The organism is Spiroplasma endosymbiont of Nomada ruficornis (genome assembly GCF_964030795.1).
Classification (GTDB): domain Bacteria; phylum Bacillota_I; class Bacilli_A; order Mycoplasmatales; family VBWQ01; genus Spiroplasma_E; species Spiroplasma_E ixodetis_A.
Genome location: NZ_OZ034962.1, coordinates 980,417 through 1,095,759, shown reverse-complemented (window position 1 = coordinate 1,095,759; position 115,343 = coordinate 980,417). Strand labels below are relative to the sequence as shown.

140 protein-coding genes and 4 pseudogenes (2 of these 144 running past the window's edge) are annotated in these 115,343 nt (G+C 23.3%); 67 read left to right on the top strand and 77 right to left on the bottom strand.

Going from position 1 to position 115,343, the window contains the following annotated elements; all coding sequences use genetic code 4:
• A protein-coding gene (locus tag AAHM79_RS06695) for a hypothetical protein (protein WP_342257433.1) crosses the window boundary here: on the bottom strand, positions 1–298 show its 5' portion. The gene continues 2 nt to the left of window position 1, outside the view; 298 of the gene's 300 nt are visible here — the first part of the coding sequence; the start codon lies at positions 296–298; the stop codon is cut by the window's left edge — 1 of its three bases falls inside, at position 1.
• A gap of 269 nt (positions 299–567) precedes the next feature.
• On the opposite strand from AAHM79_RS06695, the gene AAHM79_RS06690 reads away from it, so the two are divergent.
• From AAHM79_RS06690 to AAHM79_RS06670, 5 genes are all read left to right on the top strand, one after another.
• The gene (locus tag AAHM79_RS06690) at positions 568–783 is read left to right on the top strand and encodes a hypothetical protein (protein WP_342257432.1); all 216 of its coding nucleotides are present in this window, start codon (positions 568–570) and stop codon (positions 781–783) included.
• Between the two features lie 88 nt (positions 784–871).
• A complete protein-coding gene (locus AAHM79_RS06685) occupies positions 872–1,507 on the top strand; it encodes a zonular occludens toxin domain-containing protein (protein WP_342257431.1) in 636 nt (211 codons plus the stop codon).
• A gap of 127 nt (positions 1,508–1,634) precedes the next feature.
• On the top strand, positions 1,635–2,342 hold the full coding sequence (locus AAHM79_RS06680) for a hypothetical protein (RefSeq protein WP_342257430.1): 708 nt from the start codon (positions 1,635–1,637) through the stop codon (positions 2,340–2,342).
• Between the two features lie 149 nt (positions 2,343–2,491).
• Positions 2,492–2,950 (top strand): TIR domain-containing protein, encoded by a 459-nt coding sequence (locus tag AAHM79_RS06675; protein WP_342257429.1) that lies wholly within the window; start codon positions 2,492–2,494, stop codon positions 2,948–2,950.
• 86 nt (positions 2,951–3,036) lie between these two features.
• Positions 3,037–3,981: an IS30 family transposase gene (locus AAHM79_RS06670; RefSeq protein ID WP_342257428.1), complete on the top strand. Its 945-nt coding sequence runs from the start codon at positions 3,037–3,039 to the stop codon at positions 3,979–3,981.
• A 19-nt stretch (positions 3,982–4,000) separates the two neighbouring features.
• Here the strand turns inward: AAHM79_RS06670 and AAHM79_RS06665 are convergent, their stop codons facing one another.
• The 4 genes from AAHM79_RS06665 to AAHM79_RS06650 all read right to left on the bottom strand — a co-directional run bounded on the left by AAHM79_RS06665 (position 4,001) and on the right by AAHM79_RS06650 (position 7,592).
• Positions 4,001–4,573: a hypothetical protein gene (locus tag AAHM79_RS06665; RefSeq protein ID WP_342257427.1), complete on the bottom strand. Its 573-nt coding sequence runs from the start codon at positions 4,571–4,573 to the stop codon at positions 4,001–4,003.
• 165 nt (positions 4,574–4,738) lie between these two features.
• Complete coding sequence (locus AAHM79_RS06660; RefSeq protein WP_342257426.1) at positions 4,739–5,488, bottom strand: hypothetical protein; 750 nt, start codon at positions 5,486–5,488, stop codon at positions 4,739–4,741.
• Positions 5,489–5,501: 13 nt separating this feature from the next.
• Entirely contained in the window at positions 5,502–6,356 is an 855-nt protein-coding gene (locus AAHM79_RS06655) for a bifunctional 5,10-methylenetetrahydrofolate dehydrogenase/5,10-methenyltetrahydrofolate cyclohydrolase (protein ID WP_342257425.1), read from the bottom strand.
• Between the two features lie 21 nt (positions 6,357–6,377).
• Positions 6,378–7,592, bottom strand: a complete 1,215-nt coding sequence (locus AAHM79_RS06650; protein ID WP_342258244.1) for a potassium transporter TrkG — start codon at positions 7,590–7,592, stop codon at positions 6,378–6,380.
• Between the two features lie 555 nt (positions 7,593–8,147).
• On the opposite strand from AAHM79_RS06650, the gene AAHM79_RS06645 reads away from it, so the two are divergent.
• From AAHM79_RS06645 to AAHM79_RS06535, 23 genes are all read left to right on the top strand, one after another.
• On the top strand, positions 8,148–8,279 hold the full coding sequence (locus AAHM79_RS06645; RefSeq protein ID WP_342257424.1) for a hypothetical protein: 132 nt from the start codon (positions 8,148–8,150) through the stop codon (positions 8,277–8,279).
• 12 nt (positions 8,280–8,291) lie between these two features.
• Positions 8,292–8,552: a hypothetical protein gene (locus tag AAHM79_RS06640; RefSeq protein ID WP_342257423.1), complete on the top strand. Its 261-nt coding sequence runs from the start codon at positions 8,292–8,294 to the stop codon at positions 8,550–8,552.
• Between the two features lie 63 nt (positions 8,553–8,615).
• Entirely contained in the window at positions 8,616–8,810 is a 195-nt protein-coding gene (locus AAHM79_RS06635) for a hypothetical protein (protein ID WP_342257314.1), read from the top strand.
• Between the two features lie 134 nt (positions 8,811–8,944).
• On the top strand, positions 8,945–9,109 hold the full coding sequence (locus tag AAHM79_RS06630) for a hypothetical protein (protein WP_338957566.1): 165 nt from the start codon (positions 8,945–8,947) through the stop codon (positions 9,107–9,109).
• 2 nt (positions 9,110–9,111) lie between these two features.
• Positions 9,112–9,525 carry a hypothetical protein gene (locus AAHM79_RS06625; protein ID WP_342257422.1) on the top strand — a complete coding sequence of 138 codons (414 nt, stop codon included), beginning with the start codon at positions 9,112–9,114 and terminating at the stop codon, positions 9,523–9,525.
• 12 nt (positions 9,526–9,537) lie between these two features.
• The gene (locus tag AAHM79_RS06620) at positions 9,538–9,858 is read left to right on the top strand and encodes a hypothetical protein (protein WP_342257315.1); all 321 of its coding nucleotides are present in this window, start codon (positions 9,538–9,540) and stop codon (positions 9,856–9,858) included.
• Positions 9,834–9,995 carry a hypothetical protein gene (locus tag AAHM79_RS06615; RefSeq protein ID WP_338957563.1) on the top strand — a complete coding sequence of 54 codons (162 nt, stop codon included), beginning with the start codon at positions 9,834–9,836 and terminating at the stop codon, positions 9,993–9,995. Before AAHM79_RS06620 ends, AAHM79_RS06615 begins: the two co-directional genes overlap by 25 nt.
• A gap of 17 nt (positions 9,996–10,012) precedes the next feature.
• On the top strand, positions 10,013–10,219 hold the full coding sequence (locus AAHM79_RS06610) for a hypothetical protein (protein WP_342257316.1): 207 nt from the start codon (positions 10,013–10,015) through the stop codon (positions 10,217–10,219).
• Positions 10,220–10,280: 61 nt separating this feature from the next.
• Complete coding sequence (locus tag AAHM79_RS06605) at positions 10,281–10,505, top strand: hypothetical protein (RefSeq protein WP_342257317.1); 225 nt, start codon at positions 10,281–10,283, stop codon at positions 10,503–10,505.
• Complete coding sequence (locus AAHM79_RS06600; RefSeq protein ID WP_342257318.1) at positions 10,444–10,938, top strand: hypothetical protein; 495 nt, start codon at positions 10,444–10,446, stop codon at positions 10,936–10,938. Before AAHM79_RS06605 ends, AAHM79_RS06600 begins: the two co-directional genes overlap by 62 nt.
• Before the next feature lie 70 nt (positions 10,939–11,008).
• Complete coding sequence (locus AAHM79_RS06595; RefSeq protein ID WP_338957559.1) at positions 11,009–11,152, top strand: hypothetical protein; 144 nt, start codon at positions 11,009–11,011, stop codon at positions 11,150–11,152.
• Complete coding sequence (locus AAHM79_RS06590; RefSeq protein WP_338957557.1) at positions 11,145–11,420, top strand: hypothetical protein; 276 nt, start codon at positions 11,145–11,147, stop codon at positions 11,418–11,420. Before AAHM79_RS06595 ends, AAHM79_RS06590 begins: the two co-directional genes overlap by 8 nt.
• Positions 11,389–11,661, top strand: coding sequence for a hypothetical protein (locus tag AAHM79_RS06585; RefSeq protein ID WP_342257221.1), 273 nt, complete (start codon positions 11,389–11,391; stop codon positions 11,659–11,661). Before AAHM79_RS06590 ends, AAHM79_RS06585 begins: the two co-directional genes overlap by 32 nt.
• 115 nt (positions 11,662–11,776) lie before the next feature.
• A complete protein-coding gene (locus tag AAHM79_RS06580) occupies positions 11,777–12,160 on the top strand; it encodes a hypothetical protein (RefSeq protein WP_342257220.1) in 384 nt (127 codons plus the stop codon).
• Between the two features lie 15 nt (positions 12,161–12,175).
• A complete protein-coding gene (locus AAHM79_RS06575) occupies positions 12,176–12,334 on the top strand; it encodes a hypothetical protein (protein ID WP_338957552.1) in 159 nt (52 codons plus the stop codon).
• A 34-nt stretch (positions 12,335–12,368) separates the two neighbouring features.
• Positions 12,369–12,560 carry a hypothetical protein gene (locus AAHM79_RS06570; protein WP_338957816.1) on the top strand — a complete coding sequence of 64 codons (192 nt, stop codon included), beginning with the start codon at positions 12,369–12,371 and terminating at the stop codon, positions 12,558–12,560.
• Positions 12,561–12,576: 16 nt separating this feature from the next.
• The gene (locus AAHM79_RS06565; protein ID WP_342257219.1) at positions 12,577–12,954 is read left to right on the top strand and encodes a hypothetical protein; all 378 of its coding nucleotides are present in this window, start codon (positions 12,577–12,579) and stop codon (positions 12,952–12,954) included.
• Between the two features lie 18 nt (positions 12,955–12,972).
• On the top strand, positions 12,973–14,157 hold the full coding sequence (locus AAHM79_RS06560) for a hypothetical protein (RefSeq protein ID WP_342257421.1): 1,185 nt from the start codon (positions 12,973–12,975) through the stop codon (positions 14,155–14,157).
• Between the two features lie 11 nt (positions 14,158–14,168).
• On the top strand, positions 14,169–15,866 hold the full coding sequence (locus tag AAHM79_RS06555) for a hypothetical protein (RefSeq protein WP_342257321.1): 1,698 nt from the start codon (positions 14,169–14,171) through the stop codon (positions 15,864–15,866).
• A gap of 3 nt (positions 15,867–15,869) precedes the next feature.
• Complete coding sequence (locus AAHM79_RS06550; protein WP_342257420.1) at positions 15,870–17,762, top strand: hypothetical protein; 1,893 nt, start codon at positions 15,870–15,872, stop codon at positions 17,760–17,762.
• A gap of 4 nt (positions 17,763–17,766) precedes the next feature.
• Positions 17,767–17,889, top strand: coding sequence for a hypothetical protein (locus AAHM79_RS06545; RefSeq protein WP_338957828.1), 123 nt, complete (start codon positions 17,767–17,769; stop codon positions 17,887–17,889).
• A 13-nt stretch (positions 17,890–17,902) separates the two neighbouring features.
• Positions 17,903–19,141, top strand: a complete 1,239-nt coding sequence (locus AAHM79_RS06540; protein WP_342257419.1) for a hypothetical protein — start codon at positions 17,903–17,905, stop codon at positions 19,139–19,141.
• Positions 19,092–21,116 (top strand): hypothetical protein, encoded by a 2,025-nt coding sequence (locus AAHM79_RS06535; RefSeq protein WP_342257418.1) that lies wholly within the window; start codon positions 19,092–19,094, stop codon positions 21,114–21,116. The genes AAHM79_RS06540 and AAHM79_RS06535 overlap by 50 nt, the downstream gene beginning before the upstream one ends.
• On the opposite strand, the gene AAHM79_RS06530 is transcribed toward AAHM79_RS06535, so the two are convergent.
• Positions 21,113–21,391, bottom strand: a complete 279-nt coding sequence (locus AAHM79_RS06530) for a hypothetical protein (RefSeq protein ID WP_338959597.1) — start codon at positions 21,389–21,391, stop codon at positions 21,113–21,115. The two genes, AAHM79_RS06535 and AAHM79_RS06530, sit on opposite strands and share 4 nt — an antisense overlap.
• A 306-nt stretch (positions 21,392–21,697) precedes the next feature.
• Positions 21,698–23,248 carry a hypothetical protein gene (locus tag AAHM79_RS06525; protein WP_342257417.1) on the bottom strand — a complete coding sequence of 517 codons (1,551 nt, stop codon included), beginning with the start codon at positions 23,246–23,248 and terminating at the stop codon, positions 21,698–21,700.
• Positions 23,249–23,321: 73 nt separating this feature from the next.
• On the opposite strand from AAHM79_RS06525, the gene AAHM79_RS06520 reads away from it, so the two are divergent.
• From AAHM79_RS06520 to AAHM79_RS06510, 3 genes are all read left to right on the top strand, one after another.
• Positions 23,322–24,482, top strand: coding sequence for an Mbov_0401 family ICE element transposase-like protein (locus AAHM79_RS06520; protein WP_342257416.1), 1,161 nt, complete (start codon positions 23,322–23,324; stop codon positions 24,480–24,482).
• Positions 24,483–24,602: 120 nt separating this feature from the next.
• On the top strand, positions 24,603–24,992 hold the full coding sequence (locus tag AAHM79_RS06515; RefSeq protein WP_342257415.1) for a helix-turn-helix domain-containing protein: 390 nt from the start codon (positions 24,603–24,605) through the stop codon (positions 24,990–24,992).
• Positions 24,947–25,552, top strand: a complete 606-nt coding sequence (locus tag AAHM79_RS06510; RefSeq protein ID WP_342257414.1) for an IS30 family transposase — start codon at positions 24,947–24,949, stop codon at positions 25,550–25,552. The genes AAHM79_RS06515 and AAHM79_RS06510 overlap by 46 nt, the downstream gene beginning before the upstream one ends.
• A gap of 138 nt (positions 25,553–25,690) precedes the next feature.
• Here AAHM79_RS06510 and AAHM79_RS06505 read toward each other — a convergent pair whose 3' ends face one another.
• The 4 genes from AAHM79_RS06505 to AAHM79_RS06490 all read right to left on the bottom strand — a co-directional run bounded on the left by AAHM79_RS06505 (position 25,691) and on the right by AAHM79_RS06490 (position 31,716).
• Complete coding sequence (locus AAHM79_RS06505; RefSeq protein WP_342257413.1) at positions 25,691–28,606, bottom strand: hypothetical protein; 2,916 nt, start codon at positions 28,604–28,606, stop codon at positions 25,691–25,693.
• Positions 28,518–28,955 carry a hypothetical protein gene (locus AAHM79_RS06500; protein WP_342257412.1) on the bottom strand — a complete coding sequence of 146 codons (438 nt, stop codon included), beginning with the start codon at positions 28,953–28,955 and terminating at the stop codon, positions 28,518–28,520. Before AAHM79_RS06500 ends, AAHM79_RS06505 begins: the two co-directional genes overlap by 89 nt.
• Positions 28,956–29,484: 529 nt before the next feature.
• Positions 29,485–30,435, bottom strand: a complete 951-nt coding sequence (locus AAHM79_RS06495; RefSeq protein ID WP_342257214.1) for an IS30 family transposase — start codon at positions 30,433–30,435, stop codon at positions 29,485–29,487.
• A gap of 120 nt (positions 30,436–30,555) precedes the next feature.
• Complete coding sequence (locus tag AAHM79_RS06490) at positions 30,556–31,716, bottom strand: Mbov_0401 family ICE element transposase-like protein (RefSeq protein WP_338957526.1); 1,161 nt, start codon at positions 31,714–31,716, stop codon at positions 30,556–30,558.
• Between the two features lie 73 nt (positions 31,717–31,789).
• On the opposite strand from AAHM79_RS06490, the gene AAHM79_RS06485 reads away from it, so the two are divergent.
• Complete coding sequence (locus tag AAHM79_RS06485; RefSeq protein WP_338958622.1) at positions 31,790–33,496, top strand: hypothetical protein; 1,707 nt, start codon at positions 31,790–31,792, stop codon at positions 33,494–33,496.
• 150 nt (positions 33,497–33,646) lie between these two features.
• A complete protein-coding gene (locus AAHM79_RS06480) occupies positions 33,647–33,925 on the top strand; it encodes a hypothetical protein (RefSeq protein WP_342257212.1) in 279 nt (92 codons plus the stop codon).
• On the opposite strand, the gene AAHM79_RS06475 is transcribed toward AAHM79_RS06480, so the two are convergent.
• The 26 genes from AAHM79_RS06475 to AAHM79_RS06350 form a co-directional block, all read right to left on the bottom strand.
• Positions 33,922–35,946, bottom strand: a complete 2,025-nt coding sequence (locus AAHM79_RS06475; RefSeq protein WP_342257322.1) for a hypothetical protein — start codon at positions 35,944–35,946, stop codon at positions 33,922–33,924. The two genes, AAHM79_RS06480 and AAHM79_RS06475, sit on opposite strands and share 4 nt — an antisense overlap.
• Entirely contained in the window at positions 35,897–37,135 is a 1,239-nt protein-coding gene (locus AAHM79_RS06470) for a hypothetical protein (RefSeq protein WP_342257210.1), read from the bottom strand. Before AAHM79_RS06470 ends, AAHM79_RS06475 begins: the two co-directional genes overlap by 50 nt.
• 13 nt (positions 37,136–37,148) lie before the next feature.
• Positions 37,149–37,271: a hypothetical protein gene (locus AAHM79_RS06465; protein WP_338957828.1), complete on the bottom strand. Its 123-nt coding sequence runs from the start codon at positions 37,269–37,271 to the stop codon at positions 37,149–37,151.
• A gap of 4 nt (positions 37,272–37,275) precedes the next feature.
• Entirely contained in the window at positions 37,276–39,168 is a 1,893-nt protein-coding gene (locus tag AAHM79_RS06460; protein ID WP_342257209.1) for a hypothetical protein, read from the bottom strand.
• 3 nt (positions 39,169–39,171) lie between these two features.
• Entirely contained in the window at positions 39,172–40,869 is a 1,698-nt protein-coding gene (locus AAHM79_RS06455; protein WP_342257321.1) for a hypothetical protein, read from the bottom strand.
• A gap of 11 nt (positions 40,870–40,880) precedes the next feature.
• Positions 40,881–42,065, bottom strand: a complete 1,185-nt coding sequence (locus AAHM79_RS06450; RefSeq protein ID WP_338958609.1) for a hypothetical protein — start codon at positions 42,063–42,065, stop codon at positions 40,881–40,883.
• 18 nt (positions 42,066–42,083) lie between these two features.
• A complete protein-coding gene (locus AAHM79_RS06445; protein WP_342257219.1) occupies positions 42,084–42,461 on the bottom strand; it encodes a hypothetical protein in 378 nt (125 codons plus the stop codon).
• Between the two features lie 16 nt (positions 42,462–42,477).
• Positions 42,478–42,669: a hypothetical protein gene (locus AAHM79_RS06440; RefSeq protein WP_342257320.1), complete on the bottom strand. Its 192-nt coding sequence runs from the start codon at positions 42,667–42,669 to the stop codon at positions 42,478–42,480.
• Between the two features lie 34 nt (positions 42,670–42,703).
• A complete protein-coding gene (locus AAHM79_RS06435; RefSeq protein WP_338957552.1) occupies positions 42,704–42,862 on the bottom strand; it encodes a hypothetical protein in 159 nt (52 codons plus the stop codon).
• A 15-nt stretch (positions 42,863–42,877) separates the two neighbouring features.
• A complete protein-coding gene (locus AAHM79_RS06430; RefSeq protein WP_342257220.1) occupies positions 42,878–43,261 on the bottom strand; it encodes a hypothetical protein in 384 nt (127 codons plus the stop codon).
• 115 nt (positions 43,262–43,376) lie between these two features.
• Positions 43,377–43,649: a hypothetical protein gene (locus AAHM79_RS06425; RefSeq protein WP_342257221.1), complete on the bottom strand. Its 273-nt coding sequence runs from the start codon at positions 43,647–43,649 to the stop codon at positions 43,377–43,379.
• On the bottom strand, positions 43,618–43,893 hold the full coding sequence (locus AAHM79_RS06420; protein WP_338957557.1) for a hypothetical protein: 276 nt from the start codon (positions 43,891–43,893) through the stop codon (positions 43,618–43,620). Before AAHM79_RS06420 ends, AAHM79_RS06425 begins: the two co-directional genes overlap by 32 nt.
• On the bottom strand, positions 43,886–44,029 hold the full coding sequence (locus AAHM79_RS06415) for a hypothetical protein (RefSeq protein ID WP_338957559.1): 144 nt from the start codon (positions 44,027–44,029) through the stop codon (positions 43,886–43,888). The genes AAHM79_RS06420 and AAHM79_RS06415 overlap by 8 nt, the downstream gene beginning before the upstream one ends.
• Positions 44,030–44,099: 70 nt before the next feature.
• Positions 44,100–44,594, bottom strand: a complete 495-nt coding sequence (locus AAHM79_RS06410) for a hypothetical protein (RefSeq protein WP_342257411.1) — start codon at positions 44,592–44,594, stop codon at positions 44,100–44,102.
• Positions 44,533–44,757 (bottom strand): hypothetical protein, encoded by a 225-nt coding sequence (locus tag AAHM79_RS06405; RefSeq protein ID WP_342257317.1) that lies wholly within the window; start codon positions 44,755–44,757, stop codon positions 44,533–44,535. Before AAHM79_RS06405 ends, AAHM79_RS06410 begins: the two co-directional genes overlap by 62 nt.
• A 61-nt stretch (positions 44,758–44,818) precedes the next feature.
• Complete coding sequence (locus AAHM79_RS06400; protein ID WP_342257316.1) at positions 44,819–45,025, bottom strand: hypothetical protein; 207 nt, start codon at positions 45,023–45,025, stop codon at positions 44,819–44,821.
• 17 nt (positions 45,026–45,042) lie between these two features.
• Positions 45,043–45,204 (bottom strand): hypothetical protein, encoded by a 162-nt coding sequence (locus AAHM79_RS06395; protein WP_338957563.1) that lies wholly within the window; start codon positions 45,202–45,204, stop codon positions 45,043–45,045.
• On the bottom strand, positions 45,180–45,500 hold the full coding sequence (locus AAHM79_RS06390) for a hypothetical protein (RefSeq protein WP_342257315.1): 321 nt from the start codon (positions 45,498–45,500) through the stop codon (positions 45,180–45,182). The genes AAHM79_RS06395 and AAHM79_RS06390 overlap by 25 nt, the downstream gene beginning before the upstream one ends.
• A complete protein-coding gene (locus AAHM79_RS06385) occupies positions 45,490–45,927 on the bottom strand; it encodes a hypothetical protein (protein WP_338957565.1) in 438 nt (145 codons plus the stop codon). Before AAHM79_RS06385 ends, AAHM79_RS06390 begins: the two co-directional genes overlap by 11 nt.
• Before the next feature lie 2 nt (positions 45,928–45,929).
• On the bottom strand, positions 45,930–46,094 hold the full coding sequence (locus AAHM79_RS06380) for a hypothetical protein (RefSeq protein WP_338957566.1): 165 nt from the start codon (positions 46,092–46,094) through the stop codon (positions 45,930–45,932).
• A gap of 134 nt (positions 46,095–46,228) precedes the next feature.
• Positions 46,229–46,423, bottom strand: coding sequence for a hypothetical protein (locus AAHM79_RS06375; RefSeq protein ID WP_342257314.1), 195 nt, complete (start codon positions 46,421–46,423; stop codon positions 46,229–46,231).
• A gap of 63 nt (positions 46,424–46,486) precedes the next feature.
• Positions 46,487–46,747: a hypothetical protein gene (locus AAHM79_RS06370; RefSeq protein ID WP_342257313.1), complete on the bottom strand. Its 261-nt coding sequence runs from the start codon at positions 46,745–46,747 to the stop codon at positions 46,487–46,489.
• 12 nt (positions 46,748–46,759) lie between these two features.
• Entirely contained in the window at positions 46,760–46,891 is a 132-nt protein-coding gene (locus AAHM79_RS06365) for a hypothetical protein (protein WP_338958910.1), read from the bottom strand.
• An 802-nt stretch (positions 46,892–47,693) separates the two neighbouring features.
• On the bottom strand, positions 47,694–48,092 hold the full coding sequence (locus AAHM79_RS06360) for a hypothetical protein (RefSeq protein WP_342257410.1): 399 nt from the start codon (positions 48,090–48,092) through the stop codon (positions 47,694–47,696).
• A gap of 1 nt (position 48,093) precedes the next feature.
• Complete coding sequence (locus AAHM79_RS06355; RefSeq protein ID WP_342257409.1) at positions 48,094–48,978, bottom strand: hypothetical protein; 885 nt, start codon at positions 48,976–48,978, stop codon at positions 48,094–48,096.
• Positions 48,979–48,987: 9 nt separating this feature from the next.
• Complete coding sequence (locus tag AAHM79_RS06350) at positions 48,988–49,614, bottom strand: hypothetical protein (RefSeq protein WP_342257408.1); 627 nt, start codon at positions 49,612–49,614, stop codon at positions 48,988–48,990.
• Positions 49,615–49,977: 363 nt separating this feature from the next.
• Here AAHM79_RS06350 and AAHM79_RS06345 point away from each other — a divergent pair, with 363 nt between their 5' ends.
• Positions 49,978–50,928 (top strand): IS30 family transposase, encoded by a 951-nt coding sequence (locus tag AAHM79_RS06345; protein ID WP_342257407.1) that lies wholly within the window; start codon positions 49,978–49,980, stop codon positions 50,926–50,928.
• Positions 50,929–50,940: 12 nt separating this feature from the next.
• On the opposite strand, the gene AAHM79_RS06340 is transcribed toward AAHM79_RS06345, so the two are convergent.
• The 13 genes from AAHM79_RS06340 to AAHM79_RS06280 form a co-directional block, all read right to left on the bottom strand.
• Positions 50,941–51,096, bottom strand: coding sequence for a hypothetical protein (locus tag AAHM79_RS06340; protein ID WP_342257406.1), 156 nt, complete (start codon positions 51,094–51,096; stop codon positions 50,941–50,943).
• The gene (locus AAHM79_RS06335; RefSeq protein ID WP_342257405.1) at positions 51,097–52,008 is read right to left on the bottom strand and encodes a hypothetical protein; all 912 of its coding nucleotides are present in this window, start codon (positions 52,006–52,008) and stop codon (positions 51,097–51,099) included. It abuts the gene before it with no gap.
• On the bottom strand, positions 52,008–52,673 hold the full coding sequence (locus AAHM79_RS06330) for a hypothetical protein (RefSeq protein WP_342257404.1): 666 nt from the start codon (positions 52,671–52,673) through the stop codon (positions 52,008–52,010). The genes AAHM79_RS06335 and AAHM79_RS06330 overlap by 1 nt, the downstream gene beginning before the upstream one ends.
• A complete protein-coding gene (locus tag AAHM79_RS06325; protein ID WP_342257403.1) occupies positions 52,621–52,827 on the bottom strand; it encodes a hypothetical protein in 207 nt (68 codons plus the stop codon). The genes AAHM79_RS06330 and AAHM79_RS06325 overlap by 53 nt, the downstream gene beginning before the upstream one ends.
• Positions 52,796–53,083 carry a hypothetical protein gene (locus AAHM79_RS06320; RefSeq protein WP_342257402.1) on the bottom strand — a complete coding sequence of 96 codons (288 nt, stop codon included), beginning with the start codon at positions 53,081–53,083 and terminating at the stop codon, positions 52,796–52,798. Before AAHM79_RS06320 ends, AAHM79_RS06325 begins: the two co-directional genes overlap by 32 nt.
• 2 nt (positions 53,084–53,085) lie before the next feature.
• Positions 53,086–53,937: a hypothetical protein gene (locus AAHM79_RS06315; protein WP_342257401.1), complete on the bottom strand. Its 852-nt coding sequence runs from the start codon at positions 53,935–53,937 to the stop codon at positions 53,086–53,088.
• Between the two features lie 96 nt (positions 53,938–54,033).
• A complete protein-coding gene (locus AAHM79_RS06310; protein ID WP_342257400.1) occupies positions 54,034–54,984 on the bottom strand; it encodes an IS30 family transposase in 951 nt (316 codons plus the stop codon).
• A gap of 75 nt (positions 54,985–55,059) precedes the next feature.
• A complete protein-coding gene (locus AAHM79_RS06305; RefSeq protein WP_342257399.1) occupies positions 55,060–55,386 on the bottom strand; it encodes an ERF family protein in 327 nt (108 codons plus the stop codon).
• Positions 55,379–55,561, bottom strand: coding sequence for a hypothetical protein (locus AAHM79_RS06300; RefSeq protein WP_342257398.1), 183 nt, complete (start codon positions 55,559–55,561; stop codon positions 55,379–55,381). Before AAHM79_RS06300 ends, AAHM79_RS06305 begins: the two co-directional genes overlap by 8 nt.
• A gap of 20 nt (positions 55,562–55,581) precedes the next feature.
• Entirely contained in the window at positions 55,582–55,788 is a 207-nt protein-coding gene (locus tag AAHM79_RS06295) for a hypothetical protein (protein ID WP_342257397.1), read from the bottom strand.
• Positions 55,789–55,790: 2 nt separating this feature from the next.
• Positions 55,791–55,973, bottom strand: coding sequence for a hypothetical protein (locus tag AAHM79_RS06290; RefSeq protein WP_342257396.1), 183 nt, complete (start codon positions 55,971–55,973; stop codon positions 55,791–55,793).
• Positions 55,963–56,136, bottom strand: coding sequence for a hypothetical protein (locus tag AAHM79_RS06285; protein ID WP_342257395.1), 174 nt, complete (start codon positions 56,134–56,136; stop codon positions 55,963–55,965). Before AAHM79_RS06285 ends, AAHM79_RS06290 begins: the two co-directional genes overlap by 11 nt.
• A complete protein-coding gene (locus AAHM79_RS06280; RefSeq protein WP_342257394.1) occupies positions 56,129–56,629 on the bottom strand; it encodes a hypothetical protein in 501 nt (166 codons plus the stop codon). Before AAHM79_RS06280 ends, AAHM79_RS06285 begins: the two co-directional genes overlap by 8 nt.
• A 477-nt stretch (positions 56,630–57,106) precedes the next feature.
• Between AAHM79_RS06280 and AAHM79_RS06275 the strand changes: the two genes are divergently transcribed.
• Entirely contained in the window at positions 57,107–57,274 is a 168-nt protein-coding gene (locus tag AAHM79_RS06275) for a hypothetical protein (RefSeq protein WP_342257393.1), read from the top strand.
• 201 nt (positions 57,275–57,475) lie between these two features.
• Here AAHM79_RS06275 and gatB read toward each other — a convergent pair whose 3' ends face one another.
• From gatB to ligA, 4 genes are read right to left on the bottom strand one after another with little or no spacing between them, the layout of a single operon-like run.
• Entirely contained in the window at positions 57,476–58,915 is a 1,440-nt protein-coding gene (gene gatB, locus AAHM79_RS06270; protein ID WP_338959774.1) for an Asp-tRNA(Asn)/Glu-tRNA(Gln) amidotransferase subunit GatB, read from the bottom strand.
• A complete protein-coding gene (locus AAHM79_RS06265) occupies positions 58,908–60,380 on the bottom strand; it encodes an amidase family protein (protein WP_342257392.1) in 1,473 nt (490 codons plus the stop codon). Before AAHM79_RS06265 ends, gatB begins: the two co-directional genes overlap by 8 nt.
• Positions 60,370–60,684: an Asp-tRNA(Asn)/Glu-tRNA(Gln) amidotransferase subunit GatC gene (gatC, locus tag AAHM79_RS06260; RefSeq protein ID WP_338959780.1), complete on the bottom strand. Its 315-nt coding sequence runs from the start codon at positions 60,682–60,684 to the stop codon at positions 60,370–60,372. The genes AAHM79_RS06265 and gatC overlap by 11 nt, the downstream gene beginning before the upstream one ends.
• Positions 60,677–62,692, bottom strand: a complete 2,016-nt coding sequence (gene ligA / locus AAHM79_RS06255) for an NAD-dependent DNA ligase LigA (RefSeq protein WP_342257391.1) — start codon at positions 62,690–62,692, stop codon at positions 60,677–60,679. Before ligA ends, gatC begins: the two co-directional genes overlap by 8 nt.
• 344 nt (positions 62,693–63,036) lie before the next feature.
• On the opposite strand from ligA, the gene AAHM79_RS06250 reads away from it, so the two are divergent.
• The gene (locus tag AAHM79_RS06250; protein WP_252319187.1) at positions 63,037–63,273 is read left to right on the top strand and encodes a hypothetical protein; all 237 of its coding nucleotides are present in this window, start codon (positions 63,037–63,039) and stop codon (positions 63,271–63,273) included.
• Positions 63,274–63,334: 61 nt separating this feature from the next.
• Here the strand turns inward: AAHM79_RS06250 and AAHM79_RS06245 are convergent, their stop codons facing one another.
• Positions 63,335–64,027 carry a superoxide dismutase gene (locus tag AAHM79_RS06245; protein ID WP_342257390.1) on the bottom strand — a complete coding sequence of 231 codons (693 nt, stop codon included), beginning with the start codon at positions 64,025–64,027 and terminating at the stop codon, positions 63,335–63,337.
• A gap of 185 nt (positions 64,028–64,212) precedes the next feature.
• Here AAHM79_RS06245 and AAHM79_RS06240 point away from each other — a divergent pair, with 185 nt between their 5' ends.
• The 6 genes and pseudogenes from AAHM79_RS06240 (at position 64,213) to AAHM79_RS06215 (ending at position 70,303) form a co-directional block, all read left to right on the top strand.
• A complete protein-coding gene (locus AAHM79_RS06240) occupies positions 64,213–65,289 on the top strand; it encodes a type II CAAX endopeptidase family protein (protein WP_342257389.1) in 1,077 nt (358 codons plus the stop codon).
• An 11-nt stretch (positions 65,290–65,300) separates the two neighbouring features.
• Positions 65,301–66,230: pseudogene (locus AAHM79_RS06235) on the top strand (pseudouridine synthase).
• Between the two features lie 155 nt (positions 66,231–66,385).
• Positions 66,386–68,299, top strand: a complete 1,914-nt coding sequence (locus AAHM79_RS06230) for a hypothetical protein (protein WP_342257388.1) — start codon at positions 66,386–66,388, stop codon at positions 68,297–68,299.
• 21 nt (positions 68,300–68,320) lie between these two features.
• A complete protein-coding gene (locus AAHM79_RS06225) occupies positions 68,321–69,058 on the top strand; it encodes an Abi family protein (protein WP_338979482.1) in 738 nt (245 codons plus the stop codon).
• A 294-nt stretch (positions 69,059–69,352) separates the two neighbouring features.
• The gene (locus tag AAHM79_RS06220) at positions 69,353–69,625 is read left to right on the top strand and encodes a helix-turn-helix domain-containing protein (RefSeq protein ID WP_342257387.1); all 273 of its coding nucleotides are present in this window, start codon (positions 69,353–69,355) and stop codon (positions 69,623–69,625) included.
• Between the two features lie 9 nt (positions 69,626–69,634).
• The gene (locus AAHM79_RS06215; RefSeq protein WP_342258232.1) at positions 69,635–70,303 is read left to right on the top strand and encodes an IS30 family transposase; all 669 of its coding nucleotides are present in this window, start codon (positions 69,635–69,637) and stop codon (positions 70,301–70,303) included.
• 71 nt (positions 70,304–70,374) lie between these two features.
• Here AAHM79_RS06215 and AAHM79_RS06210 read toward each other — a convergent pair whose 3' ends face one another.
• Positions 70,375–72,441, bottom strand: coding sequence for a hypothetical protein (locus AAHM79_RS06210; RefSeq protein ID WP_342257386.1), 2,067 nt, complete (start codon positions 72,439–72,441; stop codon positions 70,375–70,377).
• A 126-nt stretch (positions 72,442–72,567) separates the two neighbouring features.
• Between AAHM79_RS06210 and AAHM79_RS06205 the strand changes: the two genes are divergently transcribed.
• From AAHM79_RS06205 to AAHM79_RS06160, 10 genes are all read left to right on the top strand, one after another.
• Positions 72,568–73,077 (top strand): hypothetical protein, encoded by a 510-nt coding sequence (locus AAHM79_RS06205; RefSeq protein WP_342257385.1) that lies wholly within the window; start codon positions 72,568–72,570, stop codon positions 73,075–73,077.
• 227 nt (positions 73,078–73,304) lie between these two features.
• Positions 73,305–73,460, top strand: coding sequence for a hypothetical protein (locus AAHM79_RS06200; RefSeq protein WP_342257384.1), 156 nt, complete (start codon positions 73,305–73,307; stop codon positions 73,458–73,460).
• A gap of 13 nt (positions 73,461–73,473) precedes the next feature.
• Complete coding sequence (locus AAHM79_RS06195; RefSeq protein ID WP_338956719.1) at positions 73,474–74,628, top strand: YitT family protein; 1,155 nt, start codon at positions 73,474–73,476, stop codon at positions 74,626–74,628.
• 152 nt (positions 74,629–74,780) lie between these two features.
• Positions 74,781–75,818, top strand: a complete 1,038-nt coding sequence (locus AAHM79_RS06190) for a DUF3137 domain-containing protein (protein ID WP_342257383.1) — start codon at positions 74,781–74,783, stop codon at positions 75,816–75,818.
• A 54-nt stretch (positions 75,819–75,872) separates the two neighbouring features.
• Positions 75,873–76,949, top strand: a complete 1,077-nt coding sequence (locus tag AAHM79_RS06185) for a hypothetical protein (protein ID WP_342257382.1) — start codon at positions 75,873–75,875, stop codon at positions 76,947–76,949.
• A 47-nt stretch (positions 76,950–76,996) separates the two neighbouring features.
• Positions 76,997–77,860: a hypothetical protein gene (locus tag AAHM79_RS06180; protein ID WP_342257381.1), complete on the top strand. Its 864-nt coding sequence runs from the start codon at positions 76,997–76,999 to the stop codon at positions 77,858–77,860.
• A 266-nt stretch (positions 77,861–78,126) separates the two neighbouring features.
• A complete protein-coding gene (locus tag AAHM79_RS06175; RefSeq protein ID WP_342257380.1) occupies positions 78,127–79,476 on the top strand; it encodes a hypothetical protein in 1,350 nt (449 codons plus the stop codon).
• Positions 79,477–79,854: 378 nt separating this feature from the next.
• On the top strand, positions 79,855–80,523 hold the full coding sequence (locus tag AAHM79_RS06170; RefSeq protein WP_342257379.1) for a hypothetical protein: 669 nt from the start codon (positions 79,855–79,857) through the stop codon (positions 80,521–80,523).
• 86 nt (positions 80,524–80,609) lie between these two features.
• On the top strand, positions 80,610–80,771 hold the full coding sequence (locus AAHM79_RS06165) for a helix-turn-helix domain-containing protein (RefSeq protein ID WP_342257378.1): 162 nt from the start codon (positions 80,610–80,612) through the stop codon (positions 80,769–80,771).
• Positions 80,759–81,559, top strand: coding sequence for an IS30 family transposase (locus AAHM79_RS06160; RefSeq protein ID WP_342258243.1), 801 nt, complete (start codon positions 80,759–80,761; stop codon positions 81,557–81,559). The genes AAHM79_RS06165 and AAHM79_RS06160 overlap by 13 nt, the downstream gene beginning before the upstream one ends.
• Positions 81,560–82,379: 820 nt before the next feature.
• Here the strand turns inward: AAHM79_RS06160 and glpK are convergent.
• Genes glpK through glpO form a run of 3 tightly spaced genes read right to left on the bottom strand, consistent with a single transcriptional unit; the run spans position 82,380 to position 85,878 of the window.
• Entirely contained in the window at positions 82,380–83,948 is a 1,569-nt protein-coding gene (gene glpK / locus AAHM79_RS06155) for a glycerol kinase GlpK (protein WP_342257377.1), read from the bottom strand.
• A gap of 25 nt (positions 83,949–83,973) precedes the next feature.
• The gene (locus AAHM79_RS06150; protein ID WP_338956732.1) at positions 83,974–84,747 is read right to left on the bottom strand and encodes an MIP/aquaporin family protein; all 774 of its coding nucleotides are present in this window, start codon (positions 84,745–84,747) and stop codon (positions 83,974–83,976) included.
• A gap of 18 nt (positions 84,748–84,765) precedes the next feature.
• Positions 84,766–85,878, bottom strand: a complete 1,113-nt coding sequence (glpO, locus tag AAHM79_RS06145) for a type 2 glycerol-3-phosphate oxidase (protein ID WP_342257376.1) — start codon at positions 85,876–85,878, stop codon at positions 84,766–84,768.
• 268 nt (positions 85,879–86,146) lie between these two features.
• Between glpO and AAHM79_RS06140 the strand changes: the two genes are divergently transcribed.
• Positions 86,147–86,419: a hypothetical protein gene (locus AAHM79_RS06140; RefSeq protein WP_342257375.1), complete on the top strand. Its 273-nt coding sequence runs from the start codon at positions 86,147–86,149 to the stop codon at positions 86,417–86,419.
• Here AAHM79_RS06140 and AAHM79_RS09660 read toward each other — a convergent pair.
• From AAHM79_RS09660 to trxA, 4 genes and pseudogenes are all read right to left on the bottom strand, one after another.
• Positions 86,368–86,823: pseudogene (locus AAHM79_RS09660) on the bottom strand (IS30 family transposase); the annotation flags it as partial. The gene AAHM79_RS06140 and the pseudogene AAHM79_RS09660 sit on opposite strands and share 52 nt — an antisense overlap.
• An 18-nt stretch (positions 86,824–86,841) precedes the next feature.
• Positions 86,842–87,006, bottom strand: a complete 165-nt coding sequence (locus tag AAHM79_RS06135) for a hypothetical protein (RefSeq protein WP_342257374.1) — start codon at positions 87,004–87,006, stop codon at positions 86,842–86,844.
• 775 nt (positions 87,007–87,781) lie between these two features.
• Complete coding sequence (locus AAHM79_RS06130) at positions 87,782–88,606, bottom strand: HAD family hydrolase (protein ID WP_342257373.1); 825 nt, start codon at positions 88,604–88,606, stop codon at positions 87,782–87,784.
• Between the two features lie 10 nt (positions 88,607–88,616).
• On the bottom strand, positions 88,617–88,958 hold the full coding sequence (gene trxA, locus AAHM79_RS06125) for a thioredoxin (protein WP_199188855.1): 342 nt from the start codon (positions 88,956–88,958) through the stop codon (positions 88,617–88,619).
• A 200-nt stretch (positions 88,959–89,158) separates the two neighbouring features.
• Between trxA and AAHM79_RS06120 the strand changes: the two genes are divergently transcribed.
• Together AAHM79_RS06120 and AAHM79_RS06115 are read left to right on the top strand one after the other, a co-directional pair.
• Complete coding sequence (locus AAHM79_RS06120) at positions 89,159–90,109, top strand: IS30 family transposase (RefSeq protein ID WP_342257372.1); 951 nt, start codon at positions 89,159–89,161, stop codon at positions 90,107–90,109.
• Between the two features lie 456 nt (positions 90,110–90,565).
• Positions 90,566–91,948, top strand: a complete 1,383-nt coding sequence (locus AAHM79_RS06115; protein ID WP_342257371.1) for an MFS transporter — start codon at positions 90,566–90,568, stop codon at positions 91,946–91,948.
• Between the two features lie 81 nt (positions 91,949–92,029).
• On the opposite strand, the gene AAHM79_RS06110 is transcribed toward AAHM79_RS06115, so the two are convergent.
• Entirely contained in the window at positions 92,030–92,980 is a 951-nt protein-coding gene (locus AAHM79_RS06110; RefSeq protein ID WP_338979395.1) for an IS30 family transposase, read from the bottom strand.
• Positions 92,981–93,190: 210 nt separating this feature from the next.
• Here AAHM79_RS06110 and ptsP point away from each other — a divergent pair, with 210 nt between their 5' ends.
• The 5 genes from ptsP (at position 93,191) to AAHM79_RS06085 (ending at position 97,231) form a co-directional block, all read left to right on the top strand.
• Entirely contained in the window at positions 93,191–94,915 is a 1,725-nt protein-coding gene (ptsP, locus tag AAHM79_RS06105) for a phosphoenolpyruvate--protein phosphotransferase (RefSeq protein ID WP_425289557.1), read from the top strand.
• An 84-nt stretch (positions 94,916–94,999) separates the two neighbouring features.
• On the top strand, positions 95,000–95,509 hold the full coding sequence (locus AAHM79_RS06100) for a PTS glucose transporter subunit IIA (protein ID WP_342257369.1): 510 nt from the start codon (positions 95,000–95,002) through the stop codon (positions 95,507–95,509).
• A 378-nt stretch (positions 95,510–95,887) separates the two neighbouring features.
• Positions 95,888–96,547 (top strand): alpha/beta hydrolase, encoded by a 660-nt coding sequence (locus tag AAHM79_RS06095; RefSeq protein ID WP_342258242.1) that lies wholly within the window; start codon positions 95,888–95,890, stop codon positions 96,545–96,547.
• Positions 96,548–96,748: 201 nt separating this feature from the next.
• Positions 96,749–96,991, top strand: a complete 243-nt coding sequence (locus tag AAHM79_RS06090) for a hypothetical protein (RefSeq protein ID WP_342257368.1) — start codon at positions 96,749–96,751, stop codon at positions 96,989–96,991.
• Positions 96,992–96,994: 3 nt separating this feature from the next.
• A complete protein-coding gene (locus tag AAHM79_RS06085; protein WP_342257367.1) occupies positions 96,995–97,231 on the top strand; it encodes a hypothetical protein in 237 nt (78 codons plus the stop codon).
• 46 nt (positions 97,232–97,277) lie between these two features.
• Here the strand turns inward: AAHM79_RS06085 and AAHM79_RS06080 are convergent, their stop codons facing one another.
• From AAHM79_RS06080 to AAHM79_RS06035, 11 genes and pseudogenes are all read right to left on the bottom strand, one after another.
• The gene (locus AAHM79_RS06080; protein WP_342257366.1) at positions 97,278–98,585 is read right to left on the bottom strand and encodes a hypothetical protein; all 1,308 of its coding nucleotides are present in this window, start codon (positions 98,583–98,585) and stop codon (positions 97,278–97,280) included.
• A gap of 535 nt (positions 98,586–99,120) precedes the next feature.
• Positions 99,121–99,807, bottom strand: a complete 687-nt coding sequence (locus tag AAHM79_RS06075; protein ID WP_342257365.1) for a hypothetical protein — start codon at positions 99,805–99,807, stop codon at positions 99,121–99,123.
• A gap of 23 nt (positions 99,808–99,830) precedes the next feature.
• Positions 99,831–100,004 (bottom strand): hypothetical protein, encoded by a 174-nt coding sequence (locus AAHM79_RS06070; RefSeq protein WP_342257364.1) that lies wholly within the window; start codon positions 100,002–100,004, stop codon positions 99,831–99,833.
• A gap of 111 nt (positions 100,005–100,115) precedes the next feature.
• A pseudogene (locus AAHM79_RS09655) lies at positions 100,116–100,295 on the bottom strand (ABC transporter ATP-binding protein); the annotation flags it as partial.
• A 47-nt stretch (positions 100,296–100,342) separates the two neighbouring features.
• Positions 100,343–101,665 carry an ABC transporter ATP-binding protein gene (locus AAHM79_RS06065; RefSeq protein ID WP_342257363.1) on the bottom strand — a complete coding sequence of 441 codons (1,323 nt, stop codon included), beginning with the start codon at positions 101,663–101,665 and terminating at the stop codon, positions 100,343–100,345.
• A gap of 39 nt (positions 101,666–101,704) precedes the next feature.
• A pseudogene (locus tag AAHM79_RS06060) lies at positions 101,705–102,258 on the bottom strand (hypothetical protein).
• Positions 102,251–102,475, bottom strand: coding sequence for a site-specific DNA-methyltransferase (locus tag AAHM79_RS06055; RefSeq protein ID WP_342257361.1), 225 nt, complete (start codon positions 102,473–102,475; stop codon positions 102,251–102,253). The pseudogene AAHM79_RS06060 and the gene AAHM79_RS06055 overlap by 8 nt, the downstream one beginning before the upstream one ends.
• Positions 102,456–103,097 carry a site-specific DNA-methyltransferase gene (locus AAHM79_RS06050; RefSeq protein ID WP_342257360.1) on the bottom strand — a complete coding sequence of 214 codons (642 nt, stop codon included), beginning with the start codon at positions 103,095–103,097 and terminating at the stop codon, positions 102,456–102,458. The genes AAHM79_RS06055 and AAHM79_RS06050 overlap by 20 nt, the downstream gene beginning before the upstream one ends.
• Before the next feature lie 131 nt (positions 103,098–103,228).
• Positions 103,229–104,326 carry a nicotinate-nucleotide adenylyltransferase gene (locus AAHM79_RS06045; RefSeq protein ID WP_338956847.1) on the bottom strand — a complete coding sequence of 366 codons (1,098 nt, stop codon included), beginning with the start codon at positions 104,324–104,326 and terminating at the stop codon, positions 103,229–103,231.
• The gene (locus AAHM79_RS06040) at positions 104,326–105,225 is read right to left on the bottom strand and encodes a deoxyribonuclease IV (RefSeq protein WP_342257359.1); all 900 of its coding nucleotides are present in this window, start codon (positions 105,223–105,225) and stop codon (positions 104,326–104,328) included. Before AAHM79_RS06040 ends, AAHM79_RS06045 begins: the two co-directional genes overlap by 1 nt.
• A gap of 19 nt (positions 105,226–105,244) precedes the next feature.
• Positions 105,245–106,603, bottom strand: coding sequence for a DEAD/DEAH box helicase (locus AAHM79_RS06035; protein WP_342257358.1), 1,359 nt, complete (start codon positions 106,601–106,603; stop codon positions 105,245–105,247).
• 282 nt (positions 106,604–106,885) lie between these two features.
• Here AAHM79_RS06035 and AAHM79_RS06030 point away from each other — a divergent pair, with 282 nt between their 5' ends.
• From AAHM79_RS06030 to AAHM79_RS06010, 5 genes are all read left to right on the top strand, one after another.
• On the top strand, positions 106,886–107,113 hold the full coding sequence (locus AAHM79_RS06030) for a hypothetical protein (RefSeq protein ID WP_342257357.1): 228 nt from the start codon (positions 106,886–106,888) through the stop codon (positions 107,111–107,113).
• A gap of 56 nt (positions 107,114–107,169) precedes the next feature.
• On the top strand, positions 107,170–107,379 hold the full coding sequence (locus AAHM79_RS06025) for a hypothetical protein (RefSeq protein ID WP_342257356.1): 210 nt from the start codon (positions 107,170–107,172) through the stop codon (positions 107,377–107,379).
• Positions 107,380–107,448: 69 nt separating this feature from the next.
• Entirely contained in the window at positions 107,449–107,964 is a 516-nt protein-coding gene (locus tag AAHM79_RS06020) for a hypothetical protein (RefSeq protein WP_342257355.1), read from the top strand.
• 217 nt (positions 107,965–108,181) lie between these two features.
• Positions 108,182–108,376: a hypothetical protein gene (locus AAHM79_RS06015; RefSeq protein ID WP_342257354.1), complete on the top strand. Its 195-nt coding sequence runs from the start codon at positions 108,182–108,184 to the stop codon at positions 108,374–108,376.
• 207 nt (positions 108,377–108,583) lie between these two features.
• Positions 108,584–108,730 carry a hypothetical protein gene (locus tag AAHM79_RS06010; protein ID WP_342257353.1) on the top strand — a complete coding sequence of 49 codons (147 nt, stop codon included), beginning with the start codon at positions 108,584–108,586 and terminating at the stop codon, positions 108,728–108,730.
• 265 nt (positions 108,731–108,995) lie between these two features.
• Here AAHM79_RS06010 and typA read toward each other — a convergent pair whose 3' ends face one another.
• Entirely contained in the window at positions 108,996–110,840 is a 1,845-nt protein-coding gene (typA, locus tag AAHM79_RS06005; RefSeq protein ID WP_342257352.1) for a translational GTPase TypA, read from the bottom strand.
• Positions 110,841–111,212: 372 nt separating this feature from the next.
• Here typA and AAHM79_RS06000 point away from each other — a divergent pair, with 372 nt between their 5' ends.
• Positions 111,213–112,163, top strand: coding sequence for an IS30 family transposase (locus AAHM79_RS06000; RefSeq protein ID WP_342257351.1), 951 nt, complete (start codon positions 111,213–111,215; stop codon positions 112,161–112,163).
• A 12-nt stretch (positions 112,164–112,175) separates the two neighbouring features.
• On the opposite strand, the gene AAHM79_RS05995 is transcribed toward AAHM79_RS06000, so the two are convergent.
• Complete coding sequence (locus tag AAHM79_RS05995) at positions 112,176–112,550, bottom strand: hypothetical protein (protein ID WP_342257350.1); 375 nt, start codon at positions 112,548–112,550, stop codon at positions 112,176–112,178.
• A gap of 386 nt (positions 112,551–112,936) precedes the next feature.
• On the opposite strand from AAHM79_RS05995, the gene mgtA reads away from it, so the two are divergent.
• Positions 112,937–115,343 carry the 5' portion of a magnesium-translocating P-type ATPase gene (gene mgtA, locus AAHM79_RS05990; protein ID WP_342257349.1) on the top strand. The gene runs 317 nt beyond the window's last position, so the window shows 2,407 of its 2,724 coding nt (coding positions 1–2,407); the start codon lies at positions 112,937–112,939; its stop codon lies beyond the right edge, outside the window.

Below are 115,343 nucleotides of genomic sequence, written 5' to 3'. Positions count from 1 at the left end.
AATTTTTAGATCAGTGGTGATATACTATTTTTCGTGAATAAAAATCAACAAATGCTAATAAATATAATTTTTGATTATTAATTTTAAATTCACTAATATCTAAAGCAATTTTTTCTAATGGTTTATTAACACTAAAACTAATGCTATCATCAGATTGTTTTAGTAAATTAGGTGCTATAAATCAAATATAAATTATCTTTCTACTAACTTTATTTTCTTTGCTTAATGTTGTGGCAGATTTACCAGCAAAATATTGTTCTATTATTTTTAATTTTAGTTCCTTACTATATCTTGTCATAAAAAGAGTCTCCTTACTAGCTCAAAACATTGTTTTTTGCAACTTAGGGGTGACCGTTTCACATATTCAAAAATTTGTAAAATACACTTAATAAATATTTATTTTTTATTATGTCTATGTATAATTAAGATTAAATTAAGTATCACAATTCAATTAAGTATCACAATTCACCGCAAGATAATTCATTAATTATTTTGTTTTTTGTGTTATGATTATTTTGTTAGTAAAAAAATATATAAAATTAATAATGCTGTCGAGGATTTTTATATATGGAAGAAAATTTTTATATTAAAAAAGTTTATTATGGTGCTTATGTTAAAAATATAGTTTTGCCTATGAGTGCTATTTTAAATAATAAACGTAATGAAATTGGTATTAAAAATTTAGGGATTAATGATAAAAAATTACGTAATAATGCAATTCGGACTAAAACAAAATTAATACACATAAAGCGTATCATAATTTTTATAATTCAAAGGTTTTAAGTTTTGTTACTTTGACTTATGCTGATAATATGCAAGATATTAATAAAGCAAAACATGATATTTCTATTTAAAAAATGGTTATTCTTATTTGGTTAATTATAATGATGTTTTTACTTTTAATCAGTTAGCAAGTAATTATGCTTTTGAAGAAGAAGATTTAATAATTTTAGATGAATTAGCATTAAAGATAAATTCTAATGATTTAGGAGTACAGTTTAAAAATCAACAAGAAAGTTTAGGACAATTTTGTAAGTTAATAGGTCATATGTTTAATGGTACTATGTATTTGATTGAACAACATCCTAATAGAATACCAGTACAAGCAAGAGAAAAAGTAGAGTATGTTGTGCAAGTTAAAAGAATGCGTTTTTTGGGCTTTGTTGTTATATTTAATCTTAATTTATATACTAATATTGATGATTATAATAAAGTAGTGTTTTCACGACGTAGAACAAAGAAAATGATTAAAAAAGGCATTATGCCTCCAAGTTATAGTGGTGAAGCAATGGCTATGACTTTATTTTTTCCTAGACACTGGTTAAAAAGGTATAATTCACGTGCTTTACATTATGTGCATGAACTTAAAAGTGAATTATCACCTAAGAAATATCTTAAAGAAGCAAGTAGTATTGATATGACTTATAGTTATATTAAGTCTGCTGGTTTAGATAAATTAGATAATATTTTAAAGAAAAAAGATAAACCTAAAAATAAAGATAAATAAAAATAGTTATAGTCCCAGTGAACCTACTGGGACTATAATTTGGGTGAGCCACGTAGTGGCGAGGGACGTAGTCCCTATATACTTGATATCAATATCATATTTCATGTTATTTGAAAGGAAAATTAAATTGAGTCAAAATGAAGTATTTAGTTGAATAGGTGTTATTTCTGGTTCTAGCTTACTTATTTCTTTTATATTACTTTTAATGTTTTTACTAATAAAATTTTTATTAAATTATAAACAAAAAAACAAAGTTAAAAGAATACTTTCTTCAAATGATTTTAGTCAAATCATAGGAACGAAAAAAGAATTAAAAATAAAACTAAGAAAATATTTTAAAGAAATATTTATTAGAGATGTTGATATAAATTTATTTAAAAAATTTCTAAAATCAGAAAGTGGAATTAATAAAAAACCAACAAAAATTGCCTGAAATTTTTTTATAATTTTGACAAGTTCAATATTAGTAAATAAATCCGAAGGAAGAGTTTCTGAAGCAATTAAAAGTATTAAAAATACTTTTGATGAAAGTAAACAAATATTATTAACTTCCGATAACAATAACTTAGTAACAGATGTAATTTTAAAAATTATGAATTTAAAAATCAGACCAATCTTAATTGCTAGTAGATCACTAACAAAAATAGACACTAATGGTAATTTCATCATTAATGATGAAAATTTAAGCAAAAAAGAAATCGAAGATTTTTGAAAACAAATTGATAAAGTTAGAAAAGATTTAATAGAAAACAAATACTTATATTTTATTTCAATACTTTCACTTTCAACTGCAACTAATGAACAAATCAAAAAATTATTAAACTACACAGATTAAAATATTAAATGTTTAAATAAAATATAAGTAAAAAACAAATTTAAATTTTTAAAACAATATCTTTAAAATTACCTATTAAGACTTATGTTTTATAATCAAAAAAATTATAAAACATAATTTTTAATAATGTTAAAAAAAGGAGTTAAACAGTGAGAAAAATTTTTATTTCATATCATCATCTAAGAGAACAAGAAGAAAAAGACCAATTAGCAGAGTTAATTAAAAAGTATGCTAATTATTTAAATATAAAAGACATGTCTGTAGAAATAGGGGATATTGATACCACATGATCAAATAATGAAATCGCTAAAACTATTAGACAAAATCATTTAAAAGATACAACTATTACTATTCTTATTCTAGGAATACATACAAAATGTAGACAACATATTGACTGAGAAATTGAAGCTTCATTAAATAAATATGGAAGTTTAAATAGAAGAAAGAAAATAAATAGTTTTATAATACTTTTAACTGCTGATTTTATTAAAAAAGCAAAAACAAATTGTAATTTTAATAACACTTGTGATTATTCTTCTTTAATCACCCAAGAAAATGCTGGTCAAAGAATATATGAAACCGTAATAAATGCTGAATTATACTTGTAAGTGCAAGTAAATAAAATTGCAAAAAATTCTCATATAAAAATTTCATAATGCTAAATTTAGTTTAGAAAAAAGTAAGGAGTTTTTATATGAGTTATAAACATCTTGGCATAGATGAAAGGATTTATATTGAGAATCACTTGAAATTTAAAATTAGTGAAATAGCTAAAAATCTTAATCGAAGTATTAGTACTATTATTCGAGAAATTAATAGAAATAAAGATAATAATCATTATTTTTCATTAATTGCACAAAATAAAGCTGAAAATCGAAAACAATCACATATTAGTTTGCATAAGTTTAAAAATAAGAATTTAGTAAAATATGTACAACAAAAATTACTATTAGGTTGATCACCTGAACAAATTTATGGCAGAATTAAAAATTTTCATAAAGAGTGAGTTATTAGTTTTAAAACAATTTATACTTGAATTTATTTTGGAATGCTTGATAAAGTTACTAGTAAAAATTTAAGAAGAAAAGGTAAAAAACGAAAATCTAAAGAAAATCGTGGCAAGTTTAATGGTAAATCAATTAAAGAACGAGATATAAATGTTAATGATCGTATAACACTTGGTCATTGAGAAGGAGATACTATAGTATCATCACGAGGTAAAAGCAAATCATGTTTAATAACTTTAGTTGAAAGAGTATCACGATTTACTTTAGCAATATTAGTTAAAAACAGAACTACTAAAGTTATTAATAAAAATGTCAGTTATTATTTATCAATTCTTCCTAAAAACATTGTTAAAACTATTACTTTTGATCGTGGCAAAGAATTTTCAAATTGACAACAACTTGAAAAAAATTTAGATGTAAAAATTTATTTTGCCAATCCATATTCACCTTGACAAAGAGGTACTAATGAAAATACTAATGGTTTAATTAGAGAAAAATTTCCTAAAAAATTTATTTTTTCAAAAACTAATAAAAATGAAGTTCATAAATTTATATTGTCTTTAAATCAAAGACCGAGAAAAATATTAAATTATCTTTCACCAATCGAATATTTGGATAGAAAAATAATTTAGTTGCACTTACCTTTACAATTTAGCTTTTTCTTGTTTCATTTAATTGTTTACCTATAAAATTTAAAGGTTCTTCATTGTAGGGTTTTAATTTTCTAACTTCAAACTCTTCTTGATAAATATTGTGATAGTCTTGTAAGTCACTTGAATCCATAATTCTTGCTTGTCCAATAATATATTTTAAAGGGTTACTATCAAAAAACATAGATTCAGCGGCAAATCCATCTAAATCAATTCGTAATAAGGTATATAAGTCATTATCACTTATATTTTTAATTTGATTTAAAGGTATAAACTGATCAGATATTGTTCTTCCAAGGTATTGGAAATCTGAAGTGATAGATTCTAACTTTTGAAATTTGTTTTTAAATTTAGAATCTAAAATAATTGTTGTATGTCCTGCTTCATGAATACAAGTAATGTCTTGATCATTAGATTGTGTACAATCTGCAATAGATATATTTTTAGGTTTTCAATCTTTAATAGTTTCTTTATTATAAATTGTTTTAGCATTAGTATTTTGTAGTTGATTATTAAAAACTGTTGTGATTAATAATCATAGTTTAAATCAATAGTTTGGATTAAAATATTTCATAATTTTTGTACTCTTTCTTTTAAAAAAATAAAAAACCCACATACTTTAAAAATAAAGTAATGAGTTAAAACTATAAGTTTAGTTTATGATTATTTTTATAACAAATTTTATAATTTTTGCATACAATATTATTTATTTTTTGATTTAGAACTTTAATGTTTTATATTAATTTAAAAAGTTAAATATGATTGTAAATAAAAGGGCTAAAATTGAAATAAATATTGAAATAAATCATGATCAATTTCTTTTTCATCAATTAGAATTTTTATATTTATAACCTTTAGTAGTAATTTCAATTTCAGTTTCAGTTTCAACATATTTTATTGTAATTTCATGATTTCCTTTAAATAATAGTTCTTTTATTAAATAATCTGATGAATTTCTAAAAGTAAAACGTAATTTTTCATTTAAAGAAACTTCTTTATTTAAAGTATCTTTATCTATTCATCAATATCCAACATCGTTAAATTCTTCTCAATCTTTTTCAAAGGAAGAAATATTGAAATTATTTTTTACTATTTTTGAGGTTCAAACTTTTACAACGTAAATATTATTTTTTAAAAGAAATAAGTTTTGATTAATTTTATTAATAAACTCATTAGTTTTTAAATTATATTCAGTGTTAATATTTATATATTTTTTACTTAAAATATAATCTCAAGCAAAATTATTCATTCCTTTTATTCAATCATCATATAATTTTTGTATATTAACTTCTATTTTAAAAATAATAGTATTATTTTCATTATGTATTTGATAATCTGAATAATTTTCTGGTTTTAAAAAATGTAAAGGACTATCAAAATAAACACTATTTGTTGAAATAGTTTCTTTTAAAAACTTAAATTTTAATAATTCTAAATTATTTTTTTCAATATTATTTAATCTTTTTTTAATCCAATTTTTCTTTAACATTTAATTTTCCAATTTAATTATATTTATTATTTAATTGATAGCAAATCATTAAATTTTCTAATAACATGGCAATAGTCATTGGTCCAACACCACCAGGCACAGGAGTAATTGCTGAAGCGGTATTTTTTATTATTTCAAAATTAATATCACCAACAACTTTTTTTTCTTTACCTTGATAATTAATTGCTACATCAATAATAACAACATCACGTTTAACTTGACTACTATTAATAATATTATAGACACCAGTAGCACTACAAATGATATCAGCTTCTTTAGTATAAAGAGTTAAGTCTTTAGTTAATTTATGAACAATGCTAACAGTTGCTCCCATATTAGTTAATGATAAAGCCAATGGTTTACCAACAATATTACTATCGTTAATGATAGTAATATTTTGTTTAGAAATGGGAATTTGATAGTGATTTAGTAATTTTAAAATACCTTTTACTGTACAAGGCAACATTGCTTTTTTATCACCTTGTAATAATCTTCCGGCATTAATATTTGTTAAACCATCAACATCTTTATTAATAGTAATGCTATTAATAATTGCTAATGTATCTAAATGTTTTGGTAGTGGTAATTGTACTAAAATTCCATCAATATTATTATCACTATTTAATTGTTCAATTTTATTAATTATTTCTTTTTGTGTTACTGTTGTTGTTAGTGAAAATACTTGTCCATCAATACCACATTCTTGACATGCTTTAATTTTAGTTCGTACGTACATTTGTGATGCTAAATCTTCACCAATAATTATTACTGCTAGTTTAGGTTTACGATTAGTAATAGTTGTTACTTGTGCTTTAATTTTTGCTTTAATTTGCTGGGCAATTATTTTACCATCTAAAATTTTTATCATATGTGTTCACCGTTTCTTAATTTATCCAATTAATACGTTTTCTTCAACTCTACTTATCGTTGGTTTTGATTTACGATCACTTCAAGCAAGAACAGTAGTTGATACTCCTAATTGTCCCACAAACATGACAAAAATTAAACTAAGTTGACTAAAAATACCTAATTTGGAATTATCAAATAATGAAAGTCCTGTTGTTCCAAAAGCACTTGAAACATCAAAAATTACTTGTGCAAAGGTCATATCAGAATTATCTATTATAAAAACATTTTCAATTGTGATAATCATTACTGATACAAAAACTAAAATAAAACCAAGTGTGCCGACTATAAATGACATACGAACAGTTTGATTAGGAATTTTACGCTTGAATACAAAAACATCATTACGGCCACGGGCAATATTAAAAATTGTTAAAAGAATGATTGCTAAAGTTGTCGTTCTAATTCCTCCGGCAGTACTTGCTGGTGAAGAACCAATTCACATCATTAATGATTGGATCATTTGTGAGGCAAGGTGAAATTTATTTAAGTCAACTGTATAGTATCCAGCATTTCTTGTTGACATTGTATTAAAAAAAACAGCCATAATTGCATCAGATGTCGATAAATTTTTAAAAATGGGCTCTTGCCTTGATGGAGTTATGACATTACGTGAAAAATATTCAATAAACATAACACTACTAACACCCAATATCGCAACTAAAAAATATGTTATTAATGTTAGTTTAGTAAATAAACTAAATCTAAATTTTTTACCATGAGTTTTATTTTTAATTCAATGATATAAATCATAATAAACAGGAAAACCAATACCACCAATTACAAATTCAATAATAAAAATTCACTGCACAAAATAATCACTCTGAAAAGGTTCTAATGAAGTTATACCAACTATATCAAAACCAGCATTATTAACAGCAGAAATCGAGTGGAAAATTCCCGATCATAATGCTAATAGTATGTGATTATAGTAACCTGTATTATTGTTTAGACCATATTCTATTCCTGAGATAGGCACAAAATAAAAATATAAAAATAAAACAATTGCTCCCAAAAATTCAGTAATTGTCATAACAATAATCCCAATTTTTAATACATCAATAGTCGTTCCTAATTTATTAGAGCCACGTTCACCTTGCATTAGTAATCTTTCTCTTAAACTAGTATGTCGATTAAATACAAATAAGGATAATATTGCTAGTTTAACTGTAATTAAACCAATACCACCAAATTTAATTAAAATTAGGGAGCGTACCGAAGATGTCGATAAATAAAAATTTTTAAAAATAACTCCTTTCTTTTTTAAACTATTAAATTAAAAAATAAATGACAAAAGACGAGAATAAAATTCTTGTCTTTTTTTGTAATTGTAAAATTTTAAAATTTTTAATAACCGTCTTTAGCACTATTATCAACACGTGTTGGGAACTAAAAAAGTGAACTACAACATAGTTGTTAAAAATAGTAGCTAGCATGTGGACTTGCATGGATAAATAAAAAGTGGAGTGATACCTAATAAAATATACTAACCAGAAATGGTAATTCTTGGGGTGGGAGCGAATTGGAAACTAGTATATATAGACCCGGAGTGGGGACCAACTATTATTCTTTATTTAACCAACCTTGCCACTACCAAGTGAGCAAGTGTTGGTTTTATTTTTTATTTTTTTTTGAAAAATTTTTGGGCGAGAAAATAAATTTCAAACTTGTAAAAAAAATTGAGCGGGACCGGTTCAATTAAAATATTAATTTGCTAAACGCAAATTAAATAAATATTGAATCGAATGCCTCAATGTTTTTTAAAATTTCACAATTTATTTTTGAGCCCAGAATGGCTGGAATGAATAAAACAAATAGTAGTATTATTAATAATCTAAGAATAAAAATATATGTTCTTTATGCTAGAAGCAACAGAACATATTAGGAAAGGATTATTATGCAAATAGAATTTAAAAAAGAACAAATTGTTAAAGATAAACCACAATCTATTCTTATTGATTATGTTGAATATAAATTATCTCTTCCAAAATGAATGATTAAAAATAATTCTTTTATTGTTGATAACAGTTGCACATATTGAGTTTTTAATTTAGAAAATATTAAAAAAGAATTAAGTGGTAATGAATTAATAAAGTTATTAGAACCATATATTAAAGACCAAAAAATAACTGTTAATAAACCAACTGCTCCAAAATAATATTATCTTAATGATATAAAACTTGAACAATTAACATTTTATGAACAGCATAATAGTTGATTTATGGGTGAAATAACAGATAACAAAACTAAAATTACTAATCCTTGTTTTAAATATAACATTACGTGAGAAGAAAACAGAAAAGGTTTTAAAATAAATAATCCATATAAACATGATGATTTACCAATTAATTATATAGTTACTTCTTATAAGGAAATTTCAACTCATAATGAAAAAGTATTTTTGTTGAACATGTAAACAAAATAAATTAGATTATTTATTCTTTAATACTAATGATATAAAAACAAGAAAATATTTTTTAAGAGATAAAAATAGTAAAGCAATTTGTTATGACTGTATTTTAAATATTAGGTTAAGTAGGAGGTATAAATATGAATAAAGAAAAAATACTTGAATATCTTAAAGATGAATGAGAATGAAATAAAGAAATGAGAGACGATGAAAAAGTAACTAAACTTTGAAAAAGTTGTTTTAATGGAAGATTAAATCTTATATCTCAATTAAATCAAAAAATTAAAAATGGTGAATTTGATTAATAATGCAATATGACTTAATTATTGGGATTGACCCCGCTGGTATTGGTAATAATGGAATTGTTATATATTCAAATGAAACAAATAGGATTATTTATACAGAAACATTCAACACAACACATGTTTTTGAAAGTAAAAATCGTTATAAAAGAATATTATCAATAATCAAAGAACAATTTTTTGAAAACAAAATATTAGTTATTGTAGAAAATTTCTTTTTAAGTTCAAAACAATTATTAACTAATCCATTAGCAACTCCTAAAATTATTGGTTCATTAATGGTATTAGTACAAGATGTTTTCAACTGAGATTATCTAGAAAACCAACCAAAAAATAAAAATAAAATAACAAATTATAAAGGAAATATAAAATTAACAAAACATGAACAAGATGCATATAAACACATTAATACTATTTAAGGAATTATAAAAATGAAAGATAAAGCCAATTATGTCAAATTAACAGTAAAACTAAGTAACACTATTGAAGCAAAATATTACGAAAAAGGTAATAAAGAATTATATTATAGTGTTCGTGGTCAATGAAATGGTTTAAACTATGTTACTTTAATTTTTAATAATCCAAAATTTTATAACCGATGTATTTTATTAAACAAAAACGATGAAATTATTGTCACTGGTCAAATTTTTAATACTTTAAACATTCCTAAAATCGTGTATTTTGTTCAATTAATGTTAAATGATTTAAAAAATGAAAAGAGTAAAAAATGATATGATGAGAAATTTTATTAATAGCACCAATATTAATAACAAGTATAACACTAATAATATTTTTAATATTTATTATTAAAGAATTAAAAAATGAATATAAAGTATTAAAAATATTAAGTGAAATTGCTAATCAAATTGAAAATAAGGAGAATAAATAATGAAATGTTTTCTTTGCATGCATGGAGAAATATATTCTCCAAAAACCTTGTATAAAATAAAAAAATTGAAAAAAATAATTTACCAAGATAGAGATATTGATAGTGAAGATTTTAAGAAAAGATATGAATATCTTTTAAAAAAATTAGGTGATGGTGATAATCAAATTATTTGAATAAATTTCTTAATAAAGCAAGAAAGAAATAATAGAAAGGAGAATAAATAATGAATAAAGAAGTATGTTGTGAAGATTGTTGTGTATGTGATAAAAAACATGATTTATTTACTTGCGAAAAAAACTGCTGAGAAATGTATGTGAACATTGTTATCAAGGTGATAAAGAACATAGAAATAAAGTTGATGAAATTAATAAATCAAGACATAAAAATTGTATTAATAAAGAAAGATTTATGCAATATCTTAAAAACACATATCGCTTAAACGGATATTATGAAGAAGTTTATAAACCAATTAAAACCAGAATTAAAGACCGGTGATTTGATAATGACTAATTATTTACTTTCAATTGACCCAAGTATTAAAAATACTGGATTTACTTTATGAAAAAAAGTTTATTTACATGATAAATATGATTTTTGAAATTGAAAACCAATATTTGTTAAAAGTTATAATTTAAAAGAATATGATGGACAAAGAAAATTTTATTGAGATATAAAAGTTAATGATAATGAATTGGATTTAATTATTGAACGTGGTACTTTTAATTCAAAAAATGGTATTGGTTATGAAACTCAAGAACATTTACGTGGTTTTATTGCAGGACAATTTAATAAATTATTAACAAAAGATATGTTAATAAGTCCAAGTGAATGAAAGAAATGATATGAACGTTATGACCCACCTATTTTTTGATTAAGACCTTGAGATAAAGAACTAAGTATATATGTTGCTGAAGAAATTATTAAAGAAATAATTGAAATATAAAAATATCAAATCATGATGAAGCAGATAGTTTATTAATTGGTTGATATTATTTAAATAAGGAGAATAAATAATGAATAAAGAAAAATTACTTAAATATATGAAAGATATAATTAAATGAACTAAAAAAATTAATTATACAAACTCTGATTTGGACAAAAATATTTTAAATTTATTAATTGAAAAAATAGAAAAAGGTGAATTTGATAATGACTAAATTAACAGATTTATTTGGTCAAGATAAAATAGAAATATTTTCACCAAATCCCAAAGATTTAACAGATAGTAATGATATAAAAGCAATTATTTTATGAAAATATCCTAATGTTATTGCTGAATATTTAGTTGTTTCTCAACCACATGCAAATACTGCTATTTTAGTTGGTGATAACGTTCACTATACAGGTTGAGTTGAAGTGTTTATTAAACCAAAAAATGAAGGAGTAAATGAAAATGCCAAATGACACGAATGTACAATCAAATAACTATACTTTATTAAAAATAATAAGAATTGGAATAAGTCCATTATCAGCAATGATTGGTACAAGTGCTTATTATGGTCAAATTATTGGTAATCCAGTATTAGGAAGTATTAATGCTTTATTATTTAGTAAAAAGTTAGGAATTGATATATGAAACTTAAATCAAATGCCAAGTACTAAAAAGAAAATATTAAATTCAAGTAAAAAAAATATTATTAGGTTTAGGAACTATTGGTTTAATTAATTATGCAAAATTTACAAAAATCAATCCTAATCCTGAACCACCACCTTGATTAACAACTACTACCACAGAAACACCACCATGACCATTATTATTAACTAATGATAATAAACAACAAATGGATTGAGATACATATATTAGTTTAAGTACTTATGGTATATCAAATCTAATTGGTGGGTTAAGTGAACTAATACCTAATAGATTTGAAGTAATAAGAAAAATATGTAATATGGCAACTAGTGGATGTCTAATTTCAAGTGGTGTAGCTATGGGTATAAATAATGATTTTAATAATGCTTATGCAGTACCAACAATAGTTGCTGGTGCAAGTGAAATTATACATAATTTATTACCTATGGAAACTACAAATTATAATCAAGAAATGCAAGAAACATCATTTACAAATGAAACAAGAAGATTAATTAATAGTGATGCTATTAGTAATAATAGTGGAAGTAGTGATGTTTTATATGAAAGACCAACTACATATGATAGTTTATAAAGGAGATGATAACTAATGAATAAAGAAAAATTGATTGAATATTATAACAATGAAATTCAGACATATAAAGAAAGAATGGAACAATTAAATAAAGAAATATCTTTATTGGTAACTATTATAAGTAATTCAAAATCAATGATTGAAAGAATTAATAATGGTCAATTTGACGAATAATTAAAAATAAATAATTGAAAGGAAATAATTGAAAATGAAAGAATTTTTACATGAATTAATTATTATTGGAACAAGTGTAGGAACATTAATTTGTAGAGAATTAATTGTTTGATTTAAAAGATTTATTACAACTCCAAAACATATTAGAAGAAATAATAAAGTGATGAAACATCAAAAAAAATTAGCAAAACTTAATGAAAAAATTAATGGAAAAGAAAATAAATAATAAAGGTGTGATTTAAATGTTAGAAAATGAAACTAATGTTGAACAAAATACTGAACCTTTAATTGAAAATAATAATTTACAACAAGAGCAAGAAATTAAGATTGTTGAATTAGAAAATAAGTTAAATAAACTTAATCAAGAAATTAAAGAAAAAGAAATAATTAATATATTTAAAAAATATCAAGTTAAAAAAGAATTTTATGAATTTTTAAAATTTAAAACAAGTAATATAGAAAATTCAAAAATTGAAGAAACTATTAAAAAAATGATTAAAGAACAACCACTATTTAAAGAACCAATTAATACAGGTGGTAAACAAGAAACAATATTAACAAATCAAGAAACTTCAATAAAAAGTAGTTTATTAGATTATAAAAAGAAAAATAATTTATAAAAGAAAGGAAAATTTAAAATGCCAAATCCAGTGCCATTTAAACAAAATTGAGATAATACTACAAAATTAGTAGAAACACCTGAATTTATAGAATTTTATAAACAATCAAATAGTCCATGAGCAAGTTTTTTTCCAATTGAAATGGTTAATTCTACAAAAATTGAATTTATAGTTAAAAAACCAAAAGACCCAACATTCAAAATACTTCATTGAAATGATAAAAGTAAAGGATTAGAAGTTGGTTATGTTGATACTGATAAAATTATTAAAGAAATTACAAAAGAAGCTAGTACAGGAGAAATGATTGGTGAAGTTGATTTATTTGCAGATAATGGGCAAAATTTACTAGAAAGTATGCAATATGAAGTTGCTAATGATTTAGCAGATTATTTAGCAAATAATGATACAAATACAATTGCTAAATCTGCCAAAAAAGTAATCATTACTGATACAACACCAGTAGGATATTTAAAATCAATGTTATCAGCATGAAATACTTTATTTCAATTAAGAAATAGTAATAATTGTAAATTTTTTATAACAAATAGTCTTTATGATACTTTAGTTTATTTAGCAGATAATAAAGGTTTAATTACTGATAATCAACTAGCACAACAATTAAGATTAAATGGAACAAATTTATATATTAAAGGTGTATTATGTCAAATTGTTATGGATGATTATATGACATTTAAAAATACTGAAAATAAAAATCAAATTATGAATTTTGTTTTAGCAACACCAAAAGCAATGAAAAGATATATGTTACAACAAACTAGTATATATGTTGAAGATATTAAAGATGGTAAAGTTCCAAAAAGATATTTAGTTGGTGGACAAGTAACAGGAGAATCTATTCCTTATATGTCAAACTCAGAAACAGAATCAAGATGAATGTTATGTGGTATTGTTAATAAAAAATATTTAAGTGAAGAAATTACAACATTAACAACTAATATTACTGCTGATACTACTAAAAAGAATAAATTATTAGATACAACAATTAAAAATACAACTGAACTAAATAATTTAAATCCAAATTTAACAACTCCAATTATTAATTATTTTAGTGATGCCCAAGGTCAAGTGGATGTAAGTAATCAAAACCAAAAAGCAGGAGATTTATATGTAGTAATCACTACTAATGACACTGATAAAAATTATCAAGGTTCAACAAATCCTATAAAAATAACTCTTAAATAAGGATAATTATTATGCCAATTGGTACAACTAGTACAGCAATACTTTTAAACATAAATAAACCAAAACATACTAGAACAAGTCAACAACAAGAACATAAAAGTTGATGATGAGAAATTTTAGAAATGATTGGTGTACAAGTAATAGCAGTAGCACTTGCTCCTTTTACTGGTGGATTAAGTGAAAGTTTAGCACTTGGTTTAGGTGCAAGTGATTTACTTGCTAGTATTAGTGCTGTTGGTGTAGAGTTTTTAACTGATTTTACTATTAATCAAGTTTATGATTATTTAAAAGGAAATGTTACACCATTAAATACTTTTTTTAATATATTACCTGCATTTGCTGGACTTAATAGAATTAGTCGTGGTTATCGTACAACTAAATTTATTAGTTTAGCAGAAAAAACTAAAACATTAGAACAAATTGGCATTAAAAAAGCAAAAAATTTACAAGAAATCATTAGTCAAGTAAGTGGAAAAGAAATTTTAACAGATAAAATTATTGGAAATAAACGTTATTTATTTAATTATAACCATGCTCCAAATCGCGAAACAATAATACAAAATTTAGGTTTTGTTGCTGAAAGACAATATAAAAATAATTTTGCAAAATTAGAAGTACAAGAATTAAAAAATTATTTATTATTACAAAATGAATTAATAAAGTTAAGTCCACAGTTAACTCCTAAATTTAAAATTAAAGATATTGATAAAGCAAACAATTTTTTACAAAAATATAATACTGATTTAAAAGAAGTATTAAAAATGAACCAACATGACTGATTAAATTTAGTTCATACAATACATGCAGAAAATAGATATGGAAAATCTTTAATTTTAGATTTACAAAAAATTCGTGCTAATGCAATTAAATTTAATTTTAAAAATAGTTCAATTCATAAATTAGTATTAAAAGCAAATCAAACTTTTAAATATTTTGATATTAAATTTTATTTTAAAAAAGGTTTAAATAAATTTTGAAAAGATACTTCATATTTTGAAAAAATAAGAATAAATATTTATAAATTACAAGAGAAATTCGAAAAATTAGAAAAACAAGCATTTGAAAAAATTAATAAATTAAAAGAAAAAACAATTGATGTATTTACAAGTGCTGAAAAGAAAGCAATTAAACATGCACAATTAATTCCATTAAATTCACCAGTATTTATGGCTTGTAAAATTCAACCTTTATCATTAGATAAATGTGGAATTACTATTTATCATCGTAATCCTAAATATAAACCAATTGTAGTTATTGATAGTATTATCAAAGCAGAAACTTTTGTTATTCAAATACATCCATTTCATTGATATAGATGATATAGCGGTTGATATATTGGATATGGAGTTAGTCAAAATAAATGATTAAAAAGTATTGCTTTTGCTCTACCAGTTGTACAACAAATGATTAAAGATAGTTTTAAAATTTATAGGCAAATATTAAGGACAATTAGAACTTATCATAAAGTAGTTAATGTTATTAATAATCCTATTGATAATGTCAATAAATCATTTAAAAGGGTGGGTTTAAAATTATCAGTTAATACTGTATTTGGTACTGGATTGTTAAGACATTTAGAAAAATTTGCATATAATCAAGTTGTAAAAAAAGGAAATAAAAAATTACAAAAAGAAATTATACATATATCACATAGAAAAACTAAATCCAAAACCAAACGTTATAAAAAAGCATTTTTTAAGGAATGATAAAATATGATTAATAAACTTTGAACTGGTGTCAGTTTAGAAAATTATAATAACTGATATCCATTAACTGGAACAATTACAGAAACACCACGACAATATATAAATACATGACCAAATGTTGATGATTGATTTAAAACATTTGCTATTCGTGCTCAAAATGATATTAATGCTTATCTTGATTTTATTTTATCTAAATTTCCTTTTGATAGTTTTAAAGATGAATTAATTAAAGAAACTTTAAGAGATATGGTTTATGTTATGGTTGAACATTGAGTATTTAATCGTACACCAATTGAATTTAATGTTGATGCTACTATTCAATTTAATAATGGTAATCAATTTATTGCAAGTAGTACTCCTACGATTAATATTTGAGATTTAGCACCTAGTAGAATGAAAATATGAGCAAGATTAACAGAATTAAAACAAATATTTTCAAATTATAATAATGATGAAATAGATGTTGAAAAAATTGACTTAAAAGCATTTTATACTAGAAACCAAGTTAATGAATTAATTCAAGAACAAAAAGAATTTACATTATCAAAGCAAATAAAATTATATGATGATACCATTAATGGTAATAAAAATGAAACATATAGGGGACCAGTTACAAATTTAATAAATAAAGGTTATGTTGCAACAGAATATGACTCAAAAACTGAAACTATGATTTTAGATTGACCTAATGAAATTGGAACATTACCACCTGATGTTTTACAAAACAATCCACAAATTGGTGATTATACACATGCACCAACTTGTGATTTTTCTGCTAAACAACAAAAACGAATTACTACAAATGAAAATGAAATTACCAAATTAAATAGTGAATTAATTAAAACAAACGAAAATATTAATGATGTTAAAAATAATTGATTTAATATTGAAACTAGTCCCTTATGAAAAAAAGTTGAAAATAATAATATAGAAATATTTAAATGATATTTTATTAAAATCAGTTATCAATATTCAACAGAAAATAACTTTATGAAATTTTATAAAGTAATTAAAATTTATTTAAATAATGTTTTTAACGAATTTGAATTGTTAAATGTTGATTCCATGACTTATGGAGAACAAATACAAAATAAAAATATTTTAAATATTGGAACTATTTACTATAACAATAAAAAGAAACAATTTAGTGGTGGTGGTAATTCTTATCCTGAACTTGGAAAAATTAATTTAATTGGTGATATAGAAGAAATATATCAATATCAAGGAATAGATACACCAACTGAATTTATAGCAGAAGAAAATACTGAACATGATTATTATACAAAACTAGAAACAAATCAATTATTAGATAAAAAACAAGATAAGTTAATTGCTGGTGAAAATATTAAAATTGATGAAAATAATAAAATTAGTGCTACTTGCGGGAAAACTGATTTAACTGATTATTATAAAAAAGAAGAAGTAGATAAAAAATTAGACAATAAAATGGATAAAGACCAATTCAAATATGCTTTTTCTATAAATACTATTGGTACTGAAATTCCTAATTTAGAAACTACTGATAAAACTGTTGCTGGTGCTATTAATGAAATTATCAAAAAACAACCACAACCAATTCCAATTCCTCCAAGTAGTTCAATTTGAAAAGAAGTAGGAATAAGAGAAAAAAATAAATGAGATAATTGACAAATTACTTATGATTTTATAGTTAATAAAAGATATAAAGTTTATTATTCTTGAAATATATATAATAATGTTTTTGCAATTAAAGAATTTATTATAACTAATACAAAAATAGCAGGTGTACCAATAGAAGTTTTTAACAATAATACTAATGTCTTAGTTTTATCAGTACAACACTCAAAATTTATTACTATTTATTCTTTAAAAGGTAGCGATAAAGGTAATACATGAAAAGTAGAAGAATTACAGGAATAAAATTATGATTTGAAAAATTATAAAAATTATTTTAAGTTTAATTGGAGTTTTATTATCTTCTGCTGTTGCTGGTTTAATTATATTTATTATAGTAAAAATTGTCTTAAAAATTAATCAAATATTTTAGAAAGGAGAAAAAAATGAAACCTTTTTGACCAAGAAAAGATAAAACAAATATTAATAATAATGAAGAAAAATCTAAATTAATTTTTTTAGAAAATAAAAGTACACACACTTCTATTTTAAGTTATTTTGGTTTTAATGATTTTAATCATGAGACTTATTTTACTGATTTTGTTGCTGAAAATAATGCTAATTTATATAATGCTCCATTGGATATTAATAATGAAACTATTAAACAATATTTAATTAAACAAGAATTTTATAGAAAGAATTGAAATTCTATTTTTAAATTAAGCAAATTAGGAATTAGTGGTTATTTAATTTATATTGCTAATGATGATTTATATTTTCAAGTAGTAGATATACAGCAAAGAATTTATGATATTACTGGTAAATTAATTCAATGTACTATTTTTTATGATAGTTATCAACAAAATGCACAAACAGTAAGATTATTTGAAGTTTATAAATTAAATAATGAACAAGTAACTATTAATCGTGCAATTTATAGTATTAGTGATAATAAAAAACAATTTCCTTTACCTTTTAAAGAATATAGTAATAATCCTAATTTAGAACAAGAACAAACATTAAATATTAATTATATTCCAATAGCAATTATGAGAAATAAAGCAAATGAGTTAGCAGATTGTAATAAAGTAATGGATAAAATTAAAGCATTAGATGTTATTGATGAACAAATTGTTTTAGATACTATTTTAAATTCACCAAAGTTTATTTTTGACCAAACTTATGGTAATGCTAAATCTACAATGGATGAAGCCGTAAGAACATTAGTTACTAACAACTATATTTGAAAAACTACTGGTGATAATAATGAAAAAAGTGAAAATATTAATATGACAAGTAGTAATTTTAAAGGTAAAAATTTAACTGATATATATGATTGAAATATTAATGAAATATTTAAACGTTGTGGTATTCATATACCAAGTCAAAAGAAATCAGCACAACAATCGGTTCCCGAAAGTACAGCGGTAAATATTTCAACTATTAATTATATTGAACAAAAATTATGACAATTTAATATTGATATTCTTAAATTTATTCAAATATTAGTACGTTTAGATAAAGATTTATTAAATAGTAAAACATTTAATATTAATGATGAACAAGAAATTAATAACTTAACAGTTAAATTAAAATTATTTAATCCAGAAAATAACCAATTAATAGGAGAAAACAATGGAAAACAACAACAAACCACAAACGAAGTTTCCACAGAAACAAACTAAACTTAATCAAGCAGAAATAGAAAATGATTATTTAATTGATAATATTCCTTATGATTTTACTAATATGATGAGTGCTACTAGTGACCCTGATATTAATAGAGCATACGATGAATTTAAAAAAAGAAAAATTTATATTTATGAAATTGAACGTTTATTTAAAAATAATGAAAATAATAGTTTAAGATTTTCAGCCAATACTATTAAAATAGGTTTTATTGATATTGATAAAGTATTAAAAACTACTGCTGTTGAAACATCTGATTTTACTATGCAATTAAATCCAAGAGCAAGTACTAATATTAATGACAATACAATTGAATATAGTATGACTGATATTAAAAATTTAATATTTCAAGAAATAAATTTATTAAATCAATTTAAGTTATATGCAGTTAGTATAAATGAACCATTAACTGAAAATAATATTGATAATTTATATATTATTAATAATTATTCAGAACCTTATCAAAATCCAAAAACTAGAAGTACTAAAAGTATTACTATTATTAAAATTAAAGACTTTAAAACAAGAGATGGTTATCCAATTATTATTAAATTACAAAAACCACTAGATAAAGACACCAAAGTTATTGGTTTAAAAATTAAAGCACCTAGAAGCATGATTTTTGGCAATATAAAGGTACTTGGTGAAGTCGACAATATGGAGGTATACCCAAAGTTATTTGTCAAAGATAAGATAGCATTTCCGCTATTATCAATGCCTATTGAAACTCAACCAAAAGTTAGAATATTACAACAATGATTTAGTGAACAAATATTACCTTGAAATTTAGCAAAACAATTTATAGGACAAGAAAAATCAGTTTTAGATTTAATTGCTATTGGTGGTGGTAGAGAAACAAGAAAAGAAATTATTAATAATGCAAGAGTAACTAATGATAAAATTGGTTATGATGTTTCTAAAAATTCAAAAGTATGACCATTATCTGATGAACTAGAATTAAAAGATAAAAAATTAGAGTCATGATTTTTAGTAAGTGACTATAATTTATTTATTTCTACAACAAATAAATTTCATGATGTTGAACTAGAAATAAAAGATAGACCACCAATTGATAGTTTACAAAAAGTATTATTAGATATGTTAACTTATACATATACTTATAATAGAAACTTTGATGGTGCATCATTAAGTAATGTTTTAAAAGAAATGAATGATTTAGATAAAATTCGTGCTAAGTTTGAAGGACAAAAACCAAATGAAGTTATTACTAATTTATTTAAACAATGAGAATTAGATTATCCTAACTATACAAATTTACCAAAAGTTAAAATATTAAAACAAATAGTTATAATGCTATCAAAAAATATTTATTCAACCATGTCTATTAATAACGGTTTAAATGATGACTATAAATTATTATTACCTTATTATTTTGAATTAAAATCAAATCCTATACATTCTACACCTGATAAGATTTGAGAATTTAAAGATATAAAAGTAGTATTAAAATCTGCATATTTTGATTTTACAGATATCAATAACATTAAACTAAAAAACAATGACATTAGTCAAAATGAATTATTGAAATTAGATGATAATCAATTTAACTGACTATCCATAACTAATGAATTAGAAAGCAATAATATACCATCATTAATTCCGGCAGATTGAACATTAGGTAATGGTGAATATGGAAAATATTTTACAAGATTAATTATTAATAAAAATAAAACCGAAAATGCTTTAAATTTATATGGTTCAAATAAATCACAATTATTTTCTAAATTAGAATTTTATAAAGAAGTTTTACAAATTGACAATAATAGTGAATTTGAATTACAAATTGAAAATCCAATTAATAACTTAAATCGAATTGAAGTTAGCGGACTATTTGGTGCTGGTAATTATGATTTAATTTTAGTAACAAATAAACAAGAAATAAATTTAAATAATATTAATTTATTTGATAAATATAATGAAAATATTTCTTATATAAATTTAGAAATTTAATTATCAAAATATCCATCTGGATAAATACCATCTCATTTTACTGCATCATCAGTTAATTTATTTGATGCTCAGTAAAGAGTAATTTTATGTTTATTACTTACTGGTCTTGCTCAAATAGTTGCCCCCCAGTGTGCTTCATGGTCGTAATCATAAAAATATGTTAATTGATTATTTTTATTATATGAAACTATTCCTAAGATTAAACCGGTAACACCAGTTATTACAGCAAATGATAATGATATTTTTTGAAAATTTGTTTTTATTCATGTTTTCATAATAAATATCTCCTTTTTTCCTTGATTTTACTTTTAAATTGTACTATTTTTGATTATTTTTACAAGTATGCTTTTAAAAGCAAAATAACTCCTAAATTAAAGGTGTTTATTTTTTGATACCTATAATATTAATTGTATTGCGCTTATTTATTATATTGCAAATGTGAAGATACTTTTTTTTACAGTAGCATTATTTTTACCCCTAATTACATTTTTATATGGATATAATGCATAAAATAATGCATCATAAGGGTCTTGATACATATTTTTGTCAGGAATGTTAGTTTTGGTTTGGTCATAACGTAATTATTCTAAACATTGAGTTGTTTTTGGTAAATCATCTTTATTTGCATAAAAGTTTCCATAACTCATAATATTTCTCATTCAAACTACTCTATTAGTTAATCCGGCTTCTTGATTTAAATTTGAAGCATGTTTAATAGCGGTTTGTGTTATTAAAATAGTATTGTGTTCATCAATTAATTTTTGATTTAATCAATTCATTGCTGTTCTTGCTTTATCATCATAAAAATAAATTGCTTGTTCAAAATTTTCAAAATTATCCATTAATCCTAAAATTTCATTAACATAAGCATTAATTTTTTCATTTTCATTTATAAAATCATTTGGAGTAACTACTAATTCACAAATAATATAAGCATCATAATAACCAGTATTATTATATTCTTTAAAACCAACTACCATAAATACAGTATGGTCTTTTGGTCCCGTAGCTCAATCAATACCAACACTATAAAAATCAAATTTATACATTTCTTTTTCTTGATTATAAAATTGTTTTAAATCATATGATTGTCAATATTTTACTGTTTTTTGAAATGGGAAAATTGTTGCATCGCTATCTAAAAATTCAAAACCATAATAAACAGTATTATATTCATCTGGATTACTTTTTTCCATTTCTAATAATGTTCTTTGTTGAATGTCAGGTAATTTATTTCAAAATGGTTGAATAGTAAATCTTAAAACAAATAAACCTAAACCACTAAACATATCTTTATTTTCATAATAAACTTTACCAACTTTTTTAAGATTTTTCATGACTTCATCATTTAATGGTAAAAATGGTGTACAGTATTTTAAATAAAATGGATGATATTTATCATAAGGATTACATGTAAAAGTAATGAAAAAACTTTTATAAAAATAACGAGTAATCTTTTGTCCAAAGGTAGAACTATATATATTTTTATCAATAAATGTTCAACTTCACTCTTTAATAGGTTTATTTGATACTTTAATACGATTACTTCTAAACATAGAGTTTTGTAAACGTTCATATCGATATGTTAATTGTTTTTCAGTTAATGTTTCTTTTTCTTCTGCCATAATAATTTCATCTGTTCTTGAACCTAAAAAACTTGACCCACCTGCTTCTTTTCCAAAAATCTTATTACCATTAGCATAACCAATAAAGTCAATTTGTTGATTACTTGGAAAGATAATACATCCCCCATCCTTAGTAATTTTTCATTTAATGCCATGTGGATTATTAGGTAATAAATTAATATTATATGTATCTAATAAAACTTGACAAACATTCATTAAAGCACCAATTGTAGTTTCACTATGAGTATTTTCATATCTTCTTACTTCTTGAACACTACTATCTCTAAAATTACAACATATAAATAAATCAAATGCTAAACAGTTTCAAGTTTTTCTTGTTCCACGTGCTGTTGGAACAAAACGATAAAAACAATTAGTAGTAAAATATTCTGCTCATTCATCACCAACAAATTCTTTAAAAATATCTCAACTAAAACCATAATTATTATCACTAAAATTAAGATTATATTTTTTATTTAATTGTCCATAACTACTAATAAAAGCCATATTTACTCCTTATTTTTTAAAAAAAATTAAACTTAAATTATTAACAAACAAAAATTAGAAAGGAACATTAAAAATGTTTATATTACCATTCGCAAATCATTTTGATTGAGACAAACATGATTTTAATCAAGATGAATTAAGTTTAAAACAAACAGAAGAATTATTTGCAAAAATAGATGATTATTTATGAAGTATATGTGATAAATCTGAATATAAATCATATAGATTTAGACAACGAAAATTAAAAGCAAAAAAAGTTTTATTAACTTATAAGCGACGTATTTGTACACATTATAACACAAAAACACAAAAAATGGAGTACGTATCATTATTAGATAATTATCTTGGTGTTAAAAAATATAGTAAACTTGCACCTAACGTTATTAAACAAATTTTAAAATATTTTGCTGATGGTAAAAAGTATCGTGATGTTTGTGATACTTTTATTGAAGATTTAATAAGTAATAGTACAGTTTGTAGAACATATCAAAAATTTGAATTACCAAAAGCAAATATTCCCAAAATACCATTACAACCAAATCAAAATTTATATGTAAATATTGATGATGGTCATCGAAAATTTAAGTTTAATGAAAAACACAATACTAAAAATTGTAAAAAATGTTCGATGAGATTAATAGTAATGTGTACTGGTAAAAAGAAAAATGGAAAATTAATTAATAAAAGAGCTGTATGTAAAATAAGAGTTTCAAAAACAGAAATTGGTGCTGAAAAAACCGCAAAATTAATAGAAAAATATGGTAATTTATTTTTTGAAAACTTTGACCAAGCAAATTTAATAGTTTGTGGAGATAGTGCAAAATGAATTAGAAAAACTGCTACAATTTTAAATGCTAAATTTATTTTAGATAAATTTCATGCTTTTCATGTTTTATTTCTTGGTATAATGGCAGGAAGAAGAAAAAATCAAATTGCTAAATTACACTATCAAAATGCAATAAATTTATTTGCCAAAGGTCAATATTATGAATTAATTGATTTTTTACAAGCATTAACTTTACAATATAAAAAATTAAAAGTTGGTTATTTTATTAATGCAAAAGATGGTGTATTAAACCAAGCATTAGTTGAAAATATTGGTTGCTTTACTGAAACTAATATTAAACAAATTTTAAAGCATATGATTGGTGATAGAACTTATAACATTGATATGTATACAAAAATGGTTAATTTTAAATGTTATCAAATAAATACAATTATCCAGTTATTATAAATTAAAACTTAAATTTGCTGAATTATACTTGTAAGTGCAAGTAAATAAAATTGCAAAAAATTCTCATATAAAAATTTCATAATGCTAAATTTAGTTTAGAAAAAAGTAAGGAGTTTTTATATGAGTTATAAACATCTTGGCATAGATGAAAGGATTTATATTGAGAATCAATTGAAATTTAAATTTAAAATTAGTGAAATAGCTAAAAATCTTAATCGAAGTATTAGTACTATTATTCGAGAAATTAATAGAAATAAAGATAATAATCATTATTTTTCATTAATTGCACAAAATAAAGCTGAAAATCGAAAACAATCACATATTAGTTTTCATAAGTTTAAAAATAAGAATTTAGTAAAATATGTACAACAAAAATTACTATTAGGTTGATCACCTGAACAAATTTATGGCAGAATTAAAAATTTTCATAAAGAGTGAGTTATTAGTTTTAAAACAATTTATACTTGAATTTATTTTGGAAGCTTGATAAAGTTACTAGTAAAAATTTAAGCAGAAAAGGTAAAAAACGAAAATCTAAAGAAAATCGTGGCAAGTTTAATGGTAAATCAATTAAAGAACGAGATATAAATGTTAATGATCGTATAACACTTGGTCATTGAGAAGGAGATACTATAGTATCATCACGAGGTAAAAGCAAATCATGTTTAATAACTTTAGTTGAAAGAGTATCACGATTTACTTTAGCAATATTAGTTAAAAACAGAACTACTAAAGTTATTAATAAAAATGTCAGTTATTATTTATCAATTCTTCCTAAAAACATTGTTAAAACTATTACTTTTGATCGTGGCAAAGAATTTTCAAATTGACAACAACTTGAAAAAAATTTATATGTAAAAATTTATTTTGCCAATCCATATTCACCTTGACAAAGAGGTACTAATGAAAATACTAATGGTTTAATTAGAGAAAAATTTCCTAAAAAATTTATTTTTTCAAAAACTAATAAAAATGAAGTTCATAAATTTATATTGTCTTTAAATCAAAGACCGAGAAAAATACTAAATTATCTTTCACCAATCGAATATTTGGATAGAAAAATAATTTAGTTGCACTTACCTTTACAATTTAGCAAATACTAATCCAAACATTACTGAAAGTATTATTACATCTGCTAATCATAGTTCAATCATATTTAAACTTCTCCATATCATAATATTTTAAATTATTATAATTATATACTATTTTTATCTTGCATTTAAAATTATTTTATAAATACTTGCTAATTCTTGATTTGTATATATTTTAGCATAAGAATTTTCACCAAAATCTATAATAGTTTCTACATGACCTTTACAAGGTGTAACAAAAATATTAATTTTTCAATTTAAATTATCGTTTGAATTACTTAATATATCAAATCCGATTGGATTGTTATTATTAAATTTTGATTCAATACCGGCAATTACTGTAAATTCATAAGTTACTAAATTATATTGTGATTTATTACCTTGATAATAAGCATAAGCATATCCAGAAGAATGGTTACCAATTTTACCTTTTTCAAAATGCTTCTTTTTATCAATATTAGGTCTTGACTTTGAAAATATTAAATCATTTAAATTAATTTCAATAGAACTTGTTAATTCTTTTGCTGGATTAAAACTTTCTTTAGTATCATAACCACCACCATGTTTATCACTTACAGACTCTATATTATAATTATAATAAATAGTTAATGATTTATAAAATCTTTTTAAATCATTAAAAGTGTTAATTAATAATGTAGGGTCTAGTTTCGATTTAATATCAATATCTATATTTTTAAAAACTGGACTATTAGTATTAAATCATTCTTCAGTATTATCAGTAATAGAATTGTTAGGAGTTGTTATTAATGGTATATCAGTATAATTTAATTCTACTTTTAAATCTGGAATAATAATTATTGATTTTGCTATATTTTGAGGACTTGGTGGTAATATTTTTGCAGGATAACTAAATGTAGTTTCTTCACTTTCTTCATATTCATCATGATTTAATTTATATAAAGTAGTTCAATTAAAAGCATTACCAGTTAAATAACCCATATTATTATAACGAAATTGTGCAACTGATATTTCATTATAATCACCTTGATAAGTAAAAGGATTATCACTATAAAATGTATGTCTTTCTTCACCTTGATGTAAACTTTGTGTAACAATTGTATCAATAATATAAGCATAATTTGAACCATCAATAACTCCATTACTTGTAGGATTTCATTGACAATCTTTATCTTCATTTGTAAAAGGACTTGCTATATCTAAAAACTCAGTATCTTCTGCTAAAATATAAACTTTATTATTTTTCTTTTGTGATAAATCAACTGTACTTATTTGTTCTTTAACTTCTAATTTTTTACCAGTAATAGGGTCTCATGGATAAACACTTACTCTATCACTTAATTTCATTGTCATAGCAGTTGTTGAAACATGTGAACCTAACATTTTACCTAATGCAAATTCATTTGAATTACTAAATACATTTAAAGGTATAAATCAATTATTATCGTTATTACCAATAATACTTGATAAATTTGAAGCAAAAAATGCACTCATAAAACCATTAAAAAATGGCATATTTTTATATTGTTGAGAATTTTGAGTAATAATAAATCCTACTGGTATACCTAATGTTAAAGCATTTAATAATTGACCTACTAATGGAATTGGACTTAATGCAAATGGTAATCATTGTACACTATCATAAGGCATTTGAATTAATGAACTAAATACTACACTATTAAAATTTAATATTGCTGACATATATTTTTGTGATATTTTTTTATAATCAACAGTTGGACTTCCTATAACTAAGCCAGTATCTGCATCTTTAAATTTAAAATTACTTGACATATCAACATTATATTCACCTTGTAAATTATTTATATTTCATTCACTATCTCAAAAAAACTTTGCTTTACCAATAGCATCACCATTACTTTTAATTGCTAATTGTTTATTACATGTTAATATACCTTGAAAATCTTTTTGTGCTAACATATCAAATCTTCTTGCTTCTAAAAATTTTTGTCATGTATCATAATGAGTAAATCCAGTTGGTTTTGCATCCATAATATTATAAAATGTTGTTTCTGGATGACTACTTGTTGTTATTTTATCATTTATACCAGCAAGTAAACCACCATTATTTTTAATATTAGTTGTAGATTTTTCATTATTACCAGCAATAAATAATCTTCTTGAAGCAAATACTTTACTTTCAAATATTTCTTCATTATTTTGTTGAATTGGTTCTTGACCTTGAATTATTGGTCTTCCATAATAATAACAACTTGTTAATAATTCTAATCCATATGATTGTCTATGACTATATCTTACTCCTATATCACGCATTAAAGTACGATTTAAGGTTACTTTTCCTTCTTGAATAGTAGGGAAAGCATAACCACTACCCGGGCTTGCATATTGTACAAAATCAAGTGTATTTTGACCAGTACTCATTACTCTATCATTTAAACTACTAAAAGTTAATACTTGCATACTAAATGCACCATTATAAGGACTATAATAATTTGTTACATTTGAAATATATAATAATTGTCTATCTTGATTTTTACCACTATTACCACCAATATTTTCATTTTCATCATTAAATACACAAAAAAATTGTAAATAATCATCAATTGTAATATGTTCTTCAAACATTACTAAAGTATATTGTCTTTTAGTTTGTACTGTTTTAAATATTTGATTATTAGGTAAATTACTAAAATCAACACCACTTGTATCATCAATTAAATAAGCATTTCAATAATCACCAATTTTATATTTTTTTGTATAAAATTCATCTTGACCATTAATTTTATGAGTTTCTTCATTAATTTTACCTTTATTTTTTTGATATATTTTTGTACTATTTTTTCAAATACATACAACTGGAGTAGTACCAGTTAATATTAATTCATATTGACCAAAATCACTTATTTTACTATTAATTGGTTTATAACCAGTTTCAGTTAAAGGTATAGCACCATTATTTATAATAAATGGAAATATTTTTCAATAACTACATCTCTTTATTAATTGTTGAGTTTGCTTTAATGCTAAATGTGCTTGTTTCATTAATTGAATTTTCATTGCGTTGCTTATTATCATTTGTATTATCTCCTAAATGTTTATTTAAAAATTTACTTTCTTCAATAATATGTAGTAATTTTTGTTTTGTCATTAATGTATCAATATTTTCATATAAACTAATTGCTTCAATTACTGATAATGTTCCATTATTTAATCTACTATTAATTAATTCATCTTGTACTAATTGATCAACCATAGCAATTGGTATAAATTCAAAACTATAAGGTCTTTCTCCTTTACCATTTCAATATATTTTTCCATTTTCATCTTTAGAAGAAGTTACTAACATGTCAAACATTCTATATAAATAAGTTGTATAATGTGTTATTTTAACTTCTGTTGTTTGCATATCAAATTTATTATTCATTAATGTTTTAGTTTTATTTTCATAATTAATACCATTAAATTCATCATAATCATAACCAGCACCATTAAATATTTGTTTTGCTGTACCATTATAATCAAGTCAATATTCACGAAATTTTGGATTACCTTGTACAATATCAACTCCACCATTACCACCTTTTACATAATTTGCAGTTGTAATATTTAAAAATGCATCTTTAATAATTGATTGAAAATCATCACTTAAATTTAAAGCTTTAAATTTTTCATTATCAATAATTCCATAAAATCTAGTTAAATTTAATATTCTTTCTTTTCTTTTTTGGGGAGCGTACCGATGTTGTCAATAATATTCAAATTTGTCTTTAAATTATAAGTTTAGACGAGAATAATTTAGACTTCAATATGCAATTGTAAGTTAATCTTAACACTTCAAAAATATTAGTCAACAATAATACTTACTTTTATAACTCAAAAATTCTTATTAAAGTTTTCTTTAATAAGTTTTATTTTATTTTTATTTATTTGCTAAATTGTAAAGGTAAGTGCAACTAAATTATTTTTCTATCCAAATATTCGATTGGTGAAAGATAATTTAGTATTTTTCTCGGTCTTTGATTTAAAGACAATATAAATTTATGAACTTCATTTTTATTAGTTTTTGAAAAAATAAATTTTTTAGGAAATTTTTCTCTAATTAAACCATTAGTATTTTCATTAGTACCTCTTTGTCAAGGTGAATATGGATTGGCAAAATAAATTTTTACATCTAAATTTTTTTCAAGTTGTTGTCAATTTGAAAATTCTTTGCCACGATCAAAAGTAATAGTTTTAACAATGTTTTTAGGAAGAATTGATAAATAATAACTGACATTTTTATTAATAACTTTAGTAGTTCTGTTTTTAACTAATATTGCTAAAGTAAATCGTGATACTCTTTCAACTAAAGTTATTAAACATGATTTGCTTTTACCTCGTGATGATACTATAGTATCTCCTTCTCAATGACCAAGTGTTATACGATCATTAACATTTATATCTCGTTCTTTAATTGATTTACCATTAAACTTGCCACGATTTTCTTTAGATTTTCGTTTTTTACCTTTTCTTCTTAAATTTTTACTAGTAACTTTATCAAGCATTCCAAAATAAATTCAAGTATAAATTGTTTTAAAACTAATAACTCACTCTTTATGAAAATTTTTAATTCTGCCATAAATTTGTTCAGATGATCAACCTAATAGTAATTTTTGTTGTACATATTTTACTAAATTCTTATTTTTAAACTTATGAAAACTAATATGTGATTGTTTTCGATTTTCAGCTTTATTTTGTGCAATTAATGAAAAATCATGATTATTATCTTTATTTCTATTAATTTCTCGAATAATAGTACTAATACTTCGATTAAGATTTTTAGCTATTTCACTAATTTTAAATTTAAATTTCAATTGATTCTCAATATAAATCCTTTCATCTATGCCAAGATGTTTATAACTCATATAAAAACTCCTTACTTTTTTCTAAACTAAATTTAGCATTATGAAATTTTTATATGAGAATTTTTTGCAATTTTATTTACTTGCACTTACAAGTATAATTCAGCAAATTTAAGTTTTAATTTATAATAACTGGATAATTGTATTTATTTGATAACATTTAAAATTAACCATTTTTGTATACATATCAATGTTATAAGTTCTATCACCAATCATATGCTTTAAAATTTGTTTAATATTAGTTTCAGTAAAGCAACCAATATTTTCAACTAATGCTTGGTTTAATACACCATCTTTTGCATTAATAAAATAACCAACTTTTAATTTTTTATATTGTAAAGTTAATGATTGTAAAAAATCAATTAATTCATAATATTGACCTTTGGCAAATAAATTTATTGCATTTTGATAGTGTAATTTAGCAATTTGATTTTTTCTTCTTCCTGCCATTATACCAAGAAATAAAACATGAAAAGCATGAAATTTATCTAAAATAAATTTAGCATTTAAAATTGTAGCAGTTTTTCTAATTCATTTTGCACTATCTCCACAAACTATTAAATTTGCTTGGTCAAAGTTTTCAAAAAATAAATTACCATATTTTTCTATTAATTTTGCGGTTTTTTCAGCACCAATTTCTGTTTTTGAAACTCTTATTTTACATACAGCTCTTTTATTAATTAATTTTCCATTTTTCTTTTTACCAGTACACATTACTATTAATCTCATCGAACATTTTTTACAATTTTTAGTATTGTGTTTTTCATTAAACTTAAATTTTCGATGACCATCATCAATATTTACATATAAATTTTGATTTGGTTGTAATGGTATTTTGGGAATATTTGCTTTTGGTAATTCAAATTTTTGATATGTTCTACAAACTGTACTATTACTTATTAAATCTTCAATAAAAGTATCACAAACATCACGATACTTTTTACCATCAGCAAAATATTTTAAAATTTGTTTAATAACGTTAGGTGCAAGTTTACTATATTTTTTAACACCAAGATAATTATCTAATAATGATACGTACTCCATTTTTTGTGTTTTTGTGTTATAATGTGTACAAATACGTCGCTTATAAGTTAATAAACCTTTTTTTGCTTTTAATTTTCGTTGTCTAAATCTATATGATTTATATTCAGATTTATCACATATACTTCATAAATAATCATCTATTTTTGCAAATAATTCTTCTGTTTGTTTTAAACTTAATTCATCTTGATTAAAATCATGTTTGTCTCAATCAAAATGATTTGCGAATGGTAATATAAACATTTTTAATGTTCCTTTCTAATTTTTGTTTGTTAATAATTTAAGTTTAATTTTTTTTTAAAAATAAGGAGTAAATATGGCTTTTATTAGTAGTTATGGACAATTAAATAAAAAATATAATCTTAATTTTAGTGATAATAATTATGGTTTTAGTTGAGATATTTTTAAAGAATTTGTTGGTGATGAATGAGCAGAATATTTTACTACTAATTGTTTTTATCGTTTTGTTCCAACAGCACGTGGAACAAGAAAAACTTGAAACTGTTTAGCATTTGATTTATTTATATGTTGTAATTTTAGAGATAGTAGTGTTCAAGAAGTAAGAAGATATGAAAATACTCATAGTGAAACTACAATTGGTGCTTTAATGAATGTTTGTCAAGTTTTATTAGATACATATAATATTAATTTATTACCTAATAATCCACATGGCATTAAATGAAAAATTACTAAGGATGGGGGATGTATTATCTTTCCAAGTAATCAACAAATTGACTTTATTGGTTATGCTAATGGTAATAAGATTTTTGGAAAAGAAGCAGGTGGGTCAAGTTTTTTAGGTTCAAGAACAGATGAAATTATTATGGCAGAAGAAAAAGAAACATTAACTGAAAAACAATTAACATATCGATATGAACGTTTACAAAACTCTATGTTTAGAAGTAATCGTATTAAAGTATCAAATAAACCTATTAAAGAGTGAAGTTGAACATTTATTGATAAAAATATATATAGTTCTACCTTTGGACAAAAGATTACTCGTTATTTTTATAAAAGTTTTTTCATTACTTTTACATGTAATCCTTATGATAAATATCATCCATTTTATTTAAAATACTGTACACCATTTTTACCATTAAATGATGAAGTCATGAAAAATCTTAAAAAAGTTGGTAAAGTTTATTATGAAAATAAAGATATGTTTAGTGGTTTAGGTTTATTTGTTTTAAGATTTACTATTCAACCATTTTGAAATAAATTACCTGACATTCAACAAAGAACATTATTAGAAATGGAAAAAAGTAATCCAGATGAATATAATACTGTTTATTATGGTTTTGAATTTTTAGATAGCGATGCAACAATTTTCCCATTTCAAAAAACAGTAAAATATTGACAATCATATGATTTAAAACAATTTTATAATCAAGAAAAAGAAATGTATAAATTTGATTTTTATAGTGTTGGTATTGATTGAGCTACGGGACCAAAAGACCATACTGTATTTATGGTAGTTGGTTTTAAAGAATATAATAATACTGGTTATTATGATGCTTATATTATTTGTGAATTAGTAGTTACTCCAAATGATTTTATAAATGAAAATGAAAAAATTAATGCTTATGTTAATGAAATTTTAGGATTAATGGATAATTTTGAAAATTTTGAACAAGCAATTTATTTTTATGATGATAAAGCAAGAACAGCAATGGATTGATTAAATCAAAAATTAATTGATGAACACAATACTATTTTAATAACACAAACCGCTATTAAACATGCTTCAAATTTAAATCAAGAAGCCGGATTAACTAATAGAGTAGTTTGAATGAGAAATATTATGAGTTATGGAAACTTTTATGCAAATAAAGATGATTTACCAAAAACAACTCAATGTTTAGAAGAATTACGTTATGACCAAACCAAAACTAACATTCCTGACAAAAATATGTATCAAGACCCTTATGATGCATTATTTTATGCATTATATCCATATAAAAATGTAATTAGGGGTAAAAATAATGCTACTGTAAAAAAAAGTATCTTCACATTTGCAATATAATAAATAAGCGCAATACAATTAATATTATAGGTATCAAAAAATAAACACCTTTAATTTAGGCGTTATTTTGCTTTTAAAAGCATACTTGTAAAAATAATCAAAAATAGTACAATTTAAAAGTAAAATCAAGGAAAAAAGGAGATATTTATTATGAAAATATGAATAAAAACAAATTTTCAAAAAATATCATTATCATTTGCTGTAATAACTGGTGTTACCGGTTTAATCTTAGGAATAGTTTCATATAATAAAAATAATCAATTAACATATTTTTATGATTACGACCATGAAGCACACTGGGGGGCAACTATTTGAGCAAGACCAGTAAGTAATAAACATAAAATTACTCTTTACTGAGCATCAAATAAATTAACTGATGATGCAGTAAAATGAGATGGTATTTATCCAGATGGATATTTTGATAATTAAATTTCTAAATTTATATAAGAAATATTTTCATTATATTTATCAAATAAATTAATATTATTTAAATTTATTTCTTGTTTATTTGTTACTAAAATTAAATCATAATTACCAGCACCAAATAGTCCGCTAACTTCAATTCGATTTAAGTTATTAATTGGATTTTCAATTTGTAATTCAAATTCACTATTATTGTCAATTTGTAAAACTTCTTTATAAAATTCTAATTTAGAAAATAATTGTGATTTATTTGAACCATATAAATTTAAAGCATTTTCGGTTTTATTTTTATTAATAATTAATCTTGTAAAATATTTTCCATATTCACCATTACCTAATGTTCAATCTGCCGGAATTAATGATGGTATATTATTGCTTTCTAATTCATTAGTTATGGATAGTCAGTTAAATTGATTATCATCTAATTTCAATAATTCATTTTGACTAATGTCATTGTTTTTTAGTTTAATGTTATTGATATCTGTAAAATCAAAATATGCAGATTTTAATACTACTTTTATATCTTTAAATTCTCAAATCTTATCAGGTGTAGAATGTATAGGATTTGATTTTAATTCAAAATAATAAGGTAATAATAATTTATAGTCATCATTTAAACCGTTATTAATAGACATGGTTGAATAAATATTTTTTGATAGCATTATAACTATTTGTTTTAATATTTTAACTTTTGGTAAATTTGTATAGTTAGGATAATCTAATTCTCATTGTTTAAATAAATTAGTAATAACTTCATTTGGTTTTTGTCCTTCAAACTTAGCACGAATTTTATCTAAATCATTCATTTCTTTTAAAACATTACTTAATGATGCACCATCAAAGTTTCTATTATAAGTATATGTATAAGTTAACATATCTAATAATACTTTTTGTAAACTATCAATTGGTGGTCTATCTTTTATTTCTAGTTCAACATCATGAAATTTATTTGTTGTAGAAATAAATAAATTATAGTCACTTACTAAAAATCATGACTCTAATTTTTTATCTTTTAATTCTAGTTCATCAGATAATGGTCATACTTTTGAATTTTTAGAAACATCATAACCAATTTTATCATTAGTTACTCTTGCATTATTAATAATTTCTTTTCTTGTTTCTCTACCACCACCAATAGCAATTAAATCTAAAACTGATTTTTCTTGTCCTATAAATTGTTTTGCTAAATTTCAAGGTAATATTTGTTCACTAAATCATTGTTGTAATATTCTAACTTTTGGTTGAGTTTCAATAGGCATTGATAATAGCGGAAATGCTATCTTATCTTTGACAAATAACTTTGGGTATACCTCCATATTGTCGACTTCACCAAGTACCTTTATATTGCCAAAAATCATGCTTCTAGGTGCTTTAATTTTTAAACCAATAACTTTGGTGTCTTTATCTAGTGGTTTTTGTAATTTAATAATAATTGGATAACCATCTCTTGTTTTAAAGTCTTTAATTTTAATAATAGTAATACTTTTAGTACTTCTAGTTTTTGGATTTTGATAAGGTTCTGAATAATTATTAATAATATATAAATTATCAATATTATTTTCAGTTAATGGTTCATTTATACTAACTGCATATAACTTAAATTGATTTAATAAATTTATTTCTTGAAATATTAAATTTTTAATATTAGTCATACTATATTCAATTGTATTGTCATTAATATTAGTACTTGCTCTTTGATTTAATTGCATAGTAAAATCAGATGTTTCAACAGCAGTAGTTTTTAATACTTTATCAATATCAATAAAACCTATTTTAATAGTATTTGCTGAAAATCTTAAACTATTATTTTCATTATTTTTAAATAAACGTTCAATTTCATAAATATAAATTTTTCTTTTTTTAAATTCATCGTATGCTCTATTAATATCAGGGTCACTAGTAGCACTCATCATATTAGTAAAATCATAAGGAATATTATCAATTAAATAATCATTTTCTATTTCTGCTTGATTAAGTTTAGTTTGTTTCTGTGGAAACTTCGTTTGTGGTTTGTTGTTGTTTTCCATTGTTTTCTCCTATTAATTGGTTATTTTCTGGATTAAATAATTTTAATTTAACTGTTAAGTTATTAATTTCTTGTTCATCATTAATATTAAATGTTTTACTATTTAATAAATCTTTATCTAAACGTACTAATATTTGAATAAATTTAAGAATATCAATATTAAATTGTCATAATTTTTGTTCAATATAATTAATAGTTGAAATATTTACCGCTGTACTTTCGGGAACCGATTGTTGTGCTGATTTCTTTTGACTTGGTATATGAATACCACAACGTTTAAATATTTCATTAATATTTCAATCATATATATCAGTTAAATTTTTACCTTTAAAATTACTACTTGTCATATTAATATTTTCACTTTTTTCATTATTATCACCAGTAGTTTTTCAAATATAGTTGTTAGTAACTAATGTTCTTACGGCTTCATCCATTGTAGATTTAGCATTACCATAAGTTTGGTCAAAAATAAACTTTGGTGAATTTAAAATAGTATCTAAAACAATTTGTTCATAAATAACATCTAATGCTTTAATTTTATCCATTACTTTATTACAATCTGCTAACTCATTTGCTTTATTTCTCATAATTGCTATTGGAATATAATTAATATTTAATGTTTGTTCTTGTTCTAAATTAGGATTATTACTATATTCTTTAAAAGGTAAAGGAAATTGTTTTTTATTATCACTAATACTATAAATTGCACGATTAATAGTTACTTGTTCATTATTTAATTTATAAACTTCAAATAATCTTACTGTTTGTGCATTTTGTTGATAACTATCATAAAAAATAGTACATTGAATTAATTTACCAGTAATATCATAAATTCTTTGCTGTATATCTACTACTTGAAAATAAAAATCATCATTAGCAATATAAATTAAATAACCACTAATTCCTAATTTGCTTAATTTAAAAATAGAATTTCAATTCTTTCTATAAAATTCTTGTTTAATTAAATATTGTTTAATAGTTTCATTATTAATATCCAATGGAGCATTATATAAATTAGCATTATTTTCAGCAACAAAATCAGTAAAATAAGTCTCATGATTAAAATCATTAAAACCAAAATAACTTAAAATAGAAGTGTGTGTACTTTTATTTTCTAAAAAAATTAATTTAGATTTTTCTTCATTATTATTAATATTTGTTTTATCTTTTCTTGGTCAAAAAGGTTTCATTTTTTTCTCCTTTCTAAAATATTTGATTAATTTTTAAGACAATTTTTACTATAATAAATATAATTAAACCAGCAACAGCAGAAGATAATAAAACTCCAATTAAACTTAAAATAATTTTTATAATTTTTCAAATCATAATTTTATTCCTGTAATTCTTCTACTTTTCATGTATTACCTTTATCGCTACCTTTTAAAGAATAAATAGTAATAAATTTTGAGTGTTGTACTGATAAAACTAAGACATTAGTATTATTGTTAAAAACTTCTATTGGTACACCTGCTATTTTTGTATTAGTTATAATAAATTCTTTAATTGCAAAAACATTATTATATATATTTCAAGAATAATAAACTTTATATCTTTTATTAACTATAAAATCATAAGTAATTTGTCAATTATCTCATTTATTTTTTTCTCTTATTCCTACTTCTTTTCAAATTGAACTACTTGGAGGAATTGGAATTGGTTGTGGTTGTTTTTTGATAATTTCATTAATAGCACCAGCAACAGTTTTATCAGTAGTTTCTAAATTAGGAATTTCAGTACCAATAGTATTTATAGAAAAAGCATATTTGAATTGGTCTTTATCCATTTTATTGTCTAATTTTTTATCTACTTCTTCTTTTTTATAATAATCAGTTAAATCAGTTTTCCCGCAAGTAGCACTAATTTTATTATTTTCATCAATTTTAATATTTTCACCAGCAATTAACTTATCTTGTTTTTTATCTAATAATTGATTTGTTTCTAGTTTTGTATAATAATCATGTTCAGTATTTTCTTCTGCTATAAATTCAGTTGGTGTATCTATTCCTTGATATTGATATATTTCTTCTATATCACCAATTAAATTAATTTTTCCAAGTTCAGGATAAGAATTACCACCACCACTAAATTGTTTCTTTTTATTGTTATAGTAAATAGTTCCAATATTTAAAATATTTTTATTTTGTATTTGTTCTCCATAAGTCATGGAATCAACATTTAACAATTCAAATTCGTTAAAAACATTATTTAAATAAATTTTAATTACTTTATAAAATTTCATAAAGTTATTTTCTGTTGAATATTGATAACTGATTTTAATAAAATATCATTTAAATATTTCTATATTATTATTTTCAACTTTTTTTCATAAGGGACTAGTTTCAATATTAAATCAATTATTTTTAACATCATTAATATTTTCGTTTGTTTTAATTAATTCACTATTTAATTTGGTAATTTCATTTTCATTTGTAGTAATTCGTTTTTGTTGTTTAGCAGAAAAATCACAAGTTGGTGCATGTGTATAATCACCAATTTGTGGATTGTTTTGTAAAACATCAGGTGGTAATGTTCCAATTTCATTAGGTCAATCTAAAATCATAGTTTCAGTTTTTGAGTCATATTCTGTTGCAACATAACCTTTATTTATTAAATTTGTAACTGGTCCCCTATATGTTTCATTTTTATTACCATTAATGGTATCATCATATAATTTTATTTGCTTTGATAATGTAAATTCTTTTTGTTCTTGAATTAATTCATTAACTTGGTTTCTAGTATAAAATGCTTTTAAGTCAATTTTTTCAACATCTATTTCATCATTATTATAATTTGAAAATATTTGTTTTAATTCTGTTAATCTTGCTCATATTTTCATTCTACTAGGTGCTAAATCTCAAATATTAATCGTAGGAGTACTACTTGCACTAAATTGATTACCATTATTAAATTGAATAGTAGCATCAACATTAAATTCAATTGGTGTACGATTAAATACTCAATGTTCAACCATAACATAAACCATATCTCTTAAAGTTTCTTTAATTAATTCATCTTTAAAACTATCAAAAGGAAATTTAGATAAAATAAAATCAAGATAAGCATTAATATCATTTTGAGCACGAATAGCAAATGTTTTAAATCAATCATCAACATTTGGTCATGTATTTATATATTGTCGTGGTGTTTCTGTAATTGTTCCAGTTAATGGATATCAGTTATTATAATTTTCTAAACTGACACCAGTTCAAAGTTTATTAATCATATTTTATCATTCCTTAAAAAATGCTTTTTTATAACGTTTGGTTTTTGATTTAGTTTTTCTATGTGATATATGTATAATTTCTTTTTGTAATTTTTTATTTCCTTTTTTTACAACTTGATTATATGCAAATTTTTCTAAATGTCTTAACAATCCAGTACCAAATACAGTATTAACTGATAATTTTAAACCCACCCTTTTAAATGATTTATTGACATTATCAATAGGATTATTAATAACATTAACTACTTTATGATAAGTTCTAATTGTCCTTAATATTTGCCTATAAATTTTAAAACTATCTTTAATCATTTGTTGTACAACTGGTAGAGCAAAAGCAATACTTTTTAATCATTTATTTTGACTAACTCCATATCCAATATATCAACCGCTATATCATCTATATCAATGAAATGGATGTATTTGAATAACAAAAGTTTCTGCTTTGATAATACTATCAATAACTACAATTGGTTTATATTTAGGATTACGATGATAAATAGTAATTCCACATTTATCTAATGATAAAGGTTGAATTTTACAAGCCATAAATACTGGTGAATTTAATGGAATTAATTGTGCATGTTTAATTGCTTTCTTTTCAGCACTTGTAAATACATCAATTGTTTTTTCTTTTAATTTATTAATTTTTTCAAATGCTTGTTTTTCTAATTTTTCGAATTTCTCTTGTAATTTATAAATATTTATTCTTATTTTTTCAAAATATGAAGTATCTTTTCAAAATTTATTTAAACCTTTTTTAAAATAAAATTTAATATCAAAATATTTAAAAGTTTGATTTGCTTTTAATACTAATTTATGAATTGAACTATTTTTAAAATTAAATTTAATTGCATTAGCACGAATTTTTTGTAAATCTAAAATTAAAGATTTTCCATATCTATTTTCTGCATGTATTGTATGAACTAAATTTAATCAGTCATGTTGGTTCATTTTTAATACTTCTTTTAAATCAGTATTATATTTTTGTAAAAAATTGTTTGCTTTATCAATATCTTTAATTTTAAATTTAGGAGTTAACTGTGGACTTAACTTTATTAATTCATTTTGTAATAATAAATAATTTTTTAATTCTTGTACTTCTAATTTTGCAAAATTATTTTTATATTGTCTTTCAGCAACAAAACCTAAATTTTGTATTATTGTTTCGCGATTTGGAGCATGGTTATAATTAAATAAATAACGTTTATTTCCAATAATTTTATCTGTTAAAATTTCTTTTCCACTTACTTGACTAATGATTTCTTGTAAATTTTTTGCTTTTTTAATGCCAATTTGTTCTAATGTTTTAGTTTTTTCTGCTAAACTAATAAATTTAGTTGTACGATAACCACGACTAATTCTATTAAGTCCAGCAAATGCAGGTAATATATTAAAAAAAGTATTTAATGGTGTAACATTTCCTTTTAAATAATCATAAACTTGATTAATAGTAAAATCAGTTAAAAACTCTACACCAACAGCACTAATACTAGCAAGTAAATCACTTGCACCTAAACCAAGTGCTAAACTTTCACTTAATCCACCAGTAAAAGGAGCAAGTGCTACTGCTATTACTTGTACACCAATCATTTCTAAAATTTCTCATCATCAACTTTTATGTTCTTGTTGTTGACTTGTTCTAGTATGTTTTGGTTTATTTATGTTTAAAAGTATTGCTGTACTAGTTGTACCAATTGGCATAATAATTATCCTTATTTAAGAGTTATTTTTATAGGATTTGTTGAACCTTGATAATTTTTATCAGTGTCATTAGTAGTGATTACTACATATAAATCTCCTGCTTTTTGGTTTTGATTACTTACATCCACTTGACCTTGGGCATCACTAAAATAATTAATAATTGGAGTTGTTAAATTTGGATTTAAATTATTTAGTTCAGTTGTATTTTTAATTGTTGTATCTAATAATTTATTCTTTTTAGTAGTATCAGCAGTAATATTAGTTGTTAATGTTGTAATTTCTTCACTTAAATATTTTTTATTAACAATACCACATAACATTCATCTTGATTCTGTTTCTGAGTTTGACATATAAGGAATAGATTCTCCTGTTACTTGTCCACCAACTAAATATCTTTTTGGAACTTTACCATCTTTAATATCTTCAACATATATACTAGTTTGTTGTAACATATATCTTTTCATTGCTTTTGGTGTTGCTAAAACAAAATTCATAATTTGATTTTTATTTTCAGTATTTTTAAATGTCATATAATCATCCATAACAATTTGACATAATACACCTTTAATATATAAATTTGTTCCATTTAATCTTAATTGTTGTGCTAGTTGATTATCAGTAATTAAACCTTTATTATCTGCTAAATAAACTAAAGTATCATAAAGACTATTTGTTATAAAAAATTTACAATTATTACTATTTCTTAATTGAAATAAAGTATTTCATGCTGATAACATTGATTTTAAATATCCTACTGGTGTTGTATCAGTAATGATTACTTTTTTGGCAGATTTAGCAATTGTATTTGTATCATTATTTGCTAAATAATCTGCTAAATCATTAGCAACTTCATATTGCATACTTTCTAGTAAATTTTGCCCATTATCTGCAAATAAATCAACTTCACCAATCATTTCTCCTGTACTAGCTTCTTTTGTAATTTCTTTAATAATTTTATCAGTATCAACATAACCAACTTCTAATCCTTTACTTTTATCATTTCAATGAAGTATTTTGAATGTTGGGTCTTTTGGTTTTTTAACTATAAATTCAATTTTTGTAGAATTAACCATTTCAATTGGAAAAAAACTTGCTCATGGACTATTTGATTGTTTATAAAATTCTATAAATTCAGGTGTTTCTACTAATTTTGTAGTATTATCTAAATTTTGTTTAAATGGCACTGGATTTGGCATTTTAAATTTTCCTTTCTTTTATAAATTATTTTTCTTTTTATAATCTAATAAACTACTTTTTATTGAAGTTTCTTGATTTGTTAATATTGTTTCTTGTTTACCACCTGTATTAATTGGTTCTTTAAATAGTGGTTGTTCTTTAATCATTTTTTTAATAGTTTCTTCAATTTTTGAATTTTCTATATTACTTGTTTTAAATTTTAAAAATTCATAAAATTCTTTTTTAACTTGATATTTTTTAAATATATTAATTATTTCTTTTTCTTTAATTTCTTGATTAAGTTTATTTAACTTATTTTCTAATTCAACAATCTTAATTTCTTGCTCTTGTTGTAAATTATTATTTTCAATTAAAGGTTCAGTATTTTGTTCAACATTAGTTTCATTTTCTAACATTTAAATCACACCTTTATTATTTATTTTCTTTTCCATTAATTTTTTCATTAAGTTTTGCTAATTTTTTTTGATGTTTCATCACTTTATTATTTCTTCTAATATGTTTTGGAGTTGTAATAAATCTTTTCAATCAAACAATTAATTCTCTACAAATTAATGTTCCTACACTTGTTCCAATAATAATTAATTCATGTAAAAATTCTTTCATTTTCAATTATTTCCTTTCAATTATTTATTTTTAATTATTCGTCAAATTGACCATTATTAATTCTTTCAATCATTGATTTTGAATTACTTATAATAGTTACCAATAAAGATATTTCTTTATTTAATTGTTCCATTCTTTCTTTATATGTCTGAATTTCATTGTTATAATATTCAATCAATTTTTCTTTATTCATTAGTTATCATCTCCTTTATAAACTATCATATGTAGTTGGTCTTTCATATAAAACATCACTACTTCCACTATTATTACTAATAGCATCACTATTAATTAATCTTCTTGTTTCATTTGTAAATGATGTTTCTTGCATTTCTTGATTATAATTTGTAGTTTCCATAGGTAATAAATTATGTATAATTTCACTTGCACCAGCAACTATTGTTGGTACTGCATAAGCATTATTAAAATCATTATTTATACCCATAGCTACACCACTTGAAATTAGACATCCACTAGTTGCCATATTACATATTTTTCTTATTACTTCAAATCTATTAGGTATTAGTTCACTTAACCCACCAATTAGATTTGATATACCATAAGTACTTAAACTAATATATGTATCTCAATCCATTTGTTGTTTATTATCATTAGTTAATAATAATGGTCATGGTGGTGTTTCTGTGGTAGTAGTTGTTAATCAAGGTGGTGGTTCAGGATTAGGATTGATTTTTGTAAATTTTGCATAATTAATTAAACCAATAGTTCCTAAACCTAATAATATTTTTTTTACTTGAATTTAATATTTTCTTTTTAGTACTTGGCATTTGATTTAAGTTTCATATATCAATTCCTAACTTTTTACTAAATAATAAAGCATTAATACTTCCTAATACTGGATTACCAATAATTTGACCATAATAAGCACTTGTACCAATCATTGCTGATAATGGACTTATTCCAATTCTTATTATTTTTAATAAAGTATAGTTATTTGATTGTACATTCGTGTCATTTGGCATTTTCATTTACTCCTTCATTTTTTGGTTTAATAAACACTTCAACTCAACCTGTATAGTGAACGTTATCACCAACTAAAATAGCAGTATTTGCATGTGGTTGAGAAACAACTAAATATTCAGCAATAACATTAGGATATTTTCATAAAATAATTGCTTTTATATCATTACTATCTGTTAAATCTTTGGGATTTGGTGAAAATATTTCTATTTTATCTTGACCAAATAAATCTGTTAATTTAGTCATTATCAAATTCACCTTTTTCTATTTTTTCAATTAATAAATTTAAAATATTTTTGTCCAAATCAGAGTTTGTATAATTAATTTTTTTAGTTCATTTAATTATATCTTTCATATATTTAAGTAATTTTTCTTTATTCATTATTTATTCTCCTTATTTAAATAATATCAACCAATTAATAAACTATCTGCTTCATCATGATTTGATATTTTTATATTTCAATTATTTCTTTAATAATTTCTTCAGCAACATATATACTTAGTTCTTTATCTCAAGGTCTTAATCAAAAAATAGGTGGGTCATAACGTTCATATCATTTCTTTCATTCACTTGGACTTATTAACATATCTTTTGTTAATAATTTATTAAATTGTCCTGCAATAAAACCACGTAAATGTTCTTGAGTTTCATAACCAATACCATTTTTTGAATTAAAAGTACCACGTTCAATAATTAAATCCAATTCATTATCATTAACTTTTATATCTCAATAAAATTTTCTTTGTCCATCATATTCTTTTAAATTATAACTTTTAACAAATATTGGTTTTCAATTTAAAAAATCATATTTATCATGTAAATAAACTTTTTTTCATAAAGTAAATCCAGTATTTTTAATACTTGGGTCAATTGAAAGTAAATAATTAGTCATTATCAAATCACCGGTCTTTAATTCTGGTTTTAATTGGTTTATAAACTTCTTCATAATATCCGTTTAAGCGATATGTGTTTTTAAGATATTGCATAAATCTTTCTTTATTAATACAATTTTTATGTCTTGATTTATTAATTTCATCAACTTTATTTCTATGTTCTTTATCACCTTGATAACAATGTTCACATACATTTCTCAGCAGTTTTTTTCGCAAGTAAATAAATCATGTTTTTTATCACATACACAACAATCTTCACAACATACTTCTTTATTCATTATTTATTCTCCTTTCTATTATTTCTTTCTTGCTTTATTAAGAAATTTATTCAAATAATTTGATTATCACCATCACCTAATTTTTTTAAAAGATATTCATATCTTTTCTTAAAATCTTCACTATCAATATCTCTATCTTGGTAAATTATTTTTTTCAATTTTTTTATTTTATACAAGGTTTTTGGAGAATATATTTCTCCATGCATGCAAAGAAAACATTTCATTATTTATTCTCCTTATTTTCAATTTGATTAGCAATTTCACTTAATATTTTTAATACTTTATATTCATTTTTTAATTCTTTAATAATAAATATTAAAAATATTATTAGTGTTATACTTGTTATTAATATTGGTGCTATTAATAAAATTTCTCATCATATCATTTTTTACTCTTTTCATTTTTTAAATCATTTAACATTAATTGAACAAAATACACGATTTTAGGAATGTTTAAAGTATTAAAAATTTGACCAGTGACAATAATTTCATCGTTTTTGTTTAATAAAATACATCGGTTATAAAATTTTGGATTATTAAAAATTAAAGTAACATAGTTTAAACCATTTCATTGACCACGAACACTATAATATAATTCTTTATTACCTTTTTCGTAATATTTTGCTTCAATAGTGTTACTTAGTTTTACTGTTAATTTGACATAATTGGCTTTATCTTTCATTTTTATAATTCCTTAAATAGTATTGAATGTGTTTATATGCATCTTGTTCATGTTTTGTTAATTTTATATTTCCTTTATAATTTGTTATTTTATTTTTATTTTTTGGTTGGTTTTCTAGATAATCTCAGTTGAAAACATCTTGTACTAATACCATTAATGAACCAATAATTTTAGGAGTTGCTAATGGATTAGTTAATAATTGTTTTGAACTTAAAAAGAAATTTTCTACAATAACTAATATTTTGTTTTCAAAAAATTGTTCTTTGATTATTGATAATATTCTTTTATAACGATTTTTACTTTCAAAAACATGTGTTGTGTTGAATGTTTCTGTATAAATAATCCTATTTGTTTCATTTGAATATATAACAATTCCATTATTACCAATACCAGCGGGGTCAATCCCAATAATTAAGTCATATTGCATTATTAATCAAATTCACCATTTTTAATTTTTTGATTTAATTGAGATATAAGATTTAATCTTCCATTAAAACAACTTTTTCAAAGTTTAGTTACTTTTTCATCGTCTCTCATTTCTTTATTTCATTCTCATTCATCTTTAAGATATTCAAGTATTTTTTCTTTATTCATATTTATACCTCCTACTTAACCTAATATTTAAAATACAGTCATAACAAATTGCTTTACTATTTTTATCTCTTAAAAAATATTTTCTTGTTTTTATATCATTAGTATTAAAGAATAAATAATCTAATTTATTTTGTTTACATGTTCAACAAAAATACTTTTTCATTATGAGTTGAAATTTCCTTATAAGAAGTAACTATATAATTAATTGGTAAATCATCATGTTTATATGGATTATTTATTTTAAAACCTTTTCTGTTTTCTTCTCACGTAATGTTATATTTAAAACAAGGATTAGTAATTTTAGTTTTGTTATCTGTTATTTCACCCATAAATCAACTATTATGCTGTTCATAAAATGTTAATTGTTCAAGTTTTATATCATTAAGATAATATTATTTTGGAGCAGTTGGTTTATTAACAGTTATTTTTTGGTCTTTAATATATGGTTCTAATAACTTTATTAATTCATTACCACTTAATTCTTTTTTAATATTTTCTAAATTAAAAACTCAATATGTGCAACTGTTATCAACAATAAAAGAATTATTTTTAATCATTCATTTTGGAAGAGATAATTTATATTCAACATAATCAATAAGAATAGATGGTGGTTTATCTTTAACAATTTGTTCTTTTTTAAATTCTATTTGCATAATAATCCTTTCCTAATATGTTCTGTTGCTTCTAGCATAAAGAACATATATTTTTATTCTTAGATTATTAATAATACTACTATTTGTTTTATTCATTCCAGCAATTCTGGGCTCAAAAATAAATTGTGAAATTTTAAAAAACATTGAGGCATTCGATTCAATATTTATTTAATTTGCGTTTAGCAAATTAATATTTTAATTGAACCGGTCCCGCTCAATTTTTTTTACAAGTTTGAAATTTATTTTCTCGCCCAAAAATTTTTCAAAAAAAAATAAAAAATAAAACCAACACTTGCTCACTTGGTAGTGGCAAGGTTGGTTAAATAAAGAATAATAGTTGGTCCCCACTCCGGGTCTATATATACTAGTTTCCAATTCGCTCCCACCCCAAGAATTACCATTTCTGGTTAGTATATTTTATTAGGTATCACTCCACTTTTTATTTATCCATGCAAGTCCACATGCTAGCTACTATTTTTAACAACTATGTTGTAGTTCACTTTTTTAGTTCCCTAACACGTGTTGATAATAGTGCTAAAGACGGTTATTAAAAATTTTAAAATTTTACAATTACAAAAAAAGACAAGAATTTTATTCTCGTCTTTTGTCATTTATTTTTTAATTTAATAGTTTAAAAAAGAAAGGAGTTATTTTTAAAAATTTTTATTTATCGACATCTTCGGTACGCTCCCCTTTTTTGTTTAATAATATGTTGTAAATCTCATATTAAATTTCATACTGGTGCACAATCTGGATATGCATTCATTTGTGTACTATTACCATAAAAATGAATTTGTGGTAAATTTGTAATTTCTACAATTGGTAAATAACCAAATGGATTTTTTAATTCATATTGTTTTTGTAATTGACTTTCTGGTTTAATTTTTGATTTTGTACTACCTAATAAAATTTCTTTATTACCATTAAATATTTCAACTTTTACTTTTTAATTTTCTATTGTTACTCATGTTAAACTACCATTATCACTTTGTTCATTCATAAAAAATAATTCTGCTGATTGTTCTTGTTCATTAAATTTAGCAACACGTGACATAAAACTTGGACTTGGTAAAATTAAACTTAATTCACCATTTTTAGTTAACATTCATATTAAAAAACATTTACCTAATAATGAATTTTGAATACCAAATTGATATAATTTTTCATTTCATTTATCTTTATCTTTTAATTTATTTAAAAAATTTAATAATTCTTTATTTTCACTTTTAAATAATAAACCTTTACCTAATCATAACATTGTACTTTTATTTGCAATAATTCTAGGTATATCTAATTCTCAAATATCTTCATGTATACTAAAATATTCTGTTGGACTATAATTCATATTATCACTCCTTATTATTAATAAAACTATATTGTTTACCAAATTCAAATTTAGTTTTATTAATTAATAATTCATTATTTATTTGTTCAATTAATCATTTCATATCATTCATTAATGCATAACAATCACTATCTCAAGTATCATCATATAAATCTAACATTTTAGGTTCATTATTTGAATTTTCTATTTTAGATTTAGATAATCATTGAATTAAACTATATTGTCTTTTAGTTTCTGGACAATTATTTCAATCATAACTTAATATATTTTTAATTAATCCAGTAGTAGTAAAATCAATTCTATCTTTTAAATACATTACTGATTTATCTACTGGTTCAAAATTTAATCAATTCATATTTCTTTTATTTTTTTCTACATTTAAAACATCAATAAATGCTTGACCACCATTACCATAATCAACATAACAAGTAAAACCTTTAAACATAGCAAAATATTTTTGTGCTTCAATTAAATAATAATCAATAATACTATTTGCTAATTCATAAGTATTTTTAAAATGCATTGCTGGTTGACCATTAATATTAGCATTACTATGATAAAATTCACTTACTTTATTTGCTCTTCTTCCATTATTATTTTCACCAATAAATCATAATGAAGCAGCAGTTGGATGACCACTACTACTTGTTGCCATACCAATATCTAAACCACCAGTTATTTTAGAAACTTGAAAATCTAATTTAGTTGATATTTTATCTAAATATCTTGCAAATATAGCACCTTGTAAAACACTAGGTACTCCATAATATCAACTTTGTGCTTTAATTGGATCTAATTCTTTTAATTCTTCTAAATCATTAATTTTATCTTGTTTTAAATTATGTTCATTTAATTTTCAATTTGAATAATGAAATAATTTAAACATTTGATTTTCTTATATTGATTTTATTTGTTCATTATTACATTTCATAATTTCTAAATTAAAAGGTACACGTTCATTCATATAAGTAATAAAATATTGATAAATATTATCTGGATTACAACTTCTAATTTTAATAGTTTTTTTAGCATTACCTAATGCAAATGTTATTGCTTGAAATTCTGCTTGACTAAATTCATTTGCTTCTTCACATCATTCAATTGCTAAATCAAAACCTTTTATTTCACTTCTAGAAAGCCCTTTTAAAGGTATTCTATCATTTGAATTTGAATATACACCCATTACTCTAATAAATGATTTACTAACTTTAAAACGAAAATCTGCTTGTTTATTTGGATATTTTAAAGTAAAAGCTTTATAATCAAAACCAATATTAATTAATGCTTCATCAATTTCTTTTGTTAATTCATTAATATCTTTATTTAATTTACGAAAACAATATATAGCAATTGATTTATTAACTTTAATTGAAATTGCTATTAATATTGCTAATTCTTCTGCAATACTATATGTTTTACTTGAATATCTACTACCACTTAAATGATATTCACTATAAGTAAAATCACTTTTATTTAATAATCAATAACTAATTTCATGTAAATAAGTAAATTCTTTATTCATAATATTATTCCTGTAATTCTTCTAATTTTTTAAAAATATAATCTCTACCCATACCCCACATTATTCTATTGTTATAAATATTAATTTCAGTTTGTTGGTTATTGTTATTATTTGCTATTCATAAACTACTTTTTACAACGCTTGTATCTAATTGATAATAAAAATTAATTATTTGTCAACTATAATTTTTATTATTTTCTTTAGTTGTATAATCACCATAACTTATATATATTCTATAATGTGTTTTATCTTTAAATATGCTGAATTATACTTGTAAGTGCAAGTAAATAAAATTGCAAAAAATTCTCATATAAAAATTTCATAATGCTAAATTTAGTTTAGAAAAAAGTAAGGAGTTTTTATATGAGTTATAAACATCTTGGCATAGATGAAAGGATTTATATTGAGAATCAATTGAAATTTAAATTTAAAATTAGTGAAATAGCTAAAAATCTTAATCGAAGTATTAGTACTATTATTCGAGAAATTAATAGAAATAAAGATAATAATCATTATTTTTCATTAATTGCACAAAATAAAGCTGAAAATCGAAAACAATCACATATTAGTTTTCATAAGTTTAAAAATAAGAATTTAGTAAAATATGTACAACAAAAATTACTATTAGGTTGATCACCTGAACAAATTTATGGCAGAATTAAAAATTTTCATAAAGAGTGAGTTATTAGTTTTAAAACAATTTATACTTGAATTTATTTTGGAATGCTTGATAAAGTTACTAGTAAAAATTTAAGAAGAAAAGGTAAAAAACGAAAATCTAAAGAAAATCGTGGCAAGTTTAATGGTAAATCAATTAAAGAACGAGATATAAATGTTAATGATCGTATAACACTTGGTCATTGAGAAGGAGATACTATAGTATCATCACGAGGTAAAAGCAAATCATGTTTAATAACTTTAGTTGAAAGAGTATCACGATTTACTTTAGCAATATTAGTTAAAAACAGAACTACTAAAGTTATTAATAAAAATGTCAGTTATTATTTATCAATTCTTCCTAAAAACATTGTTAAAACTATTACTTTTGATCGTGGCAAAGAATTTTCAAATTGACAACAACTTGAAAAAAATTGAGATGTAAAAATTTATTTTGCCAATCCATATTCACCTTGACAAAGAGGTACTAATGAAAATACTAATGGTTTAATTAGAGAAAAATTTCCTAAAAAATTTATTTTTTCAAAAACGAATAAAAATGAAGTTCATAAATTTATATTGTCTTTAAATCAAAGACCGAGAAAAATACTAAATTATCTTTCACCAATCGAATATTTGGATAGAAAAATAATTTAGTTGCACTTACCTTTACAATTTAGCAATTTTATCAATATGAGTACTATTTTTATTAAATCAAATCTTATTTAATCTTTTATATTCTTTATTATCTTTACTTAATGGATTAATAGTATTTCATATACCAATTGGTTTAATTGGTTTATCTAATTCAATAATAATTACCACCTACTTTCATGTTTTATAAAAATTAGAATTTCTTTTAATTTTTATATATTTTCTTGTATGTAAAGAATTTTTTAATAATTGTTTTCTTTCATATCTTCATTTATTACTTCCAATTTCATTTTTAGATAAAGTTTTATATTCTTTTAATTTAAAAAAACCTTTTTCTAATCTATTAATAAAATGTATAGTTTTTTGTACATTAATATTATTAGGATAAATAACACTAGTATCTTGTGAACCATAATATTTACCTTTTTTTGCTAATTCACTTTTAACATATTTTCTTAATTGACTTGGTAATCATTTTCTATTTCAAAATTTTCAAAATATTGTTCCAGCACCAGAACCATTTTTACCTTTTGCTTGTGTCATTAATATTCATATTTCTTGTGGAAATGTTGGATAAGTATATGGACCATATCATATTTGTCTTTTATCATTATCACTTTGAAATAATGTTGTTAAAGTTCCAATTTTTAAATTTTTATTATCAAAAATAAATCTTCCTTTTTTAAATCATGAACTTGATAATACTTCTCATGCATTTTCTGGTATTTCTTCTTCATTTTCTTTAAATAAATTATCAAATTTATTTACATAATTTTTAACAGTTCTAATTTCTGTTGGCATAATAGAATTTTTAAAACTATTTATTGGATTTTTAAATTTATTAATTTCATTTTGTAATATAGATAATTCACTTGGTTTTAATATACTTGTTAATTTTTTAAGTATATTTGGATTAAAAACACTATATGGTTTATGTATTTCTTTTTCACTAATATTTTCGTTATCAAATACTGCTTTTAATGATTGATTTTTATAATAAGTTTTTAAAGCATTTATTAATGCTAATTTAATATCATTAGTTGCTAAAGCATAATATATTCATTCAATAATTAAAGGTAACATTATAAACTCAAATGATTATAATCTCAAGTTAATGAAGCATTATCTAAAATTACATCACTCATATTAGTTCCATATTGACTACTTGTTTCACTATTAATAGTAAATCTATTATCATTAATTAATCTTGCATTTTCATTATTAAATGATGTTTCTTGCATTTCTTCAATATGATTAGTTGTTTCCATTGGTAGTAAATTATGTATAATTTCACTTGCACCAGCAACTATTGTAGGAACTGCATAAGTATTATTAAAATCATTATTAATACCCATAGCAACACCACTTGATATTAAACATCCACCAGTTGCCATATTTGCTATTTTACGTATATTTTCAAACTTGCTAGGTATTAATTCAGTAATAACAGCAAGTAAATTGGCAATACCATATGAATTTAAAGAGATATAAGTATCTCAATCCATTAAATGATTATCAGTGCTATTATTACTAAATAATAAATCATCTGGAAAAGGATTAATTGGTGTTGTATTTGGAAATGGATTAGGAGTTGGATTTGGATTAATATTTGTATTAGTAAATTTAGCATAATTTGCTAATCCTATTGTTCCTAAACCTAATAATATTTTTTTACTACTATTAATTAATTTAGTATTAGTATTTGGTCTTTGATTTAAATTTCAAATATCTAAACCTAATTTTACCAAATAATAAACTATTAATTGAACCTAATATTGGATTACCTATTACTTGACCATAATATGAACTTATACCTATCATTGCTGATAATGGACTAATTGAAGAACGAATTATCTTTAATAAAGTATAATTATTTGATTGTATATTCTCAGAAATTGGCATTTTTATTTTCTCCTTTTAATAATTGATTAGTTTTTTTAATTTGAATTCTAACTGTTCCTTGACAATTTATATTATTACCAACACATATAGCATAAGTATCATGTACATCACTTAGTATAAAATAATCATTTCTTAATTTAGGATATTCATCTAATAAAATTGCTCTAATATCATTACTTGTAGTTAAATCTTCTGGCTTTGGTGAATAAATAGTAATACGTGCTTTTTCATCAAAATATTTATAAATATATTCCATAATTATTTTTTAGAAAATTTTAATTCTATTTCTTCAATATAATCTTTATCATTACCAGTCATAGTAGCACTTGTTGATGTAATATTACTAAATGTTGCTTTACCTTTTTCATAACCATTATTACCAGCATTTATTATTGCAGTTTCTAATTCATCATTAGTAGGAGTAGTTCCAGCCATAGTTATTTTTCCTAAATTTTTAAAATAAATTAAATCATTTAAACTAATTCTAAAATCATCAAAATCAGCAATTTTAAATGTTACTGGTGATTTTTCTCTTTCTGCTGGAGTTAATTTAATTAAATTAGTTCAACAACGTTTTTGTGCTTCTTTAATTTCATCAGCAGTTGGCATTTTTTCCATAATAATAAATGATAATCAACCACGAATTGCTGTTGTTATACCATAAAGTGCTTTACCTAATGTTTTTTGATTTAATGTATTATTATCAATTAAATTAACAATTTTTTGAAAACTATTAGGTTGTGCAAATGCATTTCTATGTACAAAAACTCCTAATACTTTTTTTAAATCAAATGTTTTTTCTAAATGTAAACCAGTTTTAGTATCTTTAACCATATCTTTATTTAAAAACATATGTTTATATAAAAACATACCAAATACTGATTGTTTATATAATTGACCACTTGCTACAGTATCTGCTGCAATTTGACCATAATTTAATCTTAAATATGCTTTTGTTAATTGTAACATTGGAGTAAATCCTAATGTACCAATAAAATCACTTACATTTGTACCAATTTCAGTTTCAGTTATATTTCCTAATAATTCATTCATTTTATCTCCAATTTGATAAAATGCTGATTTTGCTGTATCTTCTGTCATTTCTAACATATTAATAGGAATTACTTGTGATTTAGCAATACAATAATCTTTAATACCTTGTAAAAAAATACATTCTTGTATGCTAAATTGTAAAGGTAAGTGCAACTAAATTATTTTTCTATCCAAATATTCGATTGGTGAAAGATAATTTAGTATTTTTCTCGGTCTTTGATTTAAAGACAATATAAATTTATGAACTTCATTTTTATTCGTTTTTGAAAAAATAAATTTTTTAGGAAATTTTTCTCTAATTAAACCATTAGTATTTTCATTAGTACCTCTTTGTCAAGGTGAATATGGATTGGCAAAATAAATTTTTACATCTAAATTTTTTTCAAGTTGTTGTCAATTTGAAAATTCTTTGCCACGATCAAAAGTAATAGTTTTAACAATGTTTTTAGGAAGAATTGATAAATAATAACTGACATTTTTATTAATAACTTTAGTAGTTCTGTTTTTAACTAATATTGCTAAAGTAAATCGTGATACTCTTTCAACTAAAGTTATTAAACATGATTTGCTTTTACCTCGTGATGATACTATAGTATCTCCTTCTCAATGACCAAGTGTTATACGATCATTAACATTTATATCTCGTTCTTTAATTGATTTACCATTAAACTTGCCACGATTTTCTTTAGATTTTCGTTTTTTACCTTTTCTTCTTAAATTTTTACTAATAACTTTATCAAGCATTCCAAAATAAATTCCAGTATAAATTGTTTTAAAACTAATAACTCACTCTTTATGAAAATTTTTAATTCTGCCATAAATTTGTTCAGGTGATCAACCTAATAGTAATTTTTGTTGTACATATTTTACTAAATTCTTATTTTTAAACTTATGAAAACTAATATGTGATTGTTTTCGATTTTCAGCTTTATTTTGCGCAATTAATGAAAAATAATGATTATTATCTTTATTTCTATTAATTTCTCGAATAATAGTACTAATACTTCGATTAAGATTTTTAGCTATTTCACTAATTTTAAATTTAAATTTCAATTGATTCTCAATATAAATCCTTTCATCTATGCCAAGATGTTTATAACTCATATAAAAACTCTTACTTTTTTCTAAACTAAATTTAGCATTATGAAATTTTTATATGAGAATTTTTTGCAATTTTATTTACTTGCACTTACCAGTATAATTCAGCGCACAAGCAAGTATATCAAAATATTTACTTTCTTTATCATTATCTAAATCTATAATTGTATATCTTTTAAAATAAGTTATTTCTACTTCTTTAGTATCTAAATAATTTATTTTTCTATCTGTTGTTAATATATCTTCATGTGTAATAACAATATTAAATTCTTTACATAATAATTTAAATTTATTAAAAATATCACTTAATAATCAATATTTATAATTACCATGAGTATTAAAACCATTTTTAGGTGTACTACCAATTTCTAATTGTAATTTAAGTATTTTTTTATATAAATTATTCATTATAATCACTCTTTCTATTTATTGCATTTTTAATTAAATTTCTTACAAAATTATTAATAGTAATTTCTTTTTTTACACAAAGTTTTTTTAATTCATAATGGTCACTTTTAGTAAGTCTAATAATAATTTGTTTAGTTATTAAATCTTCTGGTTTCTTTTTTGGAAATGCTACCATATTTATTCACTACTTTCTTTTTAACTTTTAATAATTCTTTTATAATCAATAATTACTTGTTCTAATTTGTTTACATCTTCATATATAAAATAATCATTACTAATTTTTAAATCCCCATCATTATCAATTTCAACTTCAAAATCTTCATATTTACTATTAAATTCTTCTTGTAATTCTTCAAATTTTTCTATTAATTTCATTGCATTTTGTAATTCTAATCTATTCATATTTATACTCCTTTAAAATTTTCTAATTGTAATTCATTAATATAATGTTCTTCTAAGTAATCTCAATTATCACTTGTTAAATACATATCTTCTTCAATCATGTCATTTATACATTTATTAAAATAATAACTATTATCTATTTCACTAATTCATATATATTTTTCATTATGTATATTACATTTCATTATTTTCACCCATTAATTTATAAAAACATTTATTACAAGTTCTATTTGCATATGATGAATTTTTATTACATATATCACAACTATGAGTTACTGGAATATTTAAATAAGATTTTCTATATTGATAATTTTCTTTTACTACTTTTGGACTTTGAGAATTAAGCATTAGTTTCAATTCCTTTCTTAATAAAATTATTTTTTTCTTGTAATTTTTCTCAAAAATTATTTTCAATTGGTAAACTTGCTTTTAATTTTTTTAATTTTAAAAGTAATTTATAACCTTTAATACTTTCTAATTTTTTATTATTTTTATTTTTTAAATCATATTCATAAATAGTAAAATCAAAACTTCTTTTAATACTTATTCTTATTTCATTTTTTTCTTTACTTCTATGAATAAATCTTTTATCAATTCATACACCAATAACATTAGAATTATTTTCATTTAATAATTTAATAAAACTGGCTTTACTAGTTTCATTAATAATTGCTATTTTTGGTAAAAAAATAGAAGTAAAATTAGTTTTAGTTTTTTCTAATAATTCTTGTATTTCTTTTTCTTCTAAATTTTGTTGAAAAATATTATCTTTATCAAAATCTAAAAGTAAATTAGTAATTTCTTCTTTTGATAAATCTTTTTTAATATTTTCTTTAAACATAAAATATATTCCTTTCTTTAATTTAAGTCTTATTTAAAAGAAGTCTTAAAAGAGAAAATTCTTTTCTCTTTCTTTTTGAAAAAGAGGGGGTGTGGGGGAGAAAAAACTTTTTCTTTCTCTTTTCTTAAATAGAACACACTAAAAATTACTATTGGAATATTCCAGCACAATAGCCTACATAATTTTTTATTTAGTTATGTAATAATTAATTACTTTAATAAAGTGCTGGTTTAATAAAATAATTAATTATAATTGTTTAACAATTAATAAATGAGAGTTTTATCTCTCATTTAAGTTCTTATTAAATCTAACTAAGGTTGCAATACGTCCAAAGAATTAAAAGCTGATTATCAAAATAATAAACTTACTAATTTTAAAGTTCTTTTAGAAATACCAAAAAAAGCAAATTTTAAAATAGCATCTTTAGAAAAACAAATTACTAATTTAGAAATTCAGCAATATGAATTACATGTTCAAATGCAAACATTACAACAAAAAAATAATGAATCAAATTTGAATCAAAGAAATATTAATAATCAAACAATAACTATCCAATTAAATAAACCAGAATTGACAAATAAAACATTAGTTAATAATTTAACAATGTCATTACAATTTTTAAGACCAACAAGTAATTTTAATTAAAATTAAGAAAGTTACTTAAAAGAATAAAAATAAATATTTTATTAAAATATTCATTAATTGTTAATAAGACAAATGATGATTTAGTAATTTAAGGAAATTTAATTGAAAATGTAGATTTTAAATAAAATATTAGTATATAAAATTGATAATAAAAATATTCAAAGTATAATATAAAAATTCTTAATTAAAAATTGATTGAAACTAATTATAGTTTTCAATCAATTTTTTTAATATTTCTTTAGAAACTTGTGGATTTGCTTGTCCTTTAGTTAGTTTCATTAATTGACCCATAAAAAATTTCATTGCTTTTTCTGGATTGACTTTATAAATAGTAATCATGTTTTCATTTGCTTTTAAAATTGTGATTAATATTTTTTCTAAATCATTACTATCACTTACTAAAGTAATACCTAATGTTCTAATAAGATCGGTAGGGCTTTTTTCACTATTAATCATAATTGCATTTAATAACTGTTTACTTTGTTTATCATTAATTTTTTGCTCATAAACCAGACTAACTAATTGTGATAGATTATTAGCAGTAAGTTCGCTGTTTTTAATAGTAGTGTTATTAGTATTACAATAAGCTTGCACAGGACCTACTAAATAATTAAAGGTAGGTAATGCTAAATTATTAATGGCAACTGTTTGTTCAAAAATAGTTAATATTTCTACTTTGTCAATTAATAAATTAATATCTTTTGTTGGTAGATTATATTGTTTTTTTAATCTTTCCATTATTTCTTTAGGCAATTCAGGAAGATTTTTAGCAATCATTTTGATTCATTTTTCATCTAGTTGAATTGGAAAAATATTTGGTTCAGGAAAATATTTATAATCAATTTTATTTTCTTTGCTACGCATGCTAACGGTTTTATTAGTTTTTTCATCAAATCTTCTAGTTTCAAGATTAATTTTTTGTTTTTTATTTAAAATATTAGTTTGACGATTAATTTCATCATTTATTGCTAAAGTAATATTATGTGTAGAATTTAAGTTTTTAATTTCAACTTTGGTACCTAAAATATCACTACCATGTGGTTTTACCGATATATTAATATCACATCGTAATGAGCCTTCATTCATTTTAGCATCACTAACTTGTAAATGAATTAATAATTGACGTAGAGTATTAATATATGCTACTACTTGTTCACTTGTGTTAAAAATTGGCTTAGTAACAATTTCCAATAAGGGAATTCCCGCTCGATTATAGTCTAATAATGTTTTTTTATTATTATGAATTTGTTTTGCTGTATCTTCTTCAATATGTAAGCGTTCAAAACTAACAATAAATTCTTCATTATTTACAACTATTGGTAATTCACCATTTGTGCCAATTGGATGAAAAAATTGTGTGATTTGATAACCTTTAGGTAAATCGGGATAAAAATAACTTTTTCGATCAAAACGTAAGAGTGGATCAATATTCATTTTTAAAGCAGTACATGTTTGAATTGCCATTATAATAACAGCTTGATTAACTGTTGGTAATGTTCCTGGATATCCGCAATCAATGGCATTAATTTGAGTATTTGGTTTTTGACCAAAAGTATTGGCGGCGTTGGAAAAACATTTAGTTTTAGTTTTTAATTCACAGTGGATTTCAATACCCATTACAACATCATATTTATTATTCATGATCATCACCTAGTAGTTTATTATTAAAATTAATTTTTTTACTTAAAAATGAAGCAATATTCAATATAACTTGATCATTGAAAGGTGCACCATTAATATTAAAACCAATCGGTAAACCATTAACAGTAGTTAATGGAATATTAATGCTTGGTCCACCATTTAAATTAGAAAGTAGTAGTAAGTCTTCTAAATAATCATGTTCACTTTTAATAACTTTTTTTTGTTCTAATACATCTTTAATTTTTGGAGCTGGATTAATATTTGGCATAATAATGAAAGCATCATATTTTTTAAAGATAGTATTTAAATGTTCAACAATTAATCTTCTTACTTTTTTAGCTTTGTTAAATAATTCTGCTTGATGATTTTCAGATAAAGCATATGCACCAATAATGTATCTGCGTTTTACCATATCACCGAAACCAAATGTTCGTGAATTTGTCATAACTTCTTGATAATTTTTACCATTTTTACGAACACCAAAATTAATACCAGTTAGATTTGCGTGGCAACTAGTTGCTTCAGCAAAAGAAATAATCATATAAACTGGTAATAAAGATTGTAATAATTCTTTATTAAATTCAATTTGTTGAACTTTTGCACCACCATCAGTTAAATGCTTTATTGCTTCATCAAAACTAGATTTAACTATATCATTTCACTGATAATCATTATAATTTAAAATAGCAATATTTTTACCTTCTATATTTTGATTTAAGTTTTGAGTATAATCTTTTTCTTTACTTTGAACACTAGTAAAGTCTTGTTCATCAAATAAAGCAATACTATCCAAGACAATGGCAATATCTTCGACATGATTAGTAAATATACCAACTGTGTCTAAACTTGGAGCATAAGGAAAAACACCATTTCTTGAAATTAAACCATATGTTGGTTTAAAACCAACAATACCACAATAAGCGGCAGGTTTACGTATTGAATCACCAGTATCTGTTCCTAAAGCAAATGGTACAATTCCAGCAGCGACTAAAGCTGCACTGCCACTAGAACTACCACCAGTGATATGTTTTAAATTCCAAGGGTTTAAGACATGACCAGTAGCTGCATATAAACCATCTCCACCCATTCCTAGTTCATCAAGAGCAGTTTTAGCTATATTAATGGCTTTATTATTTGTTAATAACATATTAACAGTACTGTCATAATTAGGAATAAAATTAGCAAGAATTTTTGATGAACCTGTTGTTAAGAAATTAATAGTAGCAATATTATCTTTCATTACAAATGGAATTGCTGCTAATAAATTATCATTAATTTCTTGTTCAGTAATTGATTTTGTTTGTTTAATGGCATTTTGTTCCAGTGAAGTAACAACAGCATTTAATTTTTTGAATTGTTCTAATCGTTTGTATACTAATTTAGTTAATTGATCTGGAGTAAGTATTTTTGTTTTTAATAATTCATGAAGTTGACGAATTGAAAGTTGGTGGTAATTAATTTTCATGATTAATCACCTGATTAATACTAATGTAATTATTTTCAACTTCTGGAGCAATATTTAAAACAGTTTTAGATGTTAAATGAGTTCCAACATTATCGGAACGTAATAAATTATTAATAATAGGAAATGGGTAATTTAAAGGTTCAATATCATTTGTATTAATATTTGTCACAATTTCCATTTGTTTTTCAATAGCTTTAAATTCTAGTAAAAGATTTTCACATTGTTCTTCGCTTAAATTGAACATAAGTTCGTTAGCAAATTCATGTAGCATTTTTGTTGTCATTTTCTTTTCAATTTTATCCATTTTTTGCTACCTCTTTCAATAAATTTTGTAATTGCTCTTCATTAATAATTTTAACATTAAGTTTGCGTGCTTGTGCTAATTTATTTCCTGGATTTTCTCCAACAATTAAATAAGAAGTATTATTACTAATAGTATTGGTAATTTTAGCACCATAGTTATTTAATAATTGAATGAATTCGTTACGACTTTTAGTTAAAGTTCCTGTTAAGACAAAAGTTTTACCATTCAATACTTGTGATTGGTTTGTTTGTAAATAATTAAAGTTAAGTTTAAAGTTTTGCAAGTTAGTAATTAGTTGTTGATTAGTAGGATTAAGGAAATAATCAATAACACTAGTAGCAATTGTTGGACCAATTTCATTAGTATTAGCTAGATCATCAAAGGTTGCTTCCATTAAGTTATTTAAAGTTAAATATTTTTTTGCAAGAATAATTGCTGTTTTTTGGCCAACATGGCGAATTCCCAAACCGAATAAAAGTCTTTCTAAGGAATTTTGTTTTGATAGAATAATTGAATTAGCAAGATTAGTGAAAGATTTTTCACCAAAACGTGGTAATGATAGTATTTCTTTTCGTAAATTAACTAAATTGTAAATATCACTAATAGTTTTAATTCATTTTAAATCTAAAAAACGTAATAATATTTTTTCATTTAAACCAATAATATCCATAGCATTTCTTGAACAGAAGTGCATTAATGATTTAAGAATTCGTGATGGACAATCACTATTAATGCAAAATTGATCAACTTCTGGCGGAACTTGTTCCAATTTTGTTTTACACACTGGACAATGGATAGCTTTTTTAAAAATAATATTGTTTATTTGACGATTACTAATAATTGGGGCAATTACTTCTGGAATAATATCACCCGCTTTTTTAACACTTACTAAATCATTAATACGTAAATCACGATTCATAATATAATCACCATTATGAAGTGTGGCAAAAGTAACGGTAGTACCAGCAATTATCACTGGTTGTAATCTAGCATTATAGGTTATTTTTCCTGTTCTACCAACAGTTGGAAATACATCTAAAAGCTTAGTAACACTAGTAACAGCAGGAAATTTATAAGCTATTGCTCATTTTGGTGCCTTATTAGTTCTTCCTAACATATCATAACTGGTTAGATCATTAATTTTAATGACAATACCATCAATTTCATATGGTAATGTATTTCTTAACTTTTCATATTTTTGAATATAAGTTCATACTTCTTCAATATTTTTGCATAACTGTCATTGTTCATTAATTTTGAAACCATATTTTTGTAAGGTAAATAATGCTTGTTCATGGGTTTTAATATTATCATTAGTAGCATTAATATAATAGTAAAGAAAACCATCTAATTTTCTTGAATTAACAATATTAATATCAAGTTGGCGAATAGTACCGGCTGCAGCATTGCGAGGATTAGCAAAGAGTGGTAAGTTTTGTTGTTGTTGTTTTTCATTAATGCGATTAAATTCTTCTTTACTTAAATATATTTCTCCTCTTACTTCTAATTTAGAATTAATTGGTATTGTTTTTGGTATTGTTTTAATTGTCAAAATATTATTGGTAATGTCTTCACCAGCAATACCATCACCTCTGGTAGCAGCAGTTTTTATTTTTCCTTTTTCATAAGTTATAGAAATTGATAGACCATCAATTTTTAGCTCACAAACATATTCAATGTTATTTTCTGATAATGTTTTTTTAATTTGTTGATCAAATTTTAGTAAATCTTCATAGTTAAAGGCATTACCCAAACTTAGCATTGGTTGTTGGTGAAAAATTTTTGTTCAAGAATTAAGTGGTTTATTACCAACAGTTTTAGTTGGAGAATCATTACTATTAAATTGGGGATATTGTTCTTCTAATTTTATTAATCTATGATAGGCGCTATCATAAAGTTCGTCACTAACAGTAGGTTTATCTAAAACATGATATTCATAATTTCATTGTTTAATTTGGTTTCTTAATTGTATTATTTCATTTTTAATATCATTATTTTTGTTACTCATATTACTTTCTCCCCTAATTGGTTTGTTAATAAGACATAATTAATTATAAATGAATTATTACTTTAATTGTAATATTGTTTTATAAAAGTATAATTTAGTAATGTAAATAAAATAAATAAATAATAATATACATTTTTTAAAAAAAATGATTATAATAAAATTAGTATTAAAAAATAATGGCTAATTAAGTATTTAGTTTTTAAACTCCTGTTAAGTTTATTTTAACTTAAATTTTTTTTATATATAACTAGACACATTTTTTAATATTAACTTTTGATAAGTTTTAATTATAGTATTAAAACTAAAAATAATTACTTTAATTTTATATGAGTTAGGAGTAAGTTATGAAAGATACATATGCATCTGTTCGTTTAGCACAAAAGCCAGAAAATGCTTTTGCTTGTCATCGATGTGGTAGGGTTATTTTAATTGCCGAATTTTTAGAAGCAAAAAATATTCAATTGAATTGTAATCGATGTGGTTTTAAAAAGCATGTTGAAAAAATTAAAATAGAAAAAAAAGCAGAAATTGAAAAAACTAGAATTGCTGCTATTTCTTCGAAAAATTCTTCTAAAAAATAATTTAGATTAGATTAATATTAATAATATTATAAAAAAAGAACTCAATTGAGTTCTTTTTTACTTATTTTTTAGTTTTTTCATTTAAATACTCTTGATAATTGTTATTTACTTGTTCTCAATTGATAACTTTTAATAATGCTTGTAAGTATTTCTCTTGTTCGTTTTTATATTGTAGATAATGTGCATGTTCTCATACATCAATAGCGATCAATGGATACATATTCAAGAATCATGGATTGTCTTGATTAAAAGTTTTGCATAGTATTAATGTACCATTATTGTCAATTACTAATCATGCTCAACCACTTCCAAAAATATCTATGGCAGTTTTTGTTAAAGCAGCTTCAAATTTTTCATAAGATTCAAAGCGATTAATTATTGCTTTACCAATAGCTGATTTTTCATTAAAACCTTTATTTTTCCCCAATAGTGAAAAGAAAAGATTATGATTAATTACTCCCCCACCAAATTGTCGAATGCTACTTTGTAATTTTTTTACATTACAAGTTTCTTTATCCTCACATATATCTTCTAATTTACAATAATTACTTAATAAACGATTTAGTTCCCCTTTAGTTTCAAGATTATAATCAGAAAAAACTTTCGGATGTTTATCCATCACTAATTTTAAAGAAGTTAAATATTTCTTATGAAGTTCTTCATAATGATGTTTCATTGTTTCTTGTGAAATATAAGGTTCTAAAGCATCATAATTATATGGTAAATCGATAATATTAATCTTGTATTTAGGCATTCTTTTCTATCCTCCTTTTCTTTTTAAACTCTTCACATATAAATATTGCATTACATTATAATAAATTAATGTAAAATTACAAGTTTATTATATTACAAGATTTCTCACTATATGTTATACTAAAAATTAATATTAAATACTAATTTTACTAACAAAGGGTGAAAGTTTTCGTGCAGTACTTATACATGTTTAATAAAAAATCTAATCAAATTAATGTTTCTCACAAAAATGATATCATACGTAGAATTAATGTAAACCAAACTGATAACATTAATAGTAATAATTTAGAAAAAAATGAACCAAAACAGTCATTTATTGATAAATTTACTTCAAAATCACTTAGTTGTGATGACACCAATAACTTTAATTTCAAAACAGCCAGTTGAACTCTAACAATAATTTATCTTATATCTTTTATTATAATTCCAATTCTTTATAGTTTAATCAAAACTTATGCTGTAAAAGATACTAGTCAAAGTTCATTTCTTAGTCTTTTTATTTTTAGTTTATTGCCAATTTTTGGGTTAGTTGTTTCACTTGGTATTGATTGAGAAACTATGATTAAAAAAGGTGGGTGGGCTGCTTATAGTCATAGTGTGTTTGGTTTTATTAGTGTAGTATTTGTTCTTTTATTTTTTATTGCAACAAAAGTTATTAGTGGTAAAGATGATGATGTAACTTCGCTTGCTACTACATTTTTAATTCAACAGTTATTTCAAATGTTAGGATCAATTTTAGTATTAATATTTTGTAGATCATTACGTGAGAGAATTATTACTACTTTAAAAGAAGCAAAATTAGATTTAATAACTTGAGTTACCATTTTTGCTGTTATTGGTACTATTTTAAATATTATTTTCAACATAATTCCTAAATTTAGTGAATTTAATATGTTAACAAGTAATAATACTTCAAAAAATCAAGATGTTTTAAACTTATTAATGAATAGTCCATATGGCATTTTTGTTTTAGTTCTTAGTACTATTTTTATTGCTCCAATTAATGAAGAAATATCATATCGTCATGGTACTTTTACCATTGTTCGTTATCGTTGGTTAGCATATGCTGCTTCGTTAATTTATTTCCCATCAATGCATGTTATGGATAGTGGTGATTGAAATAATATGGTTGGTTATTTAGGATTTAGTATTATATTACCCTTATTATTTATAATGACACGCGGTAATACTACATATACTATTGGTTTACATGCTTTTTCTAATCTAATTGCAACTATTTCTGGTTTTATTAATAAAAATTAAAAGGAGAAATTATGACTACCCTAACAATTACTGCCAATGATGCTGATCAAACTTTAATTAATTATTTAAAAAAAGTATTTAAAACACTACCACTCTCAAAAATTTATCGTTTATTTAGAACAAAAAAAATCAGAGTTAATAATAAAACTACTACTGATTTTAAATATCGCTTACAAGAAAATGATTTAGTAGTCATTTATGAAAGTAATTTAGTTGTTAACTATAAACCAGAAAAAATTACTAAAGAAGCACCAATTGAATTGTTTTATGAAGATGATAATTTTTTAATTTTTAATAAAGATCATAATATTGTTGTCCATCAACCATATGGTTCTTGCTTAGATAACATGGTAAAATATTATTTACAACAAAAATACCCGAAGAAGAAACGTGAGCAAACATTTAATATTAGTCATCAGTATCGTTTAGATAAACTAACTAAGGGTTTAATTATTTATCCAAAAAATAAAATGACACAAAACGCACTTCATAATGCTACCAAAAATGGTTAAATTATTAAAAAATATTTGGCTATTTGTTCTGGCCAATTAACTAAAAATTTAAATATTTCTGGTTATATTACTCATGATGAGTTAACAATGAAGATGAAATTTTCAATTGAACCAAGTGAACAAAGTAAAAGTTGTAGCACCATCTTTACACCAATATTTAATACTAAAGACTTTACTTTAGTTGAGTGTCAATTAGTTACTGGTAGAAAACATCAAATTCGTAGTACTTTACAATTTTTAAATTTACCAATTGTTGGTGACACTAAGTATGGGTCAACAATAGTTACTCCTAATAAAATTGCATTATTTGCTTATTATTTGTCATTTAATGATTTAGAAGAACCATTTACTTATTTGAATGATCAAAATTTTATAATAAAAGATTTAAAAACAGATTTCATTAAACAGATTAAAAAAGAAAAATTATAAAATTAATCTATACTAATATATAGATTACATTTTTATTTTTTTGCTATTTTTTTATTTTTAATAGTGATTAATAATATTGAACTTTTAATTTTGGGTTGTTAACATATTTAAGTAAAAAACAAAATTAATTTTATTTATATAGATTGGGTGAAGTAATGACAACTAAAAAAGGTATTTTTAATACAATTGTTGGTGTTATCATGACAATTGTTATCTCTATTTTACAGTTAACTTTTCTTTATGTTACTGGTTTAGCATACGGTGAAAAAATTAATGGTTTAATTCGTGTTATTATTTCTTTTTTGACTTACTTTAGTTTGACAGAAGGAGGACTTGGTTTAATTACCATTTTTTCTTTATATCGTCCTTTACAAAATGATGATTATGAAACCGTCAACGATATTATTAATACGACAAGAAAAAATTATCATCATTCAGGAAGAATATATTTAATTATTCTTGTCAGTGCTGGTTTTATTTTAGGATTAGCTAGTGTTCATTTACCAGAAATTGGTTTAGATATGGAAATTCCTTTTTGACAAGTAGCACTTATTATTATTTCTTTAGGATCACGTGAATTAATCTTTTTTTATTTTAGTGGTGCTTATCAAAATTTAATTCAAGCTGATCAAAAAGGTTATTTAAATCGTTTAATTTTTATTTTTTCAGAGATTATTATGTATATTTTACTAATGACGTTATTAGTTATTAGAAAATCTGATGGTAAACCAATAGATATGTATATTCCTTTTTTTGCTTATTTTGTTTGTGGTGTATTAAAAGCATTTGTTACTTTTATCGTTATTAAAATTGAATATCCATGATTACAACATAAAAAATGAACACAACAAAAAAGGATGCTAAAACAATCATGATGAGTAGCCCTGAATCGTTTACCTGACATGATTATTTCTAACATTGATATTATTTTAATTACTTTATTTTTATCACTGACAACAACATCCATTTACACTATTTATATTATTATTGCCACAACAATGCGCTCAATTGCTTTAATTTTAATTAGTTCTTTTCGCGAAGTTTTTGGATATTGAATTGCCAAAAGTGGACGAATTAGATGAACTGTGTATACTAAATTTGAGTTATATGCTTATATGATTGCTGGTTTTTTATTTATTAATCAATTTATTATTACTCAATATTTAGTGTCTGCTTTAAGTATTACAAATATTAATAATTCTGATGGTAATTTTGATTCTTCAAAAAATCTTTTTATTAATTTATTTTTGTCACAACCATGATTTATTTTACTTTTATCTTTAAAAAATACAATTCAAGTGGCAACCGAACCAGGAAAAGTTATTGTAAATGCTACTGTAAAACACAAAGAAACAATTTGAGGTTCATATATTCAATCAATAATAAATCTTGTTTTAGGTGTTATTTTGGGTTGAATACTATCAAATTTAGGTTGAAAACATCAAAGTTATCAATATTTATCATTAAGTTTATATATGATTCTTTTATCAAGTTGTATTGGTTGAGTTTATCGTTTAATTTCAATCTGAGTTTATGTTTGAAAACATTTGACGTATAATAGTGATTTACGTTTTATTATTCAAAATACTTTAGTGTTAATTATTCCAATTTTAGCAGTAACATTATTTGGATGTCTTTATTTCTTTGATAAATATCCACCAACATATAATTTCACAGATTATAGTTTTGTATTACGAGTTATCGGTTATTCATTATTATATTCATCAATTTTAATTTTTGGTTTAGCAATGACTATTAATTTTCGTCAGTTTTGATCAATTTTTAATTTTAAGAAATTCTTTACTAATTTATTTTCACGTAAACGTAAGCAAAAAGCATTTATGAATCAAGAAGTACAAGAATTTTTTAAAGATAGTAATAAACCTAAAAATAACTTTACTAATAAAACATTTGATTGAACTGCTACTTATCAAAGTACCAATATGAACGTTGATGACTTTATTGAACAAGAGTTGTTACGAAGAAAAAAAGAAGTAGATATTAAAAGCGAAACAAAAGAATCTGAAAATTCTTCTATTCGCGTTGGTATTTATAAAATTAGAGGTTAGTTTATTTAAGGAGTGAATTACATGTTATTAAATGAAGAATGATTTGCAGAAAATATTGTTGAAGAAAAATATTTAGAATTATTAAAGCGTAATTATCCTCAACATCAACTTAAAGATTTATTATTATTAAACATTGATTTACGTTTATTGTATTTAAAACATATTTTAATGATTGAAAATTCTTTAAAAAATGCTTTATTACATCAACTTTTTAATGATAATGTTCAAAATTTAGATAATGCTACTTTTCTTAATCCAGAACACCTAGCTCAAATGAAAACAGCTTTACGTTTGATTCGTGCTGGTTATAATAAATATAATAGAAGTGGTGTTTTAAAATCACGAACAATACGCAGTTTAATAGAAGTTATGTCATTTGAATGAACAATGAAATTATTACAAACTTTAAATGATAAAAGTATCGCTAAGATTGCTCATTATTTTGGTATCAAAGAATTTAATGATAGTAAAATTTTATTAGAACAGTTAGAGTATATTAAAGATGTTCGTAATTATTTATCACATAATTTTAAAGTATTAGCAATTCAATTTAAGTATAAAGAACGGTTCGCTTATTATGAACAAACTTTAAATGCCAATAATGATCATCATTATTTGCACTTATTAATTACTCGTTTTTCTAGTAAAAACCAATTACTAGTGCCATTTAATGTTGATTATGAAAATTTATTTAATAGTTATGATGTTAAAATTCATGATTGCGTTAAGGAAGATAATCAAAGTATAATCCATACTTAGTATAGAAAAATTATTAAATTTTAGTAGATTTAATTTAATAAGTATATTATAATTATATCAATTAATTACTAGTGTAAAATAAACCATTGTCATTTTTAAATGACAATGGTTTATTTTATTTAGAATTAATGAAACTTGAAGAAAGTAGGAAAAAAATGAAATCAGAGTATAATGAAAAAAAGATTTAAATGCTGAATTATACTTGTAAGTGCAAGTAAATAAAATTGCAAAAAATTCTCATATAAAAATTTCATAATGCTAAATTTAGTTTAGAAAAAAGTAAGGAGTTTTTATATGAGTTATAAACATCTTGGCATAGATGAAAGGATTTATATTGAGAATCAATTGAAATTTAAATTTAAAATTAGTGAAATAGCTAAAAATCTTAATCGAAGTATTAGTACTATTATTCGAGAAATTAATAGAAATAAAGATAATAATCATTATTTTTCATTAATTGCACAAAATAAAGCTGAAAATCGAAAACAATCACATATTAGTTTTCATAAGTTTAAAAATAAGAATTTAGTAAAATATGTACAACAAAAATTACTATTAGGTTGATAACCTGAACAAATTTATGGCAGAATTAAAAATTTTCATAAAGAGTGAGTTATTAGTTTTAAAACAATTTATACTTGAATTTATTTTGGAATGCTTGATAAAGTTACTAGTAAAAATTTAAGAAGAAAAGGTAAAAAACGAAAATCTAAAGAAAATCGTTGCAAGTTTAATGGTAAATCAATTAAAGAACGAGATATAAATGTTAATGATCGTATAACACTTGGTCATTGAGAAGGAGATACTATAGTATCATCACGAGGTAAAAGCAAATCATGTTTAATAACTTTAGTTGAAAGAGTATCACGATTTACTTTAGCAATATTAGTTAAAAACAGAACTACTAAAGTTATTAATAAAAATGTCAGTTATTATTTATCAATTCTTCCTAAAAACATTGTTAAAACTATTACTTTTGATCGTGGCAAAGAATTTTCAAATTGACAACAACTTGAAAAAAATTTAGATGTAAAAATTTATTTTGCCAATCCATATTCACCTTGACAAAGAGGTACTAATGAAAATACTAATGGTTTAATTAGAGAAAAATTTCCTAAAAAATTTATTTTTTCAAAAACTAATAAAAATGAAGTTCATAAATTTATATTGTCTTTAAATCAAAGACCGAGAAAAATACTAAATTATCTTTCACCAATCGAATATTTGGATAGAAAAATAATTTAGTTGCACTTACCTTTACAATTTAGCAAATGATAAACCTAATTCCAAAAAAATAAAAGAACAGTTATTTTGTATTAATTCACATTTGTCTTTGTGTTAGATTTCTTTTTTTTAAATTGTTGTTTTAAGTATCAATCATAAATAATAGCAATAATAGTTAAAATGAAACCAATACTAAGAAAACCAGAAATAATATAACCTAAAGTATTAACACGCGCTTCATTAATTGTTCAATTAACTGATAAATTTCTTAGATTATTAATTTCTGTTGCATTCATATTTTCTAGTTCCTTAGAAGTATAATTAAGTTTTAAAGCAGCATTTCATAATTTTATACCAGTATCAGTAGTTCAAAATTCAATAATAGGTAAATTATTACCATGATAAATAGTAAAATATTGTCAGTTGCTAATATTATTTCAATTAACAGTTTGTAGTAAATATACATTATTATTGCTTTTGGCATTTAATTTAAAAGTAGTTTTTGGTTTTAATGTTCATAAATTCATTTTATTCATAGTAGTACTATCAATAGTAATAATATTTACAAATTGGATAGTATTATCATAGTTAAAATTAATTGTAAAACCGTCATTAGTATTAGTGCTATTAATGTCATATAAATTATTATTTACTATTCCAACATATTTAATATTAGTATTAGTACTATTATCTAGTGTTGGCAAAATATTTTGATTATATATTAATACATGGTAAGTTATTATTTCATCTTTAAATTTAATATTAATTTCAGAATTACTATTAATAATAGTTGTAATACTATTATTAATATTTGGTAATAATGGTTGATTATCATTAATAGTAATATCTTTTAGTTCATCATTAGTTACATTTAAAATTAGATTATTATTACTAATTCAATTATTAGTACGATTAACTGCAGTAAGTTTATCTTTATCAATATATGAATTAATAAAATTAGTCAATTGTTCATTTTTAGTTTTAGTAAATTTAATAGTATTAATTCGACTTCAATTGTTATTTTTACTATCACTTAGTAATAATTTACTTGTATTATTATTAATAAAACCAAGATTATCATTTATTCTTTGGAAATTGGCACAATAACCAATTTTAGTAAAAGCACCTAATTCATTTACAAAATAGCCAATTTCTTGTTCATCAATAAACATACCTAAACCATCATGAAGTAAAATGAAATTATTCATATAATGTTCATTAATTTTTGTAAGTTTAATATCATTACTATCAGTAATGCTTAAATGATAAGGTTGTCCAAAAAATTTGGAGCTATTTTTGAGATTTACATTTAAAATTCCTTGATTGTTACCAGTCTTGCTAAAAAAAACAGTAGTAGTACTAAACAGTGGCTCCTTATTAATAATTAATGGTTTTGTTGTAGCATTACCATTATCTTCTATTGTTAAATAAAATAATTGACCATTAACATCACGAATAATGCCACCATTATTATTAATGGCAACAAAAGAATTTAATAGTATTGGATTAGGAACATTCATATTAATTGGCTTGATATTACCATCAACTTTTAGAATATAAGAATTTTGATCACCACCAACAAAAACACCAAAAGTATCATTTATAGTAGTAAAACTAGTTTTACCTTTTCCATAGTGATAGAGAGTAACTAAGTTAGTTACTTTTCCGTCTGTATTAATTAAGTCAGCACCAATATCGGTACTAACGATATTATTACCAAAGTTAGTAAAAGTATGATTTGGAGTTTCAATGGCAGTAGCATCATCACTAATACCATTTTTAGTCATTAAAAATGAATTATTAATAAAATTAGTATCATCACTTTTATGAAAATTATTTAAAGTAGCAATTCCTAAGTTATCATCAAATCTAATAAAATTATTAATTTGTAAGTCTAAATTATTATATGTGCCATCCTTATTTAATAAATAAGATTGTGCTTGTGAATTTGTAAAAATACCAGCAACAGAATTAGTTGAATCATTTTCATTTCAATTATAAAAATTGCCACTTTCAAAAGCTAAGGTTAAACTTTGTTCATTTAGGATAGTATTTTCTGATTTTATTTCTTTATGATGATAATTATTTATTTTCACTTGGCTTAAATTAGTAAAAGCGGCTAGTGAAATAGTAACTAGTGTATATAAAATTTTAAACATATTATCAATTCCTTTAATATAAACTAATATTAATTATAAAGATTTTGAAGATAGTGTATAGCAAAATAATAAAAATAAGTTACAATTTATATATGATATTTTTTAAATTAAGGAATGATTATAATTATGAAAAAAATTTTAACATTAATGGGTACTATTGCTTTTGGTAGTGGAATAGTAACGCCAGTTTTAGCTTGTTCTGATCAACAACAAGATAGTATTTTAAAAGCAATTACTAATGGTAATGGTAATTATAATGGTTGAGAATCAACTTTATCAAAAGTTGGTATTAAAAAACCAGTGGGTGTTCCTATTGATGGTCAAAGACCTGAAAAAGAACAAGTTATTGAAAATAAAGCATTAGAAAGCAGTCTTGCACAATCACTTGCCAAATTAATTTTAGATAAAGCAAATATTAAAGAACCAACTTGATTTGATAGTCAATTAGAAGTAGGTACTAAATGTTATTATTTTACGATTGATAATGGTAAAATAGATGAATCAACAAAAGCAAGAACTTGAAATGTTGATACTTCAACCGGTAGAATTAGTATTAATATTACTTATCAAGTTGGAGTAGTAAATAATGATAAAAGTTTTAAAGTTGAACAATACATAAAAAAACTTTTAATATAAAATGTTCTTATACACAAAGCGATTACATAGTTTATAGTTGTGTTAGTGATGTTACTAAATTATCAGAACAAATAGTACCAATTAGTGTTGATGATGAAACTAAACCTGATATTGATAAAACATATGCTGATTTTTCTCAAAAAACTAAAACTTTAGTTCAAGAAGGAATAAGTTTAGCATTAAATAATAATCCTTATGTTAATTCTGTTAATATTAATATCAAAGGAATGGATGGTCAAAAAGTTACAAGCTCTGGTCCTAATAAATTAGAACTTAAAGTTAATTTTGTGATTAGTTTTCAAGATTCATTAATTGACATGTCTTTACCTTCGCCTTATGATGATAGTAATTATGTTCCAACAATACTTCAATTTAATAGTTAAAAAGGAGTTTAATATGTCCAATAATTCAGAAGCAAAAAATAAAGATAAAGAGCCACCGTTAATTGTTGATGCCTTTACTTTTAAAAATATTGGTGTTAAACAAGAGATCCATTCTTCATGAAAAAATTTTAATTGAAAAATAACTTCCAAAAATTTATTATTAATTTTTATTGGTGCTTTTTTAACAACTGTTTCCTTTTTTTATTTTATTAATCGTGCTGGTTTATATACTAATGGTTTATCAGCTTTTGCACAATTAATAGCTAAATTTATTGCCTTATCTTATAATGGCAGTATTACTGAACAAGAAACAACGCAAGCATTTTGATTTTATCCAGTATATTTTCTTATTAATGGTCCTATCATTATTTGAGGATTATTCAAGGTTGGATTTCGTTTTACTCTTTATACTATAATTTATTTGTTATTTCAAAATGGAATTAACTTTTTGTTAACAGCAATTGATGCTCTTAAAAATTTTCAAGTTTTAGGTAATGAGCCATTAAAAGGTACTACAGATTATTGGCACTTAGTTTTACCACGTACTTTTATTTTTGCTGCTTTAGGTGGATTAATTTATGGTGCTGGTATTGGTATTTTATTTAAAACTGGTGGATCTAGTGGTGGTATGGATTTTATTAGTACTTATATTTCTATGAAACGTAAATATTCAATTGCTACTATTATTAGAAATACTAATATTATTATTGTTGTTATTGTTTTAATTCTTGATGGAACTTTTTTACAGAAAACTAGTCTTGTTGATAATTTTTTAGTTAGGCCTTATTTTATGTCAACGCTTGTTTATATTTATGTAGCAGCTTTTGTTATGAATAGAGTTTATCCAAAATATATGTTGATGAGTGTATTTATTATTTCTAATGAATTAGAGCAAATCCGTAATGATATTTATCGAAATAATTATTTACGTGGTGGTAATGTTTGAAATGTGAAAGGTTTGTATTCAGGTAATGAATATAAAATGATGATGACAACAATGTCATTATTAGAATATAATTTTTTTAAAACAAAAATAGTTCGAATCGATCCTAAAGTTTTTATGGTAGCAGTTCCTGCAAAATATATGCATGGTGGTAATGCAGGTAAACCTCCACAAAATGCACCTGTTAATATTACTGAAATTAATGATTTTTTAGAAAAAAACTAATAATATATATGTTATAATGTAATTAGTTTTATAATAGTAGGTTTTTAGACTTCTAAATAGATTATTACATCTATAGTTAGTCTTTTTCTATTTTTTTATAAAACAAAATTAATTATAAGCTATATTAAGAATTAAAAAAGAATGGAATAATTATGAAACATAATTTATCGCCAAAGGTTGTAAATGAGATTGTTAATAATATTCATACTGACTATAATAATAGTAGTAATCATTGATTAATTAAATTAATAAATAATCGTTTATGAATTAGTTTATGAATTATTACTACCATTATTGCTCTAATTGCTATTGGTGCTAGTATTGGTATTAACAAATCATCATTTATTAAAAAACCATTTACCATTATTAGTATTATTGGATTCATTGTTGGATGCTTTTTATTAGTGCAGAGTTTTGTATTAAAAACTAAAATTCATGAAAAATTAATAGAAGAATTACCAATTATTAACTATTATCAATGAGTTATTAAAGATAATAATTCACAAATGAATTTAACAACTATTAGTGATTATTGAACAATTGAACCACAAGGTAATTTACCTTTAGATGAACAACCTAATTATTATAATTATTGCGAACAAATAATGATAGGAAGTATTAATGGTCAAAATTTTAACTATGGAAGTATCATTAACCAAAAAGTTATGTATGAGACAAGTTCTGGATATAATAGTGCTGCTCAAGTTATTGAAACAGAAAAAATTACTTGTTATTATGCACGTTTTGTTTATTATACAACTATTATTAGGAATAATAATTTTACAATGACATTAACACCACGTAATATATTTTCAAAAAAATTTCGTAGTAAAAAGAAAGTTCAATTAGAATCACATTTATTTGAAGATTTATTTGAAGTAAAATGTGATAATCAAATTAAATTAAGATTAATTTTAGAACCAAAAGTAATGAATTTACTTAATGAATTTGCTTATAGTTTAGGAAATAAGGATTTACCAGTTATTCACATAGAAAATGAACAATTAACATTAAGTTGAAAATATGAATTAGGAAAAAATCCTTATAATGATGGAAAAGGCAAATTGATGGTTTTACCCACCACTACTAATCTTGAAAAGTTTATTAATAAATTATTAGCAATGATTAGTAAAGATATTTTAAATTTAACGCAAGCACAAATGTGAGTTAATAACTTACAATTATTATAATAATAATTTATATAAATTACTTTACAATAATTTAAAAATAAGGTAGATAAAATTATGAATAACTATCAATTATTAAAATCAAGCTGAAAATGATTTAACAATAAATATTTGATGCAAACAATTTTATGAATGTTATTAACAATTTGTTTGATTATTTGTGCAATTTTATGAGAAGTTAAAAGTAGTATTTTTAATAAAATTTTAACATTTGATTTTTTTAATAATGCTAGTATTACTGATGAAACTATTATTACTTTAAAAACTTATTTATATATTGCTATTTTTAGTAGTTGTATTGCAAGTAATACTTTAATATTTATTCAAATCAGATGTTGAATGAAAAAATATATTGAAAATAAATATAAGGTAATTTCAAATTTTGAAAATAATTTTTTTATTTTTAAAGCTTTATTAGTATTAAATGTTGCTAGAAACATTACTTATATTTTTTGTTTTACTCATGTTTTTACCACATTATTTGTTTTAACTTATTGATTGTGTTATTTTATTATTTATATTATTTTAGAAAAAATATTAGAAGAAAAAAATCAGATTCTTGGTAATCCTTGATGAAAAGATATAGAAAAACGATCATTATTTATTATTTTAGGTTTTGAAGTTTTATATTTAATTGTAAAAAATTCAATTTTAAATTTTACTAAGGGTACTATTAACATTGATCAAGTTTTAAAGTACTTTATTCCCGCTAGTTCTTTAGCATTAATATTAGCAGTCTTCATTCAAAGTTTAGTTAAAAATGATGTTAAAACTATTTTAAATAATATTAAAAATGTTAAAACCAAAGTTGATGATTTTAAAATATTTTATAATTGAGATTATAAAAATATCATTAGTGATTTTCTATTTGTTAAAGAAGCACCATTAATTATTCGAAATGAATTAAAACAAAAAGTATTAACTAATGAAGAAAAAAATAAAATATTTGAACTTTTACATGAAATTTATCAATTTCTAATATTTGTTGAAAAACAAAATATTAAAGTTAGTGAGTTGAAATATATTTATTATCATTTATTTTATGAAATAACAAACCGTGATGAAATTTCACAAATTAAAAATAGAATTATTAATACAAAAAAGAAAAATTTGAAGATAATACTAAAAAAGTAGTGATTATCTAAGGAAGTTTATTATGAAAAAAATATTAAAAATTATAAGTGTTTTTTGCATTTACTAGTATTACTAGTATTAATATTAGTGCATGTGATGTTTTTCACAATTCATCAGTTGATTATCAGCAATTATTAGAAGATGCTGCAAATTTAATTGCTAATAATACTTATCCCAATTTTAATAATTTTTTAAAACCCGAAAATAAAAATCATGTTTTTGATTTTAAAAAATTAATTGAAGACAATATTAGTAACTTGTTTAATACTGCTCCAGAAGATTTTAGTAATATTACTTATGAAATTACTAAGGGTCAAGATGAAATAAAAAAAATTAGTACTACTAATATTAAAATTCATTTAGCTGTTTATAATAATTCTACGGTAAAAGATTGTAGTTTTGATGCTAATTTTAGTCCATTACAAGATTATATAAATGAAAAATTAGAACCATTAGTTAATGGAACACAATATTTATCAATTAACAAAAAAGACAGTGGTGGATTTTATAATGACTTAGTTACTGCTGGTGCTACTTTTAAAAGGGAAGAAAAAAATCAAAAAGAACAATATTTAAGAAATAATTCAGATAAAGCTAAAAATTTTTGAAAATTATTTCAAGAGTGAATTCCTTCTGAAGAAGTGAAAAACCCTTTACTTGGTAATATTTTAGTTCCATTATTAAATTTTATTCCAAAAAAACCCTTTACTTGGTTAACTTTTGATAATTTTAAACCATATTTGTTAAATGCTGGCGGCTATAATAATGTTATTGCTATTACTGGCAATAAAAAATTTGGTGATAAATATTATGATTATATAAAAATTCGATTAGAGGGTAAAAATTCAAAGGATATTGCTTTTGGTAATAAATATGAAGGTTTAACTTTTATTTTTACTACTAATAGTTAATTAATAAATTTTTAGTTCCTTTTTGAAAAGATAAAAATTAATAATAAAAATTACTTTTATAACTAATTTTGTATTAAAAAAATTAAAAAAATATAGACAAGTTATAAAACACATGCTATTATTTTTTCATACCTTTTTAGGTTAAATAATATATGCGACTAAAAGAAGTAGTTTCACGTAATAATTATATTACTGGATGCTACTTTTTATTTTAAAAAAGTAGCAACTTAAGAAAATTATTATTATATATGAAAGAAGTGTTTAAAATGTCTCCTTTATTTACAGGTAATCAAAATCTTAATATTCGTAGAATGTCTGACGATAGTGCAATAAGTTTATTGGCTTCAAGTGGTGATTTTTCTAGCATATCTAATAGTAGTACAATATCTATTTTTGAAGAAACTGCTATTAGAGAAAACAAATATTTATCAAAAATAACTAAACTTTTAGGTAAAAATATTACTTTTATTGTTGCTCTTTCTGGTAATATCACTGCTCAAATGATAATTAGTACTACTGTTGCTAAAACACCATGAAATTGACAAACTATTAAGGATAGTTTGATATTTAGTGGTATACTTATTGGTTTTGATACAGCTATTGAACCTTTTATTTTTGGTTCAATCGAAAATATTGAAAATTGAGTTATAGATAAATGAAAAAACAATGAAAATAATATTAATGTAGGAAAAGAAAGAATAAAAGTTATTCCTTTCTTATTATTTTTAAGTTATTCTGGTGTAATTTTGGATAGAGCTTCTAATAATATTTTAGATAATTGAATTTCAATGGAAATTCTTGGACAGACAACTATTGAATTTACTAGTTATGTGTTAAATATGACTTTTCATGGTGCAATCATTTCTAGGATAGAAAAAGTAATAAAATTAGGTTGAGAAAAAGTTAAAAGATTATTTAATAACAATATTAATGATATAGAAAATCAACTTCTTAATAGTGAACAAAATAGTGATGAAAATAGTAATTTTTTTTATAAAAATATTTTACCATTATTTTTTATAACACCAATATCAATGGCTATAACATGAGGTACTGAGAATTATATATCTAATCAAGAATTTACTTGAAAAAAACTGTCAACAGATGCTCCAAAAGTTATGGGTGGTATAACTCTTTCTCTAGTTTCATCTTTACTTAATTGTATGGTTAATAAAGAAGGAATACCATTTCTTCCAAAACTTAGTACTGTTATAGATACTATTAAAAGATGAACTGGTTATCAACAAAATAATGGTAATATTGAACAATCAGTAACATCATGTCAATCTTCTATTAATGATTATTGTTTAGTAGATGTTTTTAGTGAATTAGAAAGTATTGAAGAATTTTCTAGTATTATTGGACAATTATGTAATGAAGAAGAATGAAATTTTAAAAATGATGAAGAAAAAGAAATCTTTTTTGATGCTGTTGAAGAGCAGAAAAAAGTAGATAGTAATTTTGGATCTACTACTAAACCAAGAAATAACTATGGAACATTCAATAACTATTGTGAGCCTACAAATTCTTTGGATAATGGAATTAGTAGTTCAATTCTTAAAACAGAGTTTGATGAACAATCACTTCTTTCAAAGCCACGCTCATTTACTATATAAAAACAGTATATCATAAATGTATAATAATATTTCTATAGTATATAATTATATGATTTTGAAATTTAATAAATCAGAAAAAAGTATTTTAGTAAATTAAAGTACTTTTTTTATTGTATATTTATTTTTTCAATTATAAATTTAAATTGGGATTTAATCAAAATACCATATAATTCAATATTATTTTATACTTTTTTAAATTTACAATTGTTTATATTAAATAAAGTTAGAAAAATTATATTTTTGATGAATCTTAATATTGGTACAAGGAAACCACTAATATAAATTAGAACTATTCTGATATTTTTATTTTTAAATTTAATTAAAAATCAGATTATAAAAAATGTTATTTTTAACATATATAGAAGGAGAAAAAAATTAATGGATAATAGTGATGAAGAAAATATTTCTGTAGAAGATTTACAAAAGCAACTAGAAAAGATTACTCAAGAAAAAGAGGAAGTTCAATCTAAATTAGATGAAACTAGTAAGGCTAAAGAAGAAGTAGAATCTAAATTAGAAGAAGCTAATAAAGAAATTGAAAAATTAAAAGAAGAAATTGATAATGCTAATGATAATGAAAAAATAAAAGAATTAGAAATTAAATTAGAAGAAGCAAATAAAGAAATTGAAAAATTAAAAGAAGAAATTGATAATGCTAATGATAATGAAAAAATAAAAGAATTAGAAATTAAATTAGAAGAAGCAAATAAAGAAATTGAAAAATTAAAAGAAGAAATTGATAATGCTAATGATAATGAAAAAATAAAAGAATTAGAAATTAAATTAGAAGAAGCTAATAAAGAAGTATCTAAATTAAAAGAAGAAATTAAAAACTGTAGTGATAATGAAAAATTACAAGAACTAAAAAATAAGTTAGAAGAAGCTAATAAAGAAATTGAAAAATTAAAAAAACAATTAAATGAAAAAGATAATAATGAAATAAAGCCTAATCATAAAATTGAATTATTAAAAGAGAAATTAGAAAGACTTGAAAAGAAATTAAAAGAAAAGGAAAAAGAAATTCAAAATTCTGAATTATACTTGTAAGTGCAAGTAAATAAAATTGCAAAAAATTCTCATATAAAAATTTCATAATGCTAAATTTAGTTTAGAAAAAAGTAAGGAGTTTTTATATGAGTTATAAACATCTTGGCATAGATGAAAGGATTTATATTGAGAATCAATTTAAATTTAAATTTAAAATTAGTGAAATAGCTAAAAATCTTAATCGAAGTATTAGTACTATTATTCGAGAAATTAATAGAAATAAAGATAATAATCATTATTTCTATTAATTGCACAAAATAAAGCTGAAAATCGAAAACAATCACATATTAGTTTTCATAAGTTTAAAAATAAGAATTTAGTAAAATATGTACAACAAAAATTACTATTAGGTTGATCACCTGAACAAATTTATGGCAGAATTAAAAATTTTCATAAAGAGTGAGTTATTAGTTTTAAAACAATTTATACTTGAATTTATTTTGGAATGCTTGATAAAGTTACTAGTAAAAATTTAAGAAGAAAAGGTAAAAAACGAAAATCTAAAGAAAATCGTGGCAAGTTTAATGGTAAATCAATTAAAGAACGAGATATAAATGTTAATGATCGTATAACACTTGGTCATTGAGAAGGAGATACTATAGTATCATCACGAGGTAAAAGCAAATCATGTTTAATAACTTTAGTTGAAAGAGTATCACGATTTACTTTAGCAATATTAGTTAAAAACAGAACTACTAAAGTTATTAATAAAAATGTCAGTTATTATTTATCAATTCTTCCTAAAAACATTGTTAAAACTATTACTTTTGATCGTGGCAAAGAATTTTCAAATTGACAACAACTTGAAAAAAATTTAGATGTAAAAATTTATTTTGCCAATCCATATTCACCTTGACAAAGAGGTACTAATGAAAATACTAATGGTTTAATTAGAGAAAAATTTCCTAAAAAATTTATTTTTTCAAAAACTAATAAAAATGAAGTTCATAAATTTATATTGTCTTTAAATCAAAGACCGAGAAAAATACTAAATTATCTTTCACCAATCGAATATTTGGATAGAAAAATAATTTAGTTGCACTTACCTTTACAATTTAGCCAACAAAAAATAGTAAAGTAAAAGAAGAATTAAATTTTATAGTTAAAATTAATTATAAATATGATGCCGAAGAACAAAAAAGAGCAGCAACTGGTATTTTAAGAAAAGCAATACCCACAGAATTTTGAAATGATAGAAAAAATAATAAATATCTTGCAATTTGACGTGCTGAAGGTCGATATGCAGCAGTAGCATCAATGATTCAAAATGTTAGACCATTACCTATATTATTCAGCGAACCTCATTTTGCAAGTAAAATTATAGTTGAAACATTTGCAGCTAGTTATTGAACTAATTATCATACACAATTTTGAGGATTATGAGTAAATGCTTATAATGGTTATTGACCTTAATATACTACTATACCTAGTTCAAATGATACTAATAAGATAAAAAATGTTAAAATTCTTTCTGAATTAAATAATACTTATTTTAATAAATTATTCTTTGTTATTGAAAAATATTTAAATGATTCAGGTATTAAATGTCGTATTTCTAAAAAAGCAGTAAAAGATTGATATTCTAGTTTATATTTATATGGAGTTGGAAATATTCAATTTAATAATCAATATGACGATTATGATAATGGCAAAAAACGACAATATTATATTCAAGTTAATTTTGATGTTTTATTCTTTGATAATAATGATTCTTCTTCAGATATTTCACAAGAGTTTGCTGGCGTAGTATTTACTTTAAGTGATGAATTAGATTTATATTCTTAACAACTAAAAAAACAAAATAAAATAATTAAGTAAATTTACTTAATTATTTTATACTGTCAATTCAGTTATTTTTATTTAATAGAAGTAGTTCAACCACGTGTTCTTTTAACTGCTTCTTGTCAACCCTTATAAAAAGTTTCTGCTTTTTTTTCTGTCATAATTGGTTTATATTCTTTTTCAATTTTATTTATTTTTTTAATATCATTAATATTTCAAAATCCAATTGCAAGTCCTGCTAAGTAAGCAGTACCCATTGCTGTAGTTTCAGTATTTTTAGGTTTAATTAAATTAGTACGACTAATGTCACTTTGGAATTGCATAATATATGAATTATTACTTGCTCCACCATCAACTTTAATCTTAATTTTTAAATCTTTTAAATCTTTATTTAATTTAACATCTGCTTTCATTGCCAGAATAACATCTTGTGACTGGTAAGCTAATGATTCAATGGTACCTTTAACAATATGTTCACGCTTCGTACCACGTTCTAAACCAAATATAGCGCCACGTGCTGTTGAATCTCAATAAGGGGCACCCAAACCAACAAAAGCAGGTACTACATAAATACGTTGTTCTTCTTTGGGATCAACAATTTGTGAATATCATAGACTTTCATCGGAACGATATAACATTCGTAATTGATCACTTAAAAATTGAATAGCAGCCCCTGCAATAAAAACTGAACCTTCTAAAGCAAAAACTGGTTCTTCGCCTGATATTTGATAAGCAATAGTCGTTAGTAAACCTTGTTTTGAAAAAAGAGGAGTATTTCCAATGTTAATTAAAATAAAACAACCAGTACCATAAGTATTTTTGATTTCACCAGGTGTTAAACATAATTGACCAAATAATGCAGCTTGTTGATCACCAATTGCAGCAGTAATAGGAATTTCTTGCTCATCATTTTGGAATAACATTCCTTTATAAGTAGTTCCAATTTTACCTGAACTGGGAACTACTTCTGGTAACATATTTTTAGGGATATTAAATAATTCTAGTAATTCTTCATCTCATTTTTTAGTATTAATGTTGAATAACATTGTTCGTGAAGCATTTGTAATGTCAATAACATGTTTAGTTTTTTCAACATTATTTTCAATACCATTTGTCATTTTATAAATTAATCAACTATCAATAGTACCAAAAGCTAGTTTTCCTTTTTTTGCTAATTCACGTGCATTTTTAACATTATCTAAAATTCATTTTATTTTAGTAGCAGAAAAATAAGAATCAATTATTAAGCCGGTTTTTTTATGAATTTTTTCTTTTCATCCTTTTTTTGCTAATTCTTCACAGTAATCTGCTGTTCTGCGATCTTGTCAAACAATAGCGTTATAAATTGGTAAACCTGTATCACGATTTCATACTACTGTTGTTTCACGTTGATTAGTAATACCAATTGCTTCAATTTGATTAGATTTAATATTACTTTTATTTAAAGCTTGTTGCATTGTTGTTAATTGATTATTTCAAATTCCAAGTGCATCATGTTCAACTCAACCTGATTGAGGGGGATAATGCTGAGGTATATCAATTTGATGGATACCAGTAATTTTTCCTTCTTTATCAATAATTAAAGTACGACAACTAGATGTACCTTCATCTAATGCCATAATATATTTTTTTTCTTCTGACATATTATTTATCCTTTCTGTACTTTTATTAAAGTATTTCAATTACTTGAATTAAACCACCAGCAATAATTGCTCCTAAAATTGGTCCAATAACAGGAACTGGAGCATATTTTCAATCAGAACTTCCTTTATTTGCTATTGGTAAAATAGCATGAATAATTCGTGGTCCTAAATCTCGAGCTGGATTAATAGCAAAACCTGTTGGTCCACCAATAGCAAGTCCAATAACCATAACACCAATACCAACAGTCGCAGGTCCAGTAATAAACGCAGAACCACTATTAAATATTTGTGAATTAATAACTAAATTTTTAATACCAATAGTAGCACAAACAATCATAACTAGCATAAATGTTCCAATAATTTCTGTTATAGTATTTCAAATATAACTACGTTCGGCTGGAGCTGTTGCAAAAGTTGCTAAAATTTTATTATTATCTTCAGTAATGTTATATTGTTTAAAATATGCTAAGTAAACAACTAATTGTCCTAACATTGCACCTAAAAATTGAAATAAAATATAAAATGGAATATAAAAGAAGTTTTCCCCAATAAAAGCTGTTTTTTTATTAGCAACTCATAATCCAATAGTAACAGCTGGATTTAAATGTGCTCCTGAAATTCCACTTAACATTGCAGCAATAGCAACAGCAAATCCTCATCCAGTACAAATAACAAGCCAACCGCTATTTTCTCCCTTTGTTTTTTTTAATAAAACGTTGGCAACAACACAATTTCCTAGTAAAATTAGGATAAATGTGCCAAATAGTTCACCAATAATTACTTGTGAGACTTCTGGCATAATATTTTCCTCCTTAAATTAAATATTTTTTATCATATTTGCTACTAGTAAAGCAATTGCTGGTGCTGAACTTAGACCTGGTGATTTAATACCAGCAACATTAATAAAGTTAGGATTATTACTAGCAAATTTTATGAAAAAATCATCAGTTTCAACACAAATTGCTCGTGAACCACTAATTACTTTACAAGTTTTATTAATATTTAAAGTTGGAATAATTTTTAGACCAATTTTATTAATAAGTTCAATATCTTCAATTGTAATTAATCTAGTATCACTTTTCGGTACATTTTCATGAGAAGTAGGACCCACCAAGATATGACCATCAAGCATTGGAGCAACTATTACTCCTTTACCATGAATAGTAGGTATCATAAATAGAATGTGATTATTTATAATATGATTTTCGGTTTTTTCAAGAATACAATACTGTCCTCTTCTAGTTTTTAAAGTGAAATCTTGACAATTTATTAACTTTGCAATATCATCAGCATAATGACCAGCAGCATTAATAATATATTTTGAAGTAAAAGTTACTTTTTTTTGATTATTTAAACAAGTAACTCGAAAACCTGAATTTAATGTTTCAATATTAATTACTTGATGATCAACTTTTAGTTGTCCTTTATTTTTAATCATGCGATTAATTAAAGATTGTGTTAATAATACTGGATCAACAGCATATGAAGCAGAACAAAGTAGTGCACTAGTAACTTTTGGGTTAACATTAGGTTCTAATGAAATTACTTCTTCTCTTGTTAATATTGATAATTCTTTTTTAGCAATACCATTAGTAATACCACGTGCATATAATTTTTGTATTTCTGAGTTTTCTTCTTTGCTAAAAGCAAGTATTAAAGAATCAATTTTTTTTCATGGAAAATCTAAATTTTTAAATCAATCATTTTCATATAATTTTCTGCCCTCTAGATTTAATTTAGCATTTAGTTTTCCTGGTGTTGGATCAAATCCACCATGAATGACTCCAGAATTTCCTTCTGATGTTTCTTGGGCAATTCTTAAATTTTTTTCTAAAATAACTACTTTTAAGTTTCTTTTTGATAATTCATCACTAATAGCAGCACCAATAACACCAGCACCAATAGTAATCACATCAAAATCAAATTCCATTACTTTCACCTCTCTCTAAACATCATTAAGAACAAAAGTTCTATCTGTGTATAGTTGAATTATAATATATTTTTTTATTATTAACTTAATTCAAAATATTAGATTAATTTTTAAACATTTTTAAATGAGATTTTATTAAAAAAAATAAGAAAAATTTGTGTTATATTATAAATAACGATATAAATTCAATATCGTTATAATTTTAATGAGTATATATAAAAAGATATCTAATTATTAAAATTGTATTATTTAAAAGGTAGGTATATGAATGAAACAATTATTAATTACTTTAAGTACATTAACAACATTAACTTTAACAAGTAATACTGTTATTAATAGTATTAATGATAATATTGTTAATAACAGTAGCTTAACAAATAAATCATCAATAAAGAATTCTACAAATTCATTATTTAATAATCAATGAAATATTTTAGGTACTAGTGATTGAATTACTAACCAATCAATAACCGATTATAAATTTTACAGTTATGATACTTCAGCATGCTGAATGCTAAATTGTAAAGGTAAGTGCAAATAAATTATTTTTCTATCCAAATATTCGATTGGTGAAAGATAATTTAGTATTTTTCTCGGTCTTTGATTTAAAGACAATATAAATTTATGAACTTCATTTTTATTAGTTTTTGAAAAAATAAATTTTTTAGGAAATTTTTCTCTAATTAAACCATTAGTATTTTCATTAGTACCTCTTTGTCAAGGTGAATATGGATTGGCAAAATAAATTTTTACATCTAAATTTTTTTCAAGTTGTTGTCAATTTGAAAATTCTTTGCCACGATCAAAAGTAATAGTTTTAACAATGTTTTTAGGAAGAATTGATAAATAATAACTGACATTTTTATTAATAACTTTAGTAGTTCTGTTTTTAACTAATATTGCTAAAGTAAATCGTGATACTCTTTCAACTAAAGTTATTAAACATGATTTGCTTTTACCTCGTTATGATACTATAGTATCTCCTTCCCAATGACTAAGTGTTATACGATCATTAACATTTATATCTCATTCTTTAATTGATTTACCATTAAACTTGCCACGATTTTCTTTAGATTTTCGTTTTTTACCTTTTCTTCTTAAATTTTTACTAGTAACTTTATCAAGCATTCCAAAATAAATTCAAGTATAAATTGTTTTAAAACTAATAACTCACTCTTTATGAAAATTTTTAATTCTGCCATAAATTTGTTCAGGTGATCAACCTAATAGTAATTTTTGTTACCGTCCCAACTATATTTTTGATAATAATAATTTAATTGAAATTTATTATAATAAATTTAAAAATGATAATATTACACAAAATGTAAATTTTAATTATACTACTAATTATAATGGAACATATTCTACAAATGTTTATAATAGTGAGCAAAAAAATATATTTTCAAATTGAACTGACTATGCTAAATCTTGGGATGATTTTACTACTTTATTTCCTAGTATCAGCTTTGATAATAATTCTTTTATTTCTGCTAGTGATTCAAGTCAAAGTACTCAAAAACATAATATTAAAATTAGCACAAAAGATATAACAGAAGCGATTGATAATTCTGCTAAAATTCAAAATAATTTTTCTGTAAGTTGTTTTATGTGACATGCATATATTAATTCATCTGTTTTTATTTGAAATGATTCTTCTGGTATTTACATTAAATTTTGAATTGGTGAAGATTCATTTTTTTATAATGATAGTCTTATTTTTTCTATAGTATTAGATAAAGCTACTTTTAATAATTCAATGAATAGTTAGTTTATATTAAAAGAATGCAAATTTGAAAAATATTTATTTCAGTATAAAAGATATTGAATTAAAAATGCTGGTAATTGTCCAGCATTTTTAAAGTTATATTTGATAATAAACTATATTAGAAAATTAAACTATTATTTATTCAAACTCTGATTTAGGAAATACATATTTATCGATAGCTTTTGCAACACCACCACAAGTATTTTTACTAGTAACATCATATGCTATTTCTTTTAAATTAGGATGAGCATTTTGCATTGCAATACCATATTTAGCCCATTTTATTAATTTATAATCATTCATACCATCACCACAAGCTAGTACTTGATCAGGAGTAATATTTCATTTTTTGCATAAAAATTGTACAGCAGCAGCTTTATTAACACCAATTTGATTCATTTCGATAACACTATGAGAAGAAGTAGCAAGTTCTAAATCTTTTATAGTATTTAATTGTTCTAAAATTGTATTAACTTGTTTTTTCTTTTTACAAAATAATAAAATTTTATACATACCCTCATCGGTATTCTCATCAATTTGTTTAGTTGGTAGGTTATTAAAATTTTCCATAATTTTAACTTTTAGTGATCTGCGATTAATTAAGCCTGTTTTATTATCGGTACTATATCCTCACATTGTTAAATTATTTTTATTAGCAAATTTAACTATTGTTTGTATTTGTTCTTTTGTTAATGATTTTTCATACAATATATCTAATCTATTATCATTAGTAATATCAAGGATGTTACCACCATTATAACAAATAATATGACCGGTTTTTTCATGCATTAAACATGATTTTGCAATATCAATGGTTGAACTTGGTGCTCTTCCTGTTGCAATAATAACTTTAATATTTTTTTGATATGCTTTTTGAATTGCAATTAGATTTTTAGGATGAATTTTTCATCTACTTTTCAATAAAGTTCCATCTAGATCAAGAACAATTAATTTAATAGCCATTATAAATACCTTATTTTCCTATTTCTTCGATAATATTAGTCATATCTTTTTCAGAAACTAAACCAAAAGTTTTTTTAACTTCTTTTCCTTCTTTATTAAAATAAATTAATGTTGGAATTGATTGGATTTCATAATCTTTTGCTAGTTCTTTAGCTTTGTCAACATCAACTTTAATAAAATTAATATTTTTGTGTTTTTCGTCATTAGCAACATTTTCAAATCTTGGCCCTAACATTTTACAAGGACCACATCATTCTGCTGAAAAATCAATTACTGTTATTTTTTTTGATTGTAAAAGTTGCTCAACTTCTTTTATAGAATTAATATGTTGTATTTTGCTTTCATTATGCATGTGTTCACTACCTTTTCTTTTAATTTATTTTATGGTTTAATTCTATCATTAGTTTTAATTTTTAAAACATTAAACGATAAAATAATTTTTTTAATTGCTGAATTATACTTGTAAGTGCAAGTAAATAAAATTGCAAAAAATTCTCATATAAAAATTTCATAATGCTAAATTTAGTTTAGAAAAAAGTAAGGAGTTTTTATATGAGTTATAAACATCTTGGCATAGATGAAAGGATTTATATTGAGAATCAATTGAAATTTAAATTTAAAATTAGTGAAATAGCTAAAAATCTTAATCGAAGTATTAGTACTATTATTCGAGAAATTAATAGAAATAAAGATAATAATCATTATTTTTCATTAATTGCACAAAATAAAGCTGAAAATCGAAAACAATCACATATTAGTTTTCATAAGTTTAAAAATAAGAATTTAGTAAAATATTTACAACAAAAATTACTATTAGGTTGATCACCTGAACAAATTTATGGCAGAATTAAAAATTTTCATAAAGAGTGAGTTATTAGTTTTAAAACAATTTATACTTGAATTTATTTTGGAATGCTTGATAAAGTTACTAGTAAAAATTTAAGAAGAAAAGGTAAAAAACGAAAATCTAAAGAAAATCGTGGCAAGTTTAATGGTAAATCAATTAAAGAACGAGATATAAATGTTAATGATCGTATAACACTTGGTCATTGAGAAGGAGATACTATAGTATCATCACGAGGTAAAAGCAAATCATGTTTAATAACTTTAGTTGAAAGAGTATCACGATTTACTTTAGCAATATTAGTTAAAAACAGAACTACTAAAGCTATTAATAAAAATGTCAGTTATTATTTATCAATTCTTCCTAAAAACATTGTTAAAACTATTACTTTTGATCGTGGCAAAGAATTTTCAAATTGACAACAACTGGAAAAAAATTTAGATGTAAAAATTTATTTTGCCAATCCATATTCACCTTGACAAAGAGGTACTAATGAAAATACTAATGGTTTAATTAGAGAAAAATTTCCTAAAAAATTTATTTTTTCAAAAACTAATAAAAATGAAGTTCATAAATTTATATTGTCTTTAAATCAAAGACTGAGAAAAATATTAAATTATCTTTCACCAATCGAATATTTGGATAGAAAAATAATTTAGTTGCACTTACCTTTACAATTTAGCAATTTTAGTTATTACTATATAAAAATTTATAATTTTTTTAGAATAAATTCATAAGAAAATTGTAAATTATTTTTTTTAAAATTAAAGAAATATCTTTTCAATTTTAGAATATATCTGTTATAATCTGAAATATATAGGTTAGGACTAAACAATTTGAGAAGGGGAAAAATAAATTATTAGTACATTTTACAAAACTGTTTAATAAATAAATGTAAATGAATTTTAAAAGGTGTAGAGTTAATATTTATTTATGGTATTTCAAAAAAATAGTTTGGTAGAGAGTTATTTTTTAATTTTTAATATTATTTATTTTTCCACAAAAACAAAAATTGTAAAAACCTATGTGTTAAAGTATGTTTATATTAAGTTTTTAAGAGCAGGTTATTTGGGTTACTATAATTTATGCATCCTTTTAGAAGGAGAGTAAAAAAAATGTCTGTTTTTAATAGACTTGCATGTGTTTTTAAGCCACCTGCAAAAAAAGAAATTTTTAGTGAAGACTTAAAGCAAGTTAATAAAAAATTTATTATTTTACGTAATCAAGTTTTTGGTTTTAGCATTTTATCATATATTCTTTACTACTTTACTCGTCAAGCGTATACAGTAGCGGGTTCTGCTTTAGAAAGCAATGGTAGCATAACTAAACTGGAGTATGCTTTAATGGGAACAATTTTTGCCGTTGTTTATGGTGGTGCTAAATTTATTGTTGGAAATGTTGCTGACCGTAGTTCAGGAAGAGTAATCATGATTTTTGGATTATTTGTTTCTTCTATTTTAAATATTATTATGGGTGGTGTAGTTGCTTTTGCTGGAACTAAAATTAGTGTTGGCCCATTTGTAATGATGTTGAGTTTGATTGCGATGTTAGCTGTTTTCCAAAGCATGGGCTGACCAGCTACAGCTAGACTATTTTCTCATTGATTTACTGATAAAGAACGTTCGGGACGTATTGGAATTTGAAACTCAGGACAAAATATTGGTGCTGCTTTATTACCGGTTGTTGTTATTTCTTTAGTAACATTACTTGATCCGGGTGGAACAATTTATGGTTTATATTTTTGAATTCCTAGTATTTTTGCTTTAGCTATGATTCCATTATGTTTATGAGGATTGCGTGATCGCCCCGAAGCAGAAGGGTTACCTACTGTTGAAAAATGAAAAGGTGTTCTAGAACATAAAGAAGAAAGAGTAGAACTTAATTGAAAAGAAATTTTTGTAAAATATATTTTAAAAAATAAATTTTTATGAATATTAGCATTTGCTAATATTTGAGTATATGTTGTACGACAAGGACTGGCAGGATGAACATTAATTTTAATGAAAGATATTCATGGCTTAGATTTAAAACACAGTAAATGATTTGCTGCCTGTTTTGAATTATCTGGTTTATTTGGTGGTATTTCTGCAGCATATTTTGCTAAGTGATTTTTTAATAATCGTAAAGCACCATTAATGATATTTGGATTATTAATTGCACTTTGTGGACTAGTTTTATTGCAAGTTGCTCCTCGTGGTAATATGCCTATGCTTATTACTGCTTTAATGATTGCTGGTTTTGGTATTTATATGCCACAAGCGATGATTGGTGCTACTGCTATTGAACTAACAAATAAGAAAGCAGCTGCTACTGCTTCAGGATTTACAGGATTATCTGGTTATTTTCTTGGTGATGCTCTTTTTTCAAAAGTAGTAATTGCTGGTATTGGTAATGAAAACTGAGATTATGTATTTTATTACTTTTATGGTTGTATTGCTGCTGCTATTATTTCATTAGCTTTACTATGAACAAAAAATCAAGATAATAAAATATTATAAAAATATTATTAGATTAGCACCATAATAAGGGTGCTAATTTTTTTTATTTAAAATGATCCTAAATTGTAAAGGTAAGTGCAACTAAATTATTTTTCTATCCAAATATTCGATTGGTGAAAGATAATTTAGTATTTTTCTCGGTCTTTGATTTAAAGACAATATAAATTTATGAACTTCATTTTTATTAGTTTTTGAAAAAATAAATTTTTTAGGAAATTTTTCTCTAATTAAACCATTAGTATTTTCATTAGTACCTCTTTGTCAAGGTGAATATGGATTGGCAAAATAAATTTTTACATCTAAATTTTTTTCAAGTTGTTGTCAATTTGAAAATTCTTTGCCACGATCAAAAGTAATAGTTTTAACAATGTTTTTAGGAAGAATTGATAAATAATAACTGACATTTTTATTAATAACTTTAGTAGTTCTGTTTTTAACTAATATTGCTAAAGTAAATCGTGATACTCTTTCAACTAAAGTTATTAAACATGATTTGCTTTTACCTCGTGATGATACTATAGTATCTCCTTCTCAATGACCAAGTGTTATACGATCATTAACATTTATATCTCGTTCTTTAATTGATTTACCATTAAACTTGCCACGATTTTCTTTAGATTTTCGTTTTTTACCTTTTCTTCTTAAATTTTTACTAGTAACTTTATCAAGCATTCCAAAATAAATTCAAGTATAAATTGTTTTAAAACTAATAACTCACTCTTTATGAAAATTTTTAATTCTGCCATAAATTTGTTCAGGTGATCAACCTAATAGTAATTTTTGTTGTACATATTTTACTAAATTCTTATTTTTAAACTTATGAAAACTAATATGTGATTGTTTTCGATTTTCAGCTTTATTTTGTGCAATTAATGAAAAATAATGATTATTATCTTTATTTCTATTAATTTCTCGAATAATAGTACTAATACTTCGATTAAGATTTTTAGCTATTTCACTAATTTTAAATTTAAATTTCAATTGATTCTCAATATAAATCCTTTCATCTATGCCAAGATGTTTATAACTCATATAAAAACTCCTTAATTTTTTCTAAACTAAATTTAGCATTATGAAATTTTTATATGAGAATTTTTTGCAATTTTATTTACTTGCACTTACAAGTATAATTCAGCACAAAAAGTTTAAATTATAATAAATATTTTATACAATATTTCATTTTTTTTATTATAATTTAGTAGACTATTAATAAACATATTTTATAAGGAGTGAAATATATATATAATGTTAAAAATGAAAGGTATTGGTGCTAGTAATGGCATTGCTCTAGCCAAATCATTAATCTTAAAACATGAAACTATCAAAACTAATCCTAAAAAAATTAATGAAAAAGAAATAGAAGGAGAAGTTAAAAAGTTACATGATGCCTTAAAAATAGCAGGTGATGAAATTAAACAACTCATCCAAAATACAACAAAAACTTTAGGTGAAGAAAAAGCCGCTGTTTTTGAAGCTCATTTTTTAGTAACAACTGATCCAGTATTAATTGAAGATACTGAAAAGTTAATTAAAGAAGAAAAATATAATGCTGCTAATGCTTTAGAAAGTACTGCTAATAAAGCAATTGCAACATTGCAAGCAATGGATGATGATTATTTTCGTGAACGTGCTGCTGATGTTATTGATGTTCGTGATCGAATTTTACGTAAAATTTTAAATATTAAAACTATTGATTTAAGTGCAATTAAAGAAGAAACAATTATTGTTAGTCATGATCTAACACCTTCAGAAACAAGTCAATTGAATCCTAAATTTGTTAAAGGATTTTTATGTGATATTGGTGGTAGAACTTCTCATGCAGCAATTATGGCTCGTAGTCTTGGTATTCCAGCAGTTCTTGGGTTAAAAAATGTTACTACAAAAGTAAAAAATAATCAATTTTGTGTATTAGATGGTAATACTGGTGAAATTGAAATTGATTTAAATAGTAGTGAAAAAAATAAATGAGTTGCTAAACAAAGCGCATGAATTGAAGAACAAAAAGAATTATTAGTATTTAAAGGTAAATTAACTAAAACCAGTGATAATCATGAAGTAAAGTTAGAAGCAAATATTGGTTCACCCAAAGATATGATTAAAGCAATTGAATATGATGCACAAGGAGTAGGACTTTTTAGAAGTGAATTTCTTTATATGGAAAGTAGTGATTTTCCAAGTGAAGATATTCAATTTGAAGAATATAAAAAAGTATTGTCTGCTACTAAAAATAAAGTTGTTATTAGAACTTTAGATATTGGTGGTGATAAAGAATTATCATATTTAGATTTATCAAAAGAAATGAATCCTTTCCTTGGTTATCGTGCCATTCGTTTGTGTTTAGATCGTAAAGATATTTTTAAAACTCAATTACGTGCTTTAATTCGTGCTTCAGCTTTTGGTAAATTAGCTATTATGTTTCCAATGATTGCCACTGTTGAAGAATTTCAAGCAGCTAAAGCATTATATGAAACTTGCAAAAAAGAATTAATTAAAGAAAAAGTTAAAGTTAGTGATGATATTCAAGTTGGAATGATGATTGAAATTCCAGCAGCAGCAGTTAATGCCGAAATATTTGCTAAATATGCAGATTTCTTTTCAATTGGAACTAATGATTTAATTCAATATAGTTTAGCCGCTGATCGTATGTCAGAAAAAGTGTCTTATTTATATCAACCATATCATCCATCAATTTTACGTTTGATTAAGATGACAATTGATGGTGGGCATAAATATAATCGTCCTGTTGCCATGTGTGGTGAAATGGCTGGTGATAAAATTGCTGTTCCACTACTAGTTGGTCTAGGGCTAGATGAATTTTCAATGTCTGCATCTAGTGTTTTAGAAACTAGAAAAATTATTAGTACTTTAAATAAAAAGGATACAGAAATATTAGCATCAAAAGCATTACAATGTGAAACCAATGAAGAAGTTAAATCATTAGTAGAAAAATTTTTATCAAAAAAATAAAAATATTATTTATTTTTAAAGTGACATTATTTAATGTTAAATTTATAAACATCTAATTTACATAATTTTGAGGAGAATCGACATATGTTTTTCAAGAAAAAAAAACAATTACCTTTATTAATTTATGCGCCAGTTACTGGTAAAGTTATTAACCTTAGTAAAGTTGAAGATCCAGTATTTGCTCAGGAAATGTTAGGGACTGGTTTTGCTATTATTCCTGAATATAAAGATAAAGATGGAGTTGAATTTGTATCACCATTTGATGGAAAATTAGCAACAGTATTTAATACAGGACATGCTTATGGTATTAAAGATGTAAATACAGGTATTGAATGTTTAGTTCATATTGGTATTGATACTGTTGAATTAGCTGGTAAGGGCTTTGATATTAAAGTTGAACAAGGTAAACCAATTAAAAAATCAGAAGTAATGGTAGTTGCTAATTTACAAGAAGTTAAGAATAAAGGTAAAAAAGTAACAACACCAATTGTTTTCACTAATCAAACAATGGAAGGTTATGTTGTAAAGCAAGTAGTAAAAGATGATGAACAAGTAACGGTTGGTCAATTAATTGCTGAAGTCACTAAGAAATAAATATTTTTATTAAAACAAAATTAATTTGATAAAATATTAGTAAGTATTTATATATTATTGGAGGGTATCATTTATTATGGATAATTTTTGGCAACATTATTGATGAGTAGTACTTATTGTAGTTTTAGCTATGTTAATAATACTTTATATTTTATATAGAATTTATCAAATTTTCCATATTGATTATCACTGAGAACTGAATCGTCATTTTCCACAATGAAGTAATGAGGGAATCATTACTAGGGATAACTATTTTTTACATACTTAATTTAAATTTGTTGATAATAGTAAATATATTATTATTGGTATTCATGGTATGGGTGCCTCTTTAACAGACTTTAAAACAGCTGCTAAGTTTTTTACTAAACATGGTATTTCATTTTAAGTTTTGATCAACGAGGTTGAGGAGAAAATGAAAAATGAAAATATCATACTTTAGGAACAACTATTAATGATATTAAAGATATTATAACGGTTTTGAATGAACGTTATCCTAATAAAAAAATTTTATTAATGGGTGAATCATTAGGTTCAGCATTAACAGCATTAGCAATTAAAAGATTACCAAAAATGATTGATGGTGCAATTTTAACTAATTTTGTTACTAAGAAACAAATATTTAAAATAAAACCTTCATTAGTTTGTCATGCAATTTGAGGATTTCTATTTTATAAACATCATCCATTACCTATTACTTTTGATATGGAAACAATTTCTATTAACTCTAATTATATTAAAAAAGGGAAAATTAGAGCAATGACTAATATGAAATTTACATTATTATTTTCTTTACAAGCACAAAAATTAAGTAAACAAGTACCAAAAAATCTTAATAATGCTAAATGTCCGGTTTTGATGGTTCAATCTGCAAAAGATATATTTGCCGATTTTGATAAAATTGAAAAAAATAATAAACGTTGAAGACAGGGGATAACTTATAGTTTTTATGAAGAAGGTAATCATGCGATTTTAAATGAACCCAATATTAATATTATTTTAGAAGATGTTTTAACTTGAATAGAAAAAGAACATATATAATGATTATTTATGTTATTAGATCAAAAAAATAATTAGAAAATTTAAAAATAGTAAATAATAGTTGATTGAGTAATTTTTACTTTATAGTTATAATAGTATTTATAATTTAATAATTTAATAATTGTTCATACCTAGTATAGTAATTTAACTATAATAGTTTTTATTAAATTAAAATTCTATGTGAAAAGGAAGATAAAAATTATGAATATTATTGCAGATCAAAAAGAATTAATGAATAGAATTGAAGGTTTATTAGAAGAAATTGAAAATAAAATTGAAGTAGAAAGAAGAATTGATAAAACTAAAAAAGAAATATTAGGTGATATTTCAGATTCTGTAGGTACTCCTGCCTATATGCAAACAGCTGGACTAGTACAATATATTAAACAACAATTAAACGAGGAGAAGTCAAAAACAAATCCTAATATTAAACAATTAATGTAAATTATGTCAGAACTTAATGAAGTAAAAGAAAAAATAGATGTCACAGGTAAAGAGCATAATTGACGTAATGCTAGAAAATATCAAACATCTAATAATCCTGAATTTTTAAAAAGAATTGAAAAGCTTAAAGTTGAGTGTTTAGAAATTCACGAAGAATATTTAATTAATAATTCTAATCAAATGGCAGAAAACCAATCATCAGCATCTAATCAAAGTACTGTAAGACAACATTCATTGTAAAAATAGTGCCTTAATTAAGGCACTATTTTTTATATATTAATTTTAATTATTTTTTAAATTGAAAACTAATATTATCTAAATCAATTGCTAAACTACAACCAGCAATTAAATTTGGTGATGAAGTAACACGTGCATTTCATTGATAATAAATATTATTATCATCATGGTATACATAAAGATCAATAATTGGAAGTTGAATAATAAGATCAGAAATTGCTACAACATTATAAGGATTTTGTAGTTCATATTTAATATTTTTATTAGTAGTAATATTATTAGTATCACCAGTAAGATTATTATTTTCTTTATATGTACCCAGATTATTAATTGAAAGTTTAGAATCATTAAAATTAAATTTAGGATAAAGTTGTGAAAATTGTTCTCAATTTTTTGCATATTTAGTTCAATTTAAAACGATTTGTTGATCACTATTTTTTAATCAATCATTTTTATTAATATTGCTAAAGTCTTCTTTATAATGATAGTTAATATTTTGATTTATATTTTGGACATTTCATTTTGTATAGTAAATTGCTACTAAGTTATTATCATTATCAAAAATAAAATTTAATGAGTAATCTTTTATATTTAGGAAAAGAGGTGAATTTTTAATAAAGTTAAAGATATTAGTATTTTCAACAATTAAGTTAATAATATTATTTGTTAATTGGTTACTAATTAGTTTGTTTAAACTGCTTTTATTAATGAATTGTTGGCTGATATTATAAGCTATTGCTAAAGAAATTTTATTATTAATAGCAGCATCAGCAATGTAATATAATCCTAAGTTCTCACTAAGATTGTTATTATTTTCAATTTTAGAAGCACCAGCAATGTTAGAAATATCAATATTTTGTTCAAGACCACCAAATTGTAAATATGTTCAATTATTGTCACCAATAAAATTATTTTGTTGATATTCGCTAAAATTGTAAGCATCAGAATAATTAGGATTGCTTTTAAGTGATGTTACTTTCTTCTTGGTAATCATTTCTTGTTTTGTATTTTCAATATCTGATTTATCTTTATTAGGAATAGTAAATTTGGTATTATAAACTAGATTTCCAGTTGTATCTACTAAGAAGACGTTTCTAGCATTGGTAAAAGTATAACTTTTTAATGCTGAAGTATCATAACTATAAAATTTATGATCGGTTGTTGATTGGTTAGTAATTCAGTCACTATTATTTAAATATTGATATTGATTATTAAATAATGATGTTTGATTAGCTGTGGCGTTTGCTTTTTGTAAATCATTTTTGCTAGTATTAAAGTGATTCACACTAGTTAAAATAGTGGTACTTGTTGCTAGTGAAAAAATACCAACTGTTAAAATATTTATTGTTTTTCTCATATTTTATACCTTTAAAGTTAATATATAATTTTAATAAAGATATAAAGTTTATATCATTATTAAAATTATAACGATATTAAACTATCGTTATTTATATTATAGTACTTTTAGTGAAATTCTACAACGAATTTTAAAGGATGGTAAAGTTTTTATTTTGGTAGATTTGCTTTTTAATTCATAAGGAATTCTAAAAAAATTTATGAATTGTTTTTAGAATTAATTGGTATATTAATTTCATTTTCATAATAAAAAACTCTTGTTTAAAAGAAAAATTATAAAAATGCTGAATTATACTTGTAAGTGCAAGTATAATTCAGCAAAATTTTAGGGTTTATTTTTATCAAATATTAAAAAAATAAATCTATATTTTTAATATCTATTTTTAGCATTTCTTAATAAACTAAAAATAAATATAAGGTTGCTAAAACAATACCACGCTTAAAAGATAAAAATAATAAACTAGTTTTAAATGGAATTTTATTATTTGTATTATTTTGTAAGTTAAATAAAATTATTTTGAATTCTTCATTATTTTTTAAACTATGATTAATAATTGATAGTGTGTAATTTGATTTCTAGCATCTGCTAAGTAATGTTCGTAAAAATTAATTTTATCTATGTTTTTATTGAAATATTTTTTATAGAATCTGTTTTTAAAATAATCAGTTTTAACTTTTTTCAAAAATTGAATATCTTCTGCATCAAATTCAGTTCAATTTTGTTTTTTTGAAATTTTTATTGCTTGTTCTTTATTTTCTTTTGTTAAATTAATTTGGATGGGTATTAAATTTAATTTATCTAAAATATTAACTAGTGAATTAAATATATCTTGAATTTGAATATATTCATAATCTAAAAAATCATAAGTTTGATTAAAGTTAATTTTATTTTCTGTCTTAATTAATCTTATTAAAAAAATTGATAATTCTGTTGACAAGAAAGTTTGAAGTATATTTTTATTATTAACTTGCTGCATATTATTTAAAGAAATATTTTTAAATGCTTTTCAAAGATCATAAATTTCAATATTATAAATTGAATATTTTTTTCAAAAAGAAGCTAATAGTTTATTATCAATGAGATGAATATTTTTTATTTTTTTATTCTCATTCTTTTCTTCAGTATTAGTAACTGAATGAAGTTCTTTAATTCAAGAATCTTGATTTAATAATTGTTTAAAAAAAGAAGACATTTCTTTTAATTGTTGCTTTTGTTCTTTCATTATAATTTATCTTCCTATCTTTATTACCCCATAATTCCAGCTTCATATAAATGTTTAAAGTGACCTTCTTTAACTTTTAATTCATTAAAAGTACCAACTTGAACTAAACCTTTTTCTTTTTCTAAAACTAAAATCTTATCAACAGTTTTAATTGTTGATAAACGATGGGCAATAATAATACTAGTACGACCAATCATTAATTTATTAAATTGTGCTTGTATTTCCTTTTCGACAATATTATCTAAAGCACTAGTAGCTTCATCTAAAATTAATAGTTCTGGATTTTTTAAAAAGATACGAGCAATAGCTACTCTTTGTTTTTGACCACCAGATAAGTTAATCTCACGTTCACCTAAAATTTTATTATAACCATTAGGTAATTGTTCAATGTAATCATGTAAGTTAGCTTTACTTGCAGCAATTTTGATTTCTTCTAAAGTTGCTCCTTGCTTAGTATAACTAATGTTTTCGGCAAATGTGCCAAATAAAATTTGTGGATCTTGTTCAATATAGCCAATATGATGTAAGTATTGTGCTAAGTCAATTCACGTAAATCAGTATTATTATTAATTAAAATTCTTCCTTTAGCAGGGTCATAGTAACGTAGTAATAACTTAGAAATAGTAGTTTTTCCGACACCAGTTGCACCAACAATAGCATAACTTTTACCTTTTTCAAAAGTGAAAGAGAAGTTATTTAAAATTCAGTCTTCTTTTTCATCATAGCGGAAATTAACATTTTCAAAAATAATATCACTAGTAATTTGTTTTACTGGTAAGGCTTTTTCTTTATTAACTATTTTTGGTTTAATATTAAGAATTTCATTAACTCTTAAAATTGAAGTTGATGTTTTAGCTCAATTACCTAAGAATTGAATACTTTGAATAACTGGTAAAATTAAAGTGTTGACTGCTAATAAAAAAGCAATTAGTGTTGGAACACTAATGATGTGTTTACTTACAAACATGAAACCAGCAACTAAACCAACAATGTTAATTCCTGTTAGCAATGTAATTAGTAATGCTCTAGTAAAACTTTCAAAAGTAATAGTTTTTTTTGCTGCTTGGTAATATTTAAGATGTTCATTAGAAAATCTTTTATTTTCACTTTTTTCTGTAGCATTACTTTTAATTAAAGTAATAGTATTTAGTCGATCAGTAATATCAGCATTAACTTCAGTGTAAACTTTTCTTCATTTATAGTTTAAATAACGAATAATTTGAACATTTAATACTGATATTATTAAAATTGATAAAACAATACCTAAAACAATTAATGATAATTGTCAATTTAAAGAAAAAATAACGTAAATTGAACCAAAAAAAGTCACAATTGAACTAAGCATAGTTAAAGGAATAGATTGCATATTTTCACCAATAACACTAGTATCACTAATTAGTTTTGTTAAAGTGTCACCAATTTTGCGATCTTCATAATATGACATATCTAAATCTAGTAAATGTTTTAAAACTTTATTTCGATATTCAATTTCAACTTTAACACCAATGATGCTTCCTGTTAAATTACGAAAGTACATAAATAATCCTGATGCAATTTGTAAACTAATTAAAATATAAGCTAAAGTAGTAATTTTTTCTCATTGAAAACCATCGGGGGTAGCTAAAAAATTATTAGTAATTTCAGGAATAATCACTGAAATTATTGAAGAAGCAATAGTAGTTAGTATTGCAATTAGATAAAGTAGTGGATATTTTTTAAAGTATTTAATAACTGCGCTTAAGAAACCACTTTTTTTTATTTTTAATTCATTATAATCAGTCATGCTTTTTTTTATTTTTGCTGTTGTTTTTTCTTTTGTCGGCGAAGCAGTAATTTTTGTTTTATTTTTTTTGGACATAATATTTGATCTCCTTAATTAATAATTTATTTTTATTTGTTATAGTGGTAAACCCAATTCTTTTAATGGAATATAATTAAAAAAATAACGACAATTACTATCTATTATATAATTTAAAGTATCTTTATATTCTGGTTTTGTAAATCAATCACTTAATAAATATCAGTATTCAATTTTGCAATTTAATATTGATAAAAGTTTTTGTCATTGTTTTCTTTTAAAATCACAAGTTTGTAGTTTTTCATCAACACTTCCAGCAACATTTTGTGTTTAATTTCAATAATGAAAAAAGTATTATTCTTATATACAAAAATACTGTCATCTGGTAGTAATTTTTTTGATAAAAAGTAATTTCAGTTTAAATTGTGGTGTTTTTCTAAATAAACATAGATTGCATGTTTTTTGAAAATATTAGCAACATGTTCTCCCATATAAAACAATTCAAATGCATCATTTCTTTTTAAATTGTGAATTCCAATCATATTTTTAATTTCATAATTTTCCTGTTTTTTAAAAAATGAATATAACTCTTTTTCTCCTTCAAAAGCGAGACCAGTTTTTGTATTTGCACCACCGATTCCATTTTTAACCATTATTATCATCCAATCTTTTTTTTGCTAGATTAAAATATTCAATATTATTTTCAATACCTATGAAATTTCTATTGTGTATTTTACATGCAAGACCAGTTGTGCCACTGCCCATAAACGGATCTAAGACAATATCATTTTCATTAGTACAAGCAATTATAATTCTTTTTAAAAGATCTAATGGTTTTTGTGAAGGATGTTTACCATAAATTTTTTTCAAATGGTTTAGGGGTGGTTATTGCTCAAACACTTCGCATTTGCTTATCTTCATTCTTAAAATTATCTTCTTCTCATTTAGAATATTTCATATCTTTGTAATTAAAAACATGTTTAGAATTACTATCTTTTTTTGCTCATATTAATGTTTCATGACTAGCAGTAAAATTTCTACAACAAATATTAGGTGTACAATTAGGTTTGTATCAAACTATGTCATTAAGAATGTGAAAATTTAGTTCTTGTAAAATAAAACCACAAATATAAATAGAATGATAAGTTCCAGTAATTATTAAAGTTCCATTTGGTTTTAAAATTCTTTTGCATTCTTTAATTCATTTTTGATGAAATTTATAATTTTCAAGAAAACCTTTACTTTTATCTCATTCACCTTTATTAACAGATGTTCTTTTGCCAGCGTTAACACTATAACCATTATTTGATAAAAAATAAGGTGGATCGATAAATATAAAATCAACTAATTCATTTTTCATTTTTTTCATTTCAACAAAACTATCTCCAAAAATAAGATTTATTTTTTTAACTTGATTTGAATTTGAATTATCTATTTTAAGTTTAATTGTTTTTCCATTTTTGGTTTCTAATTCTTTACTCACTAAACTCATTATTAGTACTCCTTAGTTACAATTATTTGTTTATATTATTACAATACTATTTAGTTTATTATACTTCCCTTTTCTTTAATATTATATATTAAATAATTAATAAATAAGTATTTTACTGTAGATACTATTTGTTAATTTTTATTACTTCACGTTTCATATATTGTTAAAAACTTATTATTTAATGGTTTTTTTTGTTCTAGTAAATGCTTTTTTAAAATTTCTAGATAGTATTTAAAAGCAACAGTTAAATCTTGGAAGGCAAGTTTTCTTAATTCTTCAACATAATAATGGTTACGTTCAATTGATATTTTATCTGCTAATAATACTATTAATTCTAAAGGTTTCATTTCAGTTGCACCAGTAGTATGTTTAGCAATTGCATGAAGAACTAAATCATCATGGTACTGATAATGATTTTTTAAATACAATGCTGCTACATAACCATGTCAAATTGGAAATGGTTCTTGTAAAATTTCTTTATTATATTTTGTTAAAAATTTAGTCATTTTATTTTTACTTCATTGTTTGCAAAGGTCATGATAAGTTCCTGCAATTAGGGCTTTATTAGCATCTTCGTTATAATGGATTGCTAATTTAACAGCCATTTTACCAACATTAATACAATGTTCAGTTCTATTGTTATCCAAATTTGCTTTTAAACGCTCATAACTATATATTAAATTATTGTTAATATAATTATTAATTTTTATATCAATTTGATTAATAATTTCACCATTTCTAATTTTGGCAGAGCTAATATCACTACTTGGTCGAACTACTAAATTTTGACACTTGTATTTTGACATTAGTTCTAATGTTTTACGATAATGAGGGCGATTAACAACAATAATTTTAACTAAATTAATTAACTGTTCAATTCCTTGTCATTTATTTAAGGTATATAAATTATCAGAACCGATAATAAAAAAGAATTTGTGATTTGGATAGTTTTCAATAAAGTAGTTAATAGTATTAATAGTATAACTAGGTTGTTTACTTGTTAGTTCATAATCATTTAATTTTATTCAAGAATAGTTTTTAATAACTAAATTAATCATATCGACTCTTTGTTGATCGCTGGCACTGACACTGTCTTTTAACGGATTTTGTTTTGTTGGTAAAATTCAAACTTCATCAAGTGAAAGTTTATGATAAGCTGTATTTGCAATGTTTAAATGTTGATTATGAAATGGATCAAAAGTTCCACCAAAAATGCCAATTCTTTTCATTATTTGCTAGTTCCTAATGATTCTAAAATTTCTTTATTATATTTTTTTGTTCTTATCATTTTAATTTCATGTAAATAAGGTGGATGTCCATTAATTCATGGCGTTTCTAAAATTTTTATTTTAGTAAGCAACAATGGATGATAAATAATGTTAATTAAAGTTTGAAAACCAAGGTAACCCATTCCTAAGTTAGCATGACGATCTTTATGAGCATTGATTGGGTTTTTAGAATCATTAACATGAATAACTAATAATTTATCTAATCCAATAAGTTGATCAAATTGTTGTATTACTTGTTCTAAATTATTATTAAGATCATAACCAGCATCAGATAAGTGACAAGTATCTCAACAAACACCAATTAGTTCGGGTCTTTTTACATTATTAATAATATATTGAAGTTGTTCAAAAGTAGTTCCTACTTCACTACCTTTTCCTGACATTGTTTCCAAAGCAATTTTTACAGTTTGTTTTTCTAAACATGCTGCATTTAGTCCTTTAACAATTTGATCTAAAGCAGTTTGTGGTAAAGCACCAACAGCGCTACCTGGATGTAAAACCAAAGTTTTAATGCCAATATCTTGACAGCGAATTATTTCTTGTCGTAAGAAATCTACTGCTAATTGATAAGTACTTTTATTAATACTATTAGCCAGATTAATAATATAAGGAGCATGAACAATAAGATTATTAATATTAATATTTTTTTCAATTAGTTTTTCTGTAAATTCTTTAATAAATAATGCTTTGGTTGGTTTACGAATTGTATTTTGTGGAGCGCCTGTATAAAACATAAACGTATTTGCATTATAACTTAGAGCTTCTTCAAGAGCACCTAATAAATATTTTGGTGCTTTCATTGAAACATGAGATCCAAAAATTAATTTGTCATTTTCCATCTTGCTTCCTCTTCCATTATTAATTTTCATCAAAAAGTTTTTTTCTTCTTGCAATTGCTTGTGTTTTTTTAATTTTCTTAATTGATGCTTTAATGTGTTGTTTTCTTGTTTCTTTTTTTATTGCTTCTAAATCTTTATTAAATTTTTTCTTATAACCAGGAGTTACATTTTTATTTTTTTTAAAGCGATTAATAACATATTGCTCTTCTTTATTTCTTTCTATTTTTCGTTTATGAGCAATGATGTTGTCATTAGTAATTTCTGGTAGTAACTTATTATCTTTAATTTTATAGTATTCTATTGGAACGTTTAAATTTTTTAACTTATGAATAGTAGAATTATCACTCTTATCATAAAATACATAAGAAATACCTGAATAGTTAGCTCGTCCTGTTCGCCCTGCTCGATGAAAATAATATTCTAGATTATTTGTCGGTAATTGTAAAGAGATAACATGAGATACCCCTTCAATATCAATACCACGTGCTGCGATATCTGAACAAACAACATATTGATATTCAAAATTTTTAATACGTTTAAAAGTTTGAGAACGTTCTCGTGCTGGTAATCCACCATGTAAGATTGCTACTTTTTTATTTTCTTCAATTAAGACGTTTGCAATTTCTTCAATATTTTCTTTGTTATTAACAAAAATTAAACATAAATAAGGATCAAACATTGTTAATAATGATTGTAGTTGTTTTTTACTATCTTGATGATGACGATTAATAAAAATATGTTGAATTTTTTGAGATTTGTTATCAATACTAATTGTAGTAGCATTAGTAATATATTTTTTTAATCAAGTAACTAGTTGGGGTAATATTGTTGCTGAAAAAGTCATAATTTGAGTATTTTTATTCATTTTAGTAATTAAAAAATCTAAATATTCCATGAATCCCATATCAAATAACATATCACATTCATCAATAACTAAAGTGTTAGTAGTAGTAATTGCTAACATATTAAGTTCATATAAACGTTTTAATCTAGTTGGAGTGCCAATTACAATTTGTGGTTGATTATTACTTAAATTATTACTTTGACGAATAATATCTTTGCCACCCACTAAACAAGCAATGCTAATATTTTGATCTTTGATTAAAGCTTTTAAAAAATTGAACGTTTGTTGAGCAAGTTCACGAGTAGGTGTAATAATAACTGCTTGTGTTACTTTTAAAGTAACATTACAATTATTTAAAATTGGAATTAAATAAGTATGAGTTTTACCACTACCAGTAGCACTTTTAATAATTAAGTTTTTATTAGTTAATGCTAAAGGAATGATTTTGGTTTGTACTGGTGTTGGATTAATTAGTTTTTCTTTTTTTAAATTTTCAATTAGTCATGGTTGTAAATTAAATTGTTGAAATGACATACGTTCACCTTTTTCTTTAATGCAATATTAATATTTTATCTTATTTTTACTAAGTTCTTTAAACAATAAGATAAAAAACTTTATTAAAAGTAATAATAATTACTATTTTAATGTTTAAGATTATTAATTTTCAAAAAATAAAAAAATACATCAGTAATTTATACAACTAATTGTTTATCTAAATTTCTAATCTAATAAAAGTAAAATGTCAATAGATTATTTTTAATCATGTAAAATTAACTTAGAAAAAATTTAAGGGCTTAGAAAAGAGGTTTGTAATTTATGTCAGAAGAAGATGAAGAAGAAAAGAAAAAGAAGAAGAAATCAACAAAAATTATTGCTGGTCTTATCGGCTCTGTAGCTTTAATTGGAGCCACCATTGCTGGTGGTATGACAGCTATTGCTGAAACAGAAGGAGAAAAAGAAGAAGAAGAGGAAGAAAAAAATAAAAAAAATCAAATGGTTCGATCTCTAAACAATCATCAATTAGTGATAATAAACGAATTTTAGCAGTAATTTTAAAAAGCAAAACAAATTTGCAATTAAAAACTGAAGACAAATTGAAAATGACAAGTCCAGAAACTGTAAAGGAGGTTATTAAAGAGAGACTAATTGAAAGTAATCCACAATCAAATTTAATAAAAGAAAAAATTATTTTAGGTAATTTAAAATATAATAATATGAACATTAAACCAACTACTTTAACAGTTGAAATGACTTATGATGACCCTTTAGTTATTGGAAGTGTAATTTTAAATGTAATTTATCCAAAATAAAAGATAAGAAGAACTTGTTTATAAAATGACGCAAATTTATATATTAAGAAAATTTAGGGGGTTATTTATATGCAAAATAATTTAAATATAATGTTTTTAGTTAATTGATCAGATTTTTCAATAAAGGACTTAATAATCATAGGATTATCAATATTATTATTAATAATAACTTTTATTTTTATTTTAGTTATTTTTCTTTTTAAAAGAAAAAGATTTAAGTTTAAAATAAACAATATTATAAGTGATAATTTAGTAAAAATAGGTAAAAATAATTATAAATTTTCAAGTAGAAATGCTTTTATACTCTTTAATGAAATTAAATCAATAATTTTAGATAAGCGTTATAAGTATTTTTATAAATTTAAAAAGAGATATAAAGATGGTAGTTTAAATAATGAACTTTTTGATATAGTTCAAAAATATTATTTAAAAAATGAAAAAGAATTAAAGAAAAAACCAAAACCTTTATTTGAAAATAAAAAAAATGATAAACCCAGTGATGCTGTTAATAAAAAAGATGATAAAAAAGTTAAATTTGTTTTTGATGATCAAGAAATGACAGTAAAAATTGAAGAAGATAAATAAAACTACTCAACTGAGTAGTTTTATTTATTTATAACTATTTTTTATCTTTTAAAAATATGTATAAAAATTTAACACCAAATATTCTAGATATTATGATATAATTCTTTAAACTTAATTTAAGTTTTCAACTCATTATTTTATTTTTTAAAGTATATATAAATTAATTGCTGAAATTAAAGAAGAAATAAAACTTCCAGAAGGATTTGAAGAAAGAAAAATGTACCATGCTTGAGTACAAGAACCACTTTGCAATGTTTTAGATACCACTTGATATCATGAAATTGATATAAAAATTCAAAATATTGAAAAGAGATTAAAAAATAATATTAATAAAACTAGTTTAAAAGAAATCAAAATAGAATTGGAAAAAATAACAAAAGAAATTGATCAAAAAAATGGTTGAGATATATAAAAAGATAATAATTTTATTGATGAAATAAATAAAATAAGTTTATCAATCCAACATAAAACTAAAATTAATAATAAATTTATAGCAAAATAAAAATAGTTACCAAAATGGTAACTATTTTTCTAAATTAAAAAAGATGATAAAATCAAGAACATAAACTTAATATAAGTTTATAAATACACTATTTATTTTAAAAAGGAAATATAAAATATGGATATAATTTTAGAGAATAACAATAACGAAAAAACAAAAAATGAATCTATTTTTGTACCTTCTCCCACTATTTTTGTAGAAATTTCATTTGAAAACATTAAAACTAAAAAACAAAAACATGCAGAAAGACAAAAAAATATTTAGAAAAAAATAAATCAAATCCTGAATTTATTAGAAAAAAAAGAGAAGGAGAAAAAAATAAAGAACTTATTGATAAGCAAATTCAATTAATGATTAATGAAGTTAATAACTTTGCTAATTATGAAACAATACAGATAGAAGATATATTGCAAGAAAATCAAAAAATTCTGTCTTTAAATGATATTATTGATATTGAATCAGAATATTGAGTATCTACAGTTAACTGTGTAAATTATAATCCTTTTAATCTTTAAAAAAATCGTAAGTATTACTTACTATTTCTATTTTGTTTACGTTCATTTTCAGTCAAGAATTTTTTACGCATACGAATATTTTGTGGTGTTACTTCAACTAATTCATCGCTAGCAATAAATTCTAAAGATTCTTCTAAACTAAAAATAGTTGGTGGTGTTAATCTAACAGCTTCATCATTACCTGAACTTCTAGTATTTGTTAATTGTTTTGCTTTGCAAGGATTAACATCTAAATCTTTATCACGATTACTTAAACCAATAATCATTCCTTCATAAACTTTAGTTTGTGGTTTAACAAATAAAGTACCACGTTCTTCTAAAGAATTTAAAGCATAAGGTAATGTTGTCCCTGTAATCATACTTACTAGAACGCCATTTCTATTATTATTAATTTCGCCTTTTAATGGTTCATATGTAAGGAAACTACGAACCATAACACCAGTTCCGCGAGTAATATTAACGTATTGACGACCAAATCCAATTAATCCTCTTGTTGGAATATGAAAAATAATTTTATCACGAACATTATCAGAATCCATATTAGTCATAATACCTTTTCTTAGATTTAAATTATTAATAACAGTACTACTATATTCAGTAGGATGATTTAAAATAATTTCTTCGACTGGTTCAGTGGTGTGTCCTTTTTCATCTTTTTTAAATACTACTTCCGGTTTAGAAATACCTAATTCAAAGCCTTCGCGACGCATATTTTCAATTAAAACAGATAAATGTAATTCACCACGACCAAAAACTTTAAAACCATCAGCATTACTTCCAGATAATTGTTCTATTTTTAAACCAACATTAGTTTCTAATTCTCTTGTTAAACGTTCTTTAATTTTATTACTAGTTACTAGTTTACCTTCAGTTCCAGAAAATGGTGAATTATTAACAAGGAAATTCATTGACATTGTTGGAGCCTGTATTGTAATTGGTTCCATTGGCACAACATTATCTTTATCACAAATAGTATTACCAATTGTTATATTTTCAATACCCGCTATGCAAACAATATCACCAGCAACAGCGTTTTTAACCGCTACTCGTTTTAATCCTTGATAAACAAATAAATATTTTACTTTAGCTTTTCTTTTTAAATCATAATCATCAACAACAATTATTTCTTGTCCTTCAGAAATAGTACCTTGAAATAATCTACCAATTCCAATTCTGCCAATAAAACTATCATAATCTAATGAACTAATTTGCATTTGTAAAGGCTCATTATATTTTACTAATTTAGAAATTTTAGCATGTTTAATAATGGTTTCAAATAATGGTTCTAAATTTTCACTTGGTTGATTTAATTCATATTGGGCAATACCTTGTTTAGTAATTCCATAAAGTGTTGGAAAGTCTAACTGTTCATCATTAGCATTTAATTCCATAAAAAGTTCTAATACTTCATCTTTTACTTCTTCAATTCTTTGGTCTTTTTTATCAATTTTGTTAATCATTAAAATTGGATTTAAGTTATGTTCTAGTGCTTTTTGCAATACAAAACGAGTTTGTGGCATTGGTCCCTCAACACTATCAACTAGTAAAATAACACAGTCTACTGTTTTCATAATTCTTTCAACTTCAGAGGAAAAGTCAGCATGACCAGGTGTATCAATAATATTAATTTTTGTATTACCATGCATGATTGAACAATTTTTAGAATAAATAGTAATTCCTCGTTGACGTTCTTGATCATTACTATCCATTATTTGTTCAACAATAACTTGGTTTTGATGAAAAATATTTGATTGCTTTAATAAAGCATCAACTAATGTTGACTTTCCAACATCGACGTGTGCTATCACTGCAATATTAATAATTTTTTGTTCAGCAGAAACTTTTTCTTGTTCAGACATTTTTCATTCTCCGTTATTCTTAAATTTTGACATTATATAAATTATACGCAATATTTTTAAATTTAGTAAAATAATTAAAAAAATAATTTATTTAAAATGATTTTTTTGACATATAATAATTATTTAAATCTTATGATTTGTGATTTTTTTTCATTTTCATGAGTTTTATTTCTATATTTACTTTTTTCAATTATTATTTAAAAAATTATTTTGTTGTATTTGTTCGGTTAATAAATATGTTTGTATATCATTAAAATTATTTGTATATGCTGAATTATACTTGTAAGTGCAAGTAAATAAAATTGCAAAAAATTCTCATATAAAAATTTCATAATGCTAAATTTAGTTTAGAAAAAAGTAAGGAGTTTTTATATGAGTTATAAACATCTTGGCATAGATGAAAGGATTTATATTGAGAATCAATTTAAATTTAAATTTAAAATTAGTGAAATAGCTAAAAATCTTAATCGAAGTATTAGTACTATTATTCGAGAAATTAATAGAAATAAAGATAATAATCATTATTTTTCATTAATTGCACAAAATAAAGCTGAAAATCGAAAACAATCACATATTAGTTTTCATAAGTTTAAAAATAAGAATTTAGTAAAATATGTACAACAAAAATTACTATTAGGTTGATCACCTGAACAAATTTATGGCAGAATTAAAAATTTTCATAAAGAGTGAGTTATTATTTTTAAAACAATTTATACTTGAATTTATTTTGGAATGCTTGATAAAGTTACTAGTAAAAATTTAAGAAGAAAAGGTAAAAAACGAAAATCTAAAGAAAATCGTGGCAAGTTTAATGGTAAATCAATTAAAGAACGAGATATAAATGTTAATGATCGTATAACACTTGGTCATTGGGAAGGAGATACTATAGTATCATCACGAGGTAAAAGCAAATCATGTTTAATAACTTTAGTTGAAAGAGTATCACGATTTACTTTAGCAATATTAGTTAAAAACAGAACTACTAAAGTTATTAATAAAAATGTCAGTTATTATTTATCAATTCTTCCTAAAAACATTGTTAAAACTATTACTTTTGATCGTGGCAAAGAATTTTCAAATTGACAACAACTTGAAAAAAATTTAGATGTAAAAATTTATTTTGCCAATCCATATTCACCTTGACAAAGAGGTACTAATGAAAATACTAATGGTTTAATTAGAGAAAAATTTCCTAAAAAATTTATTTTTTCAAAAACTAATAAAAATGAAGTTCATAAATTTATTTTATCTTTAAACCAAAGACCAAGAAAAATACTAAATTATCTTTCACCAATCGAATATTTGGATAGAAAAATAATTTAGTTGCACTTACCTTTACAATTTAGCATAAACATAAAAATATTTTAATTCTCCTAAATATTCAAAACGTTTAGGGTCATTTCATCATTTCTTTAATTTAAGAAAAAATAAACGAATATCTTTTTTTGCTTTTTTAATATCTTGTATATTATTTTTATAAGTTAAAGTAACAAAACTCAAGATTTTACTATCATAAAAATTATGTAATGCTTTCTGAATTAAATTAGTTTTAGTACGAACAGTATTATTTCTTAATTTTTGTTTATTACCAACATAACATTTACCTTTTTTATTTCCAATATTATTTAAAAAAGAAATAGTTAAAATTATATTTTTAACATAACAAGCATAAAAAATCTTTTTAACATAAAAATCTTGTTGAATATCCATATAAAATTCTCGTATCTAGGTTTTAAAAAACCAATTTTATATATTTTAATAACAAACAAATCTTAACATAAAAAAATATAAAAGCAAACATAAACAAAAACGATACTTAATCAAGTTTAACTAAATACTATCATATTTGATTAATAAATATAGAAAATTGATTAGAAGATTTATAATTATATTTCAACTCCTTTTAAATCATTGATGTTTACTCCTATTTTTGATATAAATAATTTGTATTTAAAAATAATACAAATTATTTATTGAAAATAGAAGAATATTATTCTTAAATATTTGGTAGTTTTAAGAACTTTATTCACTAAAATAAAGTTCTTTTGATTTTAGTATACAATTAAATTATACGTTTGAAGAAAGGTTGGTTGATAATGCAATTTTTTAAAAAGAAGCATATAGAACAAAAAACAACAACCATGTTTAAACAATTTTCGCAACTATCGAAAGAAGAAGTTATCCAACAATTAGATGGTAGTATGTACGGATTAAAAAAGGAAGAAGTAGAAGACAGACTTAAAAAATATGGTAAAAATGTTTTTTCTCATAAACGATTTGTTTGATACAAAAAATTAATGCACAATATTTTTAATCCTTTTATTATTGTTTTAATGATAATAGTTATCTATAATTTTATTAGTTACAGTATTATTGATACTAATACTGATAAAAATGTTGATTTGTACAGTGCTATTATTGTTTTAGTAACGATTATTTTGAGTGTTTTTATATCTTACTTTCAAGATTATCGTTCCTATAAATCTTCAGAAAAATTACGACAATTAATTGAAACAACAGCCAGTGTTTTTCGATTTAGTAATAAAAATAAAAAAATTGATTTTAATGCTTTAAATAGTGTTGCCAATTTTACAAAAGAAGTATTAATTGAAAATTTAGTACCAGGTGATATTATTTTCTTATCTTCTGGTGATATGATTCCTGCTGATGTTCGAATTTTAGTTTCAACCGATCTATTTATTAATCAATCAGCACTAACTGGTGAAACATTTCCTGTTGAAAAACATGCTATTAATACTAAAGATGATAATCAAAAAAGTAGTATCCTAGAATTAGAAAACATATGTTTTATGGGTACTAGTATTGTTTCGGGCGGTGCTATTGCTATTGTTATTGCATCAGGTGTTAATACTTATTTTGGATCAATTGCTAGTGCAGTAACTAGTAAACGTCCTGTTACTAGTTTTAGTAAAGGTATTAAAAAAGTTACCTACATTCTTATTGGTTTTATGTGTGTAATGGTACCATTAATATTTATTGTTAATGTAATTACTAAAAATAATATTTTAACAGCGTTAATATTTTCAATATCAGTTGCTGTTGGTATTACCCCCGAAATGCTGCCAATGATTGTTAGTGCTAACTTAGCAAAAGGTGCAATTAGATTATCACATAAAAAAGTAATTGTTAAAAATTTAACTAGTATTCAAAGTTTTGGTGCAATGGATGTTTTATGCACTGATAAAACCGGTACTTTAACTGAGGATAGAATTGAGTTAGTTAAACACTTAGATCCAGAAGGTGTTGAATCAAACAAAGTTTTAGAAATGGCATATTTAAATAGTTCTTTACAAACTGGATTAAAAAATAATATTGATAAAACAATTGTCCAACACATTAAAGCTCATCATAATAAAATAGTTGAAATGCCCTATCGTAAAATTGATGAAATACCTTTTGATTTTATAAGAAGACGAATGTCAATAGTAGTTTCAAAAGATAAAATTAATAATACTTTAATTTGCAAAGGAGCAGTAGAAGAAATATTAAAAATTTGTACTAAAGTTGAAATTGGAGGGAAAGTAATTACCTTAACTGATAAAATTAAAGAAAATGTTTTAAAATTAAGTACGGAATTAAATAATGATGGTTTACGAGTAATTGCAATTGGCTATCAAGATTTTGCTAGTGACAAAACAGTTTTTAAAATAGAAGATGAATCTAATTTAGTTTTATTAGGATATATAGGTTTTTTAGATGTACCTAAACCTAGTGCTATTAAAGCAATAACAACTCTTAATCAACACGGAATTGATGTTAAAATTTTGACTGGTGATAATGAAATTGTTACTAAAGCAATTTGTAAAAAGGTGGGATTAGAGCCAGGAAACCCTTTATTAGGTAGTGACATTGAAGATATGGATGATCAACATTTACAAGCATTAGTAAATAAAACTACTATTTTTGCGAAAATGGATCCATTACAAAAAACAAGAATTATTGATATTTTAAAGTTAAATGGTCACACTGTTGGCTTTTTAGGTGATGGTATTAATGATGCTGTTGCTTTGCATCACGCTGATGTTGGAATATCTGTTAATAGTGCTACTGATATTGCCAAAGAAGCATCTGATATTATTTTATTAGAAAAAGATTTAGATGTTTTAGAACAAGGAGTGATTAGTGGCAGAAATACTTTTGGTAATATTTTAAAATATATTAAAATTACTATTTCTTCTAATTTTGGTAATTCATTAAGTATTTTAATTGCTTCAATTTGATTACCTTTTTTACCAATGATGGCAATTCAAATTTTACTACAAAATTTATTATATGATATTTCTCAATTAGCAATTCCTTGAGATAGGGTTGATGAAGACTTTATTAAAAAACCACAAAAATGAAATGCAAAAAGTATTTTACCTTTTGCATTCTGGAATGGACCGCTAAGTTCAATATTTGATATAACCACCTTTTTATTTTTAGGATATGGTTTACATATCTTTGCCAATTTTGCTAATGTAGATCCTAATAGTGATGCTG